Source organism: Desulfovibrio biadhensis (assembly GCF_055388615.1).
In genome coordinates this window covers 2411760-2524143 of sequence record NZ_AP042477.1, presented here as the reverse complement: position 1 = coordinate 2524143, position 112384 = coordinate 2411760, and the positions used below count along the sequence as shown (strand labels likewise).

The 112384-nt window shown below is 55.9% G+C and carries 110 protein-coding genes (2 of these 110 only partly in view); 64 read left to right on the top strand and 46 right to left on the bottom strand.

What is annotated here, in order from left to right; translation table 11 throughout:
- Window positions 1-448: the 5' portion of a (2Fe-2S)-binding protein gene (locus ACZ5EH_RS11065; RefSeq protein WP_464278186.1), read on the bottom strand. The gene continues 188 nt to the left of window position 1, outside the view; 448 of the gene's 636 nt are visible here — the first part of the coding sequence; the start codon lies at window positions 446-448; its stop codon lies beyond the left edge, outside the window.
- Between the two features lie 665 nt (window positions 449-1113).
- Between ACZ5EH_RS11065 and ACZ5EH_RS11060 the strand changes: the two genes are divergently transcribed.
- Genes ACZ5EH_RS11060 through rpmA form a run of 5 tightly spaced genes read left to right on the top strand, consistent with a single transcriptional unit; the run spans window position 1114 to window position 3796 of the window.
- Entirely contained in the window at window positions 1114-1902 is a 789-nt protein-coding gene (locus ACZ5EH_RS11060; RefSeq protein WP_464278185.1) for a sulfide-dependent adenosine diphosphate thiazole synthase, read from the top strand.
- 25 nt (window positions 1903-1927) lie between these two features.
- Window positions 1928-2575: a thiamine phosphate synthase gene (gene thiE, locus ACZ5EH_RS11055; RefSeq protein WP_464278184.1), complete on the top strand. Its 648-nt coding sequence runs from the start codon at window positions 1928-1930 to the stop codon at window positions 2573-2575.
- Window positions 2576-2583: 8 nt separating this feature from the next.
- Window positions 2584-3120: a phosphate-starvation-inducible PsiE family protein gene (locus ACZ5EH_RS11050; RefSeq protein ID WP_464278183.1), complete on the top strand. Its 537-nt coding sequence runs from the start codon at window positions 2584-2586 to the stop codon at window positions 3118-3120.
- 56 nt (window positions 3121-3176) lie between these two features.
- Complete coding sequence (gene rplU, locus ACZ5EH_RS11045) at window positions 3177-3485, top strand: 50S ribosomal protein L21 (RefSeq protein ID WP_464278182.1); 309 nt, start codon at window positions 3177-3179, stop codon at window positions 3483-3485.
- A gap of 41 nt (window positions 3486-3526) precedes the next feature.
- Window positions 3527-3796 (top strand): 50S ribosomal protein L27, encoded by a 270-nt coding sequence (gene rpmA / locus ACZ5EH_RS11040; protein ID WP_464278181.1) that lies wholly within the window; start codon window positions 3527-3529, stop codon window positions 3794-3796.
- 216 nt (window positions 3797-4012) lie between these two features.
- On the opposite strand, the gene ACZ5EH_RS11035 is transcribed toward rpmA, so the two are convergent.
- Window positions 4013-4201 (bottom strand): hypothetical protein, encoded by a 189-nt coding sequence (locus tag ACZ5EH_RS11035; protein WP_464278180.1) that lies wholly within the window; start codon window positions 4199-4201, stop codon window positions 4013-4015.
- Between the two features lie 242 nt (window positions 4202-4443).
- Here ACZ5EH_RS11035 and cgtA point away from each other — a divergent pair, with 242 nt between their 5' ends.
- The 7 genes from cgtA (at window position 4444) to ACZ5EH_RS11000 (ending at window position 11780) form a co-directional block, all read left to right on the top strand.
- Complete coding sequence (cgtA, locus tag ACZ5EH_RS11030; protein ID WP_464278179.1) at window positions 4444-5598, top strand: Obg family GTPase CgtA; 1155 nt, start codon at window positions 4444-4446, stop codon at window positions 5596-5598.
- A gap of 85 nt (window positions 5599-5683) precedes the next feature.
- On the top strand, window positions 5684-6835 hold the full coding sequence (proB, locus tag ACZ5EH_RS11025) for a glutamate 5-kinase (RefSeq protein ID WP_464278294.1): 1152 nt from the start codon (window positions 5684-5686) through the stop codon (window positions 6833-6835).
- A gap of 25 nt (window positions 6836-6860) precedes the next feature.
- Complete coding sequence (locus tag ACZ5EH_RS11020) at window positions 6861-7826, top strand: lysylphosphatidylglycerol synthase transmembrane domain-containing protein (protein WP_464278178.1); 966 nt, start codon at window positions 6861-6863, stop codon at window positions 7824-7826.
- A gap of 25 nt (window positions 7827-7851) precedes the next feature.
- Entirely contained in the window at window positions 7852-8661 is an 810-nt protein-coding gene (thiD, locus tag ACZ5EH_RS11015) for a bifunctional hydroxymethylpyrimidine kinase/phosphomethylpyrimidine kinase (RefSeq protein WP_464278177.1), read from the top strand.
- A gap of 143 nt (window positions 8662-8804) precedes the next feature.
- Entirely contained in the window at window positions 8805-9473 is a 669-nt protein-coding gene (locus ACZ5EH_RS11010; RefSeq protein ID WP_464278176.1) for an HD domain-containing protein, read from the top strand.
- Window positions 9430-10353, top strand: coding sequence for a D-alanine--D-alanine ligase family protein (locus tag ACZ5EH_RS11005; RefSeq protein WP_464278175.1), 924 nt, complete (start codon window positions 9430-9432; stop codon window positions 10351-10353). Before ACZ5EH_RS11010 ends, ACZ5EH_RS11005 begins: the two co-directional genes overlap by 44 nt.
- Window positions 10350-11780: a 3-deoxy-D-manno-octulosonic acid transferase gene (locus ACZ5EH_RS11000; protein WP_464278174.1), complete on the top strand. Its 1431-nt coding sequence runs from the start codon at window positions 10350-10352 to the stop codon at window positions 11778-11780. Before ACZ5EH_RS11005 ends, ACZ5EH_RS11000 begins: the two co-directional genes overlap by 4 nt.
- 65 nt (window positions 11781-11845) lie before the next feature.
- Here ACZ5EH_RS11000 and ACZ5EH_RS10995 read toward each other — a convergent pair whose 3' ends face one another.
- From ACZ5EH_RS10995 to ACZ5EH_RS10965, 7 genes are all read right to left on the bottom strand, one after another.
- Window positions 11846-12094, bottom strand: coding sequence for a Nif11-like leader peptide family natural product precursor (locus ACZ5EH_RS10995; RefSeq protein ID WP_464278173.1), 249 nt, complete (start codon window positions 12092-12094; stop codon window positions 11846-11848).
- 35 nt (window positions 12095-12129) lie between these two features.
- On the bottom strand, window positions 12130-12984 hold the full coding sequence (gene mutM, locus ACZ5EH_RS10990) for a bifunctional DNA-formamidopyrimidine glycosylase/DNA-(apurinic or apyrimidinic site) lyase (RefSeq protein ID WP_464278172.1): 855 nt from the start codon (window positions 12982-12984) through the stop codon (window positions 12130-12132).
- Between the two features lie 43 nt (window positions 12985-13027).
- A complete protein-coding gene (locus ACZ5EH_RS10985) occupies window positions 13028-15856 on the bottom strand; it encodes a PAS domain-containing hybrid sensor histidine kinase/response regulator (protein ID WP_464278171.1) in 2829 nt (942 codons plus the stop codon).
- A 98-nt stretch (window positions 15857-15954) separates the two neighbouring features.
- On the bottom strand, window positions 15955-16419 hold the full coding sequence (locus ACZ5EH_RS10980; protein WP_464278170.1) for a hypothetical protein: 465 nt from the start codon (window positions 16417-16419) through the stop codon (window positions 15955-15957).
- 46 nt (window positions 16420-16465) lie between these two features.
- Entirely contained in the window at window positions 16466-17701 is a 1236-nt protein-coding gene (locus ACZ5EH_RS10975; RefSeq protein WP_464278169.1) for a ChaN family lipoprotein, read from the bottom strand.
- Between the two features lies 1 nt (window position 17702).
- Complete coding sequence (locus tag ACZ5EH_RS10970) at window positions 17703-18968, bottom strand: phenylacetate--CoA ligase family protein (protein WP_464278168.1); 1266 nt, start codon at window positions 18966-18968, stop codon at window positions 17703-17705.
- A gap of 168 nt (window positions 18969-19136) precedes the next feature.
- Window positions 19137-21851, bottom strand: coding sequence for a two-component system response regulator (locus tag ACZ5EH_RS10965; protein ID WP_464278167.1), 2715 nt, complete (start codon window positions 21849-21851; stop codon window positions 19137-19139).
- A gap of 802 nt (window positions 21852-22653) precedes the next feature.
- Between ACZ5EH_RS10965 and ACZ5EH_RS10960 the strand changes: the two genes are divergently transcribed.
- The 11 genes from ACZ5EH_RS10960 (at window position 22654) to ACZ5EH_RS10910 (ending at window position 32340) form a co-directional block, all read left to right on the top strand.
- On the top strand, window positions 22654-23406 hold the full coding sequence (locus ACZ5EH_RS10960) for a cytochrome c3 family protein (protein ID WP_464278166.1): 753 nt from the start codon (window positions 22654-22656) through the stop codon (window positions 23404-23406).
- 3 nt (window positions 23407-23409) lie between these two features.
- Complete coding sequence (locus tag ACZ5EH_RS10955; protein ID WP_464278165.1) at window positions 23410-24570, top strand: NADH:quinone oxidoreductase subunit RnfC; 1161 nt, start codon at window positions 23410-23412, stop codon at window positions 24568-24570.
- Between the two features lie 19 nt (window positions 24571-24589).
- Window positions 24590-25543, top strand: coding sequence for an RnfABCDGE type electron transport complex subunit D (locus ACZ5EH_RS10950; RefSeq protein WP_464278164.1), 954 nt, complete (start codon window positions 24590-24592; stop codon window positions 25541-25543).
- Between the two features lie 3 nt (window positions 25544-25546).
- Window positions 25547-26128: an RnfABCDGE type electron transport complex subunit G gene (gene rnfG, locus ACZ5EH_RS10945; protein WP_464278163.1), complete on the top strand. Its 582-nt coding sequence runs from the start codon at window positions 25547-25549 to the stop codon at window positions 26126-26128.
- Between the two features lie 12 nt (window positions 26129-26140).
- Complete coding sequence (gene rsxE / locus ACZ5EH_RS10940) at window positions 26141-26839, top strand: electron transport complex subunit RsxE (RefSeq protein WP_464278162.1); 699 nt, start codon at window positions 26141-26143, stop codon at window positions 26837-26839.
- 12 nt (window positions 26840-26851) lie between these two features.
- Window positions 26852-27427: an electron transport complex protein RnfA gene (locus tag ACZ5EH_RS10935; RefSeq protein ID WP_464278161.1), complete on the top strand. Its 576-nt coding sequence runs from the start codon at window positions 26852-26854 to the stop codon at window positions 27425-27427.
- Window positions 27428-27452: 25 nt separating this feature from the next.
- Window positions 27453-28292, top strand: a complete 840-nt coding sequence (gene rnfB / locus ACZ5EH_RS10930) for an RnfABCDGE type electron transport complex subunit B (RefSeq protein ID WP_464278160.1) — start codon at window positions 27453-27455, stop codon at window positions 28290-28292.
- Between the two features lie 44 nt (window positions 28293-28336).
- Complete coding sequence (locus tag ACZ5EH_RS10925; RefSeq protein WP_464278159.1) at window positions 28337-29368, top strand: FAD:protein FMN transferase; 1032 nt, start codon at window positions 28337-28339, stop codon at window positions 29366-29368.
- A 93-nt stretch (window positions 29369-29461) separates the two neighbouring features.
- A complete protein-coding gene (locus ACZ5EH_RS10920) occupies window positions 29462-29884 on the top strand; it encodes a universal stress protein (RefSeq protein ID WP_464278158.1) in 423 nt (140 codons plus the stop codon).
- Window positions 29885-30172: 288 nt separating this feature from the next.
- Complete coding sequence (locus ACZ5EH_RS10915; protein WP_464278293.1) at window positions 30173-31510, top strand: sodium:proton antiporter; 1338 nt, start codon at window positions 30173-30175, stop codon at window positions 31508-31510.
- A gap of 245 nt (window positions 31511-31755) precedes the next feature.
- The gene (locus tag ACZ5EH_RS10910; RefSeq protein WP_464278157.1) at window positions 31756-32340 is read left to right on the top strand and encodes a type I restriction enzyme HsdR N-terminal domain-containing protein; all 585 of its coding nucleotides are present in this window, start codon (window positions 31756-31758) and stop codon (window positions 32338-32340) included.
- A 26-nt stretch (window positions 32341-32366) separates the two neighbouring features.
- Here the strand turns inward: ACZ5EH_RS10910 and ACZ5EH_RS10905 are convergent, their stop codons facing one another.
- Window positions 32367-32627 carry a hypothetical protein gene (locus tag ACZ5EH_RS10905; protein WP_464278156.1) on the bottom strand — a complete coding sequence of 87 codons (261 nt, stop codon included), beginning with the start codon at window positions 32625-32627 and terminating at the stop codon, window positions 32367-32369.
- Between the two features lie 448 nt (window positions 32628-33075).
- On the opposite strand from ACZ5EH_RS10905, the gene dsrA reads away from it, so the two are divergent.
- The 4 genes from dsrA to ACZ5EH_RS10885 all read left to right on the top strand — a co-directional run bounded on the left by dsrA (window position 33076) and on the right by ACZ5EH_RS10885 (window position 37290).
- Entirely contained in the window at window positions 33076-34386 is a 1311-nt protein-coding gene (gene dsrA / locus ACZ5EH_RS10900; protein WP_464278155.1) for a dissimilatory-type sulfite reductase subunit alpha, read from the top strand.
- Window positions 34387-34407: 21 nt separating this feature from the next.
- Complete coding sequence (gene dsrB, locus ACZ5EH_RS10895) at window positions 34408-35568, top strand: dissimilatory-type sulfite reductase subunit beta (RefSeq protein WP_464278154.1); 1161 nt, start codon at window positions 34408-34410, stop codon at window positions 35566-35568.
- 71 nt (window positions 35569-35639) lie between these two features.
- Window positions 35640-35861 (top strand): dissimilatory sulfite reductase D family protein, encoded by a 222-nt coding sequence (locus ACZ5EH_RS10890; RefSeq protein WP_464278153.1) that lies wholly within the window; start codon window positions 35640-35642, stop codon window positions 35859-35861.
- A gap of 37 nt (window positions 35862-35898) precedes the next feature.
- Entirely contained in the window at window positions 35899-37290 is a 1392-nt protein-coding gene (locus tag ACZ5EH_RS10885) for a cobyrinate a,c-diamide synthase (RefSeq protein ID WP_464278152.1), read from the top strand.
- 120 nt (window positions 37291-37410) lie between these two features.
- Here ACZ5EH_RS10885 and ACZ5EH_RS10880 read toward each other — a convergent pair whose 3' ends face one another.
- Complete coding sequence (locus ACZ5EH_RS10880) at window positions 37411-38109, bottom strand: flagellar brake protein (protein ID WP_464278151.1); 699 nt, start codon at window positions 38107-38109, stop codon at window positions 37411-37413.
- A 78-nt stretch (window positions 38110-38187) separates the two neighbouring features.
- A complete protein-coding gene (locus ACZ5EH_RS10875; protein ID WP_464278150.1) occupies window positions 38188-38427 on the bottom strand; it encodes a hypothetical protein in 240 nt (79 codons plus the stop codon).
- Window positions 38428-38520: 93 nt separating this feature from the next.
- Between ACZ5EH_RS10875 and ACZ5EH_RS10870 the strand changes: the two genes are divergently transcribed.
- Window positions 38521-38880: a cupin domain-containing protein gene (locus ACZ5EH_RS10870; RefSeq protein ID WP_464278149.1), complete on the top strand. Its 360-nt coding sequence runs from the start codon at window positions 38521-38523 to the stop codon at window positions 38878-38880.
- Window positions 38881-38901: 21 nt separating this feature from the next.
- Here ACZ5EH_RS10870 and ACZ5EH_RS10865 read toward each other — a convergent pair whose 3' ends face one another.
- Window positions 38902-39957, bottom strand: a complete 1056-nt coding sequence (locus ACZ5EH_RS10865; RefSeq protein WP_464278148.1) for an SPASM domain-containing protein — start codon at window positions 39955-39957, stop codon at window positions 38902-38904.
- A 410-nt stretch (window positions 39958-40367) separates the two neighbouring features.
- On the opposite strand from ACZ5EH_RS10865, the gene ACZ5EH_RS10860 reads away from it, so the two are divergent.
- From ACZ5EH_RS10860 to ACZ5EH_RS10835, 6 genes are all read left to right on the top strand, one after another.
- Window positions 40368-42125 carry a YeiH family protein gene (locus ACZ5EH_RS10860; protein ID WP_464278147.1) on the top strand — a complete coding sequence of 586 codons (1758 nt, stop codon included), beginning with the start codon at window positions 40368-40370 and terminating at the stop codon, window positions 42123-42125.
- A gap of 65 nt (window positions 42126-42190) precedes the next feature.
- Window positions 42191-42598 (top strand): hypothetical protein, encoded by a 408-nt coding sequence (locus ACZ5EH_RS10855; RefSeq protein ID WP_464278146.1) that lies wholly within the window; start codon window positions 42191-42193, stop codon window positions 42596-42598.
- Complete coding sequence (locus ACZ5EH_RS10850) at window positions 42595-43260, top strand: NF038143 family protein (protein WP_464278145.1); 666 nt, start codon at window positions 42595-42597, stop codon at window positions 43258-43260. The genes ACZ5EH_RS10855 and ACZ5EH_RS10850 overlap by 4 nt, the downstream gene beginning before the upstream one ends.
- A gap of 68 nt (window positions 43261-43328) precedes the next feature.
- Window positions 43329-45872 carry a c-type heme family protein gene (locus tag ACZ5EH_RS10845; RefSeq protein WP_464278144.1) on the top strand — a complete coding sequence of 848 codons (2544 nt, stop codon included), beginning with the start codon at window positions 43329-43331 and terminating at the stop codon, window positions 45870-45872.
- Entirely contained in the window at window positions 45872-47305 is a 1434-nt protein-coding gene (locus tag ACZ5EH_RS10840; protein ID WP_464278292.1) for a sigma-54-dependent transcriptional regulator, read from the top strand. Before ACZ5EH_RS10845 ends, ACZ5EH_RS10840 begins: the two co-directional genes overlap by 1 nt.
- A 2-nt stretch (window positions 47306-47307) precedes the next feature.
- Window positions 47308-48477: a radical SAM protein gene (locus ACZ5EH_RS10835; RefSeq protein ID WP_464278143.1), complete on the top strand. Its 1170-nt coding sequence runs from the start codon at window positions 47308-47310 to the stop codon at window positions 48475-48477.
- 6 nt (window positions 48478-48483) lie between these two features.
- Here the strand turns inward: ACZ5EH_RS10835 and ACZ5EH_RS10830 are convergent, their stop codons facing one another.
- Genes ACZ5EH_RS10830 through ACZ5EH_RS10820 form a run of 3 tightly spaced genes read right to left on the bottom strand, consistent with a single transcriptional unit; the run spans window position 48484 to window position 50320 of the window.
- The gene (locus tag ACZ5EH_RS10830; RefSeq protein WP_464278142.1) at window positions 48484-49299 is read right to left on the bottom strand and encodes a potassium channel family protein; all 816 of its coding nucleotides are present in this window, start codon (window positions 49297-49299) and stop codon (window positions 48484-48486) included.
- A gap of 30 nt (window positions 49300-49329) precedes the next feature.
- Entirely contained in the window at window positions 49330-49530 is a 201-nt protein-coding gene (locus ACZ5EH_RS10825) for a hypothetical protein (RefSeq protein WP_464278141.1), read from the bottom strand.
- A gap of 43 nt (window positions 49531-49573) precedes the next feature.
- Complete coding sequence (locus tag ACZ5EH_RS10820; RefSeq protein ID WP_464278140.1) at window positions 49574-50320, bottom strand: rhomboid family intramembrane serine protease; 747 nt, start codon at window positions 50318-50320, stop codon at window positions 49574-49576.
- Window positions 50321-50809: 489 nt separating this feature from the next.
- Between ACZ5EH_RS10820 and ACZ5EH_RS10815 the strand changes: the two genes are divergently transcribed.
- A complete protein-coding gene (locus ACZ5EH_RS10815) occupies window positions 50810-51127 on the top strand; it encodes a hypothetical protein (RefSeq protein ID WP_464278139.1) in 318 nt (105 codons plus the stop codon).
- 61 nt (window positions 51128-51188) lie between these two features.
- On the opposite strand, the gene ACZ5EH_RS10810 is transcribed toward ACZ5EH_RS10815, so the two are convergent.
- A complete protein-coding gene (locus ACZ5EH_RS10810; protein ID WP_464278138.1) occupies window positions 51189-52649 on the bottom strand; it encodes an aminotransferase-like domain-containing protein in 1461 nt (486 codons plus the stop codon).
- A 171-nt stretch (window positions 52650-52820) separates the two neighbouring features.
- On the opposite strand from ACZ5EH_RS10810, the gene ACZ5EH_RS10805 reads away from it, so the two are divergent.
- Together ACZ5EH_RS10805 and ACZ5EH_RS10800 are read left to right on the top strand one after the other, a co-directional pair.
- The gene (locus tag ACZ5EH_RS10805) at window positions 52821-53648 is read left to right on the top strand and encodes an AzlC family ABC transporter permease (protein ID WP_464278137.1); all 828 of its coding nucleotides are present in this window, start codon (window positions 52821-52823) and stop codon (window positions 53646-53648) included.
- The gene (locus ACZ5EH_RS10800) at window positions 53624-53953 is read left to right on the top strand and encodes an AzlD domain-containing protein (RefSeq protein ID WP_464278136.1); all 330 of its coding nucleotides are present in this window, start codon (window positions 53624-53626) and stop codon (window positions 53951-53953) included. Before ACZ5EH_RS10805 ends, ACZ5EH_RS10800 begins: the two co-directional genes overlap by 25 nt.
- 53 nt (window positions 53954-54006) lie before the next feature.
- Here ACZ5EH_RS10800 and ACZ5EH_RS10795 read toward each other — a convergent pair whose 3' ends face one another.
- The 7 genes from ACZ5EH_RS10795 to cutA form a co-directional block, all read right to left on the bottom strand.
- The gene (locus ACZ5EH_RS10795; protein ID WP_464278135.1) at window positions 54007-54948 is read right to left on the bottom strand and encodes a DMT family transporter; all 942 of its coding nucleotides are present in this window, start codon (window positions 54946-54948) and stop codon (window positions 54007-54009) included.
- Between the two features lie 46 nt (window positions 54949-54994).
- A complete protein-coding gene (locus ACZ5EH_RS10790; protein WP_464278134.1) occupies window positions 54995-55843 on the bottom strand; it encodes an AraC family transcriptional regulator in 849 nt (282 codons plus the stop codon).
- A 64-nt stretch (window positions 55844-55907) separates the two neighbouring features.
- Window positions 55908-56300 carry a glycoside hydrolase family 3 N-terminal domain-containing protein gene (locus ACZ5EH_RS10785; protein ID WP_464278133.1) on the bottom strand — a complete coding sequence of 131 codons (393 nt, stop codon included), beginning with the start codon at window positions 56298-56300 and terminating at the stop codon, window positions 55908-55910.
- Window positions 56300-56725, bottom strand: a complete 426-nt coding sequence (locus ACZ5EH_RS10780) for a glycoside hydrolase family 3 N-terminal domain-containing protein (RefSeq protein WP_464278132.1) — start codon at window positions 56723-56725, stop codon at window positions 56300-56302. Before ACZ5EH_RS10780 ends, ACZ5EH_RS10785 begins: the two co-directional genes overlap by 1 nt.
- Window positions 56706-57080: a hypothetical protein gene (locus ACZ5EH_RS10775; protein WP_464278131.1), complete on the bottom strand. Its 375-nt coding sequence runs from the start codon at window positions 57078-57080 to the stop codon at window positions 56706-56708. The genes ACZ5EH_RS10780 and ACZ5EH_RS10775 overlap by 20 nt, the downstream gene beginning before the upstream one ends.
- A 244-nt stretch (window positions 57081-57324) precedes the next feature.
- A complete protein-coding gene (locus tag ACZ5EH_RS10770) occupies window positions 57325-58263 on the bottom strand; it encodes a carbohydrate kinase family protein (RefSeq protein ID WP_464278130.1) in 939 nt (312 codons plus the stop codon).
- A gap of 67 nt (window positions 58264-58330) precedes the next feature.
- Complete coding sequence (gene cutA, locus ACZ5EH_RS10765; RefSeq protein ID WP_464278129.1) at window positions 58331-58660, bottom strand: divalent-cation tolerance protein CutA; 330 nt, start codon at window positions 58658-58660, stop codon at window positions 58331-58333.
- A 283-nt stretch (window positions 58661-58943) separates the two neighbouring features.
- Between cutA and nth the strand changes: the two genes are divergently transcribed.
- Both nth and ACZ5EH_RS10755 read left to right on the top strand, forming a co-directional pair.
- A complete protein-coding gene (gene nth / locus ACZ5EH_RS10760; RefSeq protein WP_464278128.1) occupies window positions 58944-59669 on the top strand; it encodes an endonuclease III in 726 nt (241 codons plus the stop codon).
- Window positions 59669-60805, top strand: coding sequence for a glycosyltransferase (locus ACZ5EH_RS10755; protein ID WP_464278127.1), 1137 nt, complete (start codon window positions 59669-59671; stop codon window positions 60803-60805). The genes nth and ACZ5EH_RS10755 overlap by 1 nt, the downstream gene beginning before the upstream one ends.
- A 63-nt stretch (window positions 60806-60868) precedes the next feature.
- Here ACZ5EH_RS10755 and ACZ5EH_RS10750 read toward each other — a convergent pair whose 3' ends face one another.
- Window positions 60869-62362: a 30S ribosomal protein S1 gene (locus ACZ5EH_RS10750; protein WP_464278126.1), complete on the bottom strand. Its 1494-nt coding sequence runs from the start codon at window positions 62360-62362 to the stop codon at window positions 60869-60871.
- 420 nt (window positions 62363-62782) lie between these two features.
- On the opposite strand from ACZ5EH_RS10750, the gene ACZ5EH_RS10745 reads away from it, so the two are divergent.
- Both ACZ5EH_RS10745 and ACZ5EH_RS10740 read left to right on the top strand, forming a co-directional pair.
- Window positions 62783-63229 (top strand): hypothetical protein, encoded by a 447-nt coding sequence (locus ACZ5EH_RS10745; protein ID WP_464278125.1) that lies wholly within the window; start codon window positions 62783-62785, stop codon window positions 63227-63229.
- A gap of 188 nt (window positions 63230-63417) precedes the next feature.
- Window positions 63418-64929 carry a flagellar hook protein FlgE gene (locus ACZ5EH_RS10740; protein WP_464278124.1) on the top strand — a complete coding sequence of 504 codons (1512 nt, stop codon included), beginning with the start codon at window positions 63418-63420 and terminating at the stop codon, window positions 64927-64929.
- 86 nt (window positions 64930-65015) lie between these two features.
- Here the strand turns inward: ACZ5EH_RS10740 and ACZ5EH_RS10735 are convergent, their stop codons facing one another.
- On the bottom strand, window positions 65016-65381 hold the full coding sequence (locus tag ACZ5EH_RS10735) for a hypothetical protein (protein ID WP_464278123.1): 366 nt from the start codon (window positions 65379-65381) through the stop codon (window positions 65016-65018).
- Window positions 65382-65686: 305 nt separating this feature from the next.
- On the opposite strand from ACZ5EH_RS10735, the gene ACZ5EH_RS10730 reads away from it, so the two are divergent.
- From ACZ5EH_RS10730 to ACZ5EH_RS10720, 3 genes are all read left to right on the top strand, one after another.
- Window positions 65687-66754, top strand: a complete 1068-nt coding sequence (locus tag ACZ5EH_RS10730) for a hypothetical protein (RefSeq protein WP_464278122.1) — start codon at window positions 65687-65689, stop codon at window positions 66752-66754.
- Window positions 66755-66985: 231 nt separating this feature from the next.
- Complete coding sequence (locus ACZ5EH_RS10725; protein WP_464278121.1) at window positions 66986-67372, top strand: response regulator transcription factor; 387 nt, start codon at window positions 66986-66988, stop codon at window positions 67370-67372.
- A 131-nt stretch (window positions 67373-67503) separates the two neighbouring features.
- The gene (locus tag ACZ5EH_RS10720) at window positions 67504-69345 is read left to right on the top strand and encodes an HD domain-containing phosphohydrolase (protein WP_464278120.1); all 1842 of its coding nucleotides are present in this window, start codon (window positions 67504-67506) and stop codon (window positions 69343-69345) included.
- A gap of 129 nt (window positions 69346-69474) precedes the next feature.
- Here the strand turns inward: ACZ5EH_RS10720 and ACZ5EH_RS10715 are convergent, their stop codons facing one another.
- Window positions 69475-70692 carry an NADP-dependent isocitrate dehydrogenase gene (locus ACZ5EH_RS10715; protein WP_464278119.1) on the bottom strand — a complete coding sequence of 406 codons (1218 nt, stop codon included), beginning with the start codon at window positions 70690-70692 and terminating at the stop codon, window positions 69475-69477.
- Between the two features lie 510 nt (window positions 70693-71202).
- Here ACZ5EH_RS10715 and ACZ5EH_RS10710 point away from each other — a divergent pair.
- On the top strand, window positions 71203-72633 hold the full coding sequence (locus ACZ5EH_RS10710) for a B12-binding domain-containing radical SAM protein (RefSeq protein WP_464278118.1): 1431 nt from the start codon (window positions 71203-71205) through the stop codon (window positions 72631-72633).
- 28 nt (window positions 72634-72661) lie between these two features.
- On the opposite strand, the gene ACZ5EH_RS10705 is transcribed toward ACZ5EH_RS10710, so the two are convergent.
- Window positions 72662-73255: an LOG family protein gene (locus ACZ5EH_RS10705; RefSeq protein ID WP_464278117.1), complete on the bottom strand. Its 594-nt coding sequence runs from the start codon at window positions 73253-73255 to the stop codon at window positions 72662-72664.
- A 55-nt stretch (window positions 73256-73310) separates the two neighbouring features.
- Window positions 73311-75026, bottom strand: coding sequence for a SulP family inorganic anion transporter (locus ACZ5EH_RS10700; RefSeq protein WP_464278116.1), 1716 nt, complete (start codon window positions 75024-75026; stop codon window positions 73311-73313).
- 347 nt (window positions 75027-75373) lie between these two features.
- Here ACZ5EH_RS10700 and ACZ5EH_RS10695 point away from each other — a divergent pair, with 347 nt between their 5' ends.
- Window positions 75374-76315 (top strand): MerR family transcriptional regulator, encoded by a 942-nt coding sequence (locus tag ACZ5EH_RS10695; protein ID WP_464278115.1) that lies wholly within the window; start codon window positions 75374-75376, stop codon window positions 76313-76315.
- A gap of 81 nt (window positions 76316-76396) precedes the next feature.
- Here ACZ5EH_RS10695 and ACZ5EH_RS10690 read toward each other — a convergent pair whose 3' ends face one another.
- Window positions 76397-77470, bottom strand: a complete 1074-nt coding sequence (locus ACZ5EH_RS10690) for an FmdE family protein (protein WP_464278114.1) — start codon at window positions 77468-77470, stop codon at window positions 76397-76399.
- Between the two features lie 590 nt (window positions 77471-78060).
- Between ACZ5EH_RS10690 and ACZ5EH_RS10685 the strand changes: the two genes are divergently transcribed.
- Entirely contained in the window at window positions 78061-78483 is a 423-nt protein-coding gene (locus ACZ5EH_RS10685) for a hypothetical protein (RefSeq protein WP_464278113.1), read from the top strand.
- A gap of 95 nt (window positions 78484-78578) precedes the next feature.
- On the opposite strand, the gene ACZ5EH_RS10680 is transcribed toward ACZ5EH_RS10685, so the two are convergent.
- The 9 genes from ACZ5EH_RS10680 to ACZ5EH_RS10640 all read right to left on the bottom strand — a co-directional run bounded on the left by ACZ5EH_RS10680 (window position 78579) and on the right by ACZ5EH_RS10640 (window position 90483).
- A complete protein-coding gene (locus ACZ5EH_RS10680) occupies window positions 78579-80144 on the bottom strand; it encodes a glycerol-3-phosphate dehydrogenase/oxidase (RefSeq protein WP_464278112.1) in 1566 nt (521 codons plus the stop codon).
- A gap of 201 nt (window positions 80145-80345) precedes the next feature.
- Window positions 80346-81464 carry a CobD/CbiB family cobalamin biosynthesis protein gene (locus ACZ5EH_RS10675; RefSeq protein ID WP_464278111.1) on the bottom strand — a complete coding sequence of 373 codons (1119 nt, stop codon included), beginning with the start codon at window positions 81462-81464 and terminating at the stop codon, window positions 80346-80348.
- A 177-nt stretch (window positions 81465-81641) separates the two neighbouring features.
- Window positions 81642-82124, bottom strand: coding sequence for a tRNA (cytidine(34)-2'-O)-methyltransferase (locus ACZ5EH_RS10670; protein ID WP_464278110.1), 483 nt, complete (start codon window positions 82122-82124; stop codon window positions 81642-81644).
- 34 nt (window positions 82125-82158) lie between these two features.
- On the bottom strand, window positions 82159-82914 hold the full coding sequence (locus ACZ5EH_RS10665; protein ID WP_464278109.1) for a hypothetical protein: 756 nt from the start codon (window positions 82912-82914) through the stop codon (window positions 82159-82161).
- 207 nt (window positions 82915-83121) lie between these two features.
- Window positions 83122-83526 carry an OsmC family protein gene (locus ACZ5EH_RS10660; protein ID WP_464278108.1) on the bottom strand — a complete coding sequence of 135 codons (405 nt, stop codon included), beginning with the start codon at window positions 83524-83526 and terminating at the stop codon, window positions 83122-83124.
- A gap of 36 nt (window positions 83527-83562) precedes the next feature.
- Window positions 83563-83910, bottom strand: a complete 348-nt coding sequence (locus ACZ5EH_RS10655) for a rhodanese-like domain-containing protein (RefSeq protein WP_464278107.1) — start codon at window positions 83908-83910, stop codon at window positions 83563-83565.
- 717 nt (window positions 83911-84627) lie between these two features.
- Entirely contained in the window at window positions 84628-85995 is a 1368-nt protein-coding gene (locus ACZ5EH_RS10650; RefSeq protein WP_464278106.1) for a sigma-54-dependent transcriptional regulator, read from the bottom strand.
- 368 nt (window positions 85996-86363) lie between these two features.
- Window positions 86364-87779: an NAD(P)/FAD-dependent oxidoreductase gene (locus ACZ5EH_RS10645; protein ID WP_464278291.1), complete on the bottom strand. Its 1416-nt coding sequence runs from the start codon at window positions 87777-87779 to the stop codon at window positions 86364-86366.
- Between the two features lie 31 nt (window positions 87780-87810).
- Window positions 87811-90483 (bottom strand): ATP-binding protein, encoded by a 2673-nt coding sequence (locus tag ACZ5EH_RS10640; RefSeq protein ID WP_464278105.1) that lies wholly within the window; start codon window positions 90481-90483, stop codon window positions 87811-87813.
- Window positions 90484-90776: 293 nt separating this feature from the next.
- Here ACZ5EH_RS10640 and ACZ5EH_RS10635 point away from each other — a divergent pair, with 293 nt between their 5' ends.
- The gene (locus tag ACZ5EH_RS10635; RefSeq protein ID WP_464278104.1) at window positions 90777-91715 is read left to right on the top strand and encodes a DMT family transporter; all 939 of its coding nucleotides are present in this window, start codon (window positions 90777-90779) and stop codon (window positions 91713-91715) included.
- Here ACZ5EH_RS10635 and ACZ5EH_RS10630 read toward each other — a convergent pair.
- Both ACZ5EH_RS10630 and ACZ5EH_RS10625 read right to left on the bottom strand, forming a co-directional pair.
- Complete coding sequence (locus ACZ5EH_RS10630; protein WP_464278103.1) at window positions 91681-93219, bottom strand: carboxypeptidase M32; 1539 nt, start codon at window positions 93217-93219, stop codon at window positions 91681-91683. The two genes, ACZ5EH_RS10635 and ACZ5EH_RS10630, sit on opposite strands and share 35 nt — an antisense overlap.
- Complete coding sequence (locus ACZ5EH_RS10625; protein WP_464278102.1) at window positions 93216-93968, bottom strand: MORN repeat-containing protein; 753 nt, start codon at window positions 93966-93968, stop codon at window positions 93216-93218. The genes ACZ5EH_RS10630 and ACZ5EH_RS10625 overlap by 4 nt, the downstream gene beginning before the upstream one ends.
- Window positions 93969-94134: 166 nt before the next feature.
- On the opposite strand from ACZ5EH_RS10625, the gene ACZ5EH_RS10620 reads away from it, so the two are divergent.
- Window positions 94135-95484 (top strand): MFS transporter, encoded by a 1350-nt coding sequence (locus ACZ5EH_RS10620; protein ID WP_464278101.1) that lies wholly within the window; start codon window positions 94135-94137, stop codon window positions 95482-95484.
- Window positions 95485-95543: 59 nt separating this feature from the next.
- Here ACZ5EH_RS10620 and ACZ5EH_RS10615 read toward each other — a convergent pair whose 3' ends face one another.
- On the bottom strand, window positions 95544-96656 hold the full coding sequence (locus ACZ5EH_RS10615; protein ID WP_464278100.1) for a tRNA nucleotidyltransferase/poly(A) polymerase family protein: 1113 nt from the start codon (window positions 96654-96656) through the stop codon (window positions 95544-95546).
- A gap of 323 nt (window positions 96657-96979) precedes the next feature.
- Here ACZ5EH_RS10615 and ACZ5EH_RS10610 point away from each other — a divergent pair, with 323 nt between their 5' ends.
- From ACZ5EH_RS10610 to ACZ5EH_RS10600, 3 genes are all read left to right on the top strand, one after another.
- Window positions 96980-97771, top strand: coding sequence for a hypothetical protein (locus ACZ5EH_RS10610; protein ID WP_464278099.1), 792 nt, complete (start codon window positions 96980-96982; stop codon window positions 97769-97771).
- A 17-nt stretch (window positions 97772-97788) separates the two neighbouring features.
- Window positions 97789-98235, top strand: coding sequence for an EF-hand domain-containing protein (locus ACZ5EH_RS10605; RefSeq protein WP_464278098.1), 447 nt, complete (start codon window positions 97789-97791; stop codon window positions 98233-98235).
- Window positions 98236-98605: 370 nt separating this feature from the next.
- A complete protein-coding gene (locus ACZ5EH_RS10600; protein ID WP_464278097.1) occupies window positions 98606-98863 on the top strand; it encodes a flagellar biosynthesis anti-sigma factor FlgM in 258 nt (85 codons plus the stop codon).
- 82 nt (window positions 98864-98945) lie between these two features.
- Here ACZ5EH_RS10600 and ACZ5EH_RS10595 read toward each other — a convergent pair whose 3' ends face one another.
- The 3 genes from ACZ5EH_RS10595 to ACZ5EH_RS10585 all read right to left on the bottom strand — a co-directional run bounded on the left by ACZ5EH_RS10595 (window position 98946) and on the right by ACZ5EH_RS10585 (window position 101679).
- Window positions 98946-99335 carry a bactofilin family protein gene (locus tag ACZ5EH_RS10595; protein WP_464278096.1) on the bottom strand — a complete coding sequence of 130 codons (390 nt, stop codon included), beginning with the start codon at window positions 99333-99335 and terminating at the stop codon, window positions 98946-98948.
- Between the two features lie 317 nt (window positions 99336-99652).
- Entirely contained in the window at window positions 99653-100849 is a 1197-nt protein-coding gene (gene tyrS / locus ACZ5EH_RS10590) for a tyrosine--tRNA ligase (RefSeq protein ID WP_464278095.1), read from the bottom strand.
- Window positions 100850-100881: 32 nt separating this feature from the next.
- Window positions 100882-101679 (bottom strand): TIGR00282 family metallophosphoesterase, encoded by a 798-nt coding sequence (locus tag ACZ5EH_RS10585; RefSeq protein WP_464278094.1) that lies wholly within the window; start codon window positions 101677-101679, stop codon window positions 100882-100884.
- Between the two features lie 276 nt (window positions 101680-101955).
- Here ACZ5EH_RS10585 and ACZ5EH_RS10580 point away from each other — a divergent pair, with 276 nt between their 5' ends.
- Genes ACZ5EH_RS10580 through ACZ5EH_RS10565 form a run of 4 tightly spaced genes read left to right on the top strand, consistent with a single transcriptional unit; the run spans window position 101956 to window position 105627 of the window.
- Complete coding sequence (locus ACZ5EH_RS10580; RefSeq protein WP_464278093.1) at window positions 101956-102945, top strand: glucokinase; 990 nt, start codon at window positions 101956-101958, stop codon at window positions 102943-102945.
- Window positions 102946-102956: 11 nt separating this feature from the next.
- Entirely contained in the window at window positions 102957-103508 is a 552-nt protein-coding gene (gene aroL, locus ACZ5EH_RS10575) for a shikimate kinase AroL (protein ID WP_464278092.1), read from the top strand.
- Complete coding sequence (gene aroC, locus ACZ5EH_RS10570) at window positions 103505-104578, top strand: chorismate synthase (protein ID WP_464278091.1); 1074 nt, start codon at window positions 103505-103507, stop codon at window positions 104576-104578. The genes aroL and aroC overlap by 4 nt, the downstream gene beginning before the upstream one ends.
- 2 nt (window positions 104579-104580) lie before the next feature.
- Window positions 104581-105627 (top strand): glycosyltransferase family protein, encoded by a 1047-nt coding sequence (locus ACZ5EH_RS10565; protein ID WP_464278090.1) that lies wholly within the window; start codon window positions 104581-104583, stop codon window positions 105625-105627.
- Window positions 105628-105942: 315 nt separating this feature from the next.
- Here ACZ5EH_RS10565 and ACZ5EH_RS10560 read toward each other — a convergent pair whose 3' ends face one another.
- Window positions 105943-106206 carry a hypothetical protein gene (locus ACZ5EH_RS10560; protein ID WP_464278089.1) on the bottom strand — a complete coding sequence of 88 codons (264 nt, stop codon included), beginning with the start codon at window positions 106204-106206 and terminating at the stop codon, window positions 105943-105945.
- Between the two features lie 725 nt (window positions 106207-106931).
- On the opposite strand from ACZ5EH_RS10560, the gene ACZ5EH_RS10555 reads away from it, so the two are divergent.
- From ACZ5EH_RS10555 to ACZ5EH_RS10520, 8 genes are all read left to right on the top strand, one after another.
- Window positions 106932-107420, top strand: a complete 489-nt coding sequence (locus ACZ5EH_RS10555; RefSeq protein ID WP_464278088.1) for a hypothetical protein — start codon at window positions 106932-106934, stop codon at window positions 107418-107420.
- Between the two features lie 55 nt (window positions 107421-107475).
- Complete coding sequence (locus ACZ5EH_RS10550) at window positions 107476-108345, top strand: AAA family ATPase (RefSeq protein WP_464278087.1); 870 nt, start codon at window positions 107476-107478, stop codon at window positions 108343-108345.
- A gap of 17 nt (window positions 108346-108362) precedes the next feature.
- Window positions 108363-108983, top strand: coding sequence for a LysE family translocator (locus tag ACZ5EH_RS10545; protein ID WP_464278086.1), 621 nt, complete (start codon window positions 108363-108365; stop codon window positions 108981-108983).
- A 357-nt stretch (window positions 108984-109340) separates the two neighbouring features.
- Window positions 109341-110090, top strand: a complete 750-nt coding sequence (locus tag ACZ5EH_RS10540) for a hypothetical protein (protein WP_464278085.1) — start codon at window positions 109341-109343, stop codon at window positions 110088-110090.
- A gap of 12 nt (window positions 110091-110102) precedes the next feature.
- Window positions 110103-111290, top strand: coding sequence for a major capsid protein (locus ACZ5EH_RS10535; RefSeq protein ID WP_464278084.1), 1188 nt, complete (start codon window positions 110103-110105; stop codon window positions 111288-111290).
- Window positions 111291-111420: 130 nt separating this feature from the next.
- Window positions 111421-111810 carry a hypothetical protein gene (locus tag ACZ5EH_RS10530; RefSeq protein ID WP_464278083.1) on the top strand — a complete coding sequence of 130 codons (390 nt, stop codon included), beginning with the start codon at window positions 111421-111423 and terminating at the stop codon, window positions 111808-111810.
- Between the two features lie 3 nt (window positions 111811-111813).
- Window positions 111814-112251, top strand: a complete 438-nt coding sequence (locus ACZ5EH_RS10525) for a hypothetical protein (protein ID WP_464278082.1) — start codon at window positions 111814-111816, stop codon at window positions 112249-112251.
- Window positions 112252-112254: 3 nt separating this feature from the next.
- Window positions 112255-112384, top strand: the 5' portion of a protein-coding gene (locus tag ACZ5EH_RS10520) for a hypothetical protein (protein ID WP_464278081.1). Its footprint extends 182 nt past the window's final position; the window shows 130 of its 312 coding nt (coding positions 1-130); the start codon lies at window positions 112255-112257; the stop codon falls past the right edge of the window.

The following is a 112384-nucleotide window of genomic DNA, read 5'->3' as shown; positions in this document are numbered from 1 at the left end:
CCATGAAGGCCTGTTGCGTGGGGCCGGGCTCCTCGCCTTCCATCAATCCTTCCACGGTCTCGATGGTCTTGCCCTGCGCCTCCACTGCCAACGTCAGGCAGGCATAGCGCGGTAAATCGTCAATGAGCACAGTGCAGGCGCCGCATTCTCCCCTTGCGCACCCTTCCTTGGTACCCACCAGGCCAAGCACGTCGCGCAATACATAGAGCAAGGTCCAGCGTGGCTCCACCAACACATTCGCATCCCTGCCGTTAATGTGCAGGGTGATGCGCGTTCCCTGGACAGGTTCCTCTATGGCAACCTCTTTTTTGTCAGGCTTTTCGGCCCTGGCCTGCAGGGCGCTTCCTACGGCCACCATGCCAACTGCCGAGGCACTCATGGATTTGATGAATCCCCTGCGAGAAATACCCTTTTGTCCGCAGCCACATTTGTTGCCAGTACTGCTCATGCGCCCTCCGGGTTATGTTTCTTTACGATCCGCTATCAACTTTCGAAAAGAAATTAGGATATTGATAAAAATAGGTTTGTCCGAAAAGGACTATAGCCTGGAGTACAGACTATCTTTTCCTGTTTTTGGGGGGAAATTGTCAATCCCCACCGAAAGCTGTAACAGGTCAAAATCGCGTGTCAGGAATGGGGATTTTTCGGGGTATTGCGCCTGCTGGCAACAGGAAGGGCGAGCCAGAGCATTCCCATAAGAAATTAGAATACAAGAAAAAACATCTTGCGCTCCATGAATGAGTTGTCTTCAGAGTCGAGAGCGACCTCCCCACCCCGGCATTTCTTCTCCCTTGCAAAAGGGCGTACGGCGTACGTGGAGCCTCGTGGCCAGGGTTGGGGTACTTGCAGGAGCCCTCGGACCCCAATCCCCAGGATCCAAGGTAAAAACCAGAACTTCTCAGGACAGCGGCAGTTGCTGCCTCTTTTTGGCTGCAATACGCATAAATTGCCGCAGAAACATTCCATGGGGCTTCACTTTTGGCGGCGTTCTATACGCTGGTGCGCATTTTTCCCGCCGTTTTGCATGCGTTGTGCTGCCCAGCTATATCGAGTAAGTATTCTCACGTTTGTTTTTTTGTGACATAATACCATAAAAACGGAGATTTCTCTTTCATGCCCTTGAACGAACGCATTATCAGTGAAGCAATCATCAGTGAGTATTTCGAGAAGTTCAAAAACTGCCTGGACCTGGACGTCGCTATTGTCGGCGGCGGCCCATCCGGCCTCACTGCAGCCTGGAAACTGGCCTCCAAGGGCCGCAAGGTCGCGCTCTTCGAACGCAAGCTTTCCATCGGCGGTGGTATGTGGGGCGGTGGCATGACCTTCAACTTCATCGTTGTGCAGGACAGCGCCAAATCCATCCTGGAAGAAGCCGGCGTGCCCCTGAAGCAATTCAAGGATGATTACTGGACATGCGACGCCGTTACCGCCACCACCACCCTGGCCTCCAAGGCCTGCCTAGCCGGCGCGCAAGTCTTCAACTGCATGAGTGTGGAAGACGTGGCCGTACGCGAGGAAGACGGGGTCAAACGCGTCACGGGTCTGGTCATCAACTCCTCCCCTGTGGAAATTGCCGGTCTGCACGTCGACCCCTTGGTCATTGATACAAAATACGTCATCGAAGCCACCGGCCATGCCGTGGAGCTTCTGCACACGCTCACGCGCAAAAACGACGTGCGGCTCAACACCCCCTCCGGCGGTATCGAGGGTGAAGAATCCATGTGGGCCGAAGTGGCCGAGTCCAATACAGTGCGCAATACCCAGGAAGTGTTCCCAGGCGTATGGGTTGCCGGCATGGCCGCCAACGCCAGCTTTGGTTCCTACCGCATGGGGCCAATATTCGGCGGCATGCTGCTGTCCGGTGTCAAGGTTGCCGAAGAAATCGACAAGCTGTTGGGATAAGCGCCCTCTTTTCTAAGGAGACATCGTGCTTGATCTGAGCGTATATCTTGTCACGGACCGCCCCTTGTGTATGGGGCGCGACCTTGAGGACGTAGTGGCCGCCGCAGTAAAAGGCGGGGCGACCCTGGTGCAGTTGCGAGAAAAAACGGCAAACACCCGCGATTTCGTGGAGCTGGCAAAACGCCTTCACGCCCTGCTGGCGCCACTGGGTGTGCCGCTGTTGATCAACGACCGCATAGACGTAGCGTTGGCGGCAGGTGTGGACGGTGTGCACATTGGGCAAAGCGATATGCCCTACGCCGACGCGCGCCGGTTGCTGGGAAAAGAGGCCATCATAGGCCTGACCATAGACACGGAAGAACAGCTGCTGGCGGCAGCCCCCCTGGATGTAGCCTATCTGGGTGTGGGGCCGGTGCACGCCACCAGCACAAAGCTGGACCATGCGCCCCCGTGGGGCATGGAAGGCATCGCCCGCGCGCGAACGCTTACAAAGCACCCCTTTGTGGCCATTGGCGCGGTAAATGTTGCCAACACCGCGGACATCATGGCCGCCGGGGCCGATGGGGTTGCCGTGGTTTCCGCGCTGTGCAGCGCACCCGACCCTGAAGCCGCTGCACAGGCCCTGCGCAAGGAAGTGGACGCAGGGCGCGCCCGAAGAACCTCAAAGGAGTAACCTTAATTATGGACGAAGGAAAACGCGCTGAAGAAAACAACCGGTCTGTCGACAACTGCACCATCAGCTGCCACATTCTGGACTCTGACAGCTCGCTCATCAGCCGGCTGCAGGCCCTTATCCGTCTTGCGGTAAAAGCCTTGGCCGTGCTGATGACCTTCGTTATTTTATGGGGAATTCTGGACGTGGTTTACATGCTCTACCTCCGTCTGACCACACCCCCATACTTTTTGTTGTCAATTCATGATATTCTAGCTACCTTCGGCGCGTTCATGGCGGTGCTCATCGCCATAGAAATCTTCGCCAACATCTCCATGTACCTTGAGCGCAACATGATCCACACCCGCCTGGTGCTGGCCACGGCGATCATGGCTGCTGCGCGAAAGGTCATTGTGCTTGATTTCAGCGAGATTGAACCGGAGTACATTTGGGCCATCGGCGCCGTCATTCTGGCGCTTGGTGGCTGTTACTGGCTGGTAAACTCAAGCGAGGGAAAAGACCCCTCAGGAAAGAAAAATCCTGCGGGATTGAAAAAATCCGCTTGACGAGAACACATTTTTCATGCAGAAGTCTCTTTCTTTGCACCGGAGGTCTGTATATCATGTTTGCGATTATTGAGACGGGCGGAAAACAATTCCGCGTACAAGAAGGCAATGAGATCGTGGTCGAGCGCCTGAATGCCGAACCCGGCAGTGAGCTGGCCATCGACAAGGTCCTGATGCTCGGCGGCAGTGATGTCACCGTTGGCGCTCCCTATGTGGAAAACGCCAAAGTCACCTGTGAAGTGGTCGAACACGGCCGCGGCAAGAAGATTGTTGTCTTCCACAAGTGGCGCCGCAACGATTCCCGCAAAAAGCAGGGACATCGCCAGGACTTTACCAAGCTGAAGGTCAAGGCCATCCAGGCGTAGTCGCCTGAACGGGCTTTTACCAAACCAGAGGAGTTTTCGTCATGGCTCATAAAAAAGCAGGCGGTAGTTCACGTAACGGCCGCGACAGTATAGGACAACGACGGGGCGTCAAGCGCTTCGGCGGGCAGCAGGTTCTGGCTGGTAACATTCTCGTGCGTCAGTTGGGCACCAAATGGCATCCCGGCAAAAACGTCGGCGTGGGCAAGGACTGGACTCTGTTCGCCCTCATCGATGGCACTGTCACCTTCGAAAAGTACACCCGCAAGAACAAGGTCCGCACCCGCGTTCACGTTCTTCCTGCCGAAGCCTAGGCTCGGCCCTAACGCCGCTTTGTGTTGCGGCGTTGCGTAGCAGCAAATTTTTCGCCCGTGTTTCCAGCACTACAATGGAAACACGGGCGTTTTGCATGCGGCGTATTTATCCCTTACAGCAAGGGGAGCAGCAATGCAGAAAAGCAGCCCGGCGGGACAATAACTCCCCCGTCCGGCGCATGTGTTTTGCCGAGGCGTCTGACGCAACGGCCCGGCTCATTTAGTCTGCTTGCTCTCTTCTTCCTCGGAAGCATAGTTAAGCTCCTGACGCTCGAGTTCCTTGGAACTCGGATTGGTCAAGGCTTCCGCGCTCTTGTGATTGAAGTTTGTGATGGTGAACCAATTGTCGTTGCGTACTGCGTACCTGCGGCGGTACCGCACAAGCGTATAGCCTTTTGGCGGCATGGTATGGCCTCGTTTTCCCCATGCTTTCCGCGGCGAAGGACCTTTGTCCTTCAGTGCGTTTCGGGGTGCAAGAAGCTACTCTCCCCCGGGGGGGTGCGTCAATCCGGATTTGCGGATAACAACAATTTTTCTCCCGGCTCGCGCACAATCCCCATTGCGGACCGGTGCGACCTTTGCCTTTTTCACGCAATACGAGTAGAGCGTTTTGCGTAACCTTTTGACCACAATGTGAACCCCCGAATATGCGATTCGTAGATCAGGCACAAATTACGGTTGCCGCCGGTAAAGGCGGGCATGGCTGCGTCTCTTTCAGACGCGAAAAATTCATCCCCAAAGGCGGCCCGGATGGCGGCGACGGGGGCAACGGCGGCGATGTCATCATCAAGGCCCAGCCCCGGATGCTGACGCTTTACGACCTGCGCGTAAAACGGAGCTATCAGGCGGAAAACGGGCAGCCCGGCCAAGGTCGGCAAAAATATGGCCGCAACGGGCGGGACATGATCATCGAAGTGCCGATGGGCACACTGGTCTATGAAGTCATCGAGCCGGCGTCAGCTGATGCAGACGCGGAAAACGAGAAGATCGATCCCGAAACCGGCTACCGTGTACAGCAGGGGGGGGACTATGTGGTCTACACCAGCGACGAGTACGAGGAAGAGGACATAGAAGAGTCCGTCAATGCCAGCGACCCCGACATGCACCTGCTGGCCGACCTGGACAGCGAAGACAGCGCTGCCATTGTTGCCAGAGGCGGACGGGGGGGCAAGGGCAACGAGCATTTCAAGTCCTCTACCATGCGCACCCCCCGCTTTGCCCAGCCGGGTGAAGCCGGAGAACGCCGGACCCTCCGGCTCGAGCTGAAAGTTCTGGCCGACGGCGGCTTGGTGGGCCTGCCCAATGCAGGCAAATCCACACTGATTTCAGCTATTTCAGCCGCACGTCCAAAAATTGCCCCCTATCCGTTCACGACGTTGAGCCCCAACCTGGGCGTGCTGCACAACGAAGTGGACGAACGCTTGATCCTGGCGGATATTCCCGGACTCATCGAGGGCGCCCACCTGGGTCAGGGGTTGGGGCACCGTTTTCTTAAACACGTGGAGCGCACGTCGTTCCTGGTGCATATCGCCAGCGTCGAGGAAATTGACCTTGACGATCCTTTGGCTGGTTTTGAAACCGTGGATCAGGAGCTGGCTGCTTATGAGCCGAAACTGCTCGAGAAGCAGCAACTGCGGGTCGTGAACAAAATAGACCTGCTGGACGAAGAAGAACTTGCAGCGTTAACCCGCCTCGTTGCCGACAAGGGCGTATACCTTATATCCGCTCTCAACGGTGATGGCCTGGATCCCCTTGTAAAGGCCATGTGGCGGCTGCGCACCACACCACTTTCCAGGAGCTGATTACAACATGCAGGAAGACAGCGCCGATTTGCATACTATCGCCGGGCAGCATGCCGGCGATTCGGACAGCAGTCTCGTGGACGACATGGTCAACCAAGAACGCGACGAAATCATCCGTAATGCACGACGGGTGCTCATCAAGGTCGGCAGCGCCGTGCTCACCAACGAGGACGGACTTAACAACGAGGTCGTAGAGGCCCTGGCTCGCCAAGTGGCGTCCCTGCACCGCAGGGGCGTTGAGGTGATCCTGGTCTCCTCCGGCGCTGTTGCCGCAGGCCGCGGCATGATCCGCTTTCAAGGCCTGGCCGACCTCCCCGAGGTGCGCGGCATTCCGGACCGGCAGGCAGCTTCCGCCATTGGGCAAAGCCGCCTGATGCACACCTACGACAAGGCGTTTGACGACCACGGCATCCTCACGGCCCAAATTCTGCTGACCAAGGACGATTTTCGCAGCAATCAGCGCTTTCTCAACGCATGCAACACCTTTGACGCCCTGCTCGCCTGGGGCGCCATCCCCATTGTCAATGAAAACGACACCATCGTTGTCCGCGAACTGGAATTTGGCGACAACGACAGCCTGGCCAGCCTGCTACTGAACCTGGTGGAGGCTGACCTGTTCGTAAACCTCACCTCGGCCGCGGGGGTATTTGATAAGAACCCCCTGGAGCATGATGACGCCGCACTGATCTGCTGCATCCATGACATAGACAACATGGACCTGCGCGCACTGTGCGCCGGCAAGACCTCCGTGGGATCGGGGGGCATGTTTTCCAAATTGCTTGCCGCCAGGCGTGCAGCCCAGCGCGGCGTCCCCACCCTGATACTTTCCGGCAAGGATATAGACGCCATCCACCGCGCTTTCAGCGGCGAACACCTGGGCACCTGGGTTCGGGCAACAGGCAAGCATGTTTCACGCCGCAAGTTTCGCCTTGCCTATAACCGCGAACCCGGCGGCGCTGTGCTGCTGGACGAAGGCGCCGTTCGCGCCCTTACCGAACGGGGCAAAAGTCTGCTGCCTGCCGGCATCAAAAGTGTAGAAGGAAATTTCGTCCGTGGCGCGCTGGTCCGTATTCTCAGCATGGACCGCACCACCCTTGGCGTAGGGCTCAGCAATTACAAGGCCGCCGACCTGAAGCGGATTGCCGGTAAAAAAAGTCTCGAAGCTGAAGACATCTTGGGCTATTGCTATCATGAAGCAATTCACCGTGATAACATGCTGCTTGACGCCGCCATCTGACAAAACTACTCGCCCCCAATAATCCATGCCAAAAAAACTCGTCAAAAAGTTCGTCAACTTCTTCATACGCTTCGGCCTTGTCGGACTTTGCCTAGTTTATGTGCTGTGGGGCATGGACTGGGGGCAGTTCGCCCAAGCCTTCAAGGCCTTCGGCATCTTCGCGCTTATAGTCAGTTTGATCTACAGCTTCGTGCCCTATATCCCGCTTTCATGGCGGCTTAATTTTCTTACCGAGGGGCAGGCAGGTTTTGTCAATGCGCTCAAGGCCAGTGTCTTTTGCATGGGCATCAACAACATGTTTCCAGCAAAGCTGGGGGAAGTGGCAAAAGCTTTTTATCTGCGCCGCAAAACCGGCATCAAGCTGGGGCACGGCCTGGGCCTCATATTCTGGGAGCGTTTCGCAGACCTCAACTGTTTGTTGCTTTTGGGACTCTTTACCGCAGCGTTCATGCGCAGCGGCATAGCCCTTGCCCCCCTGATTATCGTTGTAGGTGGATTATGGGGGTGCGTACTGCTGATCCGCCTGTTTCCCAACAGCACCAACATTTTCCTCAAATTCGTGCCGGGGCAGCGCCTGAAGCTGCTCTGCTCAGAAGTTTTCCTGCAACTCCAGGAACGAAAAAGCCGGCGCTTCGTGATCGGGGTCAGCTCGTATTCCCTTTTATTCTGGGCTGCCAATGTCAGCGTCAGCTTTCTTATTTTCTTTTGGGCCGCCAAAATGGATATTACCTATGCCCAGGGGCTGACGGTCTTTGTCGTGGCCACACTGGGTTTTGCCACGCCCTCTTCGCCCGGCGCCCTGGGCGTGGTGGAAGCTGCATTCGTCCTTTCTCTGGGGTGGTTTGGCATGCCCAAGCCGCAGGCCCTGGCCGTGGCGCTGGTTTTCCGCGTATCCACATTCGTGCCCCCCACTTTGGCCGCACTTTACGTTCTGGCGGAATCCGGCTTGTCCATGAAAGGCATTCGGGAGCATAGCGAAGAGGAAATCTGAAACACGGAAAAACAAGGAACAGACCATGCCAGCCATAGCAAACATCCTGAGTATTGCCGGATCCGATTCCGGCGGCGGCGCGGGTATCCAGGCCGATATCAAGACGATTTCCGCCCTTGGTGGCTTTGCAATGACCGTAATCACGGCGCTTACCGCGCAGAATGGTCTTGGCGTTGACGGCATCCATGCCCCAGATGCAGCCTTCGCAGCCCTGCAACTCGCCACTGTGCGCAAAGGCTTTCCCGTTCATGCCGCAAAAACAGGCATGCTTTTTTCCGCCCCCATCATTACGGCCATTGCCGACAACCTGCAGGACAAAGACTTTCCCCTGGTTGTCGACCCGGTCTGCGTCAGCCAAAGCGGACACCGTCTGCTCGAAGAATCCGCCGTGGAAGCCATGAAGGATACAATTCTTCCCCTTGCCGATCTTTTGACCCCGAACCTGCCTGAAGCCGAGCTTTTGGCGGACATGAAGATACCCAACGAATCCGCCATCCCAGACGCCATGGAACGGCTGCTGGCCCTTGGACCCAAGGCCGTGCTGCTCAAGGGAGGACATGTTCAGGGCGCAACCAAAGCCACTGACTGGCTGGCTGTGCCGGGCAAGACCCCCGAGGCCCTGACATTGCCATGGCTGGAGACCCCCCACACCCACGGTACGGGGTGCACCCTTTCCGCAGCCATTGCCACCGGCCTGGGGCAGGAGCTCTCCCTGCGCGATGCGGTACAACGCGCCAGAAGGTACCTGCACGCCTGTCTGGAACGCGGCTACGCCCCTGGCGAAGGATTCGGCCCTCCGTATCATATGGCCGTGTGCAACTGCCGGGAAATCTGATTCAGGTAAAAGGGGCACGGCCTTGCCCCCCTGTCCCCAGGCGCTGCATCCCGGATTCATTCACGGATTCATTCCTGTATTTTACGCAGCTTTTACCTGGAGCACTTGCACTGCGTCGCGCTTTGGGACATTCTTAAAGCGCTATGTCGGATTCACCTCTTGTTTCTCCTCAAGGGCAATGCTGTGATACGAAATGGCTGACGCCCCCACCCAGCAAGCCGCTTTCCTGCCAGGAAGTGAGCGCTCTGCCTGCGCCCCCAGACTTTGAGGCCTGTCGCCAGCTTTGGGAGCGCTACGCCATGCCGGAACATATCCGCCAGCACAGCCTGCTGGTGGCCATCATCGCCCAAGACATGGCGCTGGAAGCACAACATAAAGGATTGTTCGATTGCGTGCAGACAGTGACGGCATCTGCCCTGCTGCATGACATTGCAAAGCTGTATTCCATTAAGTACGGGTGCAACCATGCCCAGTTGGGCGGCGTGTGGACTCTGGAGGAGACCGGGAACCCGGCCATAGCGCAGGGCGTGTTGCACCATGTTTTCTGGCCCTGGGAACTGGACCCGGACACGTATTTTCTGCCGCTTACCGTGATATATGCTGACAAGCGTGTGCAGCACGACCGCATCGTCAGCATTGGGGACCGCTTCGAAGACCTCTTCGAGCGCTATGCCATAAACGACTACATCAGGGGGCGCATCGAGTTGTCCCTGCAACAGGCCATGGACCTGGAGCGCGCCCTGAGCAACTGCTTGGGAATAGAACTGCATGCGCGTACTTTTGATAGCCGGCGGCTGGTCCACAGAACGTGAGGTATCCCTTTCCGGTTCTCTGGGCGTGGAAGCATCCCTGATCCGATTGGGGCACGAAGTTATCCGCCTGGACCCCCGCGACCGTTTCGACCAACTCGCCACCGAAGCAAAAGGGTGTGATTTTGCATTTATTCTAATGCACGGCAGCCCAGGGGAAGATGGCCTCATCCAGGCAGTCCTCGAAGCGGCCGACATTCCATTTCAAGGGGCGGGATGCAGCGGCTCCTACCTGGCGTTGCACAAGGCGGCCTCCAAACAAATTTTCCGCATGGCCGGACTCCCCACACCGGATTGGGAATTTTTGCCCACCCCTCCGGATGCGCAGTGGAAGCCCAAGTTGCCCTACCCTATTTTCGTCAAGGACAATACGGGCGGCTCCAGTCTGGATATGGCCCTTGCCAACGACGAAGCAACCTTGCGCAACGGTATGGACATCCTGTTCAAACGAGGTGGCGAAGTTCTGCTGGAACGCTCCCTGAAGGGTGTCGAGCTGACATGCGGCGTGGTTGGAGATGCTGCGCTCCCCCCAATCCTCATCCGCCCCCTGCGCTCTGAAGCGTTTTTCGACTATCAGAGCAAATACGAATCCGGGGGCGCCGAGGAGATTTGCCCTGCCCCTGTTTCCAAAGCGCTCTATGCGCAACTGCAAGAGCAGGCGCTGGCCGCACACAACGCATTGGGGCTTACAGGCTGCAGCCGCGCAGATTTCATTCTGGAAGATGAAACCCTCTGGCTCCTCGAAGTCAACACCATTCCGGGCATGACGCCCACCAGCCTGTTGCCGCAGTCCGCCGCTGCAGCAGGCATGGATTTCGATGCGCTCATCAACCGGCTCATTGAACTTGGCATGGAGGAGCAAACGAAACGGGCCAAGGCATGAAAAGCCTGCGCCACTCGCCGCTCTCTCTTTTGCAGCGCCTGCTTTTAACTGTGTATGACGCCGGACACCACCTGGCGCTGCCGGCTTTGCGCCTCAAAAAACACCTTGCCAGCTCCGGCAAGGCTCCGGACAAAGGCGGCGCCAGTCGGCTGGACAAGGGATTGGAGCGCAGGGCTGTGCCCGCCGATTGGGGAAAGTGGCACGTTGCTGCGCAAGAAAGCGCCCCCCCTGCTCGTCCTTTGCCCTTGTATGCCGACCATTGGCACGATGTCTGGATCCATGCGGCGTCCGGGGGCGAAGCGTATCTTACCTGGGAGCTGATCAAACAATACGGCGCACCCTCCGCTGCCAGTGCACAAACTGATTCGGTTGCGCCCATCTCCGTGCTGACAACAAGTTGCACGGACCAGGGGCTGGACGTACTGCGTGAAGCAACAGCCTGGGAGGAAAAGGAATCCCCACGGATCTCCTGCACCGCAGACTATTTTCCCTTTGACGCGCCATCCTTGATGCACCGTGCGCTCTCGCAGACATTGCCAAAGGTTGTAGTGCTGCTGGAAACCGAACTGTGGCCGGGTCTGCTGGCAGCCTGCGCCGATGAACAGGTGCCGGTATTGCTGGTCAACGCGCGCATGAGCACACGGAGTCTGTCCCATTACCTGCTTATCAAGGATTTTCTCCGCAGGGTCGCGCCTCAACGAATTTTGGCCATATCCGATGACGATGCCGGACGTTTTGCCGCACTTTTCGGGGAAGAGCGTGTTGGCGTGATGCACAATATCAAGTTCGACCGCTTCACCGCGCCCCAGGCTCCCGCGTTTGTGGACAGCCCCATTGCCACGGTGTTTAAGCCTCGCACTTCATTATGCGTGATGGGTTCGGTACGTGAACAAGAAGAACCCGATGTGGCCCTGGCCATACGGGAGTTGCACGCCGCACGCCCCAAAACCTGCATCGCACTCTGCCCCCGCCACATGCACCGTGTGGAAGCCTGGAGCAAACGTCTCGACGCTGCCGGCGTTCCCTGGGTGCTGCGCTCGGAGGTGAACGAACCGGTACACCCCGGGGTGACCGTGCTTTGGGATGCCTTCGGCGAGTTGAATGCGGTGTATGCGCAGGCGCGTGCCGCATTTGTGGGTGGAAGCCTTGCCCCTCTCGGGGGGCAGAATTTTCTTGAACCCCTTGCCGCCGGCATTGCGCCCTGCATTGGCCCATACTGGAAAAATTTTGCCTGGGTGGGGCAGGAAATCATCGACCAGGGGCTGGTGCGGGTGGTGCGCGACGGACACGAGCTTGCTGCGTCTCTGGTGAAATACCTGCAGCGCCCAATACCACAAACAAAAGTGCAGGAACGTTTTCAAAACTACCTGGCCGAACGCCAGGGAGGCACCCGCCAGGCCTGGGATTTGATCCGGGAATATTTGTAGCGGAATGACAGCAGGTCAAAGAAGAAAACCCCGCAAGAACGGGGTTTTCTTTGCTTTTACAGCAACTATTCCATGTTCCTGAGCTGCTCCCACCACATGCGAAAATCCATGAGCTGGTCGGCAGCTTCCTGGCTTTGACACTTGACGTGCATTGCCCTGATGCCTTCATCGAATTCTGCATCGGTGAAGGAGAGATTCTCGCGTTGGAGTATTGCTTCGCGCCCTTCCCTGCCAGACGCACGATAGAATTCCTTACGCAAATCCGTATCAGTGGCAATGCGCTGAAAAAGTTTTTGTACATTGGCCATAGGCATAAAAAGACTCCTTTTCTCTTGTAGTTATAGTAATGTCATGATTTTTGGCAGGAGGGGCAATAGACACTTGTTCGGCCCGCAACGGTACCCTTTTGCAGCAGCTTGCCGCATGCAAGACAGGGTTGCCCGGCTCTGCCATAGACACGAAAACAATTCTGAAAGGCGCCCGCATCGCCATTGGCGTTACGGTAGTCGCGTATGGAACTGCCGCAGGCGCCTATGGCCTCTTCCAGCACGTCACGCAGTGCGGCGTGCAGCCGCATGAGCCGCGGTCTGGAAAGGCGATCGGCCCGTGCGGTGGGGCGTATACCCGCACGGAAAAGAGACTCGTCAGCATAAATATTCCCTATGCCGGCAATGACATGCTGGTCCAGAAGCAGCGCCTTGATTCTGGCTGAACGCCCTTTGATCAAGCGGACAAAGGCTGCGGCATCAAGCTCCAGGGGTTCAGGCCCAAGGGTCGCGTAGAAAGGCCATTCCTCCAGTTCTGCCGCGGTGAATGCCTGCATGGAGCCGAACCTGCGGACATCATGGAACACAAGCACTGCCGGCGGAGCAGGCTGCAGATGCAGCACAACATGGGTATGGCGATCCGGCTGCCAGGTTTCCTCTTGCGGTAAATGCATGCGCCCCGTCATGCGTAAATGTACGGCCAGGACGTAAGCGGCGCCACCCTTTTGCGCAAGGTCAAGCATGAGGAGTTTGCCGCGGCGGCGGACGCCAGAGATGCAGGCCCCTTCCACTCTGGCGACGAAAAGCTCACTGCCCTGTGGCAGGGCGCGCGCCCCAGGCACATCCACACGGATAATGCAAGCGCCATTCACGGCGGCGCGCAGATTTCGTGCAATGGTTTCTACTTCGGGTAGTTCGGGCATACGTTTATATTGCATGCCCTAAGGTCTAAGTCACGCATGATTTCCGGGGATATGTCGACTAGTTGCCTTTTTTCTGCGCCACGATGGCTTCAACCTGCCGGCGCAGCTGATCCCGAACAACAGGTTTTGCAAGGTACCCGTTCATTCCGGCTTCCAAAAAGCGTTCCTTTTCACCGGCCATGGCATAGGCAGTCATGGCGATGATGGGGACAGCTTTTTTGTCATCGCCAGCTTCGCCATTTCTTATGCAGCGGGTGGCTCTTACCCCATCCATGACGGGCAATTGAATGTCCATAAGCACCACGTCGAAAGGCTCCTTGCGCAACAATCCGAGAGCCTCCTCGCCATTGCCGGCAGCAACGACCTTACACCCCATTTTCTCCAACTGTCTCTTGGCCGCAAAACTGCTGACAACATCATCTTCCACAAGCAAAACATTGCAGAAGCAGGTGCCCCCGCAAAAACTGTCCTCGGTAACAGTATCAGGCTGGTCTGGAGTTTCCCCGAGGCCGAAGGGCAAGGTAAACTGAAATTCTGTTCCTTTGCCGGGGGTGCTGGAGACGCTCACCTCGCCTCCCAGGAGCTTAACAAGCTGCTTCACAATGGCCAAGCCAAGCCCCGCGCCCTGGTGTTTTCGCGTCAGGCCGTCATCCACCTGGGTAAAGGCTTCGAAAAGCGTACCGAGTTTGGCTTCGTTGATGCCAATCCCAGAATCTTTCACAGTGAACAACACTTGGGTTTTTTCACCTTGCCGTGCGCTCTGCACTTTCGCGCTCACATCAATGAAGCCTTCTTCAGTGAACTTGATCGCATTACCGACAAGATTATTAAAAATTTGTTGTAGTCTGGCGGAGTCGCCCAAAAGCAGTGACGGAACGCCTTCTTCCACTGAGAAGCGCAAATCAATGCCTTTTTGTTCACAGCTTGGGCGAAAAAGCTGATCCACAAGCAGAAAAAGCTTGTCCACGCCAAAGGGGCGGACAAGCACCTCCATTTTTCCGGCTTCCACCTTGGAGAGATCAAGGATATCGGAAAGCAGGTTCGTCAACCGCTTGGATGTGACAATCGCCATTTCAACGTATTCCCGCTGCTCCGCATTCAGTGACGTGGTTTGCAGCAGCTGATGCATCCCCATGATGCCATTCAAGGGGGTGCGCAACTCATGGCTCATATTTGCAAGAAACAGAGATTTTGCCCTGCTCGCGGCTTCGGCCTGCTCTTTGGCGTTCTCCAATGCCTCTTCGGCATGCTTGCGCTCTGTCACATCAGTCGCAAAACCTTCGAAATATTCAATTTCACCAGCGGCATTACGCACAGTCCGCAGTGTCGTGGAAATCCAGATATTTTTTCCGTCGCGCCTTTTGCGGCACAACTCTACATCCCGTACAACACCTTTTTCTTCCTGCAGCTTGAGCAGGCGCAGACGTTCTTCGGGATACACATACGTCTGTTCGCCGATCTCCTTTACTTCCTCAATCATCTGTTCCGGACTGTCATATCCGCAAATCGCCGCGTGGTGTTTATTGACGCTCAAATAACGCCCTGAAGGGGAAGAACGAAATATTCCCACAGGGGCGTTTTCATATAGCGTGCGGTATCTCCTTTCGCTCTCCGCCAAGGCGTTTCGCGCACTTTCCTCGGTGGTGACGTCTCTTCCAGCGCCAACAGTGCCAATCAGCGTGCCCTGGGAATCGTAAAAAGGCGCCTTGTGAACTTCGAGGGCCAGGTATTCTCCCCGCACCAGGCCATCCTCAAGAAAACGCCCCGGCTGGAGAGTGGACAATGTCACCACGTCGGAGTCCACACAAATTTCGCCAAACGTGTGGATGTGGCCAGTCTCCCGCTCGCGCGTGGTAAAGAACAGGTCTGTTTTGCCTATGGGTTCGTCCGTATCCTTTGCCTTCAGCAAAACATCACAAAGGGCCCGATTGGCGAACAGGTATCGGCCATCAAGGTCTTTAGCCCAAATCAAATCAGGAAGGTTATCCGCCATGCCGCGTTGCAGACGGGTGAGGTCCTTGAGTTCCTTCTCCGCCTCCTTTCGTTTTGTGATGTCCATGGCCGTACCGCACAGACGAACGCCCCCAGTCACAGCATCAACATAGGGCTGACCACGGTAGAGAAGAGTTTTCTCCTTGCCGCTGGGTACTTTTCTGCGGACCTCAATTTCATAGGGAACCCCTTCCATGGCCCGGCTGATCGCCTCGCTCAAGTGTGCTGCATCATCAAGATCGTACAGCCCTAATTGATCCTTATAATGTGGAGGAGGTTGCGTAGGGTCCAACTCTAAGATGGCGTACAGATTCCTGGACCACGTGAGAACATTGTTTTCAATATCCCACTCCCAGTCGCCCATCTCCGCTATTCGCTGCGCCTCGGCCAGTCGCTCCAGGGTGTGTTCAAGCTGCCGCTCGGCTTGCCGGCGTTCGCTGACATCTTCCAGTGTCGCAATGACCTCTGTTGGATTGCAGCCAGGGTGCACCGGATTGAACACAACGCGCAGATGGGTCGCCTTTCCGCCCGTAATGGAGACATATTCGTCATCGTAGGAAGAGGGCTCTCCGGCAAGGGCTTTCTGGATGCAGCAGCGCATTTCCGGGGTGCTTTGAAGTCGTGTGTTGAACCCTATGAGCTGTTCACGGGGGGCGCCCATCAACTCTTCAAACTTTGTATTGCAATCAAGAATAGCCCCCTCCTCATTGAAAAGAATCAGGCCAAGGGGAGACTTATCAAAAATAACCTTGTAGTGATTATCGCCCAACACGGGATTGGAGGCAGGGCTAGCCGGCTGTTGCGCCACCTCATTTTCCAAGGCGGCAATGCGCTCTTTGGCCGCGCTGAGTTCGTCGAGAAGTTGTTCTCTGGTCTTAGGCGATTCGTTCGCCATATGCCCCCCTGAGAAACTGAAAAAAAAATAACTGCTGATTTTTATCTTGTTTATAGCACGAAAATCACTCTAGCGTCCAGGTCCACAAATCATGGCGCTTAAATATCCTGAGAAGCGTTCTGGATGGCAGTTGCCAAAGCTTCGGCTTTTGTGGAGCCCACAAGGATGCGCTTGCCCCCCTGCATATGCAGCATAACACCGCGGTTACCACGGATGGTGAACGCCCGCGAACCATCCATGCCCCTGCGCATCCCCCACCCCAGATAGGTTTTGAGAGGTGTGTAGGTCACCGCTTCGGCGTTTTCGATTTTCTCAAGGGGAAAATTCCATACAAACAGCGGTATGAAGCCGAAGACTATATGCAGTTTTTGCCCTTGGATGCTGACGGTCAATGGCAAAAAGAAGAGCACGATAAAAAGGCCGATGCCTGCGGGAAGCACCGTAGGCCACAGGGGCTGCCCCTGAAAAAATATGAGCCACAAAGGAAAACCGCTGATGGCGAGCAACACACCCCAGACCCAAAAATACGGGTGTTGCACTTCTTTGTAGGGACTACTGGTCATAATTCCAACATTCCTCCAACATACCGAGTACAAAAGCCGGATCTTCTCATTGGTCCTTTTTCAGAGACAATGAAAATCCCAGACGATACCCATTACGCAAAATGACAAGCGGCAGATCCTTGCCTTGCTTGCCAGCTTTGGCCCCTGCAAGGTGCAGGTCGCCCAAAGATTCCACAGGCGCGCCTCCGGCTTCGACAATGGCATCGCCCGGCCGCAGGTCCATGCGCGCGGCTATGGAGCCTGCAGCCACTTCCTGCACCACAACGCGCCCCGCGCCCTTGTCCCAGACCAGGGTCATACCCAGGCGGCTCTTGTGTGATTCCGGGCAATGGAAAAAAACATCTCCCAATTCCGGAGCAGGTGCATCGCCCCCTCTCCATGGCATCACAAGCAACACCTTTGCGCCTGGATCATACTGCTGCAGGCGGTAAACAATGCCCCAGCCATTTTCCACATGGCCAGACCCTGCCAGGATGGCAACGGGCCTGCCAAAGGTCTGCCGGGCCATGGCGGCGCGTTGGGCCATGGCGCTGTCCCAAAGGGATTGGACCATGAAAAACTGTTCGAGTCGTTGTTTCTGCTTTTTCGCGTCTGAAGCAGCACCCCCCATCATATCCTGGTGCATGGAAAATATCTGCGCCAGGCTCTCTTTCTGCGCATCCAACGGGGGCACTATCGCATCCGGCAACCAGGCGCGCTGCTTTTTGCTCAGCCCTTTGTTGCCCTTGGTACGAAACGCCATGACAACCTGACGCGGCACATTCAGCGGAACCAGCGGCATACCGGCCTTAAGCGCCGCTTCCAGAGCGGGCGCATACAGCGCAAAAGGGTACCCCCAGACATCTTTCCAACGCACGGTGCGCTCCAGTGCGCCAAGGTCGGCCGCCGCAGCCTTGGGGTCACGATTCAGGCCCTGCAGCTCCGGTTCCAGGTCGGCGCTGAGCATCTCAAGACCAAGAACCCAGTCACGGTCGCCAGACGCCAGCAAACGCAGCAATCTGGCCTGCACCAGGTGGTCGCAGGCCACGTTGTGCCCCTCGCCCAGTAACACGTATTGACAGTCTTTGGATTGTGCGACGAAAGCAGCGTCAGACAGCGGTGTGAGCACGCCATCTTGCAGGGCGTACAATTCTCCAGAGGCCTTCTCGCCGGGAAATGCTCCCATGCTCCCCTTTGTGCCATCGGGCATGCCTGCGGTTCGGGATACATCCTTGGGCGAACACCCCGCAGCCAGAAAAAGAAAAAGGCCGGCCACAAGAAGCAGCCGGCCCATACGTTTCATGTTAGTCCCACTTCCTTTTATCTTCGATGGGCCGGATCTGGGGCGGCAGAATACCAGGCTCCAGAACCTTCAACGTCGGACGCAGCTTGATCTTTTCGCGGAAGGTGTGCAGCAGTTCGTCTTCACGCTTGAAGTTGCTGGCCTCCACGTAGAGGACCATCTCATCGATGCCGCCGGGGTTGGTGACTTCGATCTGCCAGCGCTTGACCTCTTCGAACCGGGCCATGACCTGCTCAACCTGATGGGGGTAGACAAACATGCCCTTGATGCGGGCAGTGGTGTCCACGCGACCGACGATATTGCCAAGTCGGGGGCTTGTACGCCCGCAGGCGCAAGGCTCGCGATCTATGTAGGAGAGGTCGCCCGTCGCCAGACGGATCAGCGGGTAAGTCTTATTGAAAGCCGTCACCACGATCTCGCCCACTTCGCCGTCCTTCAGGGGGATGCCGGTATCCGGGTGGCAAATCTCCACAAAGGCGCGGTTGGCAACGTGCAGGCCATTCTTGTGGTAACATTCGTAGCCGATGCACCCCACGTCTGCAGTGCCGTAGCCCTGGCGCATGATCAGGTCGAATTTCTTTTCCAGGGTGGAGCGCATTTTTTCGGAAAATTTCTCGCCCGTAACAAATGCGACTTCCACGTAGAGATCCCGGCGCAGGTTCAGGCCGGATTCTTCAGCCTTCTGGGCAAGGTGCATCAGGTAGCTGGGCGTGCCAACGTACCCTGTGACGCGCAGCTTCTGCATGATCTCGAGCTGCGTGCCCGTGTTGCCAGGGCCCACGGGTATCACTGCACAGCCAAGATTCCGCAGAGGCTCTTCAAACATCAGGCCGGCAGGAGTAAGGTGGTAATTGAAGGTAATCTGCGCCAGATCTCCGGAACGGAATCCGGCAGCGTAAAACCCCTCAGTCCACCCCCAGTAATCGTCGCTGCGGTCTTCAGGATCAAAGATGGGGCCGGGAGAAAGAAAAATACGCTTGAGTTCCCCGAGATCCTTTGTCAGCAGCCCGCCAAGACGGGGGCCGATGGATTGCAGGAAAATCAGTTCCTTCTTCTTGAGAATGGGAATGTGCTTCAGGTCGGACAAGGTCTTGAACTTGTCCACCGAAAACTGAGCGCGGTCAAAACGCTTTTTCACATCCTCTGAATAGCGGTAGGCGTAATTCAGCAACTCTTTGAGCTGAATCAGATAAAATTGTCTGCGCTCGCTGTCATCAAGCACTTCACGTCGGCTGTAAATGCCCTCAGTGCGGTCTTTCCGGGTCATATTTCTGCTCCGTTGGTGTCGTCAGGCCACTATTCGGCTGCATAAAGGGAGATGGGTATTTTAGGCATGCGCAACGAAAAAAGCAAGATTTTTTTGAATTACCCTGCTTTTTCAGGGCATTAGAAAGCGATCAAACTTTGGCGGCAAAATGGATTTTTGAACCCTCTATCACCATACCTTGTGGAAAAGGTCATCCTTTACAAGCGCCTGTACATCTACAGGGCGAGAGAAATAGTATCCCTGCGCATATTCACACCCTAAAGATTTGATGGTCTCGAGCTGTTCACTGGTTTCCACACCTTCGGCAATGACCTCCAGCCCCAGATTATGGGCAAGGGCGATGATGGTGCGTACAATCTCCAGATTTTCACCACTGGCAAAGATGCTGCTGACAAAACTGCGGTCAATCTTCAGCATGTCCACAGGAAAACGGTGCAAATAAGAAAGCGAGGAATAGCCTGTGCCGAAATCGTCAATAGAAACGTGCACGTTCAGGCTCTTCAAACGGTAGAGCATTTCTGTGGCGGCTGCGGCGTCCTCCATGATCGCGCTTTCGGTGATCTCCAGCTTGAGACAGTTGGGGTCAAAGCCGGTTTCATTGAGCACCTGGCTCACATGCTCAAAAATATCTTCATGGGCGAACTGCTTGCCGGAAAGGTTTACGCTGAGCATCAGGCAGTTATCCAGGCCGCTTTCCTTATACATACGCTGCATGGTGGTGCAGGCTTCATGCAGCACCCATTGGCCAATGGGGATGATCAACCCGGACTCCTCCGCCTCGGGGATGAACTCGGCAGGACTGACCATACCCCGCGTGGGGTGATTCCAGCGGACCAAGGCTTCAAAACCCTGCACAGCACCAGAGGCGATGTCCACAATAGGTTGATAATGCAGCAGATACTCGCCGCGTTTAAGGGCCTGGCGCATATCCGTGACCAAGGCCAGCAGGCTTTTGGCCTTGAGGTGCATCTCGGTATCAAACACTTCGTAGCGGGCCTTGCCGCGCTGCTTTGCCCTGTGCAGGGCGGTATCCGCGTCGCGTAAAAGATCCTCGCCCCGCTCATAATCCATGGCACTGAGCGCAATGCCGATGCTGGATGTGCTGACGAGCTCGTTGCCCTCCAGAACAAAAGGATGGCGCACAAGCCCGAGAATGCGCGTGGCAAGATCGGTTACATCTTCCAGAGAACCCATGTTCTCGTACAGGATGGCGAACTCGTCGCCCCCGAGCCTGACAAGAAGATCGTCATCACTGATGCTGGAACGCAGCCGTTCAGCCAGCTCAATGATGAGTTTGTCCCCTATGTCGTGCCCCAGACTCTCGTTGACCAGGTTGAAACGGTCCAGGTCCATGAGCATGACGGCAAAGGAATAATCCATGTCGCTCTTGGCGCGCTCAACACATTTGCCAAGTTTGTCCAGCAGATAGATACGATTGGGCAAGTCAGTCAGCGAGTCATGGAAGGCGTGGTACAAGACCTGCTCTTCTGCTCGCTTGCGGTCCGTAATATCTGAAAGCGAGACTACATTGCCCGCCACGCCGGGAATGTTGCTTTCAATGAGGGCCACATATCGCATGTCCCCTGCCGCCCCCTGAAAACGAAATTCCTTTTTCGACGTATCTGCAGGGCGGTCTTCGCGCAAAGCTTCGTGTATGGCGAATACAGCATCCCGGTCTTCCGGATGAAAGAAATCAAGCAATGAACGCTCTTTCCCGAGGGACTCCATGGTCACGCCCGCCAGGCTCTCGAATCCTGTATTTATCAGCTCTATGGTGTAGTCGGCCGTGATCATCGCCATGGCTGTGCCAGTGTTTTCAAAGATGGCGCGGTATTGTTCCTCCGATTCCACAAGCCGCTGTTGCGCTTGCTTGTAGATCACCACCCTGGCCAGGGTATCGGCCACAGCCTGCAAAAAACCTCGCTCCTTGTCGTCTGGTCTGTGCCCTTCCTTGATATAGACAAGGATCACGCCAAGCAGTCGGTCATCGTAACGAATGGGCACACAAAAATGGCTTCTGGCGCCAGCCGCCTCTTGTGGTTCGTCAAAAGCCCCTGCATCCTCTGCCGCGTCTCCATACATGACACAATGGTGTGTCCCCTCATTCAGGCAAGTGGAAAGCTGGTCCTCAGGAATATTGCGACAACTGGCGGGACGCAGGTGTTGCGTTTCACCGTCAACCAGAAAAATGCAGCCGCTGGGCTGGAAGGAAAAGGAGGTTACCGAGAGGATATGCTCAAGGGTTTCATCCATCAGGCCCTCAAGGTCCGCGGTATCGAGGGAGCTGCGAAGCAGGGCGGCAATGACCGTCTGGATATCGAAATCCCGGCGTATTTCATGCTGCGCGTCCTCAAGTTCTCTGGTGCGCTTTTGCACCATTTCCTCGAGATTGCCGGCATAAAGGCGTATCTGTCTTTCCTGGGTCTTGAGCGTCAGGTGGGTTTTGACCCGCGCAAGCATCTCCCTGGAATCAAAAGGCTTGGAAATATAATCGACACCGCCGACCTCAAGCCCCTTGGTCTTGACCTCGGAATCGCTGAGCGCGGAAAGAAAAATAACGGGAACATCTTTTGTCTCGTCATTTTCCTTGAGGAAGTGGCAGGTTTCGAGCCCGTCCATGCCAGGCATCATGATGTCCAGCAATATCAAGTCCGGCTTGGTCTGCTCGGCTTTTTCCAGAGCGCTTTTGCCGTCCGGAGCCTCAATGACGGTGTAGCCTCCCTTGCGCAGATGCGCCCCAAGAAGCTTCAAGTTGACCGGCTCATCATCAACGATGAGAACCTTTTGCTCACGCTTTTCGTCCAGACTGCTCAGTAGCTGCATTTTCTGAAGTACCAGAAGGCTGGCGCCATTGTTTTCCTGCTGTGGCGCTCGTTTGGACAATACACTCCTTACATCGCCAAACTAGTCTATGCGCGGGATGTTTATTTTCGTCAAGTGCGTTAGTTTTTTCTATTTCGCTGTATGCACCATACGCGATCCTACACCACACCTCCATAAGTCGCTGAATTCATGTTTGTAAAAGGTTTTTTCCATTTTTTGAAGAGTTTTTTCAAATCAGGTCAAACGATTTCCATAAGGAACCTGAATGGTAGAAAAATTTTTTTCTTTATTCACAATGTGTTTCGAAAGTCATGCGATCATGTGTCAGCCATATTGCAGTTTTATGTGAAAAAGACCACAAACATTGACATTGCCAGCCCCCTGTGCAAGTGATTTCGACATCGAAGTTTCGATGGCAAAATCGAGACAAAGATGACCAGCTTTTACAGCGGCCTGGCGCTACATGCGCTAGTTAGTTCATTAATACACAAGGCAGGGGCGTTTCAGCGCAATCCGGGAAAACGCAAATTGGTTTATTTCCCTTGCGCAACAGGTTTCCTTGGCAGAGGAACCTGAAGATCACCGTCGGGCAGGATGGCAGTCCTCCTGGCGGTCGCTTTATGAAACGCTGATGAAAATGAACGTTCCAGATAAGTGCAGGGACTCGCAAGCAACGAATGCATCCTTAAAGATAGAATACTGATCTACTCAGTCTATTCTGCGTAACGTATTTCGCAAAAAACATGAATGCGCCACTATTGGCACTACAATTGTTCTGGTCATTCATGTGGTTATAGCCTCTTGGCTACGGCGGCGTTCAGCGTTCCAATAAACCACAACCCATAAAAGAAGGGACCGCACCTTGCAAAAGCGTTATCTTCCCATCACGGTATGCGTTGTGATCCTGGCCATCGTGGCAATTGTAGGCTACTTGCGGCCTGCTGCCACAGAGGAGATGCCGCGACGCATTCTCTTCGATTCCAGCGGCGGCAAGGTGATCTTCACGCATTTGGATCACGAAGAAAAGTACGTCCAAAACTGCGCTACTTGTCACCACGAAAGTCAGGACCCCGGCCCCAAACCAGTCGAATGCGGCAAGTGCCACCCCCGCGAGTTCACTCCTGAATACATTGCCGACCACTCCACCTGGTTCACCTCTGATCAGCAATGCGCACGTTGCCACCACGCCGAATTCACGGGCATGGTTTACAACCACGATGAGCACGCGGAACTCTACACTTCCGGTTGCACCGACTGTCACCATGACACGGACATCGAACCTGCGCCCACAAATTGTGGCGAATGCCACATGGACACTGGCGACGATGCAATGCCCAGCTTCAAGGACGCTGCACACGAGCGCTGCATGACCTGCCACCAGGATGTCTTCGATGAAGGCCTGGCCGGCTGCAAGTTCTGCCACCAGACCCTCGAGGCTGGGCAGGGCGACACCATGCCAGCGACGACGTCCTGCACCGAATGCCATGAGAAGAGCATCAGCCAGCTCATTCCCACTCGGATGAACGCGTTCCATGAGAGCTGCTTCGGCTGCCACGACGAGAAGCAGGCAGGTCCCACGGAAGCAGAGTGCAACCACTGCCATATGCCGAGATAAGCCATGACGAAAACGAGTTTTTCCCTGGACGTACAAGCCCAAGGTGATGTCCTGCGCTGCAGTGAGCCAGCGCAAGTGGTCGTGCCTTTAAGCGGCCACTCTACGAAAACAGTGAAGAAAAAGACCGAGGTGGCTCCAGGCACACTGGTGGCTGACCATCCCGGCAAAAATACGGGCGATGCGCATGCCCCCATTGCTGGTGTCGTTGCAGACATCAACGCCAATGGCGTGACCATCAAAGCCCAGGAAGTCGAAGCCGCATCGGAACCGGTCAAGACCGACGGTCTCTCCGGCGACGAACTCAAGGCCGCGCTGAAGGCGTTGGGCGTGGATACTCTACCCTACCTGAAAGCATCCACCCTGGTAGTAAACGCTTTGAACCCCGAACCCGGCGTGGCCATCGCCTCCTGGTTGCTGGCCAACAAGAACGCCGAGGTTGCCAAAGGCGTCGCCGCGATCAAGGCGCTCACGGGTGCCGGAGACTGCAAGCTGGTCAGCGCGCAGGGTTCCTCTGCCGCCCTTGAAGGCTGCAGCGTAACCCAGGTGCCCGCCGTATACCCCAACAGCGTCCACGCCCTGGTCATAAAGGCCGCCACGGGCAAGGAAATGCCTGACGACGTGCTCTGTGTCGACGCGCACACCTGCTACCGGATCGGTCAGGCGTTGCAAACGGGCATGCCTGTCACGGAAGTGCTCCTCAGCGTGGAGGGCAAGATCGTCCAGGCCAAGGTTGGGCAGCCGGTCAAGGAAGTGCTGGATGCCGCAGGGGTCACCGTCAACGAGCACGACGACGTTATTCTTGGCGGTCCCATGCGGGGCGAATCCGTACAGAACCTCACCGAAGGCGTTCCCAAGGATGCCTACGCCGTCACCGTCGTCAGGGCCGGCGAGTTTCCCCCCGTAACCGACGAACCCTGCCTGAACTGCGGCAACTGTATCGCAGCGTGTCCGGCCCGTATCCAGCCGAACATGATCGCCCGCTATGCCGAATTCAAGAAATACGGCGACACCCGCGGCTACGGCATCGACTATTGTTTCGAATGCGGCCTGTGCGGTTTCTGGTGCACTGCACGCCGGCCCCTTTTGCAATACATCCGGCTGGCCAAGCAAGAGCTCGCAGCCGAGGCGGCGCAACTTGCAAGCTGCGCCCTGAACGAAGAATAGCAAGGGAAGGAACACGACTATGACGAACGAGTCCGCAACACTCCCTGTTCTGAACGTCTCCTCGCCGCCGCATTGGCATTGCGGCCGTACCGTGCGGAGCATGATGCTGGATTACATCATCGCTCTTGTGCCGGCTGCGGCAATGGCCATCATGCACTTTGGGCTGGATGCGCTGCAGGTCATGGCTCTCTCCTGCACCACGGCGGTTGTCGTGGAGGCGCTCTGCCTGAAAGTCATGGAGCGCGACGTCAACGTAGACAACTACAATGCACTGCTCATCGGCCTGCTCTTCGCGTTTCTGCTTCCGGCAAAAGCGCCCTGGTGGCTGGTGATAATGGGCGCGACCATCTCCATCACCCTGGGCAAGATGGCCTTTGGCGGTCTGGGCGCGAACCCCATCTGCCCGCCCCTCGTCGGCTGGGCAGCACTGCGTATTTCCTGGCCAGACGCACTGAACGTCAATGTCACCATGCTCAGCTCGCCTCTGGAAAACCCCTTGACCCAGCTCAAATTCCTGGGTCTGGAAAACGTCACGGTGAGTAATGGCGACATGTTCATGGGCAGCCAGCTGGGCGGCCTTGGCGCCATCCAGATTGTCGGTCTGCTCCTGGGGGCAGCCTACCTGCTCTTCAGAGGCAATATACGCTTCCATATCCCCCTTGGATTCCTGGGCGGTGTCGTCCTCACCAGCCTGATTTTCTGGGGAGTCGACTCCAGCGTTTACGCGAGCCCCATATTCCATCTGCTGACTGGCTCGACAATCCTTGGCGCATTCTTCCTGGCCACTGAACCGGCTTCCTCACCCAACGGCACCATCGCCATGCTGCTCTTCGGACTGATGGCAGGCGCCATGGTCATCATTATAAGGGTCTACGGCATCTACCCCGATGGCGTCCCCTTTGCGATTCTGCTGGCCAACCTGTTCATGCCTCTTTTGGAAATGATCAAGCCCAAACCCTTCGGAGCGAGGTAAGCCATGCGCGAAATATTAAGCATGATTGTCGTCCTGTCCGTGATCTGCGGGGTCTCGGGCCTGACGCTTTCCTATCTGAAGATATCCACCGCGCCCCTTATCGAAGAGCAGGTACTGACCTATGTGCAGTCGCCTGCGCTGACGAGCGTATTCCCGGATCCTTCCAACAACCCCATCTCTGAACGCCAGAAGTTCGAGTATAACGGAAGAGAAATCACCGTTTTTCCTGCCAAAAAAGACGGCAAACTCACTGGCGTAGCCTTTGAGACCTTTGCTGGCGGCTATGGCGGCGACATCGGCGTCATGGTCGGCTTCGACCTCAACAACGACCAGCTGGCAGGCATCGGCATCACCACCCTCAAGGAAACCCCGGGTCTTGGTATGAGAATTACCGAGGTGGGGTACACCAAGCAGTTTGCCGGCGCCGATCCCGCCAAAGTGAACCTGTCTTCCCAGGGCGGTAGTGTTGATGCCGTTTCCGGCGCTACCATTTCCTCTGTAGGAACCATCAACGCGGTGCATCAGGCAGCCGAGATTTACACCGCTTTGAAAGACAAGTTCATCCAAACTTTCGAAAAATCGTAGGAAGGTGCGATAATGGCCAGCATGTTGAAAGAATTCACTAAAGGCTTGTGGGCCGAGCTGCCGCCGTTCCGGCTCGTCCTGGGCTTGTGTCCGGTGCTTGCTGTGACCAAGTCCGCCAGCGACGGTCTGGGCATGGGCGCGGCGGTCATCTTCGTGCTCACCCTCTCCAACGTAATCATCTCGCTGGTGCGGAAAATCATTCCCAAAAAGGTGCGCATCGCGTGCTTCATCGCCATCGCGGCCTCTTTGGTCGTTTCGGTGGAAATGTTGATGCAGGCGTTTTCCTACCCCTTGTACCAGAGTCTGGGCATCTTCGTACCGCTCATCGTCGTCAACTGCCTCATCCTGGGGCGTGCTGAAGCTTTCGCCGCCAAGAACCCTGTGCACCTGGCGCTTGCCGACGGCCTGGGCATGGGTATCGGCTTCACCCTGTCATTGACCTTTTTGGGGGGGCTTCGCGAAGTGTTTGGCAAGGGCACCTTGTTCGGCTCCAGCGTGATGTGGTCTGACTACCAGCCCTTCAGCTTCATGGTCGAAGCGCCCGGCGCCTTTGTCTGCCTGGGTTTGATCCTCGCCGCCATGAACTATCTGCAGATCATTCAGGCCAAGCGTAAAGGCCAGACCCTGCCTGAAAACTTCAATGCAGGCTGCAGCGGTTGCAACGCGTGCAAGATGGCCATGGGCGGCATAGCCCCCAAGGCCGACAAATAACAGGAGCCCGACATGGATTATTTCCTGCTTTTCATTTCGGCGATCTTCGTCAACAACATACTGCTTGCGCAGTATCTGGGGAACTGCCCCTACCTTGGATGCTCCAAGGAAAAGGGCGTCGCCATAGGCATGGGCGCAGCGGTCATCTTCGTTGCCGTCATGGCCACCATCTTCACCTGGATCATTCAGAAATTCGTCCTCATTCCTCTGGACCTGGGCTACCTGCAGACCATCGTGTTCATTCTGGTCATCGCGTCCTTGGTGCAGTTTGTGGAAATGTTTTTGAAAAAGATGGTACCGCCTCTCTACAAATCCCTGGGGATCTTTCTGCCGCTGATCACCACCAACTGTGCGGTGCTTGGTATCGCCATTCTGGTGCAGCGCCAGGAATACGACTTCATAACGTCCGTTTTCTACGCCTTCTCCGCGAGCGTTGGTTTTCTGCTGGCTCTCATCCTCATGGCCGGCATCCGCGAGAAACTCGAGGTTTCTTATGTGCCGAAATCGTTGCAAGGCACTTCGATCGGCTTGGTAATGGCCGGAATCATGTCCCTGACGTTCATGGCCTTCAAAGGCATGATCGGTTAGCCCGGACAAATAAGAGGAGCGCCTCATGAGCTTGATAGTAGTTTCAATCAGCGTTCTTTTCGGACTCGGCTTTGTAGCTGCCGTCGTCCTTGCGACAGCGTCCAAGCTGCTTTACGTCGAGGAAGACCCTCGCATTGAAGCAGTTTCCGAGGCATTGCCCGGCGCAAACTGTGGCGGCTGCGGCTTTGCCGGCTGCGATGGCTATGCGGCTGCGGTCATTAACGACCCCAATGTCCCGCCCAACAAATGCTGCGCTGGTGGTGCAGAAGTCTCGGCCCGTGTTGCCGAACTGGCCGGCAAGGCAATGGGCGACGCCGAACCGCAGGTTGCCTTCCGGCGTTGCGACCGCAATGGCGGCAACGTTTCCCTGAAGTTCGACTACCAGGGCATCCCCACTTGCCGCGCAGCCAAGATGGTCCAAAACGGCCCCTACGCCTGTAACTGGTCCTGTCTCGGCTTTGGCGACTGTGTCCGGGCCTGCCCCTTTGACGCCATGAGCCTGCAGAACAATATCGTGTACATCGATCCTGGGGCCTGCACGGCCTGCGGCACCTGTGTACGCACCTGCCCCAACAACATTCTCGAACTCGTCCCGCAGCGCTCCCGCGTTATGGTGTTTTGTTCCTCCCAGGACAAGGCCAAGGACGTGACTTCAGTTTGCGACGTGGGCTGCATCAGCTGCATGAAATGCGTCAAGAAATGCCCTGCAAAGGCCATTTCCATGAAAGGCAATCGGATTCATATAGACCATGAAGCCTGTCTGGCATACGGCCCCGAATGTGAAGAGGCCTGTGTCGCGGCCTGCCCACGCAAAATCCTGCGCTGCTTGGGTCCTTGCGCCGCCAATGATCAGGCCGCGGCCTGAGAAACGAGCATACCTGCAACAGCTTTAGGCAACGGAGCACATCAATGAGCAAAACAGCCTCCATCTGCAATCGCAGAGACTTCCTGCGGCAGAGCGCCCTGCTCGGACTGGGCCTGTGCGCCACAGGCGTCGCCCCCCTGGCTGCACAAGCCGCCAAGCTTGGTCGCGACGGCCATGCCGTTTCCAGCACACGCGCCATGATCGGCACCCTGGTGCACATCACAGCGGTGCATCCTTCTAAAGATCTGGCCCAGGAAGCAGTGGGCCGCGCCTATGAAGAAATCGAACGGTTGAGCGCCATTTTCGACCGGTACAAAAGCGCCACTGCAATCTCCGAGCTCAACAGCCACGGCCGGATTGCAGGCGCCCCAGACGAACTTCTCATGGTTCTGGACCGGGCGCAGCGTTACACCTCCTTGAGCGACGGCGCATTTGACGTCACGGTCGCGCCTGTGGTCGACCTTTTCAAGGCCAAAGCCGACGCCGGCGAACGCCTTGACTTCGACCAGCGTGAATTGTCCCAGGTCATGGAACTTGTTGGCGCCAGACACCTGAGCATCTCTGGCAGAGACGCCCGATTTGATCGCAACGGTATGGCCGCCAGCCTTGACGGCATCGCCAAAGGTTACATCGTAGACCGCGCCAGCGAAGTGCTCAGCAGCCACGGCATAGAAAACCACCTTGTAAATGCAGGGGGCGATATCCGTACCAGCGGCGCCAACGCAAAGGGCAAACCCTGGACAATAGCGGTTGAAGATCCTGCAAAACAGGGGCATTATCCCAGTGTCGTGACCATGCGCAATGGCGCCATCGCGACTTCCGGCAATTACGAAGTGTACTTTGACCATGAAAAGCTCTTTCACCACATCATCTCCCCGGTAACGGGCCTTTCCCCGCACCAGGTCAAGAGTGTTTCGGTACAGGCTTCCAGCGTTCTCGAGGCAGACGCCCTTTCCACCACGGTTTTCGTGATGGGACCGCAGCAGGGCATTGCTTTTGTCAATTCCCTGCCCCATCGTGAATGCTTGGTCATCGGAATTGATGATGCAAAATACAAATCCATGAACTGGAGTTAGCAGGCGTAGGCCGCTTACGGCCAGGCTCAATCAACACCTTTGCAAACGCTGTGCGAGCCATTGATCTGAAACGTTGATGCAGGAGTTCGTAAAATGCTCTTTACCAAAATTCTGTGTGCCGTGGATGGCTCCAAGCACTCCCACAAGGCGGCGGAATATGCTCGCGGAATCGCCCGCACCCAAAAAGCAGACCTTGTGCTCATGAACTGCCCTGGTCACATCCCCACAATCGTGGGCGGCCACGCACGGGAAAAGCTTGAACAGGAATTGCAACAAGAAGGACAGAAAGTCCTCAAAGAGTTCGCCAGCCTCTGCGATGGCTACGATGTCTGCTACACCATGCATGTCAAAACAGGGAACCCTGCAGATGCGATCATCAGCTATGCCGAAGACAATGGCATGGATCTCATCGTCATGGGCAGCCGTGGTCTGACGGATCTGGAAGGTATGATTCTCGGCAGTTTGACGCACACGGTTTTGCACCGCACATGCTGCCCTGTGCTCATTATCAGGTAACAACTAGGTTTACATACGGTTTTCTTCCGGAAGGTCATTCAGAACGGACGCCAGGCATGATGGCCGAGCGCCGATGAAAAATGGAGGCGAAGCACGGTGATTCAATTTCTGCGCATAATGTGTGTTACGATAATAATAGCGCTCGTAACGCTTGCAGCCGTACCCCAGAAAGGCTTCACTGCCGAGCAGGCAGGAGAGGCGGGCGTACAGGCTGAACAGGCCCATGGCGATCAGGCGGCCCATGGCGAAGAAGCCCACGGAGGCGGTCACGAAGGCGATCTACACCATATGGCGGCTGCAATAGGCAAGGACCTGGGCGTCGTCTGGGTCATTCCTTTTGCCTGCATGCTGCTATCAATCGCCATCATGCCGCTGACCCTGCCCCACTTCTGGCATAAGAATTTCGGCAAGGTCGCTGCATTCTGGGCCCTGGCCTTCCTGGTGCCATTCATGCTCAAGTTCGGCTTCTCGCTCACGCTGTATGAAGTCGTCCACACTATGGTGCTAGAATACATACCGTTTATCATACTGCTGTTCTCCCTGTTCACAGTTGCCGGCGGCGTCAGACTTAAGGGGCAACTGGTGGGCAAACCCGTCGTCAACACGCTTGTTTTGCTCATAGGCACATTGCTGGCGAGTTGGATGGGAACCACGGGCGCGGCCATGCTGCTCATCCGCCCCCTGCTGCGCGCCAACGCCCACCGCAAATACAAAGTCCACACCGTGGTCTTTTTCATCTTCCTGGTAGCCAACATCGGCGGTTCCCTGACGCCTCTGGGCGATCCGCCACTGTTCCTGGGCTTTCTCAAGGGTGTGTCCTTCTTCTGGACCACCATCCACATGCTGCCCCCCATGATCTTCGTGGCCGTGATTCTGCTCATAGCCTACTTTTTCGCCGATACCTTGCTCTTTGCCAAGGAGGGCAAGCCCACCGTGCCTGACGCAGGCGACGAAAAGCTCGGCATCGAAGGCGGTATCAACCTGCTGCTGCTCGTCGGCGTCATTGGCGGCGTGCTCATGAGCGGCATGTGGAAAGCCGGCGTCACCTTCGACGTCTACCACGTCCAGGTGGAACTCCAGAACGTGCTGCGCGACCTGATCCTGCTCGTCATCGCCTTCCTGTCTCTCAAGCTGACCAGCGCCGAGAGCCGCCGGAAGAACGATTTCGACTGGTTCCCGATCATCGAGGTTGCCAAGCTCTTCTCCGGCATATTCTTGTCCATGATCCCGGCCATCGCCATCCTGCGCGCAGGAACGGAAGGCGCACTCTCCAGCGTCATCCACATGGTTTCCGTAAATGGCGAGCCTGTTAACAAGATGTACTTCTGGCTCACCGGCTTGCTGTCCAGCTTCCTGGATAACGCCCCCACCTATCTGGTGTTCTTTAATACCGCGGGTGGCGATGCACAGCACCTGATGCACGACCTGACCGCCACCCTGCTGGCCATTTCCTGCGGTGCCGTGTTCATGGGCGCCAACACCTACATCGGCAATGCGCCCAACTTCATGGTGCGCTCCATCGCTGAAACACAAGGCGTCAAAATGCCCAGCTTCTTTGGCTACATGGCTTGGTCATGCGGCATTCTGGTCCCCTTGTTCGTCATCGTGACCTTCGTCTTCTTTTAAGCCGTAGAACATACGCAGAATACAAGGCCGCTTTCCCCTGGGAAGGCGGCCTTTTTTTGACGATAAAGACTCCCGGAACATTTGCCGCGGCTGCCGACACATGCTAGTATCTATGCTGCTCCAGGCTGGATCCGAACGAGGCAGAACGCGTTGCCGGAAACGATGATTCATTGTTCCTGGCCCCAATAAGCGCACCCCTTCAACAGGCGATTACGCGCTGCATAGCCGGAGCAAGGAGGCGAATCATGCATGATGTCAGTCTTGGTACGACAATCGAAGATTATCTTACTGGAGAAAGCATAGAAGCCACGACGTATGAAGACCTGCGCCAGGCCATGGCGCGTCTGCTGGTGGAGGAAAAGGGCTACCCAAGAGAACGGCTCGAGCCGCGGGTCAAGGTCAGCGTCCCCGTAGATGGCAAGGAATATACGCGCATCGTTGACCTTGTCGTGTTCTCCGAGACCGGCGCACCTTTGATGGCGTTGCTCTTTTGTCCCGGCGTAGTGACCACCTACAACCGTGAATCACTGGCCGCCGCGCGGTTGCTTGCAACAGGAAGCGCCCCCTTGGTTACCGTGACGGACAGCAAGGAAGCCGTCGTGCTTGAAACGGCCACGGGGGATGTTCTGGGAGAGGGGCTTCTCGCCATTCCAGACTGGGAGCGGTTGCAGAAGCTCGCACGCGAACATCCGGCAAAGGAAATCACGCCAGAGCAACGGGAGCGGGAAAATCGCATCCTCTACGCATACAGCGAATCGCTTTACGCCTGCTGCGGCGGGGCCGCTTGCGCTGCCGCCTCAAAAGGAGGGCGATTCGGGGCGGAAGAATAAGGCAAGCAACGTACAGTGAATAAGGTCTAGGAATCTTCCGCCGCTGATTCGAGAAGGTTCCTGGCCACCTTTTCGTCGTACAGGGAAGTAGGGTCCTTCTCTCCTTGATAAAGGGCAGCAGCCTGCTTGACCACTTCCAGGGGCAGCCAGCCATGACGCTCCCAGATTTCCGGAGCCTGGCTGTTGTAAAGCCGAAACTCAATGGCGCCGTCGTTCAGCCGCACGTACATGCGCGTGGCCCTCTGCGCCGGATTTGGGTAATAATAAAGACCGCGCTCGTCTTGCATCTGGAACTCCTCGTTGGCGTTCAGTGCCGCCCATAGTTAAGGAAGGCATTAACCCTTTGAATGGAATTTACGAAAATCGGCTAGTTGCCACGTAAGATTACAACGGTCAAGTATTGCACAATCAGGCAATGTGCGTGTATGGTCTTACAGATAGGACGGAAACCCGCATCCACCTGCCCAAGAGTATGTATCGTCGCTTCACAGTGAGCGCTGTGGGGCCGCGAGACAGCATGGTTGCGGGGTTTATCGCTTGACAACTCGCTTGTTTACTTCTACGAAAGAAGTCTACATGTGAATTTCGTATCACAGGTGAAACGGGTCGGCAGGACCGTTTTGACAATGGAATTTCGCGACAACGGCTGGAGCCTGGCAGGCAAAATGGCTTTTGGCCGTAGTCATTGCGAAGGGAATGTCTTGAACCTAAACAAAGCAATGTGGAGGTAAGGCAATGGCGAAACACCAAACTCCCTTGTTGGACCAACTCGAGTCTGGGCCCTGGCCTAGCTTTGTGTCCGACATCAAGCAGGAAATCGACGCGCGGCATAAGAACGAGAAAGGTCTGGATTACCAGATTTCCGTTGACTGCCCCGAAGACCTGCTGGGCGTCCTGGAACTTTCTTTCAAAGAAAAAGAGACTCACTGGAAACACGGCGGCATCGTTGGCGTTTTCGGTTATGGTGGCGGCGTTATCGGCCGTTACTGTGACCAGCCCGAGATGTTCCCTGGCGTAGCGCACTTCCACACCGTGCGCGTAAACCAGCCCGCGGGTAAGTACTACACCTCCGAATTCCTTCGTCAGCTTTGTGACTTGTGGGATCTGCGCGGTTCCGGCCTTACCAACATGCACGGCTCCACTGGTGACATCGTGTTCTTGGGTACGACCACCCCGCAGCTCGAAGAAATCTTCTACGAACTGACCCACAAGCTGGACACCGACCTTGGTGGCTCCGGTTCCAACCTGCGTACGCCTGCTGACTGCCTGGGCATGTCCCGCTGTGAGTTTGCTTGCTACGACACTCAGGATCTGTGCCACGAGCTGACCAACGAGTACCAGGATGAGCTGCACCGTCCTGCGTTCCCGTACAAGTTCAAGTTCAAGTTCGACGGCTGCCCCAACGGTTGCGTTGCTGCATCTGCTCGTTCTGACTTCGCCATTGTCGGCACCTGGAAGGACGACATCAAGATCGACCAGGAAGCCGTCAAGGCTTACGTTGGCGGTGAATTTGCACCTAACGCCGGCGCCTTCGCTGGTCGTGACTGGGGCAAGTTCGACATCGTGAAAGAAGTTGTTGACCGCTGCCCGACTCAGTGCATGAGCTACGATGGCAAGCTTTCCATCAACAACAAGGACTGCGTGCGCTGCATGCACTGCATCAACACCATGCCTCGCGCTCTGCGCATTGGTGACGAGCGCGGCGCCAGCATCCTCTGCGGCGCTAAAGCTCCGATTCTGGATGGTTCCCAGCTCGGTTCCCTGGTGGTTCCCTTCGTGCCCGTCGAGCCTCCTTACGACGAAATCAAGGAAATCGTTGAGAACCTGTGGGATTGGTGGATGGAAGAAGGTAAGAACCGTGAGCGTCTCGGTGAGACCATGCGTCGCCTGGGCTTCCAGACCCTGCTCGACGTCATCGGCCAGAAGGCTGTTCCGCAGCACGTGTCCGAGCCTCGTTCCACCCCGTACATCTTCTTCAAGGAAGAAGAGGTTCCGGGCGGATTCGAACGCGACATCGCTCCTTTCCGTAAACGCCACCAACGCTAAGCAGATTGGGAGGACAAAGATATGGCATTCATTTCTTCAGGGTACAATCCCGAAAAGCCGATGGAAAACCGCATCACCGACATCGGCCCCCAGCATTACGAAAAGTTCTACCCCCCGGTCGTTAAGGCCAACAAGGGTAAATGGGCATACCACGAAATCCTCGAGCCCGGCGTACTGGTGCACGTGGGTGAAAGCGGCGACAAATGCTACACCGTCCGTGTTGGTGCAGCCCGCCTGATGTCCATCACGCATATCCGTGAAATCTGCGAGATCGCCGACAAGCATTGCGAAGGTCACGTACGTTTCACCACCCGTAACAACGTAGAATTCATGGTGGACGACGAAGCCAAGCTCGCCGCCCTGAAAGAAGACTTGCAGTCCCGCAAGTTCGCTGGTGGCAGCCAGAAGTTCCCCATTGGCGGCACCGGTGCTTCCGTGTCCAACGTGGTTCACACCCAGGGCTGGGTACACTGCCACACCCCCGCCATGGACGCTTCCGGCCCGGTTAAGGCCATCATGGACGAACTCTTCGAAGAGTTCACCACCATGAAGCTGCCTGCCATCTGCCGCGTTGCCCTGGCCTGCTGCCTGAACATGTGCGGCGCCGTGCACGCTTCCGACATCGGTATCGTCGGTATTCACCGTAAGCCTCCGATGATCGACCACGAGTGGCTGGACAACCTCTGCGAGATTCCCCTCGCCGTTGCTGCCTGCCCCTTGGGTGCAATCAAGCCCACCAAGGTCGAAATCGGCGACAAGAAAGTCAACAGCGTATCCGTCAAAGTTGACCGCTGCATGTACTGCGGTAACTGCTACACCATGTGCCCCTCGCTGCCGCTGGCCGACGGCGAAGGTGACGGCTGCGTTATCATGCTGGGCGGCAAGATCTCCAACCGGATCTCCGAGCCCAAGCTCTCCAAGGTCGTGGTCGCCTTCATCCCCAACGAGCCCCCTCGTTGGCAGACGCTGACCGACACCATCCGCAAGATCATCAACACCTGGTCTGCCAATGCCATGAAGTACGAACGCATCGGCGACTGGGCTGAGCGCATTGGTTGGGAAACCTTCTACGAGCTGACCGGGCTCGAGTTCTCCCACCACTGCATCGACGACTTCCGCGACCACGCCTACTACACCTGGCGCCAGTCCACCCACTTCAAGTGGACTGACCACGTGAAATAAGAAGCCGCACTTGAGTAACCATCCGGACGCAGGCCTTGCGCCTGCGTCCGGAAAAACAAAAGAGGCGAAAAATGGAAGAGTCGAAACAAAAAATCCTCGAGTACCTTGAGAACAAGAAAGGGAAAACTAAATTCTACTTTAACGACTTTCTGAAGGTTCTGCCTGACATGAAAGCCCGTGAAGTGAAAAAAGTTCTTACCGCTCTGGTCAACGACGGCAAGCTCGAGTTCTGGTCCAGCGGCAGCACCACCATGTACGGCCTGACTGGCGCCGGCAAGCGCGAAGAAGGCTAAGCCTATCGCGGCTACTGCCGTCGGCACTGTAACTACAATGCATAGGCCGCGCCTGATCATTGCAGGTCTGAGCGGAGGGGCTGGAAAAACCACTGTCTCACTAGGACTTGCCAGAGCATGGGCACGTAAAGGCCGTATTGTAACGCCGTTCAAAAAGGGTCCGGATTACATCGACGCTGGCTGGCTAGGTCTTTCTGCCAGACGGTACGCGTCGAACCTGGACCCTTTTCTCATGTCTGAAGACAAACTGCGCGCCCTCTTCTGGCACCGCGCGCAGAACACTCACATCTGTCTTGTTGAGGGCAACAGAGGACTCTTTGACGGCAAAGACCTTGAAGGTTCCTGCTCAACTGCAGCCCTTGCCAGGCTCCTCGATACCCCCATTGTCCTGGTCATGGACTGCACAAAGATGACCCGCACTGCTGCTGCTGTGCTTGTCGGCTGCCTCAATTTCGAAAAAGACACCCCCATTGCTGGTGTTGTCTGCAATCGCATAGCCGGGGCGCGACACCAGGAAATGGTCCGAAAATGCATCGAGCATTACACTGACATTCCTGTCCTCGGCGCACTTCCCAAGACCAAAACCCCCATTCCCGAGCGCCACATGGGCCTCTGGTCCACCATGGAAACTGACGATCAGGATGACGTACTCGACGGTTTGGCTGACCTAATCGAGTCCCATTGCGATACAGACGCCATGCTGGAAGTGGCCAATAATGCACCGGATGCACCGGGCGCTTTAGAAATCGGGCGTTCGCTATGGACAACGGAACCCGCCACCAGCGGCCCTCGTATTGGTGTGGTTCGCGATGCAGCCCTCTGGTTCTATTACGAAGAAAACATTGAAGCCCTGCGCAGGGCAGGCGCAGAAATCGTGGAGGTTTCCATTCTCTCCGGTGACGACTGGCCCGAGATCACAGGCCTGTACCTGGGAGGGGGGTTTCCCGAAACCAATGCCGAAGCTCTGGCGCGCAACACCCGTGTACGCCAGCGTGTACGTCAGATGGTGGAAATGGGCATGCCGGTCTACGCGGAATGCGGGGGCTTCATGTACCTTTGCGAAAGCATTGCCACCCAAGAGGGGCGAATGCCCATGGTAGGCGTGTTCCCTATTCATGTGGAATTGAGCAAACGCCCCCAGGGTTTGGGGTATGTTGAAGCGACCGTGGACCACGAAACGCCCTTCTTTTCAAAAGGCGCCACTATTCAAGGGCATGAATTCCATTACTCATGCGCCAAGGCCAAAGACGGGGCGGAACTCACATTCGCCCTCAAACTTGGGCGCGGTGAAGGAATACTCGCCGGCTATGACGGCCTGGTGTACAAGGAGACCTTTGCCTCCTACACCCACATCCACGCACTGGGCGCGCCCGATTGGGCGCCAAATTTTGTAGAAGCAGCCAGCCGTTTTTCGGAAGGGTTGCTTTGAGTTCATAGCTTTGAGCGTTTCAGCTGCACGATCAAAACAGCCTTGATCGCGGTGAACAGCCTCTCGCAAACACCTTTCCCCTCCTTCACCCATTTCTCAAAAACATCTGTAAAACGATTATTAATAGCGGGGGATGCACGTCCCCCCAAGATAATTGCCAACAGACGTCACATACCCTTCGATCTGCCGTTTCAGCGTTTCTGAAACATCCTGGAACTGGACGCCGAGAAATATCTTGTCCGCTTCTTTGCTGATAGTGCGCACCTGCCCCATAAAACTGTTGGGCATGCCGCTCTGCCCCAGAATCAAAAATTCGCAAAGGAAAGTCTGATCCACGGTGAATACGTGCCCCATCAGATCTGCCTTGCTCACCCCCATGCGGCACCCCCCTTTGGAGATGTTCAGGATGCTGGCAGACAGACGTTTTTCTCCTTGAACAACGATGGTGGCGGGCAAGAAACAATCGACCCTGGATTCCTTACGCAGACTGAAAATCTCAATTTTTGCGGGATAATCAGTAAAGAACAAATGCTGTGGTTTGTAATTGACGCCCTGTATTTCTGATGCAAAGCCACTGACTTCTCCAGCGCAACTAAGATATCTTACAATGATGCTTTTCCCTGCAAAAAGATGCTCGCGCAGTTCAAGTTTGGAAGGGAGTTTCAAAATGATGTAGCGCCCCTTCTCCCATCCAATAAAAACTGTTTTAAAACGCTCGCCAAGCCCCTGTGGTTCGATCAGACACGTATCTCCGATCTGAACGTCTATAAGAGGCGGCTCCTCATGGTGCGCTTCGTTGAAGGGCATGCTTCTGGACATGGTGAAAGCATTATATACCTTCCCTGGAAAAAATGCACCTCACTTATGACGCGTGTGAAAGCAATGGATTGTTAGCGTTTATTGCAGGCCATGGTACGCAGCTACACCTAGTAATGCACACCCTGCAAGTATGTATGCGGTGATGATACCTTTGAAAAGGCCCGGTTTTTCATCCCTGGTAATATAACCGGCGCGGTTGAAGCTAAGAAAACGGTTGCCAAAGCCGGCGCGCCCCCCTTTCCAGGCTGCCCAGGCGTAGAAAAGCAGCGCCACGCCGCCACCACCATAAATAATCACCTTTTCCATGTGTTCCTGCATACCTGACTCCACCTTCCTCGCCTGCTGGCGATAATTGTCCTATGGCTTCTGCTCGTGTTAAAAAAGCAAAAAATCGTTTCAAAGAGGACAACCATGCACAGCATCAATCTCAATGACAAGCTCAATCGCATCAGTAAACACTGGGATCCGAAGATCATCGCCGAACTCAACGAAAACTACATTAAAGTGGCAAAGATTCAGGGAGAATTTCTCTGGCACAAGCATGACAACGAGGACGAGTTGTTCCACGTTTTGTCCGGCACACTTGTCATCCGGCTACGGGATGGCGACATCACCCTGCACCCTGGAGAACTTTGTGTAATCCCAAAGGGTGTCGAGCACATGCCAGTGGCGGATGAGGAAGTACACATACTGCTCATGGAACCCAAAAGCACGCTCAATACGGGCGATGTCCAGAATGAGAGGACGAAAACCGAGGAAGAGTGGATATAAAGAACCGGCCGCGTAATGACATTAAAACGCACGGATATGGGGGCGCCAGCAATTGCCGCATTCGGGCGCTCCCTCCGTGCTTTTGCATTGACTGCGAAATTCCCGGTACTTGGGATTGCTCCAAATATGGCGCAAAGGCTGTTCCAGAACATTGCCAAAGGTGATGCGCTGCATGGGGAGTTGCATCCCTTTGAACTGATAGGTAGCGCGCCCTGCAACTGGAAACTGGGAAAAAATGCAGGGTGAAACGTCCCCATCCGGGCCCAGATAAAGCGCCCTGTGTGGGCTCTCCAGACACCCGTCGCCCCTTTCTGCATGCAGCAGAAAGTAGTGCACGTCCATGCCCCTTTTTTCCGCCTGCGCCTTTACCGATTCAAAACGCTCCATGAGCTGTACATATTGCTCCTCGCTGTCGGGCACCACTGTCTCTGCGGCCAGATTGGCGTCAGGCACGAAACTGAGTGGATTGAGGAGCAACGTTTCGACACCGAAACGTCCCAAAAAGGCAGGAAGCCTGTCCAATTCGTGCATGCTGGAGCGAAACAGCGAGTAAAGCCCCATCACGCGCGGGCTCCTGCTCCCCATGACAGTCTTTATCCGTTCGATCCGCTCCAGAGCACGACAGAGAGCATCCAGGCTGAAACCTGCGCGCTCCCTGTTTCGAGTGGCATCCAAAGAGGAAATATTCACTGTAAGGGTGTGCACACCCATCCCTACCAGGGATTCAATGGCCTTATCATCCAGCACAGAAGGCTCAAAAATCGAAGTGCTGACCCTGCACCCGGCCTTCAGTGCCACAGCCGCCATGCTGAAGAAGTCCGGATGAGAAAGTGGCTCCCCCCAGCCTTGCAAGTGGACCAGGGCCACATGGGGCAAGTCGTCGCGGATCTGCATAAAAGTCTTTAACGCCAAGTCCCTGTTTTCCCATTGGTCCTTATAAACAGCCCGCAGGGAATATCCGCTCAGCTCAGTCATATTGCGCGAACTCACGCCAACCTGCAGCCAATCCAGGCGTACAGGCCCCGATAATCGCGGCACATAGGAAGCGAGTGGCGCAAATAAACGACGAAGAGACACGGGAAACCTCCTGTGAACACTATACAGCATACGGGCACAATTAGGCCAGAGAGAATACGTATTTTTTGCATACTCCTGGCAACAGGCTGCTAACTAGCGGCAACACCTTTTTAGCGTTTTGCGACTTTGTATTCCCTCCTGTAAAGAGCGCTGCTCTTCCTTACTTTCTAGCACTTTCAAAAATAAACTATAATAACAAATATTTACAGCTATTAAGCCAGTTTTTACCGCGCTACAAACGCTCACTGCGTCTACGGCATCAAATTTGCTCTAAGAGGGCAATTAAACAGGCAAGCCCATGGTCCGTGGAAACGTGGTGACCGTTACGCTCACCGTGAGGGCATTTCCCGGGCCACTGGCATGACAAAATCCAACTGTCTTCGGACGCAAAACATTCGAGGAGAGGCGCCATGGCAGAAGAAACTCAAATCGTAAAAGACGTAGGTAGATGGGAATGGTCGGAAATGTGGAAAAAAGAGGACTGGTGGGCTATCTGGCTGGCCTTTTTTCTCCTCCTTGTCGGTGTCATAGCCTACTTCCCCAACACGGGCGCACTGCAGTCTGATGTGCAGCAGATTGAGGACAAGTACGCTGCAGACGCTGCAAAAACCACGAAATTCAAGACCGTTGCCTGGTATCAGATGATGGATGCCAAGAAAAAGGTACGGGCTCGGAACAGCGACTTCGGTAAGTTCATGAAGAAGCTGACCTCCAAACCTCACAAGTGGACGGCCAACCCTGTTGACGCCTTTTACATGAGTGACGAAGCCGCAAAGGCAAAAGCCGCTAAGTACCAGGCTCCCTATGCGGAAGCCAAGCAAGCGACTGCGGCAGCGCTGGAAGGAGCCATAGGCGCAGAGCAAATCGCAGAACAGGCCAACTTCAACGATCCTGAGCTGAACGCCGCGGCCAAAGCCGCCATTGGTGATTGGCGCGACGCCAAGCTTAAAGAAGGCAGTCTGAAGGGCAAGGCCTCGGCCAAAGGGTATAACATCATTCCGTGGATCATTGCCCTGGGTGTTGGATTCGCTGTTTTCTTCGGCATCGGCATGAAAGCCATGGGCTATTCTTTCGGCGCATTTCTGAAGGCTTTCGCGTACATTTACATTCTTACCGTCATTGCCTGGCTGGCCAGCGGACAGGCCACCATGAAGTACTACGGCATCGGCTACGCAGCCTGGGCCATTTTCTTCGGCATGCTCATAAGCAACACCGTGGGCACGCCAAAGTGGGTTATGCCGGCTGTGCAGACCGAGTACTACATCAAGACCGGTCTCGTACTGCTGGGTGCGACCATTCTGTTTGAAAAGATCATCACCATCGGTACTGCAGGCATTTTCGTGGCCTGGGTCGTTACCCCTACTGTCTGGCTGATCACCTACTGGTTCGGTCAAAAGGTGGTAAAGATTCCTTCTAAACGTTTGAACGCGGTTATTTGTTCAGACATGTCGGTCTGCGGTGTTTCGGCGGCCATTGCGGCTGCCTCGGCTTGTAAGGCCAAAAAGGAAGAGCTCACTCTCTCTGTCGGCCTTTCGCTGATCTTCACCGCCATCATGATGATTTTCATGCCCGCCGTCATCAAGGCCACCTTCCCGGTGGACAAGCAGCTGATTCTGGGTGGCGCCTGGATGGGCGGCACAATCGACGCAACAGGCGCGGTTGCCGCTGCCGGTGCGTTCCTGGGTGAGAAGGCCCTTTATGTTGCGGCCACAATCAAGATGATCCAGAACGTACTTATCGGCGTCATCGCCTTCTTCATCGCCATCTACTTCACCACAAGGGTTGAAGCTCAGGAAACCGGCCATAAGGTCGGCCCCATGGAGATCTGGTACCGCTTTCCCAAGTTCGTTCTGGGCTTTATCGCGGCTTCCATCATCTTCTCCATGCTGTTCACCTACTTCAACAGCCAGGTGGAAGGCCTGGGCGCAACCATGATCGACCAGGGCGTTGTCAAGGGCATGGGCGACTTATTCCGCAAGTGGTTCTTTACCTTGTCCTTTGTCAGCATCGGTCTGGCCACCAACTTCCGCGAGCTGCGCGAGCACTTCCGCGGCGGCAAGCCATTGATCCTCTACGTTTGCGGCCAGTCTCTCAACCTGGCGCTCACGTTGATCATGGCGTACATCATGTTCTACGTTGTCTTCCCCGATCTGACGGCAACCATCTAAACTGAAAACAAACAGGCCGGCTGCGCCGCATCGGCGTGGCCGGCCCCTCCTACAAGGATCGACAAATGACAGAAGAACGCGAAACCACCAGTCAGAAAGCTCCCATGCCACGCGCTAAAGCCTGGGGCGTTATTCTCGGCAGTGTTTTGTTTCTCTGGGTCTTCGCCATGTACCTTGGCCCCTGGATGCAGAAGCAGATCCCCACCTTCGACAAAATCGTTGACGTCATCATCGAGAAGGACATTGATTCCGGCGCCTATCTTTATACGGAAATCAAGGGTTCATACGAAGGTGAAAGCTACCTGACCAACGCCCTGCGTTATGGGGATGGCGGTAAGTTCTGGGGCTTGACCTGGCCCTTTGCCGCAGGCATCGTGTTGTGCATCGCGATTCTGTTTCTCGGGTATTGTTTTCTCCCCAATGAACACATTCCAGACCCCCTGATGCAGAACAAGGAAGCAAACGGCACATGAGCAACACAAAATCTGCGCGCCGACCGGAGGCCTCTGGCCCCAACGCGAAAAAAAACGCGAAGCAAAACGTTGTAAAAGACGACGTTTCCATGCGTGAAAAACTCGACCTCATCTATGAGCACGAGCGCGTTTTTGCCAACAGGCTCTCCGGCGCGGTCATCAAGTTGCCGCAGGTCGGCATATGGATGATTCTTATCCCCATCATCTTTGTGTTCCACTTCTTCCAGCTCCAGCGGGCCTCCAACGGGCGCAAGGACTTCGTGCAAAACTATCTCATCACCCGCAGCAAGACACTGGACGAAACATGCGCGGCTTTGGAAGAATCGCGCACACCAGATATCGCCACCCTTGCCCAGAGTGATGACGTGCCAGACGCCATACGCCACCATTATGAGGCATGGCTGAAGATATTGGCGGAATATTATGCGACGCTGCTCCGCGCCAAAGGCGGCTCTTTTGAGGACCTGGTGCGCAATGGCTATAGAAACAAAAAAACCTATCGCGAAACGTTACGCAGGTTGAATGATGCCGAGATGCGCTTCAACGGCGCCATCAAACCGCTGCTACCGGACAACGTGGACGGCGCAAACGGCATCATAGACGCCATGGAACGCTCCAGCGTTCTCCTGCGCAAGGAGCAGGCAGAAGAAATCTTCGCCTGAACCTGTCGTTACGGACGCACTGCCCAGGGTGTTGCCATGTGTTTACACCCCATGAATTGTCAAAAAGAATGAGCATCAGCTGGCCCAAAAAGTTGCAGACAAAGTTTCTGCTCGGGCTCACTGGCATCACATTTGCCGGTGGGTTGCTTTTTGCGGCGGCGCTCTACTCCCACATGCGGGCGTTGGTCGAGTCCGAAGCCTCCTCAAAAGCCGAACTGGTGCTGGCCCAGGCCCAGGCAGTGCAGCAGTATGTGCGCAGCATGCTGCGCCCCGCCATGTATCAGCTGCTTCCCGAAGACGAGTTCATTGTGGAGACCATGAGCTCCTCGTACGTGAGCCGCAGGATCATGCAGAACGCGCAGCTCGAGGATTCCGACTACAGCTATCGCCGGGTGGCCATAGATGCCCGTAATCCGGATTTTGAAGCCACCCCCCGCGAAGTCCGGCTCATCCAGCATTTTCAGGACAATACCGGCTCAAAGCAATGGTCGGGCTTTGAGACCTTTGGCGGCCGCGAATATTTCTGCACCGTGCGCCCTGTAAAGATAGAAAAAAGCTGTCTGTACTGCCACGGCGCCCCTGAAAAGGCCCCGGCCCAACTCATAGAACGCTACGGCGATACCCGTGGTTTCAACCGCTCCCCCGGGGAGATCGTGGGCATTTCAGAAGTTCTGGTACCCCTTTCCGCCGCCATGATCGACGTGCGTGGCGCAACCATAGGGTCCGTATCCTTTTCCATTGCGGGCGCCCTTTTCTGTTTTGCTGTTGCCAACGTGCTCTTCAACCGCCTGGTGGTCTACAATCTGCGGCGTGTCGCCATGGTTTTTCCAAAGTATTTTTACGAGCGGGCCGAAAGCTCTGTGCTGGAAGGCGTGGGCAGCGGCAACGAAATTGAAGAAGTCATGCACGGGGTGGAAAACCTGGCCCGAAACCTGAGCCAAGCCCAGGACAAGCTTGAAGATTACGCCCAGAATCTGAAAAAGATGGTGGACGAACGCACGGCCGACCTGGGCAGAGAGGCCGCGGACCGGCGCAGGGATGTGCAACTGTTTGTACGCCTGTTGCGCACGCTGAACCAGAGCCATGTCAGGCGTCAGCTCATTGAACGCGCCCTGCCGCTTATCTGCAAACGCTACGACATTGCCCAGGCCGCCTTTGTCTGCACCTTTGCAACGCAAAATTTCTACTCCTGGCCCAAAAACGACGAACGGCCGCCCATGCCGGACAATTGGCAGGAGCTGATAACCGAAGCCAAGCCCCTGTTCCTTGCCGACCGCGCCTATATTCCCGTCCAGCCCCAGCGCGACGTAGTGGAGGGGCTGCTCTGCCTGTTCTGGAGGCCAGCCAGCTACGACCCGGAGCGGGTCGGCGACGTGCTCATGGCTTTGGGGCGTCTGTTGGGTGTGGCCATGGAAAACCTGAATTTCCAGGACCGGCTGTTGCAGCAAAACGCCATGCTCCAGTCCATTTTCGAAGGCATCAGCGATCCGGTGCTGCTCATGGACCGCAACGCCACCGTGCTGATGGCCAACAAGGCTGCGTTTGCCCTCAGCGAACGCGAAGAGCCTGCCCTGCCTGTTCTTCCCGACACGAAAGGAGTTGGGATTATCAGTCTTTTCGGCCAACAGCAGGGCGAAACCGTTTCGCGTGCGCTCAACCAGGCCCTGGACCAGGGCGCACCAGTTTCATTCGAACTCAGACTGCAGATGGAGCGCAGCTTCATAGTCAGCATCTATCCCCTGCGGGGCACCCCCGACAGCGAAGAAGAAGCGCGGGAGCGCGTTGTTGTTTACGCCCGTGAAAACACCTCAGAAAAACGCATGCTGGCCAAGCTCCAGCAGCATGAAAAACAGGTTACCGTCGGTCGGATGGCGGCTGGCCTGGCCCACGAAATCAACAACCCTCTGGGCGTCATCCTCACCTATGCCGAGCTGTTGCAGACCACCTGCACCAGGGAGCAGGACTGCGACGACGTGGGGGTCATCATCAATCACACGCGCAAAGCCCAGAAAGTACTCCAGGACCTGTTGAATTTCGCACGCCCCAAACGAGTTTCCGAGGAACCTTGCGACCCGGGTAGCGTCATACAGGAAATCGCCTCTGTCTTTACTGTTCAGGCAGAACGCCGGGGCACGGTGCTGGAAATGAAACTATCCCCCGAACTGCCGACTGTTGATTGCGACCCCATGGCCATGGAGCAAATACTTGCCAACCTGTTGCTCAACGCTTTGGACGCCGCACCGGAACAGGAAGGGCATATTCTGCTCGCAGCCAAGACCGTAACGGAAGATGTCCAGGACGGTATGAGCAAGAACGGTTCCGGCAAAGATTTGTTCCTGCAGGTACAGGTCGTCGACAACGGGCCCGGCATTCCCCCCGAAGATACAGGCCGGATTTTCGACCCATTCTTCAGCACCAAGGACGTGGGCAAAGGCACGGGGCTGGGGCTGGCGGTTGTGTATGGCCTGGTGCAGGAACTCGGCGGCCGGATAGACATTGTCAGCAATCATTCCGATTTTGGCGGCGCAGCATTTACACTGCTGTTGCCGGCCCACCCTTCCTACTCGTCCCAGGAGGCAACCGATCCCAACCCTGTAAATGAGGTGAAATGATGCACGCTTGCGGCAAGATTCTGCTGGTTGACGATCAGCTCGACTACATCCGCGGATTGGCCCGTCTTTTGGAAGGGCATCCCTCCGGGTGTGAATGTCTGCTGGCCAGCGATGCAAGCGGGGCCCTTGAAATCCTTGGCCGCGAGCGCGTCTGCCTCATGCTCAGCGACCTGCGCATGCCGGGCATGGACGGCCTGCAACTGCTGCAACATGCCCTTGCTCGCGAGCCAGAGCTTTCTGTCGTCATCATAACCGGTTACGGAAACATCGAAACTGCTGTGGAGGCGGTCAAGGCAGGAGCCTACGATTTCATCACCAAGCCAGTGGACAAGGAAAGCCTTTTTAAGGTGGTTTCCAAAGGGTTGGAGCGGAGCCACTTGCTGGGGGAAAACAGGGTGTTGCGCCAAAAAGTCGCGGAAAGCGAACTTGGCAAGGTGCTGATCGGTGAAAGCCAGACCATGCAACACCTGCGAGAAAGCATCCGGGCCGTTGCCGCCAGCGACTACACCGTGCTCATCACTGGGGAATCAGGCACCGGCAAGGAGCTTGTGGCCCGTACCATCCACAATCTTTCTTCCAGAAGCGACCGCCCCATGCTGGGTGTGAACTGCCCTGCCATACCTGACGAACTTCTTGAAAGCGAACTGTTCGGACATGCAAAGGGCGCGTTTTCCGGCGCAGACCGCCAACGCAAGGGAATTTTTGTCTCGGCCGAAGGCTCCACCCTGTTGCTGGATGAAATCGGAGACATCTCCCACAACATCCAGACAAAGCTGCTACGCGTGCTTCAAGAGCACGAAGTCCGCCCTGTAGGCACCAACCACGCAATCCCGGTGGATGTGCGGATCATTGCCTCCACCAACCAGGACCTGGAAGCAAAGCTGCAAGACGGCAGCTTTCGCGACGATCTTTTCTACCGGTTGAATGTGCTGCACTTGCAGGCGCCCCCTTTGCGCAACCGTTCGGACGACATTCCCCTGTTGGCCAGGCATTTTCTGACCAACAGCTGCCGGGAAATGAACTTGCCGGACAAGGACATAGCCCCTGAGGTCCTGAGCTTCCTGGCGTCGCGCGCATGGCCCGGCAATGTACGCGAGCTGCAGAACTTCATGCGCCGGCTGGCGGTATTTGCGCCGTCACAAGTTCTGGACATGCCCCAGGTCTACATGGCAGAGAACGCCATGCGTCAGCCCGATCAGGAACAGGCGACGCAACTGCCCTACAAGGAGGCAAAGGCTCGGGTCGTTGACGATTTTACCAACACCTATGTGCGTGAATTGCTCCGCAATACGGGGGGCAATGTTTCCGAAGCAGCCCGCCACAGCGGCCTGGAACGCGTCTCGCTGCAAAAAATCCTCAAACGCCTGGGAATCAAGGCCGAAGAATTTCGCACGCACCCTGCACGCCCCGACGACACAGAGCCCAAACGCTGATAATGAATCTATTTTCTCGTCTTATGCACAAGGCGCTGCCACGCAGGCCTTATCGGTTCGCCCCCCTGCCGGATACCGAACGGGGGCGGCGTTGGCGTCTTGCCCAGGTGGAAACATCCATGGCCTGCAACATCGCCTGCAGCATGTGCCCCTGGCATACTGTGCGCAAGATCCTCTCCGATTCCGGACTCATGGAGCGCGCGGTGTGGGAGGCATTGCTCCCGCATCTGGAACAGATCGACTCTGTTGACCTTTCCGGGGGCGGCGAACCGTTGCTGCACCCCGAACTCCCGGAGCGAATCGCCCAGGCCAAAGCCGCGGGCTGCACCACGGGCTTTTTGACCAACGGAACCCTGCTGGACGAAAACATGGCCGCCCGCATTCTTGAAGCAGGGGCGGACTGGCTCGGGGTTTCCATGGACGGCGCCACCGCAGAAACCTATGAGCATATCCGCAAAGGCGCATCTTTTGAAAAGGTCTGTGCAAACATCCGGACCTTAACCGCCCTCCGTGACAGAGCCAAGGCTCCCTACCTCATCATCCAGACCGTGCTTTTGCCGCAAAACATCGAAGAAATCGCCGACATGGTGCGCTTGGCAGCGGATTTGGGCGCCGACCACCTAACATTCAAGCAATGTGATGTGATCCGCGGTGAACACGGCAAAGGGCTGGGGGTATTCGCAACAGGAAAATCAGAGCAGGACAAGGCGGTCAAAAAGGTAAGCACGGCACTGGAAAAAGCCACCAGACTGGGCAGGCGCCTCGGCCTTGAGGTGGAGCACTTCGGCGTCAAACCCGATGAACTGCCCATCTGCGGACACGACCCCCGCACGTCCTTTTTCCTTGCGTCGGATGGCCGGGTATGCCCGTGCATCAATCTGGCATACGGGGGAGACAGCACCTTCCTGGGCGCCCCTGTCACACTGCCCACAGTGGAATACGGACGACTCCCAGAATCGAATTTTGCGCAGATATGGGAAGAATCAAAACGTCGTCAGAACATATCCAACCGCTTCTCCGCTCGCGAAGCCGCCTATTCCAAGGCCCTCAGCGACATATCCCACAGAGAGCTGGACCTGCCGCATTTGCGGCAGGGGCTGAACCATGCCCGGCGCTGCATGCCCCCTGCCCCAAAAGGGTGCAACGTCTGCCACTACCTGTATGGCGTCTGATCCAGCCTACTTTTTTTCAGGCTCACCAGGGTTCTTGCCAGGCAACAACACGCCCCTGGTCACCAGGCCGAGTATCAGCGCGAACATCATGTAGCTGGAAAGCACCTCAAAGGAAACAAGCAGCTTGGCATCCACACTCAAAGGGTGAATGTCGCCAAAGCCAAGGGTGGTGATGGTGACCACGGTGAAATAAAAGGAATCGAACACAAGCGGGGCGTTTTCCCCTGGGAAAAGAAACGCCTCTTTCAGCCCCAACAGGGAGTGCAGCATGTGCAGGCTGGCGTTGGCCAGGCTGAAGCAAAACAACAGCGTAAGGTAGATGGAGAGCAGCACGCGCACATCCTTCCATCGCGCAAACTTATTGGGCTGCAACATGCGCACGACAAAACGTGTGAACAGACGCCAATGGACGAATGCCACAGAGAGGGCGAACATCGTCAGAAGTAATAGCCCCCACCCTGTCAAAAGCAGTGCAAGACTAACCGCACCACTCATGAATCCAACGGCAACGGCTGCAAATTGTTGCTTGGGCGTGAGCGTGATATTGTACAGGTCCAGTCCTATGCGCCCGTACAAGTGTCGCTTCCAGAGCTGATAAAGCCTGACGACAATCGCCACCAAAACGCCGTTCACCGCCATAACCAGGAGCAGCCGCGCGGGATTGTTGACGGTTTCCAGGTCGAAGGCCTGACGTGTCAGCCAATCCAGGAGCTCGATGGACAAAATGCCAAGAAACAGCGACGGCACCGCGTGGGTATAAATCAGCTCCCAAAAAAAGGCCCGGCGCAGCCGCATCCTTTGAGACAAATGGGGCACGACCATCAGCGCCGCCCTCCTTTATCGGACTGCGATTCAATCACCCGGCGCATTGTAGGCGCCGCACTTCTCGCAGACAAACCCCTGGAAAATGACTTCTCCATCCTCAATATAAACCTCGACCTCGTTCAGTTCCGAGCATTCTTCGCAGTAAATCTGGGCAATTTGCCGCTCTGGATCATAAGCGCACTCCTGCCCCTTGATGATGACAACCTGGGTAAACCCTTCTCCGCTCATGGTCCGCCTCCTTGGTTGTTGCACAGCCTGTGCGACATTCGTATCAATCTTCGTACGGCAACCTGCCGCGCATCTTATGGGGAATACTTTTGCCTTGCCTGTCATAGCAATAGTAACAGCGACTCTTTATCCGAAACAAGGGCATAAGCGACAGCCCAATCACAAAACCGCCCACATGCGCCCAAAAAGCCACGCCGCCTCCTGCCTGACCTCTGGTGGCAAGGCCGGAAAAAATCTGGCTTGCAAACCACAATCCCAGATAGACAATGGCTGGGATGTTCACAAACAGCGGAAAGATGAAAATGGGGATTAGGGTCAGCACCGTGGCATGCGGATACAGCAAAAAATAAGCGCCCATGATGCCAGCCACCGCGCCGGAAGCACCCACAACAGGGGTGGTGTCTCCCGGGCTGCTGATCATGTGCGCCCCTGCCGCGACAGCCCCGCAAATGAAATAGAAGAAAAAGAAACGCACCGGCCCCATCACATCCTCAACATTGTCGGCAAAAATCCAGAGCGTCCACATATTCAGCAGAAAGTGAAGCCAGCTTCCATGTAGAAATGTGTAGGAAACAAGCGTCCACCACCCCCCTGGGGGGTAGCCTACGTGCATGGCCCACTGCGGGTCGAAAAAACGGGCAGGCACCACGCCAAAAAGGTGAAACAGCCTGAAAGACTGCTCCCCGTTCAGCCCGAGCTGGAAAATGAAGACGGCCAGATTGGCGACCAAGATGCTCCAGAGAGCCCAACTTTTGTGCACTCTGGGTATACTGTCTTTGAGAGGTATCATTCCCTATATTCTTCCAAATTCAATAAATGATGTTTCCAGCCAACCATTCATGACACATCCCGGCCGGTTGGACAATGCCATCTTTTTTATACGCCCCTTTTTATTCCCTTGTCAGCACATCGGGTAAGGTTTTCCTGATAGACGAAAGACACAACTTTTGTAATAAGATCACTTCTCGTTCTGTAGAGCTTTGCTGTTGAACGACGCATAAACTACCTTTGTCCTTGTAAGGAAGTAAAAAGGGTAAACAATGTGTAACAATTGTGAAGAGTGCGAATTCTTCCAAAAGCACAAAGACAGCAAGAACACTTCAATAATACGTTTATTGCGAGATTATTGCATCAATCCTGGCGGGGCCAGATTTTGTCGCAGGCAGCTCATCGGGCAATACTATGATGTGCGGCTAAGCGCTGGAATCGGACCTTCCGGGGATTATCTTGACTACCGGTGAGGCCATTTTGGGGGGCAACCACGGATTCGGGGGCAAACATGCAAACGATATTCAAGAACGAAACAGGACCGACAGCAACACATATTACGCTTGAGTCATGCACCTTGGGGAGTAAAGACCTTTGCGCGTGCAAACGGGACCAATTCATGGTCTCGCTTATGGATATCTCCGCCGACGGCGCCCGCCTGAAACTGCTTTCCAGCAGCGATACGGCGCCAAACGTCGGGGACACGTTTTTCCTGAACATCCGGCTCCCTGTGGATGGGCTGGAAGGCGGCGCCATCCCCTGCCGTGCATCCTGGGTGGAAACTCCTGAAGTCTGTGTTGCTTTCAGCAGCGAACCATACTGCCTCTAAGCTATCTGCTGCCTGAGCCCAGGCCAACTGCCACGAACAGGCAAGCGGCCTGGGTTTCGCATCAGACCGCGCCCATCTGGCCGGCCAGACGTCCCAGGGTTGCCAACCCCTGCATGGTGCGATCATTCCACTTCAGACCACAGCTAAGCCGCAGACAATTGGCGAAACGGTCCTGGGTGGTGAATATGGGGCCAGGTGCTATGCCCACACCGTTCTCGCGCGCCAGGTAAAACAGTTCCACAGCGTCCAGCGGCACACCGCCCTTCCCCTCTGGCAACTCCACCCACAGCACCAAACCACCTGAGGGGCGTGTCATTCTGGTCCCTTCCGGAAATTGCGCCGCCACATGGTGCCGTATGGCGCGCATTACCTGCTGCACTTCCTGCCGCAGCTTATGCAAATGTTTCTCAAAGCCACCCCCCGCCAGAAAAGCGGCGACAACTTCCTGCGTCAGGCTGGCGGTGCAGACACTTGTAGTGGCTTTCAGTTCCAAGGCCTTATGCAGAAAACGCCCGGGCGCCATCCAACCGATGCGAAACCCCGGCGCAATGGTCTTGGAAAACGACGAACAATAAATCACCAGGCCGCTTCTATCGTGACTCTTGAAACTGCCAGGGCGCACATCACCTGCATACAAGTCGCCAGAGACATCATCCTCCACCAAGGGAATACCCCGCGCCGCCAGCAACTTTACAATCTCAGTTTTTGCTGGCTCGGGCGTCAGCGCGCCATCCGGGTTGTTGTAGTTTCCGGAAAAAATACAGGCCTTGACCTCGTGCCGCTCCACCGCAGCCGCCACATCCGCAGGCGCAATTCCCGATGTCGGACAGGACGAAAGCTCCACGGCCCTGAGCCCCAGCGTCTCCAGCAACTGAAGAAAACAGTAATAGGTAGGCGACTGTATGCAGACCACATCACCAGGGCGGGTCAGGCTGCGCAATGCGATAGAAAGCGCCTCCATGCAGCCGTTGGTGACAACCACCTCATCAGGCTGCACCAAGGCGCCCTGCTCCGACATGCGCCAGGCAAGCAAACGCCGCAAATGCGCCACCCCCGGAACAGGGGCGTATCCCATGGCCGTTTCCCCACGCTCCTTGACAATGGCCGCTGTAAGGCGCGTAAGCATTTTGCCGGGCAGCAAGGCGTCTTCAGGGCACACAACCCCAAACGGCGCCAACTGTTTGTCACCCACGCTTTCCAGGACTGTACGGATCAACCCGGAGCGTGTGCTCGGCCGCGGGGAACTCGGCTTGCTGGCAACAGGCGCAGGCAGTTCCAACCCAGGAGAAGCCTCGCGCACAAAGAATCCAGAACGGGGGCGCGCATCCAGCACCCCCTTGCGCTCAAGCTCCAAATAGGCATGGTTCACCGAGGCAATGCCCACGCCCATGCGCCGGCTCATCTGTCTGAGTGAAGGCGCACGCTCGCCAGGGTGCAGCGCGCCGTTTTCTATGAGTTCAAGAACGCGGCGCTCAACCGCACGGTAACGAAAAATGTCTGTATTGGCGGGCTGGTGGCTCACAGCGTGTTCTCCTGTTACAGAGAGAAAAATACCGAAACGGGCATCTGTCATATAACATTTATGACAAATTGTATCTGTCATGGTGACAGTTTTTCTGCTCTACTGCAATGCAGAAAGTGCGATGGGCGCGGGGAACGGTGAAATAACGGGACACCAAGGGCGAGGAAACCAATGACCAGGCCGATGAAGCAGGATATTCCCCCCACCGACGCCGCGCAGCGATCTGAAACTTCTGAACCAGGGGGGCACCCCCCTGACGCGAGTGGGAGCAGAACCATGCAAGCCATGCAAACAGTGTGGCGGCGGTTGCCGGACGGTCCCTTCAGTGCGGCCTTGCAACAGGCGCTGCCCATTATCATGGGGTATATCCCCGTGGGTTTTGCCTACGGTGTTCTGGCGCAAAAAGCCGGGCTCGAAGCCTGGAACACTCTTTTAATGTCGGTAATTGTCTTTGCCGGCAGCGCCCAGTTGATCGCCGTGGGCATGTTGGCAGGCGGCGCAGCGCCCCTTGCCGTGGTGTTGACCACCTTCATCGTCAACCTGCGGCACATGCTGATGTCCGCGGCGTTGGCCCCCTACCTCAAAAAATGGCGCCCCTTGCATATCGCGGCCATGACGGCCGAACTCACGGATGAAACCTTTGCCGTCCATGCAGGGCGCTTCTCAAACGGCAATGACGACCTGCGCGAAACATTCGCCATTAACGCCATTTCCCAAACCGCATGGGTTCTTGGCACCTGGCTGGGACTGGCAGCCAGCGGCCTGATACAGGACGTACGCCCCTATGGCCTGGACTTTGCCCTGCCCGCCATGTTCCTTGCGCTGTTGGTCGCGCAGGTTCGCTCCCGCACCCATTTCCTGGTCGCCATCATTGCGGGGGGGCTTGCGGTGCTTCTGTACAGCCTTGGCTGCACCCAATGGCATGTGATCCTGGCCACCATCGTGGCCGCAACCATCGGACTCGGAGTCTCCCAATGGACCAGCAAAGCGTCTTCCTGATCATTCTGGGCATGGCGGTCGTCACCTACCTGCCCCGGCTCTTGCCTGCATTGGTATTGGCGCAGCGCAGTCTGCACCCGGCCCTGGCCCGCTGGCTCAGCTTTATCCCCTGCGCCGTGCTGGCTGCATTGCTGCTGCCCTCGCTGCTTATTCAGGACGGACGCATCGCCCTGGAAACCGACAACGTCTTTCTGTGGGCCGCGGCGCCGGCCTTTCTGGTGGCCTGGCGCAGTAAAGGACTGTTCGGCGCGGTTGCCGTCGGCATGGCCTGTGTCGCGCTAGGGCGCTGGTACATGGGCAACTGACACCTATTTTGCACACACAGCAGGGGGGCTCATTCTGGCCCCTGCTGTTCGTCTCAATTGTCAGCCAGTTTCCTTTGCCCACCTCCCCGTATCCCGGATAAAAGCGCTATCGCTGCGAGAACCAGAACGCACCCTGCAATGTGGGTAATCGTGATCGGACGCCCCAAAAACAGGGCTGCGGTCGCCAAGGCGCTGAGGGGCAGCACCCCTGTGAAAATCCCGGCAACGCCCCCGCTGACTCGCACCACGCCACTGAACCAGAACAGATAGGCCGCTGCGGAAACCCCGGCACCATAGTAGATGAGTACGCCCCAGGTCAGAAGCGGCACTGCAGCAAGGTCTGCTCCTGGCAGTTCCACCAAGGCAATCGGCAAAAACAGCACCATGCCCGCCATGCTGACCACCGTTGACGCGCCCAAAGGCGTAAGCGATTCCGGCAGGGTTTTGCGGAGCAACAAAAACAGGGACTCGCACCCCACCGCGCCAAGCACATAGAGAATACCCAGCCAGGATTCCCCGCCGCCAGCCTGCCCTACCAATGCCGGCAGTTGCAGAACCATGAGCCCGGCAACGGTGAGCACCACCCCCAGCCAGATTCGCGGTTCGGGGCGCTCCCCAAGCAGCAACCAGGAACACAGGGCCATGCACGCCGGTGTCGTGCTGGTGGCGATGCCGGCAGAACCGGGGTCGGTGTGACATAAGCCAGCCAGCAACAACAGGTTGAAAAGCACAACACCGCACAGCGCCTGGGCAAAAACCACCCCCCATTGCCGGAAGCCAAGCCGGGGCAAACGCCCCTCACGTATGATGCACACCGGGGTAAGGATGAGGCAGGCAGTGACAAAACGCACGCCAAGGGCGAGATTCACGGGTATGCCGGCTGTTGAGCCAATGAGATGGGCGCCCACCGTGACCGAACTGCCCACAATGATCATGGCCAGGGTCAGATCGCGCAGGGCGCCAAAAGGGATTGCAGGGGATTCTTGTTGCGACACGTGTGCCTCCTCTATGCAGGATGGCAACCTTGTATCGCGCCGCAGATCAACGGTCTTGAATCATCTTGCGGTAGCCGCCAGGGGGCACGCCCAGAATACGCTTGAACTCCCGCGTCATGTGGCTCTGATCGGCAAAGCCGCAATTGACGGCCACTTCGCACAGGGGGTCTTGCCCTTGCATCATTGCCTTTGCTGCCTGCACCCGTAATTGCACCAGATAGCGCCCCGGCGGTACGCCAACGCTTTTGCTGAACATCCGGGCCAGGTAAAACGGGCTGAGACCGGTCACGGCAGCCAGTTCCTCCAGTCGGATATCTTCTGCAAAGCGGGCGCGCATGAACTCCAGCGCCCTGTGCACGGCCACAGGTTCACTGCCAGCCTTGATTGGTCTTGCCGGGCGTTCGGCATGACGCCGCACCCAGCGCGCCAGCAGACGCAAAAGCGCATGATCCAGCGCCAGGCCAGGGGCCTTGCCTGTCTGCGCCCCTTGATGCAGCGCCAGCACGCCGGCCGCCAGTTCCGGGTCTTGCAGCACCCCTTTTGGAAAATGGGGGAGGTCTCCCTTGTAGCCACATTGCCTTACCGCGCGTTGCACCACATCGGGCGCAAGATACAACATGCGGTAGCTCCACCCGTCACCGTGACCGGCGTCCCCGTTGTGCGCTTCACCAGGAACAACCAGATTCACGCTGCCAGCAGGGGCAACATGTTCACGACCGAGATAATCGAAGCGGAGCGCCCCTTGTTCGATAACGCCGATGGCGTAGCACTCGTGCACGTGGCGCGCGAAATTGTGCGTGACAAAAGTGGCCTGAAAGAACTCGAGGCCAGGGAGGCGGGGATCAACGAAATAGGTTGCGCTTTCACCCCGTGTTTTCGCTGGAGCACCATTCATAGGGTGGCAGTATGCCACAGCACGAAAAGCCTGTCTTGAACGATCTTGCGCAGCCCCAGAGACGCTATTGCACTACATGCTTGGGCTCGGCTTCTCCGTTCAAGGCTGCGAGTTTGGACTTGAGTTCCATGACGCGGGCGTAGGATTCCTGGATGCGTTCAACGGGAATCGCCCCCGCCAGGACCTGGGCAAGCAGAATATCCTGCACTTCTTCTGCAATGCCGGGATCATAGGAAAGATTATTGCCGAAAAGCAGCATATCGACACCGGCGTTGACGGCTAGTGTCACGGCCTCTTTCAGGTTGTAGTGATCCGTAATGGCGTGCATTTGCATGTCATCGGAAAAGACAACCCCGTCAAAGCCCAGGCGCTTGCGCAATATCCCGTCTATGATGGGGTAGGACAACGTGGCGGGGTGCTCGGCATCGAGCCTGGCGTTGAAAACATGTGCGGTCATCACGGCGTCGGTTTTCTCCGGCTTCCATGATGCGGGTTAAAAGGCACAAGTTCCTTTTCGCTCCAGGTATTTGTAATATCGACCATGCCCAGGTGTGAGTCATTCCATGCGCTGCCATGGCCGGGAAAATGCTTAAGGCTGGAGAGCACGCCGGCTTCATGGAGCCCGCGCACGAAAGCCAGACCCTGGCGGCCCACCTCTTCAGGATCGGCGGAGAAACTGCGCCCCAGCTTGCCGATGGCGGGATTGTCCGGGGTCACGTTGACGTCCACCACGGGGGCCAGATCCAGATTGCACCCAACGCTGCTCAGGGTCTCGCCGATTTTTCTGGCAGCCTGGCGGGTTATTTCGGGATTGCCCTCTTCTCCCAGTTCCTGCGCCGACCGGGTCGGGGGGAACCCATGCTCAGGGGAGAATCGCGCCACACGCCCGCCTTCCTGGTCCACAGCCACCAACAGTGGAATATTGGATTCGCTCTGCAGCGTGGGAAACCAGCTCGCGCACCTGCTCCGGACTGCGGACATTGCGCACCGGGGAATCCAGGGCCACATCTCTGGAAAAGAGCACAACGCCCCCGATCCTGCCGGCAGCGGCATCCAGCATGACCGGATCCTCGGGCTTGAGTTGCAGCCCTCTGAAGCCGACAAGAATCATCTGTCCGGCCATTTCCATAAACTGCTCTTTTTCAAGACCGCCCAGCTGGGGGTGGCGCTTGGCGCAACCCGAAAGCAGGACCAAGAAAACCAGAAATACCATGGCAAGGCGCCGCATCGCGGTCATTGTGGATCCTTAGGTGTCCGGCGTTAGTGCATTTTACAACCAGCCCTGGCGCAGGGCGCGTATTGATCAGGAAGTCGGCCTATGCGCACGCCCCTTTGTAAAGGGGCACTCATGCAGCCCATAGGCATCCTTTACGGCATTGGCGAGTGTCCTGCTAACGCAAAAGGGCTTGCCTGGACAAGCCCTTTTGCGCCCTGAACAGGGACAATGAACGAAACGTAATCTTGATGTAAGGAAGCTGCGCTTATTCGTAACTTTCGCCAAAGGCCTGCTGGTAACGGGCAGCCACCAGCTTTTGGTCGAAGGAATGTTCCTGGGTGCCGTAATTTTCCACGCAGTAAGCTGCGCATACAGCGCCCAAACGGCAGGCGGTGGCCAGGGGCTTGCCATTCACAATCCCTTTCATCAATCCGGAGCGGAAGGCATCGCCGGCACCGGTGGGATCAAGGGTTTCTTCCACAGGGGCAGCGGGAATCTCGATCTTTTTACCGCCCTCGTACAGCAACGAGCCCTTGTCGCCCAGGGTGGTCACCAGGACTTCCACACGTTCGAGAATCTGCTCTTTGCTCAGACTCGTGGCCTTCATGACCATCTCGAGCTCATAGTCGTTGGTCACCAGCATGTAGCAGCCGGTCAGGGCCTCTTCCATCTGCTTGCCGGAAAGCGCAGTGATCTGCTGGCCCGGATCGAAGATGTAGGGAATATTCAGTTCCTTGTACACTTTGGGCAAGGAGGTCATATCTTCCACATTACCGGGAGAAATGATGGCCAGGCTGCCCCCGATATTGGTGCGGTCTATGTGGGGGTTGGCGCTGTGGCGCATGGCGCCGGGATTGAAGCCCGTAATCTGGTTGTCCGACTTGTCCGTAGTGATGTAAGCGCCCGCGGTAAAATCGTCGTCCACCACGCGGATGCCATCCAGGGGCAGGCCAAGGGAGCGCATACGTTTTTCATAGGCCGAGAAGTCTTTGCCTACGCAGCTCAGAACCAGGGGGGATTCGCCCAGCAGAGCCAGGGAATATGCGATATTGCCTGCGGTGCCGCCGAACTTTTCCTCCATACCGTCCACCACAAAACAGACATTGAGCTGGTGAATATGGTCGGGCAGAATATGCTCGGCAAAGCTCCCGGGAAAATTCATGATACGGTCAAAAGCCAGAGAACCGGATACGTAAATGCGCATGGATAGCTCCTTTTCAAGGATGTATGATAGAGGAGACGGATTTCGCGTGAATGAAGCCGGACCGGGGCTACGCCCCTGTCTCGGATCTGGTGGAAGCCACAATCCACTCCAGGAAGTCGGGATTGCCCCCTTCCAGCGGGAGCGCCACAACGCAGGGCACATCATAACTGTGCAACCGCTTTACTTCCTGTATAAGGGCATCGAGCCGGTCCGCAGCCGTCTTGGCCATGAACACAACCTCGTTTTCGTTCTGCACCGCTCCGTCCCACCAGAACATGGAGCGCATGCCCTCAAGGATATTCACGCAGGCGGCCAGACGCTCCTTGACTAGCGCGGCCCCTATTGCTTCGGCCTCAGCGGCATTGGCTGCCGTCATGTACACCAAATACGTCTTCATGATCGCCTCCTGTGCCACGAGCAGGTATTGTCCAGGCGTGCCCGCCAGTAGAAGACGCCCTGCCAGGCGTCGACCGATACGGGGCGAAGCACCCAAAAAACAGACAACCACATAGAAACCTGTGTTATGCTCTCAGTAACGATTAAACGGCATAAGCCATATGGTCTATACTGTCCACCTGAGGGGAAAAGCACCACATCCTGCTGCCGCGTACTTGCCAGGCAATGCCCTATGCGCTACGCCAGAGCCGCTGCCATCCAGCCACCCATCACGAGGAGGAGCCATGCCCCGCAGCCCTGTAGAATGTCCTGACAACGCGCGCACCAATGCCAAGGCCCGCGCCCGCTGCATCCTGAAACGGTTGCAGCAGCGCTACCCCAAGACAGGTTCGGCCCTGGACTGGGAAGACCCATGGGAACTGCTGGTCGCCACAGTGCTGGCCGCGCAATGCACAGACGCGCGGGTGAACATGGTCACCCCCGGTTTTTTCAAGCGCTGGCCCGGGCCGGCGGAACTGGCTCAGGCCGAACAGGGCGATGTGGAAGAGGTTATCCGCTCCACAGGCTTTTTCCGCAACAAGGCAAAGAATCTGTTGGCCACCGCACAAAAAGTGACCAAAGAATATGGCGGCGAGCTGCCACGCAGCATGGAAGAGCTCACCACCCTGCCCGGCGTGGCGCGCAAGACAGCCAACATCGTGCTTTCCAACGCCTTTGGCATCAACGAGGGGCTGGCCGTGGACACCCACGTCAAACGCCTCTCCTTTCGTATGGGGCTTACCAAATCCCAGGATCCGAAACGCATAGAGCAGGACCTGATGCCCCTTTTCGATCAGCAAGACTGGGGCGAAGTGAACCACCTTCTGGTCTATTTTGGACGTGATGTCTGCATGGCTCGCTCTCCGCAGTGTGGCGAATGCGAACTTGCCGACATTTGCCCAAAACTCGGTGTGGAGCAGAAGCCAGCGAAAAAGTCCGCCAAAAGCACAACAAAGAAAAAGAGCTCCTGATGCCGCGCATCTACCACTTGATAACCACCCTGGAGACGGGCGGCGCCGAAGTATTCCTCTACCGCCTGGTGCGCGAACTGCTCAAGCAAGGGGTGGAGTGCCGGGTTGGTTCGCTGGTGCGTTCCGCCCCTGTGGGTGACTGGCTGCAGGACCTGGGTGTCCGGGTGGATTATCTGGACATGACGCCGTCGCGCCCTAACCCGCTGGTGGTGCTCAAACTGCTGCGCATCCTGCGGAGCTGGCGGCCGGATGTGCTCCAGACCTGGATGTACCACGCAGATTTGCTGGGGTTGAGCGCCCGGCTCGTGGGACAAAAAAACATCATCTGGAATGTGCGCTGCACCGACATGGACCTGAACGCTTACAGTCGCATGACGGCGCTTACGGTGCGCACCTGCGCCAAACTTTCCGGCATACCCCGCTGTATTCTGACCAACGCCCATGCCGCGCGGGAATTCCACGTTGCCCTGGGCTATAAAGACACGGATTTTCTCGTCATACCAAATGGCTACAATACCGAGGAGCTGAAGCCCGACCCTGAAGCCCGGGCTGCGGTGCGCGCCGAGCTGGGGTTGGACGACTCCCATGTGGCGGCCGGGCTCGCCGCACGCTGGGACCCTATGAAAGGGCACCTGCTCTTTGCCAAGGCAGCCGGCATTGCACTGAAGCAGGCGCCTTCTCTTCGCTTCGTTCTCTATGGTGCGGATGTGGACCAGAACAATACCGAACTGGTCGCTGCGTTGCAGGAAAACGGCGTTTACGAAGCCTGCCGCTTGCTGGGGCGCCGTGACGATGTGGCTAGGGTGCACGCCGCCATGGATATTGGCGTATCCAGCTCCCTATTCGGAGAAGGTTTTTCCAACGCCATTGCCGAAAGTATGGCCTGCGGCGTTCCCTGTGTGGGAACGGAAGTGGGCGATACGGCCAGAATCATTGCCGGAACGGGACACGCTGCGCCGCCGAATGATCCTGAATCCCTGGCCAAAGGAATGGCTGAATTGGCCCTGCAGTCTGCTCCAGAGCGACAGGCCTTGGGGCGCAAAGCCCGTGAGCGAATCGTGGAACACTACGAACTTTCCGACATCGTAGGCCAATACGCAGAGCTCTACGCGCGCCTTGCGGACAATCCCAAATAAAAAAGCGCCCCCCGCATTGTAGCGAGGGGCGCTTTGCTTGCCTTTGTAATACGCCTGAAACAGCTATTTTTTGCTCTTTTTGGCCATGGCTTCCTTGAACAGGTCGCCCAGGGTGCCCATGCCTTCAGATTCGCCCTGTTTTGGCGCGGGGGCAGCCGCCTCGGTCTTGGCCAGCTCCTTGCGCCAATCCATGTTCTCGCCTTCCTTGATGGCGGCGGGAGCCAGGGTGGCTTTACGGGCGTCGATGTCCAGGTTCTCGATCATGACCTCCACCGGATCGCCCGGCTTGAGGTTTTCGTATGCAGCGGGGTCCTGGGCCTTGGCCATCAGCGACTTGGGCATCAGGCCGGTGATGCCGGGCTCCAGGGTGATGAACAGACCGAACTGTTCACGCTTTTCCACGGTGCCGGCATACTTTGCGCCCTGTGCATAGCGCTGATCCGCCGTGCTCCAGGGATCGCCCTGCGCTTCCCGCAAGCTGAGGCCGATACGACGCTGCGCTTCGTCCACATCCTTCACGGTGACTTCCACACGGTCGCCAGGCTGCACCACTTCTTCAGGCTTGTGCACACGCCTGGTGTAGGAAAGCTCGCTGATGTGCACCAGGCCTTCCACGCCGGGCATCAGTTCCACAAAGGCGCCAAAGGGCGCCAGCCGAATCACCGTGCCCTCCACAACATCACCTGGAGCAAAACGCTGCGCCACACCTTCCCAGGGGTCGGCCTGGGCCTGCTTGGCGGAAAGCGCAATGCGCAGTCCTTTGCGCTTTGGATCAGGCTCCACGGAGAGCACTTTAACGGAAAGAATCTCGCCTTCGGTTACCACATCACGCGGCTCGGCAACCCGGGTCCAGCCCAACTCGGAAACATGGACCATGCCTTCCACGCCAGGGACCAGTTCCACAAAGACGCCAAAAGGCTTGATGCGCACCACCTTGCCGTCCATGACAGCGCCGGGCGCAACATCCTGCTGGAACTGCTCGGCCGCCTCCTGCTGTTCGGCTTCCAGCAGTTTGCGGCGGGAGACAACAACATTACGGCCGCTCTCTTCAAACGTCGTAATCTGAAAACTGTATTCCTCACCCACATAGGGTTCCGGATCTTCCACATATTGGGTATCGATCTGCGAAATGGGGCAAAAGGCCCGGCGGCCCATAACCTGAACGTTGAAACCACCCTTGCAGGTGCCTTTGACCTTGCCCTGCACAGGAATGCCTTTTTCCCAGGCGTCCTGGAGCAAGGCGAGCCCACCATCCCCGCTTATGTGTCTGGAAAGCTTTATCTCGCCCCCAGCCACCTTGACGACAAACAGCTCAAGTTCGTCGCCGACTTTATACGGGAATTCGCCATTTTCATCCAACAGTCCGGCCTTGTCGGCCACACCGTCGATTTTTGCACCGGCATCGATGAACACGCTGTCTTTGGTCTCAGCAATGATGGCGCCACGAATTTTGTCGCCCACACGCAGGGCGGCCTGATTCTCTGAGGCAGAGGCTTCCAACATGGCGGCGAAGCTTTCTTCTTCCACCGTGTCCTGATGCCTGGTTTCGTCGGTCATGGTCTTCTCCTGAAAAAGGTGTCTGCACCCTCCCCCATGGGGAGCGTTCCGCTGCAAAGGCCCATTATCAGCGGCCAAGCCCCCTGTCCAGCCTCATTTCAGCAACTTTCCGTTCTTTTTGGCAGAGAAAATACTTGCTTCCCGTGCAGCTTTTTGCTTTAGATATTGTCTAGTTTAGTTTCGGGTTCCCTTTCTTCGAAAGCCACCACCTTGGGAGTGAGTTCGATTATAATGGTCGCCAACCGCGCATCACACATGCAGAAAGGCCTTACTTGCAGCACATTCCACCTTGTTGCAGTCTGCGCCATATTTTTTGCGGTCCTTTTCTTTACACCGCATCAAGGAGCTTGCGTCAAGGTTACAGCTGGTGAGGAAGGCACCTTAAAACCCGTACAGCTGCAAAAAAGCGACACTGTAGTCATGACTCCTGAAGCCGCCCTGAACAATGGGGGCAATGGGGTTACGCCGACGCAGCCGGGCCAGAGCCCCCAGGTGGAAGCCCAGGGGGAACTGCCTCTCGATCTCAAAGGGGAAGAACTGCCTGTGGATCCTGAAGCCGTAGCTATAGAGGATCGCATTACCCGCTACAAATTCATCCTTGAATCCCTTGGGTTCACCCTGAGCGAATTCACCATTTCCCCAGACGAAGCCTATCATGTGCAGCTTGTTTTTGAAGGCAAAATGAATTCCACGCAGGAGAAGTTTGATGAACTGAACGATAAATTTCCTGACGAATCCAAACTCATGGGCCTGCTGGAGCGGGTATACGAGTACAACCGGCGCGATTTGACCAACTACGCCGCGTATCGGGTGGTCCTCCGGCTTTCAGAGCCGCTTTACATCGCCGTGCAGTACCGCAAATTCTGACGTTTTATCCCACCAAAAATATTTTTTCGTCCCCCGACTTTTTTTCTGCGTCTTAAGCTTTTCTTAAGATTTGGCACGTTCCCTGCTTCCAGCAGTACGGCGGGAAACTATTTCCCGTGCCCGGACGTACGGCCAGGTGGCCGCCCCCCACTGCACAGGGTGATACGCCCCGGGCAAAGGAGGCATCTATGCTGTCATCATTTTACATTGGCGCTACGGGAATGAAAACACATTCCCAGGGCATGCAGGTATTGGGCAACAATATCGCTAATGTGAACACCGTGGGCTACAAAAGCTCTGAAGCGATTTTCGCCAACCTCATGAGCCAGGACGTACCCCAAGCCGCGAACCAACCAACGGTAGGCATTTCGCAGCTGGGCATGGGCGCCACGTTGAGTGAAGTAAAAACCAATTTTGTTCAGGGTGGTTATGAAAGCACGAACATGATGGGAGACCTGCACATTTCTGGTAATGGGTTCTTTGGCGTCGCCAGAGATGATACGACCTATTACACCCGTGCAGGCAATTTCAGCGTGAATCAGTACGGGTATATGATCGACCCGCACGGGTATATTTTGCAGGGGCAGTCACTCTACGGCCCAAACGCAGGAACATCGGGCGATATTCAGTTCGAGGCCAACGATCAAGGGCATGTGGTCATGGCCCCAAGTGCAACGACGTCCATATCCATGATCACCAATCTCGGCGATATAGACGCCTCCCCAAGCGCCACGGATCCATTCTTTTCTTTGGCGAATCTGTGGAACGGCACATCGAAAACGCCCCTTTCGTCCGCCACGTATGCTTATTCCGACTCTATCCGCGCCTGGGACGATACGGGCGAGTACCGCGATCTGAACGTGTATTTCGACAAGGCGAATGTTTCCAATTCTGGCGGGGGCAGCGTGTTCGAGTTCGCCATAGGCATGGACCCGGCGGAAGACGGCCGGGCAACATTTGCCGGGACCTCATCCGCAGGCCTGCTGATGTTCGGCACCCTGTCTTTCGACAGCGCTGGCAAACTCCAGAACATGTCCGCCTTCACCAATGACGGTACGGGGAGCAAATCCCTGGACAGTTGGGTGCCCAGCGGCTTTGACGCGGACGGACAGCCGCAATTCTCCGTAACCTACGCCAACGGAGAGACCACGACCATCTCAGCGGACTTTGGGCTGAGCAACAACGGCACGGGATGGGGTACTACCGCCTCCAATGCCGCAGCCGTAGGCGCTTCTCCAAGCGCATTGCCGTCTTTTGACGGCACCAGATCCGCAACCGCCACCACCGCCCATGATGGTTCCTCGTCCTCGACGATCTATTCCAGGCAGGACGGGTACGGAGAAGGATACATGGAAGGGTTCACGGTAAATGAGGACGGGGTGATCATCGGCAATTACAGTAATGGCCAGGATCAGGACCTCTACCGCATAAACATGTATAATTTCGCCAATCCCTATGGGCTGAGCCGTGAAGGCGACAACCATTACAGCGCCACTAAAGCCTCGGGCGCAGCGCGCCAGGGCTTTGCCGGCGAAGACGGGCTCGGCGCCATCACCCAATACGGGCTGGAAACCTCCAATGTGGAATTACCCAGAGAATTCGTGAACATGATTTCGACGCAACGCGGATTCCAGGCCAACAGCAAAATCATCACCACGTCGGACTCATTGCTGCAGACAGCGTTGCAGATCAAACGATAACGCCTGACTACGCAGATATCCTTGCACCAACAGCCTGCATACTGCCGGGGAGATTTTTCTCCCCGGCAATTTTTGCTGCATCACGCTCAGGGCTCGTCATCAACGGTGATGGTTTTTCCCGTGCCGGGGTGATGCACCTGCAGGCGCCCGTCCTGCAGCCTTGTAACTTCCACTTCATCTCCTGCGGCAACACCGTCCATGCCCTTTTCTTGCAGTGCTTCAGGGTGCTGCACCGTAACCATGCGGCTTTGCCCCGCTTTGATGGAACGCTCAATCATGCGTGACTGCGCCCCAAGAATGGAACGCTGCACACCCCCCATTGCCGGCGCTTCCGCCGCCTGCAGGGCGGGCGCCACACAAAAGAGCATTAAACACGCCATGATAGTCATAATAACCAATGGCGTACCCTTGCCTTCCAGCGTTATTTTCCTGAACCTCATTATGTTTTTCATGATGTCACTCCCTGCCTTCCAGTTAAGCAGTTTTGGCGGTGACTCCTGCCGAAACAGCAAACTCCACCGCTTCAATCACTTGCCGCAACATGTCATCGGCTGCTATAATAATACTCGAAGTCTTTCATCCTCATTTTTTACCACCTGATTGTTTGCAGCATGATGGATCGCTGTAACGAGGAGCTCGCTACGTTTGCAGCAGCCACACCAGGCTCGTGCAGAATGATTGCAATTCCTACTACTATTATTATAACGCATCACAACGAAGATGTACAAACCTTCAGCTCAGGTTCCGGGTCGCTTAGATGATGAATTCAGGCTTGCGGCTTTATTCTCCCCCTACCGTGCAGATTACCGTAACGTCGATTGCTCTGCTTTTTATACTGACGGCCTCTTTGCCCTCTTCTGTGTTTGCAGTGCAGGAGCAGAAAGTCCGTCTGCTGCCGCTGGCCGGCGCCCTGCAGGACCCCAAAGCAGAGATCTCCGGGCTGGCCTGGCATAAAGAGCGGCTGATTTTGCTGCCCCAATATCCAGACTGGGGCAATATGCAGCGCAACTTTCCGGCATCGGTGTTTGCCATTGCCAAAAAGGACATTGTTTCCTTTTTAAAGCAGGACCATCCGGACATGTCATCCCCCCTTCCCATGACTGAAATCCGTTTATGGGGCATGGAATTTTGCCGGGAACTTCCTGGTTTTGAAGGGTTTGAGGCCATTGCCATCCTGGGGGACAGGGCTTTTTTACTCATTGAGACTTATGCTGAAGGGCGCATGGGCAGTTGGCTGGTGCAGGGCATCTTTTCACCGGATGAAGCCAGCCTGTGGCTTGAAAAAGACAGTATGGCCCGGCTGGACCCGCCCGTGAACCTGCGCAACATGTCTTTCGAAGCTCTGGTTTTGGGGCCAAGCGGGCTCAACGCTATTTTTGAGGCCAACGGGCGCAAGGTTAACCCGCACCCCATGGCGCTGCGTTTCGACTTCGACATGAAGCCGCTGCCGCCTGTAGCTTTCCCCCACGTTGAATACCGCATTACGGATGCAACAACCGTGGATGATGAAGACCGTTTTTGGGTGCTGAATTACTTCTGGCCGGGTAACAAAGGACTCTTGCAACCGGCGGAAGACGATATCGTTCGTCGTTGGGGCGTTGGCAAATCCCACGCAAATTCAGAATATGTAGAACGTATTTTGCCATTTGAAATGACCTTGGAGGGGCCCAGACTTGCGGATGCGCCCCCTGTAATATTTGAATTGGGAATGATGCCAAGGAACTGGGAAGGTCTGGCCTTGCTGCGCGACAGTGATGTGCAGGGATTTCTGCTTGCCACAGACAAATTTCCAGCGACGATGTTGGGTTTTGTACCACTGCAATAATGTGTTCGATACCCATCACACTTGCAACGTCTGGCGTACACTGCTATTCCCTTTTTTGTGTTCAAGAGCCGGGGGGAGATTGCCAGGCCGCCATCCATTGGAACTGAGAATTCCGGGGGCCTGAGCTCTTCGCAACACCGGTCCTTGCAATAATACCCGATTTTTTCCTGCCCTATGCAGGAGACACCACTTAGCTGCCATATATTTCGGGACTGCAGGAGACAAGAATCCATGGGCAAAAAGCTGCTTATCGTAGAAGATGAACTCCACATCAGGACGCTGCTGGAACAGGCTCTCGAAGATCTCGAGGACGAATTCGACGTCGAAATCCTCACTGCTGCTGACGGGGAGGAGGGCCTGAACATGATCCGGACAGAACGCCCCCAAGCCGTATTCCTGGACATCATGATGCCCAAGAAGAACGGCTACGAGGTCTGCCGGGCTGTAAAGGAAGACCCTGAACTCAAGGATATCATCATAGTTCTGTTGACTGCCAAAGGGCAGGAAGCAGACCGGCGCAAAGGGCTTGAAATAGGTGCATATGATTATATGACCAAACCCTTTGATCCCGACGAAGTCGTGGAACTGGCAAAAGAATTGTTGCAAATAGTGGATTAACCGACACCTTTCGGGGGCGCTTTCCTGGCCTTTTTTGAGATTACCTTTGGCGGGTGCGCCTTTTTTTCATTTTTGCGCAATTTTTCGTTCCACGTATACGTTATCATTTCCAAGGAGCAGCCTCCCGAGACATGCCTTCCTTTGCCAAGATATTTAAAGCCAGGCGCTTGCAGACCTTTTTAGCCGATGGTCTCGCCTTGCTGCAAGGAATCGGCGTCAGTCAGGGAGACAACGCCCCGAATTCTGCCCGCGGGTCTGGAGTTCCGGCCTTCCTCGCTGTTACATGGCAGGAAGTGGACGGCCTGTACCATACCGTAACAATTGGTGATTTTCCAGATACCGATGCGGCTGACAATGATCCTTGCGGATCAGCTGCCTGCAGCATTCCCTCCACGGCTCCCCGCATCAGCATGAAACTTCCTGGGGCCTTATCTTCCACGTTATGGGCGGGAGCACTGCCCCCCTTTCCCCAGGGAGATGACGACATGAACCGGCTGCAACTCGCCATGGATTTCCTTGGCCGTTGCCTAGAGGAACTGGCTTTTGCCGAACACACCCGGCGCAGCGTGGGCAAGGAAGCCTTGGAGCAATATCGCGAGAGTTCGGTACTCCAACGCGCAGTGGTCAATCTCAACGCCTCCATGAAGTTCGGTGACGCGGCCCAGGCTCTGGCGGAAGAATGCAAGGCAGCCGGCCTGCCCGCCGATTATTGCCTGGTTTTCGGCCAGGAAGATCGCCTCGAACTCATTGAAAAAATGTATCCTGACGCACCTCCCGTCCCTGCACATTTCTTTTCCTCTCTGCCCAAGAGCGACCTGTTCGCCCAGGTGAAGCGAACCAAGAAATCGGAACTTATCAACGAACTGTGCAACGACCCACGCTGGAAGAACGAATGCCCCCAGCTATGCGGGCTGTTGCTGTCACCGCTTACCAGTTCCCAATTTGAGCTGGGGGTCCTTGCCCTTGTCATTGCCTCCCCCGATCGCACTTTCAGCTCTGCCCACTTGAAAAAGACCACGACGTTGACAAGCGTTGCCGGCATCTGCCTGGCGAACGCCTACCACTTCGAGCAGGTGCAATACATCCTTCTTGCGCTGGTCAAAGCCATGGCCACGGCCATTGACGCCAGGGACAGACTCACGGCAGGGCATTCGCATCGGGTTGCCCAGTATGCTCTGGGCCTGGCGGTGGCGGTGGACAAGGATGAAGATGTTTGCGCAGACCTGGAGTTTAGCGACGAGAATTTTCAGGAAATTTTCTACGCCGGCCTGCTGCACGATGTGGGCAAAATCGGAGTGCGGGAAGAAGTACTGACCAAAGAGACACGACTGCCTCGCCCCCATCTGGAACTCATTGGCCTGCGTCTGGCATTATGGGGCGAGATGAACCAGACCCCGTGGAAAGAGCTGTACGCCCGGCTGGAAATTGTGAACAAGGCGTACGACCTGACCGACGAAGACAACGACCTGGTACGGCAACTCTGCAACGAAAGTCTTGAAGTTGGGGGCAAAACCATCACCATCCTGACAGAAGAGGAGGGGCAGAGGTTGCTGACGCCGCGCGGCAATCTCACACCTTCGGAATGGGAAGAAATCAAACGCCACCCTCAGGAAAGCCACCGAATCCTGCAGAACATCCCCTTCACTATGCACTTTCCCAATATCCTCACCATGGTGCTGCAACACCACGAGCGGCTCGACGGTTCAGGCTACCCCGAAGGGCTCAAGGCTGCGGAAATTGGAGTGCAAAGCAGGATCATGGCCATTGTCGATGTATACGACGCACTCCGCCAGGACCGCCATTATAAAAAAGGACTTTCTCAAGAAATGGCGCTGACCATTCTGCGTCAGGAAGCAAAACGCAAGAAGCTCGATTCCCGGCTTGTTGAAATTTTCTGCCGCGATATCGAAGAGATCGAAAACACCCTTGTGATGAGCCTGGATATCATGCCTGGTCGCGAATTTATTCAGTAGTAAACGTTTTCAATAGCATACCAAGCCTTTCTGCATTTCTATCGCGTGGTGACATTTACAGAATATACATGAAAAACCCCCCTGCCGTCTTTGACGGCAGGGGGGTTAGTATTTCATGTAAACAGCAGACTAGCTGGTCAGCTTGCTTTCCAGGGTAGCGGCCACAGCGTCCAGAAAGCCTTCGGTATCCAGGAAGCTGTCAGGGCGTGGATTGGCGATACGGGCCATGTCTCCAGTCATTTTGCCGTTTTCGATGGTCTCGCAGGAAGCTTCTTCCAACGCATCTGCAAAAGCAACCACGTCTGGCGTACCGTCCAGTTCCCCACGCTTGCGCAGCGCGCCGCTCCAGGCAAAAATAAGCGCCATGGAGTTGGTGGAGGTGCTCTCCCCTTTCAGGTGGCGGTAATAGTGGCGCTGCACCGTACCGTGAGCAGCCTCGTACTCGAAACAGCCGTCCGGAGATACCAGCACGGAAGTCATCAGCGCCAGGCTGCCGTAGGCGGAAGCCAGCATGTCACTCATGACGTCGCCATCATAGTTCTTGCAAGCCCAGAGGAAACCACCCTCGCTCTTCATCACCCGCGCCACAGCGTCATCAATGAGGGTGTAGAAATATTCAATGCCGGCAGCCTTGAACTTGTCCGCAAACTCTGCATCGTACACGCGCTGAAAAACCTCGCGAAAACGGGCGTCATAGATCTTGGAAATCGTATCTTTGGTGGCGAACCAAAGGTCTATCTTCTGGTCGAGGGCAAAGGTGCAGCAGGCGCGTGCAAAGCTTTCAATGGAGGCGTCCGTGTTGTGCATGCCCTGCAAGACGCCGGCACCACTGAATTCATGGACCGTTATGCGCTGCGGCTCACCACCATCCTTGGGCGTAAAAACCAATTCGGCCGTGCCCGGACCGTCCACGGAAAGTTCTGCATTCTTGTAGACATCACCGTACGCATGGCGGCCGATGACTATGGGCTTTTCCCAGGAAGGAACCGCGGCCGTAAGGTTTTTCAGCAGAATGGGCGCACGGAACACAGTGCCATCCAAAAGGGCACGGATGGTGCCATTGGGGCTCTTCCACTGTTTCTTCAGGTCATATTCGCCAACCCTGCCCGCATCCGGGGTGATGGTTGCGCATTTCACGCCCACGCCGTGGCGCTTGATGGCTGCAGCAGCGTCAACGGTTACCTGGTCGTCTGTGTCATCACGATGTTTCACATGCAGGTCGTAATACTCGAGCTGCACATCCAGATAGGGGTGGATGAGTTTATCTTTGAGCATGGCCCACATGACGCGGGTCATCTCGTCGCCGTCAATCTCCACGAGAGGTGTTTTTACCTGAATCTTCGACATGAGCTTTCTCCCAAAGGCAGATATGTGGAATTGCAGCGCCCTGTGTGGACACTGCCGGAACAGGCGTTATTTCCTACAAAATTGGCAAAGTCAAGGCCGGCAGTCTTTGAATGCCATTTGGCAGAAACAAGAAGCGCAACGATTGTTGCATTTACAACAAACGCCCACTCCAGTCCTTTTCCATTCTGTACATCCAACTAAACAAAAGCAGCTTCATCATATTGTCACATTCAGAATTCATACGTTTTATCCAAAAACTCCATCTAATCATACAAATTCATTATTGTTTGGTATCCTCTTATATCTGCAGAAACTCATGGACTTTAATCAATTTATCGGTTTATATAAATTTATCCACTACATCTAATTCTGACGGCAGCGTTTTCGCAGTTATGCGCTATTTTTCGAGGGGGCGCGCATACATACACCTGATGTTTACGCAATTGTCAGTTGGACAAGGCAATCCTGCCTGCCCCTCTTATGCTTCAACTTTTGAACATGGAGGAAGAGATGCGCATCCTTCTCGCAAGTATGCCTAATTCCGTCGATTTTATCGATGCACATACTAAATTGCCGAATCTTGCAATTGCGTCTCTGGCAGGCAGTCTTCCTGATCATGACGTCCGCTTGATGGACCTTGTAACCCTTACACCTTCCGTAAAAAAACCTTTTCTCGATGCACTGAATATATTTCGCCCTCAAATACTAGGCCTTTCTGCAATGACGTTCCAATTTTCCACGTTACTCAGAATTGCGAAACTGGCCAAAGAATATGACCCATCCATAAAAATCATAGCTGGTGGCTACCACACCACCCTGATGCATAACGACATTGCTGCTGGAGATGATGCCGCGCTGCTGGATTTCATGATCCGTGGCGAAGGAGAAAAAACCATTGCAGAGCTTGTTGCCGCTATGGAGCGGGGCGATAAGGAATTTAACGACATTCTGGGGCTTTCCTGGAAGCAAGGGGAACAGTGGACACACAACGAACCGCGCCCTCTCCAGGATATCGAAACGCTGCCGCTCCCCCGCAGGGACCTGCGCATCACCAAGGGATACCATTTCATGGGCATGCCCATGGATGTGGTTGAGACATCACGCGGCTGTCCCTTCAACTGCAAGTTCTGCAGCATCACTCACATGTACGGGCACACATTCCGCCCCTTCCCCATGGCGCGGATAGTAGAGGATCTGAAAGCTGCACGAAGCCAGGGCGCCAAAGCCATATTCTTTTCCGACGATAACCTCACCTATGATGTCGACCACTTCAAGGCGCTGTGCCAAAGCATTGTTGAAAACGACCTCACCGACATGTGCTTTATGACGCAGGTCAGCGCCGTGGGCATTGCGCGCAACCCCGAACTGGTGGACGCCATGGACAAGGCGAATTTCCGCATCGTTTTCGTCGGCTTCGAGTCCATGGACCCGGAAGCCTTGAAAAGGATGAACAAGCCCACGAGTCCAGAAATCAATATCACTGCGGCGCGGTTGCTCACGGAGCACAACATGGGCGTCATTGCCGGCACAATCGTTGGCTACCCGGATGACGACAAGCAGTCAGTGACCCGCCAGATCAAACTGACCCGCGAAATCCGAAGCGACGGACTCTACCTGCAGTACCTGACCCCGTACCCCAAGACGCGCATCCGACAGGAAATGTTGGAGGGGGGGTTCGTGGTCAACAAGGATAACTTTGACGACTATACCGGCCTCAACTGCAACATCAGAACGAAGCACCTCAGCCAAAAGGAACTGCAACGCTGCAAACGGCTGGCCACACTCAGCGTTGGTTGCGGCGTGTGGTCCAAAGGGCTGCACCGCAACTACTTCATTCGCAAGCATCCAGCCCACTGCGCCAAGGCCATCACCAAGAACCTGAGCAGAGACATCTTTTACCTGCTCTTCGACAAAAGGATATCCAAGGGGATTGACGTCTGAGTGCAATCGGCAAATGGAACGCGCGTGCTCACGTCTGGGGCATGGATTTGATCCACTTGGCCACAGTCGGCGGAATGTAGCGTTCCATGCGGTCCAGCAAGGCATCCGGCGTATCGGCCAGAAGCATGATGTCCCTGTGCTCCGGCTTCATGAACTGCTCGTCGCGTGCGTGGTCCAAAAACGCGTTGAGCAAACGGTAATAGCCTGCAATGTTGAGCAGACCGCATGGTTTGCCGTGCAGCCCCAACTGCCCCCAGGTGACCACCTCGAATATTTCCTCGAAGGTGCCCATTCCCCCGGGGAGGGCGATAAAGCCATCTGACAGGCTGGCCATCATGGCCTTGCGCTCGTGCATGGACTCCACCACATGCAACTCGGAGAGTCCCTTGTGGGCGATTTCCTTTTCCACAAGGTTTCTGGGCATGACGCCTATGACCTTGCCGCCAGCCTCCAATACGGCATCCGCCACGGCGCCCATGCAACCAATGGCAGCGCCGCCATAGACAAGGCCGGCCCCTCTGTTGACAAGCTCCCGTCCCAAAGATCGAGCGCTTTCACAATATTCGGGGCGCACGCCCTCGTTGGATCCGCAAAAAACACACACATTGTTCAAAACCGGCATAGCTTTCTCCTGAAATAGCCCTGATATAGCCCTGAAATAGCGATGAAGTGTTCTGCTATATCAGACTCACTCCGCTTTCAAGTGACGGCTCCGTGACTGCTGCTGTTTCCACGCGCGCCCTTGCAATGGCAAGGTCCAGGGAATCGTAAATATTGCCCTTGCCCACTTTTTCTTCCATTTGCATGCGCTCCAGCACCTTTTGCACCTGTGGCGAGACTTCAGCCAACAGCACGAGGCAATCCTTTTTCCTGCACGCCTGCACAAAGGCTTCCAAGGCATTGAGCCCGGTTGCGTCTATGCTGCCTACCCGCTTCATACGCAAAATAAAGACCTTGGGCATATGTCGCATCACGCCAAGCACATCGTGCAGCCTGTCCGCCACGCCAAAGAAAAACGGCCCGTTGATCTGATAGACATCAACCCCAGCCGGTATGGCGGGGCCTGCCACCACTCCATTTTCTTTTTCATCATCCCCGACCAACCACTGCGGGCGTGAAACATCCGTAATCTCGCTCATGCGCTTCATGAACAGAAGAGCGGCCAACACCACACCCACCTCCACAGCGACCACAAGATCCACGGCAACAGTCAGGGCGAAGGTCAGCAGCATGACCAGCACATCCGAGCGGGGGGCCCGCAGCAATCGCTTGAATTTACGCACCTCGCTCATATCCCAGGCAACAAGGCTCAGCACTGCGGCAAGGCTGCACAAAGGGATGCCATCGGCCAAAGGTGCAAGCAGCAGCAGGAACGCTAGCAGCACCAGGGCATGCACCAGCCCTGAAACAGGGGAATAGGCGCCGCTTTTGATGTTTGTGGCTGTACGCGCAATGGCGCCCGTGGCGGGAATGCCGCCAAAACAGACAGACAGAACATTGGCCACGCCCTGTCCTACGAGCTCCGTATTCGCGTTGTGGCGCTCACCGGTCATGCCATCCGCCACAACGGCGGAGAGCAAGGATTCGATGCCTGCAAGCAGCGCTATGGTCAGAGCCTCCGGAAAAACAGCGCGTACCACATCCATACTCGGCAAAGGGAAACCGAACGCCGGCAGCGTGGCGGGGACGCCCCCGAAACGTGAACCAATGGTCTCCACATGGAGCCCGAAAATGCCCGCAACCAGTGCGCCCAACGCAACCCCCGCCAATGGCGCGGGAATTTTGGGAATAAATCGCCGCACCAGAACCATGACAACGAGCACGGACAAGCCAAGAAGCAACGTTGTCATGTCCACGCCACTGGCATGCAAGTATGCATTCCACTTTGCAAAAAACGTAGCCGGCACATCTCCGACCTGAAGCCCCAGCAAATCCTTTACCTGTGTGGAAAAGATCAGCAGACCGATGCCCGCGGTAAAACCCGTTGTCACGGGGTACGGGATGAATTTTATATAACGCCCCAGCTTGGCGAAGCCCATTATCAGGAGAAGCACCCCAGCTATGCATGTGGCGGCAACCAACCCTTCATACCCGTGCCGCGCCACCACCCCGGCGATGATGACGACAAAGGCGCCTGTGGGGCCCCCAATCTGAAACCTACTGCCACTCAGTGCCGAGATGACGAATCCGGCGACAATGGCTGTGAAGAGTCCGCGTTCCGGGGGCACCCCCGATGCAATGGCGAATGCCATGGCAAGGGGCAGCGCCACCATGCCGACTGTGGCGCCTGCGCCAAGGTCCTGCACAAATTGCGCGGGCCCATATCCCTGCCGCAGTACTGAAAATATTTTTGGTATGAAATCATCATGTTTGATGGATGAACGAAAACGCATGGCGCGCATGCCCCTTTACCGCGCTAACGGCCCTGTTTGCCCCTGCCAATATGGCGTTGGGAAAGACAGAGCGGTTATACCCTTGCTTTTGTGGAGGCAAGGAAAATTTGCGTACTTTTTGTAGGACTTTTTCCGTTGCGCGCTGCCTGCATGCAAAACCTGCGATATACAGTGAATTAAACAACAAATGAACAACGTATGATCAATACGAATCTGCGGTTTAGATTGCCCTCCCCTCCACACTGACAAACCATGATCTACTGATGTCAACATTTTCTCTAGATTTTATCTAAAATCCATGGACAGGTATAAAATTTTGAACTAAGCTGCCCAACCAGGTAACAATCATGAGCAATATAGAAGTTACTGCGCCCCCTGTGCCCTTTCTCAGTTTGCGGGAGATCGGCAGGCGATTGAACATACCGCCATCCAGTGTCGTATATTACAAAGACCGTTTTTCCCCGTTTATTCCAGCGTATCAGGCAAAAGGGCGGCGCCCCAAATATCCTGCTGAAGCAATAACTGTATTCAAGGAGATCCGCGCCATGTTCGAAAACAACTGGTCTGCAGAGGAAATCGAGCAGGTTCTGGCAGAAAAGCTAGGATCATGCGGGCATGGCGACATTCTGGGGCGCAGCCGTAGTGATGCGCCTGCAGGTGCTTCCCGACTCGGCGAACTTGCCGGCGTCATAGAGAAAATGTCTGGCCTGCTCGAGAACCAAAGCTTGTTCAGAGCCGAAATAGACAGCCTGCGCAAAGAGCTGCAGCAAAGTCATACCGAGCGCGTACACCTGGAGAAGCGCCATCAGGATCGTATCTGCCTCCTTGAAAAAGAAATCGAGGAATTGCGACACGAACGCGCCCAGATGCTTCACGAGATGCTCGAACATTTGAACAAGAGTTCGGGGCCGCAGACCGCCCCCCCGGATGCATTCCTGCGGTTGCCCCTGGTGGTGCGCAAGGGTGACGACGAGTATTTGGGGGTTGCCGGTAGAACCCGCCATTTCAGCCTGCAAGAATTTTTGCGCATCATTCAACGCAATGGTTTTGGACGCAAACGTGTTGCCCTGGCGTGGCGCCGCGAACCTGGCGAGTGGGTGCTGACAATTAACACATGCAATCTGGAAAGCGCCGACAAGCACGAGCATGTGCTGCATGTGCGCCAGACTATGACGCCGAACCACAACAACGTCGTGGAGTTGACGAGCTTGTGCATTGACGGCAACCATGTGCCTGAACCATTTTTGTTGGTACTGCTGCGCAAAATCAAAGACGGTTTTGACGAGTAGCTGTACTCCCCAAATCAGGATAAAGCCGCCCGACACATACCTGCCGGGCGGCTTTTTTTTGGGACAATTCTGTTGGGTAAACTATTGGGGGATGGCTGCGTATGGATCGGCGCCTGCCCCTTCCACTTTCTTTTCAAGTGAAGCCTTGCCACTGAAGCGCCCCATGTCTTTGATGCACGCCAACTTCTCTTCCATGCTCATCTGGGCCAGTTTCCAGGACATCTTGACCCGCGAGATATAAAAGAGCGGGTTGGCGTGTCCGCCTTTGGGATTCCTGTCAGCTTCGCTTACCCCGGTGGCCTGTTCCGATTTACTCCAGTCAAACCCGATGACCACGCCATCGCATACATCCTTCTTATTGTTGACGCGCATGGCGATGATGGTTGGCGTCACACCGTCAGTGGTAAGTTTCGCCGCCGCCTCTGGCACCAGCATGCTAAAGGCGCCCTTTTTCCCCATGGTGCGCCCGTACGCAGATTGCAGTGCATCCATTGCGCAAATCGGGGGCGCCCCCACAAAGACATAAGAGTCTCCAGGGCCAAGGGGGAGATTTTTATCCAGATAAGCTTTGGCAATGAACCCTGCATTCAGCCCAGGGCAAAAATGGTCGTGGAGTTCGGCCCCTTTGAGCATGGTCCAGCTCGCCCCTTCCTGCCAGGACAAGATGATGGAAACGACTGAGAACGTGCGTTTGCCAAGCAGCCCCTTTGCAGCCTCGCTCCATATTGCGGGAGTAAGAATCTGTTCCGGCGCAATGTTCAACGTTTGCACGGCAAACCCGTCTTCCTTCCACTTGATGAACACCAGATCATGCGACGCTGCGTTGTACAAAGAAAACCACAACGGTTCAGAGCAGGGCGTGTTTACGGCCAGAAGCGTTCTGGTGCCGGGGGTACGCCCTGTTTTCTGCATGATAACATCAAGATAGCGCTCAGTGCTTGCACCATGAACCTGACCATACCCAGCATTGGTCAGGATCATAAAATCAGAACTTGCGGCAGAGACGCCCAGAGTGTTCATACCAGCGTCCAAAGCCTGGGACGCCTGCTCGCTGACATCGATTGCTGCGTTGGATTTTTCCGCTGCGCAGGCCATGGTAATCGTAACCAAAACCATGACACAGGTCACAACAGTTTGCCTGAAAAGAAATTTCATACCCGGCACCTCCATATTTATTTAATTTTCATGTGCTTTTTCGTATACGAAATATAAAATAGTAGCAATACTATATGAATTGTAGACAATTTCCCAGTATAGACGGGAGAATTCTCACGGTCTGACGATACGCAGAAACAAAATAAAAACTGTGGAATACGCAGGATTGAACTGTGGATAAAATGGGGAGTCGGATACTACCTGGAAAGGTGCAGCCCTGGATGGGTAAAAGAGGCAGTGGTTTGCGCCATGAGTGATGAAAAACCAACCATATAAAATAACTTATCTTATCACTGAAGAGGATGCGGCGGACAGTATCACTTTTTCCATGGGGGCATGGTCCCCCACAACTTTAACTTTCTCGTGACGGCGTCTAGAAAGCGTGTGCCGGGGTATGTCTCTTTTTTCCACAGTTTGTTCCGCAAACAGCAGATATGTCGGGGCAAAAAAGTCAAGCCTATATCTATAAATATTCTTGATCTGTTCGTACCTTTCGGGTATAGCCGACTAGAAAAAAGCATGATGCTGCTTTGTATCCATTCCTCTCCACATCAAGGTAGCGCAACACGTCTCCGCGCAAGGGGGAGTTCATGCCGCAGGTCGCCGCCAGGATTACGACAAATCACGAGCAGTGGCTGAAAGAATACTTCAAGACCAAGAGCGCAGGCGCAGAGTTTATTCTGCCCTGGGCTGTTGATACCTTCTTTCGCTCTCTCAATGCCATCAAGAGTCAGTTTTCCACCGCAGAACTGGTCACCATTGTAGAAGCGCACCGTGACGTGAAGCTTTTGCCCGACCAGTCCCGTCTTGCCTATTTGCAGTTGCGCGTACAGGATGCCTGTGACCTGGACCTGCTGCATACCAAGCACGGCGCCAGCAAAGCCAGCCTGGAAACAAAACTTAAGCGGCTGGACGACACCCAGGCCACGGCGCTTATGATCTGGGCAACGGCCTACTGGGTCAGCAAGGAAAACCAGCACACCAGTATTGAAGACTACGTCCTCAGCCGTTAGACAACAGCAAGACGACACTTCTACTGCCGTTCAATAAAAAAAGGCGGAAGCCTTTTCGGCCCCCGCCTCCCGCATACGCGTTTTGCATCCGCCCTTTATATGTCCACCAAGAGGTACTCTTGGGCAAGGGCGCGGTATTCCTTGACCTGCTTTTCCTGCCAGGCTGCATCGTATTCCAGTTCCTCTGCCATCAGGCGGGCGACTTCCGGCGCCATTTCCGAACTTGCCCTGGCATCCAGCAGCAAGGCGCGGGTTCTGCGGGCCAAAACATCTTCCACGGTTCTGGCCATTTCCTCGCGGCAAGCCCAGACGACCTCTGCTTTCACATAAGGCAGCGCCGGGTGCAGCCGCTCCCCAAGTGTGGGGTCCATCTTCACCAGCTTTTTGATGTACACCGCATCCGATCCGTACACATGAAGCGGGTCATTCTTGTCATAATTTTTCAGCCAGCCATGCACGCGCATTTTAGAGGTGACGCAATCGCGCACATCCAGCCCAGCCACCTGGGCGGCCTGGTTCACGGTGTCCTCGGCCATCTTGCGGTAGGTGGTCCACTTGCCCCCGGTGATAGTTACCAGGCCGGATTCGGAAACCACCAGAAAGTGGTCGCGGGAAAGCGCAGCCGTATTGCCCGAATCCCCCGCCTTGACCAAGGGGCGCAGTCCGGCAAAAACACTTTTCACGTCTTCCCGGCTGGGGTCCTTGCTCATGTACTTGGCTGCGTGCTCAAGTATGAATTCCACTTCCTCTTCCAAGGCTCGCGGCTCTAGAGAGGGCGCATCCACAGGAGTATCCGTGGTGCCCACCACCACCTTGCCATGCCAGGGCACGGCAAACAGGACGCGGCCGTCAGATGTCTGGGGCACCATGATAGCGGAATCGCCAGGCAGAAATTCCTTATCCAGCACCACATGCACCCCCTGGCTCGGGGAAACGATATTGCATGCCTGGGGTTCGTCCATGTGGAGCAACTCATCCGTGAAAACTCCCGTGGCATTGATCACCACGCGGGCATGGATTTCAAACTCGGCCCCGCTCTCCATGTCCTTGGCAATGACGCCCTGCACCATGTCGCTGGACTTTATCAGCCCGATGACCTTGCAATAGTTCAGGGCCGTGCCCCCATGCTTCACCATGGTCTGGCTCAGGTTCACGGCAAGGCGCGAGTCGTCGAACTGCCCGTCGTAATAGACGACGCCGCCGCGCAGCCCCTTGGTTTCAATGGTGGGAATACGCTCTACAGTGTCATCAACGGAAAGCCATTTGGACGGGCCCAGGCCGAGTTTGCCGGCCATGAGGTCATAGACCTTCATGCCCACCCCGTAAAAAGGACCGTCCCACCATTCGTAGTTGGGCACCACGAACGCCTGGTTGCTCACCAGGTGCGGGGCGTTCTGGATTAACAGGCCGCGCTCGTGCAAGGCTTCCAGCACCAGGGTAATGTTTCCCTGTCGCAAGTAGCGTACGCCGCCATGCACAAGCTTGGTGCTGCGGCTGGACGTGGCCTTGGAAAAATCGTGTTGCTCCAGGAGCAACGTTTTATACCCCCGGGCGGAGGCGTCTACGCCAACACCCAGGCCGGTTGCGCCACCGCCGACTACCAAACAGTCCCAATAGCCACCAAAGCGCTCCACTTCTTTAATCATTTCATCACGGTTCATCTTGTTCCTCTGGCAATATTTCGGTTCATCTAAGCACGTTCAATATAAAACGGAGCATTTGCAGCGTGCAAATCTCACGACTACCATTATGTACTCTTGCAACATTTCCTTTGCATCATTTGAAAAGCCCTGCGTCAAGACGAATAATGGCAGCGTATCAGAAAAGTATGACAATGGCATGTGACGCGACGAAAGACGGAATCACCCAAGCAGCAAAAGAAGCACGGTGCCCAGTATGACGAGCAGAACGGCGCCCAGAACACAAGAAGAACGCACAAGCCGGTACAGGGTCAACATACGCTGTTCTGTCCACTCGTTCTGTTCCGGACCGAGCACAGGTTTTTCCACACGCTTGCCAAAGTAAACGGCCGGCCCCCCTACCCATGCGCAGGCAAGCCAGGCCGCCGCGCTCATGGGCCACCCGGCATTGGGGCTGGAAGTAAGGGCGGCGTCCTTGCTGATGCTGCGCCAGAGTGTAGGCGCATCGCGCAGGGAAGCGCGGTGTTCGATTATGGTGGTGAGCAGCATGCTCAAAGCGGTGAGCCGCGCTGGCAGCCAGGCCAGAATGTCGTCGGTCTTGGCTGCAGCCCATCCGAAATATCGCCACTTTTTGGTCTTGTACCCCCACATGGAGTCCAGGGTACTGACAGCCTTGTAGGCCCACAGAAATCCCACACCCATGGCAGGGCCGGAACCGCCCGTATCCCAGGCGCCGCCAAACGGTTTATCCGCGCCCATGCCGACAGGGATGCCCGCGCCATCCAGCACCCCGCCGACGACACAGCCCAACACCAAAAAAAAGCAGGGCGCCATGAACGCATCATTGGCGTTTTCACTGATGGTTTCAGCAAGCCCACGGCAAAGGCTTTGCTTGTCTAGATCCTTTGTCTCACGGCTTACAAGCATGGCCAGTGCAGGCCGCGCCGCTATGAGGTCCCTGCGCTCCCATAACTGGTAATGGACTTTGCGCCCTTCTTTGAGCAGCGAGCCCAGGGCCAAACCTGCATACGCCAGATACAGGGCCAGAAGCGGTCCAAAGGTGGGAATACTGGCCAGGGCCCAGGCGCCTGCACCGCCTAACATCGCGGTGAGCAGGACCCCGAACAAGCCTGCCACGCGCAAACGCTTTGCCTTGCCGTCCTTATCCTTGCCAGGCGCCCCCTGCTTGGCAACATCGCGCAGCAGCGGCTCCACGCCCTTGGCAAGATTGCCCAGTATACGCACAGGGTGCGGTAACAGGGCAGGATCGCCGCAATACACATCAAGAAGGACTGCAGCTCCAACCAGGACCGGCAGCCAGACAACTCCTGGATCAAACACTTGTTTCCATTCCTATTTATCACTCTTTCGCGTGGTGCGACCAGAAAGCTCTGGAATGGGCAGCCATCTTTCGGCCTGGTGCGTAAGGCTGCCTTCCGGACGATTTTCCAACACCTCCTACAGCCCTTCGCCATGATGGGCAACTCCCATCCTTGAAACGCCCCAGCAGCGCCCTAGCTACCCTTGCTGCCAGCCGTCCCTGTTGCGGTCCAGCGCGTTTGTTTGTCGCAACGCTTCATAAAGAAGTATTCCGGCGGCAGTGGAAAGGTTGAGACTGCGCACATGCCCCCAGATGGGTATGCGCACTAGATGGGATGTTTGCTCCAGCACCGCCGCAGGCAAGCCCCTGGTCTCCGGCCCCAGCACAATCGCATCGTTCTCTGCAAATGCGAATTCGTGATACGGCTTGCCTTTTCTGCTACTGGTGCAAACCAGGCGTGGTGTTTTGGAGCCAAAGGAGGCTAAAAACGCCTGCCAGTCCGACCAGACACTGACATCCACATGGGGCCAGTAATCCAGGCCGGCGCGCTTGAGGTGCTTGTCATCGATCGAAAATCCAAGCGGTTCGATGAGATCAAGCGACGTGCGCGTCGCCGCACACAGACGCGCAACATTCCCTGTGTTCGGAGGAATCTCCGGTTCAAAAAGAACGAGCCGCACGGTTATTCTTCACACCGCCACAAAAACATCCCGATCATTGTTGCGGCTGCTCCTCGGGTTGCTCCGGCTCTTGTTCGGGGCGCTGTTCCTGCTGCTCGCTCTCTCGCTTCGCAGCCTCACGCCTTTCAAGAAATTCCTGCCGCAACTGTTGCTTCTGCGCTTCATAGCTTCTGTCGAGCTGATCGCTGCGGCGTTGCAGATCACTGCGCACGGTCTGCCAAGTGTTCTGTTCTTCGGCAAGGGCCTGCTGCCTTGCCACCAGCCGCCTGTTCATCTGCTCAAACTCTTTTCCCTTCTGCGGCTGCCGGTTCAACTCGCGCAATGTCGCCTCAATGCCAAAAATTTCCTTACGCAGGCTCTCGATGCGGGCGCGGCTCTGTCGCAACAACTCGTCAGCCCGATTTTGCAATTGCCGCACCTGACTGTTGTAAGCGTCGGTGAGCTTGTTGAGTTCCTCAACATACGCAGGGTCATTTTCCAAGGGTACTTCGCCCTCTTCGGGCTCGCCCATATTTTTGTCCTTGTCAGGTGCAATCGCCTGCCCTTCCTGACGCGGCGTTTCTTCTTTCTGTTCAGAAGGCGGCGGCGCCGGGGCGGATTCTTCTTCCTGAACCGGAGCTTCTTCCGGCTTTTGCGCTGGTTCAGCCTTGAACTTGTTTTTTTGAATGATGCGAATCCCGTCGCCCTGTTTTTCTATCTCCAGATCTTCCTGGGCGATTGCGCTGCCAGCCAGAGACATCAAGAAGATGACCATAAAAAAGGTAATGCACTTTCGCATATCAGGAATCATGGGAAATCCTCCCTGGGGCTCGCGTTTACCACCCTGGCGCAAGGGCGTGGAAAATAACGGCACGCGCCGCGGTTACGCAGTCATACACGCCTGCAGCGTTCTAGACAACACGCCGCACGCCAATACCCTCTTAGCAATCTCAGACTGACTGCTGTACAGCGCTCCTCAATAAAGAGCCAAGTCCTATGCTGTGCAGGGCGCTGCCCCTCATTTACCTTGAATAACCTCGGTAACGAACTCGGGGGGTTCCAGAATGTGTTTTTTGACTGCGCACATGTTCATGCTGCGTACAATGGAGTCCCTGTACTTTTCAGGAAATTCAGGCGGCAGGGTCAATTCGAAAACAACCTTGGTCACTCGCTTGCCCTTTGCATCCTGCTCACAGCGCATCACCAGCCCCAGATTGTCGGTCGGTATGGAACGGGCAGCACAGAATTCCTGGGCAAAGACCCCGGAGCACGTGGCCAGGGACGCCCAAAACAACTCGAACGGCGTAGGAGCATTGCCAGCGCCCCCCTTGTCTTTGGGTTGCCCTGTCTCTATCTTCCAATCCCCAATCTGCGCATCCACTTTCTTCTCGCCAGGAAATGCGATCGTGATGTCCATACTCATGCAAGCTCCTTTGCACACTGCCTTTGGTTTACCGCGTCATTGCTCCTGTGGGTCCGACGGGGGCGAATCAGGCATGACAACAGGCAGTCCAGCTTCAGCCCAACCTCCTATGCCACCGCTCAGATTGAATATCTGATAATCCCCTCGCTTGTCCAAAACCTGCCCGGCCATGTAGCTGCGCGCGCCAGTAGCGCAAAAAACCAGCAACGGTCTGTCCTCGGGAACCCGGACGCGGTTGTACGCGATATCCCAGATGGAGACCAGCCGGGAACCTGCAATGGTGCCCTGTGCTCGCTCCTCCGGAGTGCGCACGTCCAGAATGAGAAGATCGTCTCCCCTGGATTTGATCAGCGTATTGGCTTCCTGGGGGGAAATGGTCTGCATCTCCGCCCCTGCTGCTGACGTCCACAACATGGTGAAGGGCACTACCAGAAACAAAAATACAACAAGGAACCTACAGCCGGGAACGTTGCAAAGATATTTGCAGGATTTTGGCATCCATTTCTCTCCTTTCGTGGGATACAATACCCACCCCCCCTATCCGACAGCCAGAATGAAGGCAAGGAACAATGCCATCAAGGTAGGGTGAAAAAGAAGAATTCAGGACTGCAGACCGGGCAGAATGCCCGCACGCAACGATTTTGGTTCATAAAAAGGAACGGCCCTTCCATATGTGAGGGGGAAGGGCCGTTCCGTGAGGGGGGTGTTGCAAAGGGAATGAAAACGCTACTCAATAAAACCCACAGCGTTTTTGCCTTGGTTCGCCTGTGCGAAGGTCATGGCAATGGTGTAGGTGTCGAGAAATTTCATCATCGTCTTGATGAGAGTGCGGTACATTGTGTGACTCCTTGCGCTCTTCTTGGCTTGGATTAGGGTTACTGCTTGCGTTTGCTCCCCTTTATCCAAGATGCGTGCCAGAATGAACACCAAACAAAAAAAACACAATATTCCAGAACCTTAGAAATAACCCCGACAAAAAAAGCTATGCTTGCCTGCTGTTTCAATCTGCAACAATAAAAAGGCGCAAGGCACTTAAGTGTTGCCTTGCGCCATTCACAGCGTTTTGTTGCAGATTGAAATAGTGTTACAAATTGTAACAGCTCAAGTTGCTTCCCCCATGCGCTTCAGCCGACGCCACAGGGAAACGCGGTCAATACCAAGAATTTCCGCCGCCTTGGTCTTGTTGCCCTGCACCTGTTCCAGCACGTGGCGGATATAGCGTTCTTCCATCTCCGCCATGGTTACAAGCTGTCCGTCCGGCACGCCATGGCAGGATGCGCTGTGGCTGCCGTGCAGCCGTCGCGGCAAGTGGCGCAGCTGGATATAGGGCTCGCCGCACAGGATGACGGCCCGCTCCATCATGTTTTTCAGCTCGCGTACATTGCCAGGAAAATCATAGTTCATGAGGGTTTCCATGGCCTCATCATCCAGGCCTTCCACATTCTTGTGGTAGTCCTCGGAAAACTTGTGCACGAAATGGTTGCAGAACAGGGGCACGTCATCGGCCCGCTCACGCAAAGGCGGCATGCGGATGGTGAAGACATTCAGACGGTAATACAGGTCCTGTCGGAAACTGCCCCCCGCCACTTCCTTGGTGAGTTCCCGGTTTGTGGCGGCAAGGACACGTACATCCACGGGGATTGTTTTGGTGCCGCCCACGCGGATGATGTTTTTTTCCTGGAGCACCCGCAAAAGCTGCACCTGGGTCGCCATGGGGGTTTCGCCTATTTCGTCCAGAAACAGCGTGCCCCCTTCCACAGCTTCGAACACGCCCTTTTTAAGGCCTTGCGCCCCTGTAAAGGCTTCCCGCTCGTGGCCAAAGAGTTCGTTGCGCAGCAGCTCCTCTTGAAAGGTGCCACAGTTGACGGCCAGATATTTCTGGTCAGCGCGGGGGCTTGTCAGGTGAATCAATTGCGCGACAAGCTCCTTTCCCGTGCCAGTTTCACCTTCCAGAAGCACGGTGCAATCCAGAGGCGCCACCACTTCAATGAGTTCCTTGACCTCTTGTATCTGTAAACTTTTGCCGATGAGGTTGGGCGCTCTTCTGCTGAACATGGACCGCAACTCGCGCAGTTCGAGCTGCATGAGTCGCTTGTCCTTGGCCTTGTTCAGAACAGAGCGCACGTCTTCCATTTTGTAGGGCTTTGCCAGGTAGTGGAAAGCCCCCTTCCTGACGGCCTCCACAGCGCGCTCGATGGACACCGAACCAGTGATGATGATGACTACAGTGGTGGGGTGGCGTTCTTTGACGGTTTTGAGCAGGTTGAGCTCACCCTTGCCTTCCGTGCGCAGGTCGCTCATGACAACATCGTATTCCCCTTCCTTCTCTATACTTTCGAAGGCCTCATGGGGGGTGCGTACAAATTTCGCCTCAAAACCCAATTCACCCAAAACGGGCTCCAACCGTCCCTGACCTTCAGGGTCATCCTCGACAACAAGGATGCGAAACACTTCATCAGACATCGTCATAATATATGTTCACCAAAAAAAATTGCTTATCGGGATATGGCGCTCGTGCCGTTCACGCTCCGGAAACAAAGCACCGGGTCGCCGTGTAAATTGTACGTTTTCAGCGCCTGTCGCACAAGGTGGGCAGTTTTAAACCGGGTACAAACAGGCGCACACCAGGGGAGAGTTGCAGCCCCATGACATGGAAAGGTAAGAGTCGCGGCAAGATTTGTCAGGCAAAGATTACAATTAGTTCATCTTTAAGCAAGAAATTGGCAAGGTTGTCTGTGCATAAGCATACTACCAGTCATTCTAATGCATCGCACAACACCCCACTCGAACAAGGCCCCCGTTTCCCCGGCGGGGGCCTTGTGCTTTTTATACAAACATCAGCCGGCCATGCGCGCAGCTATGGCCTTTGCCGGTATAAGTCCGGTTGCCGCTGCGCCAACAATATTGCCGGCAACACCTGGTCCATCGCCAGCCACATAAAGCCCGCCGATGGCGGTCTCGAGATCATTGTTCGTCGCCATCTGCATGGCGAAGAACTTGATTTCCGGCGCATAGAGCAGTGTTTCCTCATTGGCGACACCAGGCACAACAAGATTCAGTTTCTCCAGACCTTCCACCAGGTTGGTCACGATACGCTCCGGCAGGGCCATGGCAATATCACCACAGACCACTTCGGTGAGTGTCGGCTCGATGGAACTCTTTTTGATCCGGTTCCAGGTGGAGCGCCGCCCTCTTTTGAGGTCACCGTACCGTTGCAGCAAGGGCTTGCCGCCGCCTATCAGGGTGGCGAGCTTGCCTATGGCCTCGCCATACGCCTGATTGCTGGAAACCGGTTCGTTGAGCACGACTTTGGAAAGAAACGCGAAGTTGGAGTTTTCCGATTTCCTGTCTGCGTAGGCGTGGCCGTTTACGCACACGAAATTCTGGTAATTCTCCAGGGAGACGAATCCTTCCCTGTTCGTGCAGAAGGTGCGGGTCTCGTCATCGTATTTGGAGGTCTGTATAAAAAACGTGGGGTCATAAATCACATTGGTAAGGTCATGAAGAATATCCTTGTGGACCTCCACCCGAACGCCCACCTCGATGCCGCGCTGTTCCAGCGCTATTCCGTGCTTCTTCGCCAGATTGCTCACCCAGTCCGCACCCACGCGCCCAGGCGCGAGGATCACGTTCTTGCAGCGGTAATCCGCCTTGTTTGAATGCACGCCAATAACGCGCCCATCTTCTACAATGACGTCCTCAACTTCCTCGCGGGTATGCAGGGTAAGCCCTTTTGCAACGAGATCGTCCATCATCCGGCCTATGTGCTCGGGCAACCGGTCGCTGCCCAGGTGATTCTGCCTGATGAGCAGCAGGTGTATGCCGAACTTTTTCGCCTCGCGCCGGTAGGCCGCTGCAGAGTCCATATCCGTGGGGAAGACCATCCCGTCCATATTGTACTGATTGAAAATGTCCTCTGTCTCGCGGATGAGGGCTTCCGCCTCACTGCGGGGGAGGAACTGCGTCAAATCCGTTTTGCCAAGCTTATGGATGTAGTTGAGCTTTCCATCCGAAAACAACCCGGCGCCCCCAACTCCTGAGAGAATATTACAGGGGGTGCAATATTTGCACCCGGCCTTGGCGGAAATAGGGCAAGTTCTTTTCCTCGCGCCAAGGCCTTTTTCCAGCATAAGCACGTTGCAGTCGGTATTTTCAATAAGACTTTGGGCAGCAAAAAGCCCCGCAGGACCAGCGCCCACGATAATAACGTCGTATTCTTGCATATGTTGTTTATCCTTGTAACGTTCGGACATATCTACAGGGCAAGGCCGCCCCATGTCCGATCTACTTTTGTTCCCTGTACTCCCGTACTATTTTCTGGACCGTGCGTTCAAGCAGGTCGCGGTCCACTGGCTTGGTAATCACCCCATCCATGCCATTTTCCAAAAACCGCTTAACATCGTCGCGCATGGCATAGGCAGTAAGGGCCACTATTGGAATCGCCGGATCAAAAGGAGCATTTTCGCCACCCTCTCGTATGCGTGTTGTGGCCTCCATGCCATCCATCTCCGGCATTTGTATATCCATAAGCACTATGTCGAACTGTTCCTGCTCCAGAGCGGCCAACGCGGCCTTGCCATTGCCAACAGCCGTGACTCTGTGGCCTTTTGAGCGCAAAAAATCCGAGATGAAAAGCTGGTTGATGGCGTTGTCCTCAGCAAAAAGCACTGTTGCGGACAGACTCTCCTGGATTTCTTGCGGCGGGCTTTGCGGCTTTTCCACAGGCTGTGCGCCATCGCTCTTTTTTCCTTCTTTGAGCTTGGCTGTAAAATTGAAGGCCGCCCCTCTGCCTTCCTCGCTGGCGACCCAGATGGTGCCTCCCATCAGCTCCACCAGCTTTTTGGATATGGCCAGACCCAGGCCAGTTCCCTTGTATTTTTCCTGATAACTGCTGTCCACCTGGGTAAAGCTCAAAAAGAGTTTGTTGAGCTTGTCCTTGGGCACGCCAATGCCCGTATCCCTTACGGTAAACAGCAGGCTGACACGCCCTTGTGTTGTTTCGGTGCGGGAAACCCCGAGGGTGATGTCACCGTTTTCGGTAAATTTGATGGCGTTATGCACCAGGTTGCGCACGACCTGCGCCAAACGGCCGGGGTCTCCGTTGAGAACCGGGGGCACGTCCAAATCCACCTCCAGGTGCAGCTTGTCTCCCTTTCTGCCAGCCTGCGTCTCAAAGGTCTTGAGCGTGCGCTCAAGGGTTTTGCGCAGGTCAAAATCCACCTGCGCCAGGGTGATTCCCCGCGCCTCTATCTTGGCCAGATCCAGGATATCATTGATGATATCAATCAGAGAAACCGCTGAATCAAGTATCATTTCAAGACTTTCACGCAGCTCCCCACCCAGTTCTTCCGTCTCCAGAGTCAGCTCGGCCATGCCGATGACATTGGAAAGAGGAGTACGGATTTCGTGGCTCATGGTCGCCAGATAGACCCCTTTGGCCTTGTTGGCTTCCTCGGCGGCGTTTTTGGCCCTGACAAGCTCTTCTTCCATATGCTTGCGTTCGGTCACGTCGCGGAACATTGTCTGAATAAGGTTGTCGCCAATGAGCTTGGTGCTGAGGTCCAGATTCAGGTAGGCGCCATCCTTGCGCCGATACCTGCGCTCCAGCCGCAGCACGTGCCCTTCGCGCACGAGATCGATAACCCGCTCTACTGGGAGTTCGGCCGTATCCTCAGGGTGTACGAGGTCGCCAACCGGCTGGGAGGTTATTTCCTCCAGATCATACCCCAACCAGGACAGGGCCTGCGGATTGGCGTCCAGCAGAGTGCCGTCCACCCCCACGAGAAAAATACCTTCACTGGCATGCTCATAAATATCGCGATATTGCTGCTCGCTTTCGCGCAGGCGTTCCTGAATGTAGGTAAGCTCGCCGATTTTTTCCTGCAAACCGCCCAGGCTTTGTTCCAACTGGTCTGTCATGGCATTGAAGGCAACCGCCAGTTCACCTATCTCGTCCTTACCGTGTTCCGGAGCGCGAGAAGACAACACACCGCCACGCACGGCTCGCGCCGTGGCGGCCAATTGCTGCACAGGCTTCACTATGCGCCTGATGGACACATACCCCACGCCAAGCGCCGCGATAAAGGATATCCCCACCAGAGCGACAATGGTGCTCAGGGTACTCAAGGCCAAACCAAGTGCGCTGGTCAGATTTCGCTCGGCAACAACAATGAGCTTCAACTGGTCAAAGGAAAAACTGGCAGGCGCTCTGACAACCCAGCGTCCTGCAGAATTACGATGAATGCCCTGATCGACGGGGAGAGGCACTTTGACCCCGGCCCTTGCCGTCAGACTTTCAGAGGTTGTGGTAAATTCGCTATGGGCCAGCAGTCTGCCAGCATCATCCATAACATACACATCTTCGTCATCTCCGGAATTGGTGTCCGTGACCAGGCCCTGAATACTTCCGAGATCCACGAAAGCGACCAGCACCCCATGGACGCTGCCTGTCACAGGCTCGTGAATGGGGACAGCCATTGTCATATAGGGCATGGCTCGCGATTCCTTCCATGAAACCGGGCCAAAATACGAACGACCTTCCTTGAGAGGGGTGATGAACGTATCATCTTTCCACCACTCTCGCGTGGAGGAAAGGGCCTGTTTCGCATCGCGTTCAACGCTCGCCATTTCGTTGCCGTCCAGGTCCAGAACAACCAGCGCGTCGAATGGCTGCTCTCCGAAAAGAAGCATATCCAGGAGGATTTCTCTCTGCTTTTTCCCAGGCAATATTGCGAGATCGGATGTCTTTTCACTTACGGACAGCAACCGCTGCATGTATTGCAAGCGCTCGGTAATCCGGTTGCCGAGTTGCACGGCAACTTCGTGTTCCAGCTTGACCGCCTGGGTTCGGTGCACGGTAAAACTGAACCACGTGACAACAGCGGCCACCACAAGCAGCGGCACCACTGCAAGCAATACGGAAAAAATAAAGAGTCTGTTTCTCAGGCTGCGCGGCATATCTTCGCTCCAAAATCCATGCAAACGGGCGAGTATAATGGCAGGGCTGGTCATATCTGTCCAGGGGTTTGCAACGGAAACACATACGGAATACTGCTGTACCCCGTTAAAAGTCACCCTTGCCTATTGCAAGCACGCCCCCCGGCATAGCCTAAAAACACACCACACGTGTGCAACACGCCCTCTGGAAACTGCACCACACACTCGTTTGGCTCCGGACAACTGTCCGAACCAGCGCCTCTTCCTGATAACTCTGGACAAGTAACGGGCGCAGGCGTACTCCTCCATTTCCCATGCAAAATGACTCCAGACTTATCCCTACCCTGGCGTTGCTGGGGGCTGCCATGCTATGGGGCAGTTCTTTCATTGCCATGAAAATCGCGGTGTCGGCGTTCCCGCCCCCACTCGTGGTTTTCGGTCGCATGCTTATTGCCACCGCTCTCTTCGCCCTCCTTTTTCCCCGGCTCAAACACGTAAAATACCGCAAGGGCGACTGGCGCTGGCTGTTACTGATGGCAGCTTTCGAGCCTGGCCTCTACTTTTTGTTTGAAGCCTTTGCCCTGACGCACACGTCGGCGTCGCAGGCGGGCATGGTCGCGGCATTGCTTCCCTTGATGATGGGCGTCGGCGCCTTTTTGCTTTTGAAAGAGCGCCCCCGTCCTCAAACTTGGGCAGGCTTCATTCTCGCCGTCCTGGGCGTACTCTGGCTGAGCACCTCAAGCGTGGCGGACGCCAATGCGCCAAATCCTGCGTTGGGTAATTTTCTGGAATTTCTGGCCATGAGCAGCGCTGTGGGCTACATGCTGCTGCTCAAACGCCTGAGCGCGCGCTATTCCCCATGGTTCCTCACAGCGGTGCAAGCCGTCTGCGGCTGCATCTTTTTCCTGCCGGCTCTCTTTATCTATCCAAAAGCCGTCACGCACCCGCCTGTGGAGGCCATTGTCTCGGTGGTCTATCTTGGCGCAGTCATTTCCATAGTAGCCTATGGACTTTACAATTACGGCATGAGCAAACTGCCGGCGAGCCAGGCTACCGCATTCGTGAATCTGATTCCAGTCTTCGCCGTATTTCTGGGGTGGCTGATCCTGGGAGAGACATTTACCGGACAGCAGTTTCTGGCTGCCGGCGTGGTTCTTGTCGGGGTCTGCATGAGCCAGGAAAGGCCCTCAAAGGGCGGTCCCAATGGCCCACGACGGATTACAATCCGTAAACCTCGCCGAACTTCTCATTAAGATACGCAATCAGATACGCTGCGTCGGGCTCTTCCCCCGTTGCCTGCTGCACAAGCGCCCGTGGCCGCAAACGCCGCCCATGGCTGTGGATGTTCTTTCGCAGCCAGCCCAACAAAGGGGCGAACTCTCCTGCCCCAATCATTTCTTCCAGCGACCCCAGTTCCTTGCCAGCCGCCTGAAAAAGCTGCGCAGCATAGAGATTGCCAAGGGTATACGTGGGGAAATAACCAATCAGTCCAGCAGACCAGTGCACGTCCTGCAGTACGCCAGAGGCCATGTCCGGAGGCGTTATGCCAAGCAGTGACTGCATCTTGTCGTTCCAGGCCTCAGGTAAATCGGCAGCCGCAAGATCGCCGCGGAAAAGCGCCAGCTCAAGCTCGAAACGAAGCAATACGTGCAGGTTGTAGCAGACTTCGTCAGCATCAACGCGGATCAATCCGGGTTTCACCTCATTGACGGCACGAACAAAGTCATCCTGCGAAACCTCGGCAAGGCTTGTAAAGCGCTGCTGCGCGATGGGGAAATAGTGCTTCCAAAAGGCTGGAGAGCGCGCCACCATGTTCTCCCACAGTCTGGACTGTGATTCGTGCACGCCCAGTGAAACGGCCTGCCCCATGGGTGCGCCCCAATGTTGCGCTTCCAGCCCTTGCTCGTACATGCCGTGGCCGGCCTCGTGCATCACGCTGAAAAACGCTTCATTGAAATGGTCCGTGCGAAAACGCGTGGTAATGCGCGAATCACCTGGGCCAATGGTAATGGAAAACGGATGGGCCGTTACGTCGAGCCGCCCCGCTTCCAAATCGTAGCCAAATGCGCCGACCACTTCGAGGGAGAAGTCACGCTGGGGCTCAATGGGGAACTCGCCTGAAAGGCAGGAGGCATCCGGCTTCTTGGGAGCGCCCTCCAATCGACCAAGCAGGTCCACGATGGCAGTGCGCAATGTGGCAAAAAGAGGCTCCAGCCGTGCTGCACGCTCGTCAGGCTCATAATCATCCAACAGCGCGTCATAGGGCTCGCTGTCATAACCAACGGCCTCGGCTTCCTGCCTTTTCAGCTCGAGAATGCGCTCCAGATGGGGAAAAAAGCCCTTCCAATCATTTTTGGGGCGGGCCTGCTCCCAGGCGGTCTCGGCTACAGAGCAACTTTTGGCCAGCTCCACGGCCAGGCTTTGCGGAATTTTAGCGGTGCGGTCGAAATCGCGCCGCCATTCGCGAATATTGGCGGCTTCGGGAGATGCAGCATCCTTGGCCCAGTCGCTCCCTTCCAGATAGTCAAGGACTTCGCCCCGCCGTGGATCCACCTGCCGCTCGTGCACCATGCCGGCCAGTTGCGCCAGCACGGATGAGCGATGCTCGTGCCCTTTGGCAGGTATGTACGTGCGTTGGTCCCAATGCAGGAGCGCTGCCGTGGACTCCAGGTCCGCGGTTGCGCGGCTGTGCTCACACAGCCAGGCATAGGCGCTCTGTGGCGAATCCAGAGAGGGGGCGTCCTTGCCGCTACTCATTGCCCGGCCTCTCCATTTTTGTTGCTCGCCTCACCTGCCTGGGCAGCGCTTTGGTAGGTCTTGCCATCCACCAGCTTGCCATCCTGCCAGGTGCCTTCAATGCGGGTGCCGTCAGCCTTGGTAAATACACCTTGCCCCTCGGGGAAACCTTCGTTGAACTCCCCCTCGTAGGTGCTGCCGTCAGGGTAGGTCAGCTTGCCCTTGCCCTGCATGGTGTCTTCCTGGAACTCACCCTCGTACTTGGTGCCGTCGGCCCAGGTATATGTGCCGGTTTTGCGCCAGCCTTTTTCGTATATGCCTTCGAAACGCTCTCCGTCGGGCGTGGTATACACAGCCTTGCCCTGCTTGTTGTTCCTGTCCCAGCCGCCTTCGTACACTTCCCCCGTGGAGTAGGTAAGCTTGCCCTGGCCTTCCACAAAGTCGTCCGTAAAGTCGCCTTCATAGCGCTCCCCGTCCGGACGGGTGTAAACGCCTTTTCCATGGCGGAAATTGTTGACGAAATCGCCCTCGTACTTGGAGCCGTTGGGCCAGGTCATGATGCCAGTGCCATAGGGTTTGCCGTTTTTGAACTCACCCTTGTAGACCACGTCGCCTTCAAAAACATAGGTGCCGTTGCCGTCCTGGCAATTGCCCTCCGTACAAGCGGCATGACAAGGAGCGGGGGCGATGAGATACAGCGCCCCGGCCAGGGCCAGGACCAAAGGCAGACAAAACACGGTATTCCAGATCAAAGTGCGGGATACGTACATTTCATTCCTCCCTGCATGCTTTGGTGCAGGTTGTTTTCGTTGGCATGGAATATATCCGATCCGCCACTTGCGGTGCTTTCCATACCCGGCTACTTTTCGCAGTCATTGGGCAGAAAGTAAACCCCGTGCAGCAGTTCTTCCCCTCCTGGCACTCCAGAGGCAAAAAATGAACCAACCGCCCCTTTCCAGTGAAAAACAACAGAAACGCCGCATTACTGCCTGGGCCATGTATGATTGGGCAAACTCGGCCTACGCCACCACGGTGATAGTCGCCATCCTTCCGGCGTATTTCGCGGCGGCAGTAGTCCCCGAAGGCGGCTGGACACCGCCATGGGGAGGTGCGCCCCTGCGTGCGACAACGCTCTGGGGCTACGCAATGAGCCTGTCCGCGGCATTTGTTTTTCTGCTGGCCCCCTTTTTGGGCGCCATGGCCGACTTTTCTGCAGCCAAGAAGCGCATGCTCATGTTCTGTTGCTTCATGGGCAGCATCTGCACCCTGCTGTTGCTGTTCGCCACGCCAGGGCAGGTAATGCTGACTCTGGGGCTCTTCATCCTGGCGCAGATGTGCTTCAATGGCGGCAATATCTTTTACGACGCCTTTCTCCCACACATCGCCCCAAAACATAAAAGAGACGCCGTTTCCGGCAAGGGGTTCGCCTTCGGCTACCTCGGCGGGGGGCTACAGTTTTCCCTCGCTCTCGGGTTGGTGGCCGGACACCAGTTTCTTGGCATATCCCAGGACCTGGCTGCCCGTCTGGCCCTGGCCATGGCCGGGTTATGGTGGGGCGGTTTCGCCTGCATCACCTTTTTTCGGCTGGAGGAAGACGCTTCCCCGCGCGCCTTGCCGGCCAACGCAAGCAGCAGCTCACGCATCATCGGGTACGCCAAGATGGGCTTTCAACGCGTACTGGGGCACACCGCACAGCTCAAACACCAACGCCGGTTGCTGCTCTTTCTGCTGGCCTTTCTCTTTTATAATGACGGCATTCAAACCGTCATCAACATGGCGACCATATACGGCAAGGAAGAGCTGGGGTTCTCCACCACGACCCTGATGCTGACCCTGCTGATGATCCAGTTTCTGGCAATATTCGGCGCCCTGCTGCTGAGCAGACTGGCGGAGAAAATAGGCACGCGCAAAGCTCTCATGCTCGCGCTCCTCGCATGGTGCGGCATTTCCATATACGGCTATTTCCTCGAACACCCCTGGGAATATTTTCTGCTCGGCGCCGCGGTGGGACTTGTGCTTGGCGGCTCCCAGTCCCTTGGCCGCTCGCTGTATGCGAACATGATTCCCAAGGAGGCATCGGCAGAATACTTCGGCTACTACTCCGTTATCAGTAAATTCTCCAGCATAGGCGGTCCGCTGGTCTTTGCATTTATCACCCAAATGACGGGCAGCTCTCGCAACGCGCTGCTCTCCCTGATTGTTTTCTTCATCATCGGGCTGTTGCTGCTCTGGCGTCTGGGTGGCGCAGGGCCAGACGCCGCCATAGAAGAGCAGGACATTGCCTAAACGCCAGGAAATCTTTCCCTAAACAGCATTAATTCCAGCCATTATGGAAGGATATACCGTCAGTTTTCCAAAGCCTGCATGCGCAGCCGCGACAGGGCCCTCCCTGAGGAGCGCCCCTTGCCTTGTTGGTGAGCCGGCAGACGCACATTCAATATTGTCTGCAAATCCTTGCGGATTATTTCGCCCGTTGCTTCATGGGCAGCCACGCCATACTGCGCCATGGCCAGCAGGGTCATGAGCCCAGCCAACCGGGTGCGGTGGCAATATAGCAGCAAGCTGATCTTTTCCTTTGAAGAGAGGGTTGCGTACCCGCGAATGCTCTCCAACAGGGCGGCGGCGTCACGCCCTGCCCGTATCCATGTCCCGGGGAGTTTCAAGGTTACGCCAAAGTCGTACGCCACGGTGGGCCCCATGTGCCGACACATGGCCATATAGACGCCCATGGCCGCCGCGTCGCGTTTGGGGGGCAAGGAATGCACACCAGAACGGGCTCGCAACAGTATTCCGGCCATATTCTGCATAAGGCTGCTCGCCTTGTCAGTCAGTTCCGGCGCAAGGACAAAGGGAGCAAACCACCCTGTCTCGTTTGTAAAGCAGCCGCCGCTGTGCAGAAACGACAGGAACCGCGCTGGGGCGACGCCTGCGCAAGCCTTGCGCACTTCATACCCGATGCGCTCGGCCGCCACACGGTTAAGGCCATGCGCAACACCAGCCCGCATGGCGACGAACAATCCGGGGCCGGCAGAAAAACCAGGCAAGGTCGCGGCAAACCGCGCCGCCCGGATGGTGCGGCAAGGGTCGGCGACAAAATTCTCCACCGCCACGGGGCGTAGGATGCGCGCCGCGATATCCTGCATTGCCTTGGGGTGGGCGATGATCTTTCCTTGTCGCTGCATCGCGTCATCATCCGCCTGCAAAAACACTTCCCTGGCCATGGCGTTTATGGTGAGGTCGCGGGTGCGCAAATCGCTCTCAATATCCACTGCATCGCTGCGGGTGTATTCGCATCCATTGATCACATAAATGCCCAGTGCACCGCCAATTCGTTTTGCTCCGGGGAATTGTTGCATGAATGCGGCCTTTCCTGCTTCAAGCACAACGTAATCGCGGTCGCTAAGCGCCCGGCCCATAAATGCATCCCGCAACGCACCGCCTACAAGATAAATGCGCATACAACGCCGTACCTTTTCAAACACTCTGTTTACAACATTATTCACATATTCAGCGCCATTGACAGTAAGCACGTGATCCTTATTTATAGACAAGGACCTTTTCCGGATGCACCGTTCTTTTGTTGCATAGCCTGACTGATGCGGACTGCATAGCCGGAGAACTGGACGTTGCATCGATGGACGCTGTACCTTCTCAGTACACCAAATACAGCTGTTTGTGCAGCATATTGCCGGCTGCTGGCAGGCATGCGTTTCTCCGCGCCACGAGAAGCGCGAAGCGTTCTTGCCTTGTTTCAGCTAGTTGGGGTAGAATAGAGTTATCCATGCAGCATCAAAACCTCGTCAGGGAGCCAGTGCAGGTGGAATCCACCGGTATTCAACGCGACTTCGACATTGTGGAAATTCCTTTAGAAGGAGTTGCCGCCTATTGGCTTTCAATTAAAAAACTTGTGGAAGGCAAACGTAACCTGAAGCTTCTGGAGGAAGAGGCGGCCTATACGAGCGAACCCTCCATCAAGAACCTTTTGGAGTACGTGACCGGTGATTTGCCGGAAGACAAGATTGCGCATTATGCCGCCATCAAGCGAACAAACACGTTGGCTGTGCTCACACGCAAAATGGATTTGATGCGTTTGACGCTGCTGGACATTGCAACAGTTGAAAATCCACGCAAGACCTTGGCCAAGATGACGGCGCACTACGCCCGCTCTCCCCTGAATGAGGAAAAAGCATTTGCCTATGCCCAGGAACTTGTGCAGCAGGCCACCGACGGTGTGGATGACAAGGCCAAATTATTCAATGTAGGGCACAGACTGAAGGATGACCGCCTGATGGTCACACTTTTGTTCTACGTCCTATGGTCACGACGTGAAAGTAAAATGGCCTGCGAACCCTTTTTGGAATTTATCGAATCGAATTTTTTCTGTGACGGGCTTGCACTGGTCATTGACGGCTTTGATGCGCCTTTTGTGCGCAAGAGGCTACAAGTGCACAGAGACGCCATCATCGCCGAAACCAGACAAAAGCTGGAAATGAGTCTGGAACTGAGCCTGGCGATCCGCCAGAAGCGGAGCTATGCCGACGTATTTAGGATCGCACTGGCTTATTTGGAGTAATACGCAGGAGATTCGCCATGTTAAGAAAATTTTCCTTCATAACGTTTATTGCGGTCTTGTCTTTTGGCCTGTTCAGCCCTTTGCCAGGCAGAGCAGGGGTGGAGACCTTTGATATTCTTGACCTGGATGGCAACGGGGTGCTCACGCTGAGTGAGTTCCGCGAGTTGTCAAAAAACAAGCTGCTGCTTGAGTCCGCATTCAACAGGCTGGATACGGACGGTAACGAAATGCTGTCCAGAAGCGAACTGGGACTGGATGGCCGCCGGCTCCTCAAGCAGGCGGACATGAACCAGGACGGACAACTCAGTGTCGAGGAGTTGGAAGCATTTTTCAGCCATGTGGATACCGACCCTGTTTTCAAGCAGATGGATGAAGACGGCGATGGGGACCTCCAACGCCATGAGTATTTTCTGCAGAAAAAGGAAACCAAGGCGGGTTTTTGGGTGCCGCTTATCCGTTTCTAGTCACGCACTGCCTGCACCCACACCTTCGATGCTCCCCCTGCTCTGGAGCGCAATGCAAAAGGGTCTTCTTTTTGCCTGTTGCTGTATGCGGGTAGTATTCCGCTCATAAATTGCATAACTGCACGAGCAGTATACCTGCTCTGCATTGTTATAGAGCCCTCCCCCCCGAGACAGACAAAAGCAGATTTTTTTTTCGGTCTGTATCGCTTACGCCACGCCCTTTTCCTCACATCAGAACATTTTCCCCATAAACACACCCCTAAATATTCATCAACTCACACCGATATTTTGTGCAGGCTGTTCAACACAGCCGCAGCATCATGGAGTATTGAGGTGTACTTTTGTAGAAAATTGTAAAAAAGACATAGCAATGCGCGAAAAGGAATACAAAAAAGGCGGACAAACGTCTCCCGCCCAAAAAACACAGCAGGAAGCATCCCCTCCTGCTGATGGTTTTGTATCACTTGCGCAAGCTATGGATGATGGGGAGCAGTCACTTCTCACCCCTCGCGAAGAAAAACTGCAACGCCTCAAGGAGCAGGTGCAAAATGGCTCTTACAAGCCAAACCTGCGCAAGGTCGCCATGGTCCTTGTCCACGACGACGCGGATTCCCTTATCGAATCCTGACACACACAGCACACCTAGGCGCCCTGCTCTGTGTACTTGCAGCGTATGAACGTGTCGTTCATTTGGTAGCGATGCGCAGAAGCTATACGTTGCCGCCAGGTTCCTTCCCCATGGAAATGTCGCCATCAAAGATAGCGCCATCTTCCATTGCCAGCCCCTTGGTGTACATCTGCCCAGTACAGACGGCAGTCCTCTGCAAAAGCGCCTTTTGCGAGCAGTTGGCAGTGCCGTTGAGTTCCCCGGCAACACGCATCTGGCCTACCTCGACAGAGCCTTCGACCTTGCCGCCCTGCCCTATGACCAAAACGCCCTTGGAAACGATTTCGCCGGTAAACGCACCTGAAATCTGGGCGGTGCCTGTGAATTCCAGCCGGCCCTCAAACCGTGTGCCAGCACCAAGAAACACGTTGATGCCGGCGTCCACGGAAGCTTCAGTTTCCGGCGCCGTATTATTTTTCTTCCCGAAGACCATGTGATGCTCCTTGCCGCACAGGCGTGCGGCTTGTGCCCCCCGCGCGGACGATGTCCGCATCAGGATCATACAGGGTGATATATGCAAAACGCCGTTAGCATTCCGCTGTCCATTCACTTCAGGAAAAGACATTGTGCGTTACGATTGCAACCAAGACTATTGCCTGCGCTCCGCCTCTTCCTGGTCCACCTCCTTCCCCGCAGGGAGCAGGTGGCATCCTGGTGTAACAGATAGCGAAGCTGGCAGACTTTGAAAACAGACGCCCTGTTTTGCGGTGGGGTGTGCATTGCCGCACACGCGCACCGCGCAAACCATACTTAAGAAGTGACCGTGAGCTTCAAGAACCTCTTCTTGCCAAGCTTTATCACATATTCCCCAGCGGGCAGAGATTCTTCAGCATTTTCACAGCGCTGCCCATCCACGGAAAGGGCTCCCTGACGTACGAGCCGCTTTGCCTCGCCGCGGGAAGCAACCAGACCGCTGTCGGCCAATACTGCGAGGGGCTTGCTGTCTTCCCCTGCCTTTACCATAGCCTTGGGAGCATCTTCAGGCACCCCGCCGCCGGCAAATACCTTGTTGAAGCCTTCCTGGGCCTCGCGTGCCGCGTTGGCTCCGTGATACCGCGCCGTGATCTCATAGGCCAGGGATTCCTTCACCTTTTTGGGGTGATCCCGGCCATCGCCGACCCTTTCCTTCAATGTGGCGATTTCCGCGATGCTTTTGTCGGACAACAGCTCGAAATAGCGCCACATCAACGCATCGGAAACCGACATCAGCTTGCCGAACATATCAGCAGGGGCGTCTTCAATACCCACATAATTGCCCAAAGATTTGCTCATCTTCTGCACGCCGTCCAGCCCTTCCAGAATGGGCATGGTCAAGATCACCTGCGGCGCCATCTTGTATTGTTGCTGCAGCGTGCGCCCCATAAGCAGGTTGAACTTCTGGTCCGTGCCGCCCAGCTCCACATCGGCGCACAAGGCCACGGAGTCATACCCCTGCACAAGGGGGTACAAAAATTCATGAATGGCAATGGGGCGATTTTCGGTATAGCGCTTGTGGAAATCATCGCGCTCGAGCATCCGCGCCACGGTATAACGCGATGCCAGGCTTACAAAGTCGGCAGCGGAAAATTTGTCCATCCAGTGCGAGTTGAAGGCGATCTCAGTCTTCTCCTCGTCCAGAATCTTGAAAATCTGACGCTTGTAGGTTTCGGCATTGGACAGGACCTGCTCACGGGTCAACGCAGGGCGGGTTTCGCTCTTGCCTGTGGGGTCCCCGATCAAGCCGGTGAAGTCACCAATCAAAAAAATGACCTGGTGCCCCAGCGTCTGAAAATGCTTCAGCTTCTGAATGAGAACCGTATGCCCAAGGTGCAGATCTGGCGCGGTAGGGTCGAACCCGGCTTTCACGCGCAGGGTCTGCCCTTTTTTCAACCGGTCGGTCAGTTCTTCTACAGAGATGATTTCATTTGCGCCGCGCTCGATGAGCTGCATACTTTCTTTAAGATCCATGCCTGTTTCCATTTGCAAGGTTTGCAGTGTTCTCAACCTTCCTGGGGTTGTCGGCAAAAAAGCTCGATGCTGACAGCCCTACCGGTTGCGTCGTCTGTTTCCAACACAGCGCCAGAAAGCGTTGCGCGTCCTTTGGCCAGCGTAAAGCGCGATGGCATGCCGGTCAGAAAGCGTTCGAATATGGGCTCTTCGCGCATACCCAAAATAGAGTCGTGGACCCCGCACATACCGGCGTCGGTAATCGCGGCCGTCCCTCCTTGCAGCACCCGTGCGTCGTTGGTCTGCACATGGGTATGGGTGCCGAACACCGCACTGACGCGCCCGTCAAGGTAGCGGGCCAGCGCTATTTTTTCCGAGGTGGCCTCGGCATGAAAATCCACAAGAATCGTCTTTATGTCCTCAGGCAGCGTGGCCAGAAGACTATCCGCCTTCCGAAAGGGGCAGTCCAGGGGTTGCATGAAGGTTCTGCCCTGCAGGTTGAGCACGGCAACGCTATGCTCACCGCCATCCACAGAACCAGGCAGCGTATGCACGCACATACCTGTACCGGCCAGCTCTCCAGGAAAGTTAGCAGGCCGCAGCAACCGGGATTCCCGATCGAGGTAATCCTGAATGGATTTGTATTTCCAGATATGGTTCCCCGAAGTCAGCACATCGGCGCCTGCGGCAAAAAGCTCCTCGGCGCCCTCGGGATCAAGCCCCAGTCCCCCCGAGGCATTCTCCGCATTGACCACAACCATATCCACTTGCAACTCCCCGCGCAAAGCGGGCAGCTGGCGTTTTACCGCATTACGTCCAGGCCGCCCAACAACGTCACCTAAAAAGAGCATTCGCATCGCGTCGTATGGTCCTTTACCCCCAGTGATAACACGTCCACTGACAGGGTGCGCAGATTATACCATCCCCTTGCGAAGTCAAGCGCCGCGCCAACATGCGGCTTTTCCGGGCACAATCCCCACCTTACCCCGGGGACTCCCCCGTTTCCAGCACTTGGCCTTTCCCATGGCAATAGTGTATGACTCAAAACGTTTGCACCAGGACAGCAAGATAAGGCACTTGAAGCACCCCCACGCCAAGAGGTATCTGCTACGAGGGAGAGCTGCACCATGTCACACATCATCGGCGCCGATATAGGCGGTACCAACAGTCGCTTTGCCCATTTTTCGCTCGAAGGGGGCGATCTGGACCTGAAACACAAGGTGTGGTTGCCAACCTGCGAAGCAAAAAGCTTTGCAGATCTGCTCGCCATGCTGGAGGCATCCAAGTTTCCCCTCCCCCTGCAAGACGCCGACGCCATTGTCATTGCCATCGCCGCGCCAGTCCGCAGCGGCACCTTGTGCACCCCTGCTAACATTCCCTGGACCATTGATCTCAACAACCAGGAAGTGCGCCGACAAATGCCCCGCGCCCTGCTGGTCAACGATTTTGTGGCGCAGGCGTATGCCTGCATTACCCACGCCGTGAAAGACGCAAAACTCATGCTGCCCGGCACCGCCCATGCAGACGGCGCAAAAGCCATCATCGGCGCAGGCACCGGCCTGGGCAAATGCGCGCTCATGCCTTTACCAGAGGGCGGTTTCTGCGCTGTCCCCTCTGAAGGGGGGCATAGCGAATTCCCTTTTGTCAATGACGCCGAATATGAGTTCGCACGTTTTGCGAGAAAAGAAACCGGCCGTACACAACTCATCGGTGATATTGTGGTGGCGTCCCGCGGCCTTGAGCTTCTCCACAAATTCTTCACCGGTGAAGACCTGGAAGCGGCGGAAGTCACGGCCCGCTTTCCAAAAGACGCGGCTTCCTCCCCTGACAGACCAGAAACTCTGCGCTGGTACTCCCGTTTCTATGCCAGAAGCTGCCGCAACTATGTCCTGGAGGTCATGGGAACTGGGGGGGTGTTCATCTCCGGGGGTGTTGCCGCCCGTGTTCCGGATGTGATCGCCGCACCTGAATTCAGTGAAGAATTTCGTTCCAGCGAGACCCATGAAGCCATGCTGGCCGATGTTCCTGTCCTTCTCAATCACAACCAGAACTCCGGATTATGGGGCGCTGCCGCAATTGCTGCGCAACGTGTCCTCAACTGGAAAGCCCCCTCCTAGAGCAACGAAATATGACTTCTTGCAAACAAAAACACATTTTTCTCGTAGGCTTACGCGCCAGCGGTAAAAGTACCCTTGGCAAACGTCTTGCACAGTCTCTCGCGCTCCCGTACATCGACATGGACGCAGCGCTCGAGGAACGGGTGGGGGGAAGCATTTCCAGCTACGTACGTTCCATGGGGTGGGAAACATTCCGCACCCAGGAATCCGAATTGCTGCAGGAAGTTTGCACGTTTGAACCCCATGTGGTGGCAACCGGTGGCGGCGTAGTTCTTTCGCCGGAAAACCGGGCCACACTGTGCGATGCAGGACTGGTCCTGTATCTTGAGGCAAATGCCGATACCCTGGCCAAACGCCTCTCCAAAGACCCGCTTCCGGGACAACGCCCTCCTTTGAGTGCGCTGCCCCTGGAAGAAGAGCTGAAAAAGACCCTGGTAGAGCGCAAACCCTTTTACGAGGACTGCGCCCATATTACGCTCGATGCGACGTTGCCACTTGAAACCCTCGAGCAGAGCGCCCTGCAAGCGATTGAACAGGGCAAACAACACGGAGCAAACTCGTGAGCGGCAACACCTTTGGCCGCAACTTCCGCCTGACGACCTTTGGGGAGTCCCACGGCCCTGCGCTTGGTGGCGTTGTGGACGGCTGTCCCGCCGGTATTCCACTGGACGAGGACGTCATTCAGGAAGAGCTGGACAAACGCAAACCCGGTCAGGGCCCTGCATCCACCCCCCGCAAGGAAAGCGACCGCGTCCGGTTGCTTTCCGGCGTATACGAAGGGCAAACCACGGGCACCTCCATTGGATTCGAAATCGCCAATAGCGATGCCAGATCTAAAGATTACGAGCACCTGCGGCATGTTTTTCGCCCAGGCCACGCAGACTACACATACCAGGCCAAATACGGACACCGCGACCATCGCGGCGGTGGGCGCTCATCAGGGCGCGAAACCGCAAGCCGGGTAGCCGGCGGCGCCATTGCCCAGGCCCTGCTCCAGCTCCATGGCGTATTTGTTTACGCCTATACGCTGGAACTGGGCGGTGTACGTGCAGAGGTGCTGGATGTTGAGGGCGCTGACGACCGGCCCTTCTTTGCGCCAGACCCTTCCATCGTAGAAAACTGGGAAGAACGCGTGGCCGAGGTGAAAGGCCAGCGCGACAGTCTTGGCGGCATTGTCGCCGTGGAGGCCATGGGCGTTCCAGCAGGACTTGGCGAGCCGGTTTTCGATAAGCTCGACGCCATGCTTGCCTATGCTGTCATGAGTATCGGCGCTGTTAAAGCCGTGGAAATCGGTTCCGGTGTGGCGGCCGCCACCATGCTGGGCAGCGAACATAACGACCCCCTGCCCAAGCCTGGCGCTTTCCGCATGGCCAATACCAATGCCGGTGGCATTCTTGGCGGCATTTCCACTGGCCAGCCCATTGTCCTGCGTGCTGCGGTCAAACCCATTCCCAGCATCAGCAAGCCACAAATGACCATTGACGACGAGGGGCAGACTGTCTCCCTTGAACCAAAAGGGCGCCACGACATCAGCGCCATTCCACGCATCGTCCCCGTCATCAAGGCCATGGTTCGCCTCACCCTGGCGGACCTGCTCCTGACGCAGTTGCACCAGCAGCATCACAAGTCCTGATAATGGCGCGCATACTCTACGCCATAATGGGGGATGCCAGAGGGCATCTGAGCCGCTCCCTTTCCGTGGTGCAGCAAATGCCGGACCATGACTATCTCTTTGCAGGGGGGGGCAAGGTCCTTGAACTGCGCAACGAAGGGCACCGCGTGTATGAACTGCCCATGCTGGGCACCTTTTATAAGGACACCCGGGCCGATATCGCGGCCACGTTGTCCAACGCCGCGCGCCTCCTTCTCGGCAAAAAGAAAACCATCCGCAACTGCATCAAGGAAATTGAAAAATTCCGCCCTGACCTCATCATTTCCGATTACGAATTCTTCGTGCCCCTGGCCGCCAAAAAAATGGGGCTGCCGTGCATCAGCCTGGATCATCAGCACATACTGACCCATTGCGACTATGCGATTCCTGAAGGCAAGCTGATGGATCGCCTGTTGACGTTTTTCCCCATCAAATGCCTTTACAGTAACGCATCAAAATTTATCATAAGTTCCTTTTTCCAGCTTCCGGTCAAGGACGCCAGCGTTGCAAGCGTTGTCCCCCCCATTCTGCGCAAACGGGTTTTGCAGTTCACCCCTGGGGAGGGCGACCACGGTCTGGTCTATACCAGCGGCGGCACCTTCCATGCGCTGCTTCCAGAACTCGAAAAGATGGACCGAACGTTCCATGTCTATGGATTCGGCGAACACCCCCCCAGGAAAAACCTGATCTTCAAGCCCTTTTCCCAAAATGGATTTCTGGAGGACTTGAGTACGGCGCGCTACGTGGTATCCAACGCGGGGCACAACCTCATCAGTGAGGCGCTGTATCTTGGCAAGCCTGTGGTCTGCCTGCCGATCCAGTTGATGTACGAACAATTTTTCAACGCCTACAACCTGAAGAAGCTCGGCTTCGGTGATTACGTCCTGAATTTCAGTCAGCTGCTCCCCACGCTCAAGGAAATGGAACGAAACGCTCCTGTCTATGAAGAGCGCATTCGCCAGTTCAATTTCTGGGGGAACAAGCTGGTGGTGGAAAAACTGGAACAGGAACTGGCGCACCAACGCCTCTGACCCCCCTGCCTCTCAAGGCCTTTTCCCAAAGATAGAGCCGACACCACGGTGTCAGGGCCTACTAGGCGACCACTCCCCTTAGCTAATCAAAAAGGCCGATAGCGGCTTTTTCGGACGTAGCGTGGCGAAAAGAAGCGCACCCTGCATGCCGTGCAAGGGGGCGATGTAAACGTTTCCAAAGATGGAGATGGGAGGCGCTGCAAAGGGGGGTATCTTGTGAAAAAAAGCGCTTGGGAGGAGGAAAAGGTGTACTGACAAGTCCGGATCAGTTTCGGCAAGCGCCAAGGGTGTTCGGCCTCAGAAGCCGAAGAGGTATCAGGACTCCAGTGCCTTGATTCCCTTGTCCGTGAGAATCATGCCCTCCAGGCCGGGAAAATCATCCGAATCAACGTAGCTGTAGGCAACACAGCCCATCTGAAATGCTTCACGAACAGCATTGGAGCTGCAGGAATCCACAACCCAACGAGGCATCATACCGCAGTAACGATTTGATTTGCTGAAAAGGTTGACTGCATTAAGAAACTGCTTGTGATTGTCTCCAATCCCCATCTGGTATCCCTCACTAACGGTCGTTTCCATAACTGGTTCAAACATTACTCTATACTTTTTCCAGATTTTTCACTTCGATGACGTGGATGCAACTGGCAAAACAGTATGCACAACTGTTCAATTGGCAAATCCGTGCGGACAATACACCGACACAAGCTCATTGTTAAGCCTTTTTTAGAATACATTATAATATACATAAATACAGCAATTTACCTTGTACAGACAATCGTTTTTTCGTAGTTTCTCCTACCTTTCGGGTATGCTTAAAACATGCACATTTTCTCTTTAAGCAAAAATTTGAATGGAATACCAAACGTGGAAAGGAACACTATAGACTAGTATATATAATTATCGTTTGTGTACACAACTGTCGGGCGAAATCACACAGCGAAGAGCGGAAATAACCATCCAAAGCCACCAAAAAAGAACAGACTTGCGCACAGACCGCCATTTTGCCCTCCACTCTGGCTTTTCCCGAGAGTCTGTTGTATTGTTGTTATGAAACGGAATGTGGCGGCCTTATCTTCCCGCAGGGGTGTTCTTTGCAAACACGTGGGAAACAAGCAGAGATCAGGCTGTCACAGACGGGGGCATGCAGCAGGATGCCCCGTCCTTATCTTTCTGGACTGGTCCTTACATACCAAAATTGCACGGCTTCTTGAGCCGGCAGGTCGCATGTCGATCAGGTCCAGACTGTTTACAAAGACTGCAAGCCGGGGGACAGCCACGACCGCCCCCGACCAGGGAGCGATTACATGGACAAGAATCAGACAGCCACCCGCGAAGAACGCCGCACGAGCGACATCCTCTCCGAGGTGCTAGGCGCTGCGACAGACGCGAATTCTCTCCAAACCGACGACCTGGACAAGCTCATCTACCGTGATCCCAAAGAATTACAACGGGTTGTACACCGTGCGTTCAAGCTCACAAACTTCTCGGCGCCGGCCATATCTACGGATCTGCGCAAGCTGGTGGAACCTGAAAAAGAAGACTTCGAGGATGTCCAATCCTTTCATCTGGCACCGCGAAAAAAGAAAACAACCATCTATTTTTCCAAAAAAATCCACCTAATGCTCAAATCAGCAAAATACCGCATGCGCAAAATGGTGGACCCCGAGTTGGAAAAAAAGATTTCCATGTCCAGCATCATCAACAACGCCCTTATTATTGTGTTGCATGAGTTCGAGGTGAAAGGCGAAAAGAGCATTCTGCTAAAGCAGATCGTCAAAAAGCTGAACAAGTAAAGGCGATTCAGGTCTCTTTCGAAGTATCAGTCAGCTGCGAACTGGAGCGAATGCAATGGAAATTGTTTGTCCCAAATGTAACTTCACCCGGACCATTGACGACAGTAAAGTCCCCACCAAACGGGCCATTGTGCATTGCAAGGCCTGTGACCACCGTTTCCCTTTGAAACGGGCGCGCGCCGTTGGCGTGATGATCAGCAAGGGCGGTGTCGGCAAGACGTCAACATCTGTAAATCTGGCCCACGGCCTGGCACTGCGGGACAACCGCGTGCTGCTTGTGGATACGGACACCCAAGGCCAATGCGCCTACCTGCTTGGCGTCAAACCCAAAGCCGGACTCACTGAATTCGTCATGGGCGATCAGCCCCTTGAAGAATGCCTGACCAAGGCCCGCGACGGTCTCTGGTTGCTTGGCGGCGGCAAGAACCTGGCTGAGCTCAAACGCTTCATAGACCGCAGAGACTTTGGCGGTGAATCCACACTCACCGAGGCATTGACCCCCCTTGAGGTCAATTACGATTTCATCATCGTGGACACATCTCCAGGGTGGGACCCGCTCACCGTAAACGTACTCTTTTACGTCAAGGAAGTTCTGGTGCCCGTTTCCCTGGAAGTCATGAGCGTGCAAGGGCTTTCGGAATTTCTCAAAAGCTTTTCCTCCATCAGGAAATACAACAAGAGCGTACAGCTCAAATACATTCTGCCCACGTTCCTGAACCGCAACAACAGAAACTCCACGGAGATTCTGGAAGGTTTTGAGAAACTCTACGGCCGCTACCTGCTCACCCCTATTCGCTACAGCCCACGGCTGGCGGAAGCCCCTGGCTACGGCATGACCATTTTCGAATACGCAGGGGGGGATAAGGTAGTGAATGACTTCCGGGCGCTGGTCAACGACGTGCTCAATGAAGACGAGATGGGGTAATCCAGATGCAGGCCATCATGCATGACTATGTTCTTTCCCTTGCCGGATTTGCTGGAATATGGTTGGCGGCGGTCATCAGCCCGGGGCCCAACTTCATCATGGTTACACGCGCCAGCCTTGGCTGTTCGCGGGAGGCGGGTATCCGCGTCGCCCTGGGGGTCGCCGTAGGCGCCGCCATTTGGGCCATTGCCACCCTTCTGGGCCTGCAGGCCTTGTTCAAGCTGTTTCCCTGGCTCCTGGACGCCGCCCGGATCATCGGCGGAGTCTATATTCTGTATCTGGGGCTGAAAACACTGCTCAGTGTCGCAAACCATAAGAATGAAACGCCCACAAGCACACAGGCGCTCCGCACCCCTCCTTTCAGACAAGGGCTGTACACCAGCTTTTCCAACCCCAAGACGGCGGTCTTTTTCGGTAGTATGTTCAGCGCTTTGCTGCCTCACGGGGCGCCCGTCTGGCTCTATGCCGTCGCCATCATCATGCTGACGGGCATCTCCATTTGCTGGTACGGCGGCGTAGCCTGCATCTTTTCCCTGCCCGGCGCACGCCGCATCTACCTGCGCTGGCAACGCCTGCTGGACGCCATAACCGGGGGGCTTCTCACCCTCGTTGGTGTCCGCTTCATCTCCAGCCGTTAATTGCTCCCCCCTGTTTGCACGGGGAAAGCGCCATTTAAAAATGGCCTTTTCCCACGTTCCTTTTTTCCGTTTCGCAGCAATGCATTCGTAATTCCCTTAATCCCTATCTTTTTCAGCAATCATGTCGCGCCATTCTAGTGCGTCCACTTCCCTGACATGTCTTTATAAAACGCTTCACCCTACGCTTTGGGGTGAAACGTTGCCCTCTGATGCTTTGGTTTTTTGACGCGTAGTCTTCCCTCGCATGAACGACGGCGCCCCATGGCAACGCAGCGGCAACGCCCTTTTGTCGCCAGCGCTCCGGGGCCAGGCCCAACATCCGGCCAAGCCGGACAGAACAGCGTCAGGAGCACACGCATGACAGATGAAACGACTCTTCCTGAACAATGGCAGGAACTCCCGGAGGTCCGCGAACTCGTGGACAAGTCGGTGGGAGAAGCGCGCGCGGCCCTGTCCGCGGAGCGCGACACACTCAAGCGCGAGCTGCGGCAATTGAAGGAGCAGTTGCAGCAAATGCGCGAAGCCGCGGCCGCACAATCCCCTGCGGAGGCGCAAGGGGCAAAAAAGCCCGACGCCGGCTCTCCCCAATCCGGGCAACCGGAACAGCAGGGGCAGCCGGAGCAGACAGGGCAGACAGGGCAGATCGCCCGTCTTCAGACCAAAATCAGGGAACTGGAGGCAGAGCTCAAGGCAAAAAACGATCGCCTGGCTGCAGAAGTGCTGGAGCGCGGCATCCGCGATGCCGTCGCCAAGGTGGGCGAAGTGCACAAGGACGCCTGGCCCGATGTGGTTGCTCGCGGCAAGGCTCTTTTCTCCATCGACGAGCAGGGGCGCCCTGTTGCCCGCGATGCCGACGGCAACATCATCTACGCCAAAGATGGGCTTGCCCCCATGGATTTTGCTGAATGGGCCCGGAAGCTCATGGCGGAGGCGCCGCACTTGTTCAAGGCTTCTTCCGGTGCTGGCTCGGGCGCAGCAGCCGGAACCGGCTCTCCACAAGGCGGTCGCCCCGTGACCATAACCAAGGAACAGGCCAGAAATCCGCTGCTCTATCGCCGCGCAAAAGAAAAAGCGGCCAAGCTGGGCAGCGAGCTGCTCATCCAATAGCGAGGTGCATCTATGGGCAATTCTCTCACCGCATACCAACCCACGTTTTACGCCCAGGAGGCGCTGCTGCATCTGGAAAAGGCCCTGGGCATGGCCACCCGCGTCCACCGCGGCTACGATGCCGAACGCCGCAGCGCCAATCTGGGGCAATCCATCTCCATCCGCAGACCGGGATCCTTTGCCACCCAGGCCGGCGGAACAGGCAACACCCCTGATTTGCAGGCCGACTCGGTTACCATCTCCCTGAACAACTGGCGCGAGGTAAAATTCGCCGTCACCGACAAGGAACTTGCCTACGGCGGGGAGCGTCTGGTGGACGAACACATCGCCCCCGCCGCCTATGCCCTGGCGTCCTATGTGGATGCCCAGCTTACCGGTCTGTACAAAAACATTCCCTGGCAGGTCGATTGCGCCGCCCCCCCCACCGAGGCGGACATCCTGGCCACGCGCAAGGTTTTGCGCACCAATGCCGGCGCCCTGGTGGATGCCGGCAACGTCCACTTCGCCATCGATGGCGAGCTGGAAGCCGCCTTCCTTGCACGGGATGTTTTCCACTCCGCAGCCGTTGCAGGGGCGAATTCTGCAGACGCTCTCTACCTGGGTTCTCTGGGTACGCGCTTCGGTGTGGAGCACTTCGTGAACCAAAACCTGCCAGAGCATGCTTCCGGCTCCGTGGTTGCAGCCGGCTCAGATACTGCCGGCAGCCTCAATGGCGATCACCTCAAGGGCGCGACCACCATATCCATTGCCGATTTCTCCGGCGCCGAAAATCTTGCCGCGGGTGATGGGTTTACCATTGCAGGGCACACCCAGCGGTATGTGGTCGCCGAAGACGCCAGTCTTACCAGCGGCGCCAACGCCCAGGTCGGCGTCTACCCTCCCCTTGTGCAGAACTACGCCGACGGCAGCGCCGTTTCCTTTGATGATGGCAGCGCCGCCGACGTGCATGCGGACAACTACCACGCCAACCTCATGTTCCACCGCAATGCCTTTGCTTTGGCCTTTGCGCCCCTGCCGGAAATCGGCGACGGCGCAGGCGCAAACATGGCGGTGATCTCGGATCCCTCCACTGGACTCTCCATCCGTTCGCGGCTGGCCTACATCGATGCGTCCGCCACGGTGAACGTGACCCTGGATGTGCTCTTTGGGGTGGCCTGCCTTGATCCCAATCTGGCTGTGGTGCTGCGACGCGACGTCTGATTTCCCTGATTACCCGGTGGCGCTTCCCCTGGCCGGAGGCCCATTTGGAAGGTGGGGGGTGGTTCACAGAAACCGCCCCCCTCTCGATCAAGGCGACACATGACAATCACGAAAGAACAAGGAGTGCGGCATGGGCGCAGTAGCAACAGTGCGCATCGTATCCCCAACAAATCCTGAACGCTGCCTGCGCATCAATGCCACGGACCTGGACCCGGCGCAGCACACCCTTTGGGAGAAGCGAAATGTAAAGCCTTCCAGACCTGAGCATGACCACGCGCCATCTGCGGGCAGGCAACACAGGCAGTACCCGGCGGAAGCGTTGCAGCAACTGTTGCTGACAGCGCAAACCATGCCCAGGACCGAGCTGCTGCAAACGGCGGCACGGCTGGGATTGCGGCTGGACAAGCGAATCCGCGTGCAAAAATTGCGCGACGAACTCGTCAGCCATTTGCAAAAGATGCTGTCCGCCCCGGTTCCCGTTACCACCCATGACGCACGCACCCCGGAAAGCAGGAGCTGAACCATGCCCTATTCTACAGATCAGGACCTTGAGCGACGTCGCGCAGGCATCCTTGCACTGCTGCCGGAAGGCGCTGCGGCACTGCGTGAAATGGCTGAAGAGGAACTCCTCGACGACATCGAACGGCAGTGGTACCGCGCCGCGGCCGCAGCCCGCGGCATGGACTGGCGCACCATGCCCATGCAGCCATCCCGGCTCGAGCTGCAGGCGTTGCGGCGGCTTTCAGTGCTCAAGACCCTGGCCGTGATCCATGAACGGTTGATGCAATACAACAAGGGTGAGAGTGACGGCTTCGAGCGCCACCGGCTGCTCTATGAAAAGGAGTATGCAGCGCTGCTGGAAAAACTGGTGCGCTCCGGTCTGCGATACGACTGGGATGGCTCCGGCCTTGCCGACACTGTGGAAACAACTGCGGCGCGCCGCCAATTGCTACGGGGGTGAGGCATGTACGTTACCAGATACGCCACCCCAACTTCCGGCTGGGTGCAGGGCATCACCCTCTCTCCCCAGGAAGGAGCCCTGTTTCTTGAGCGCAGTCTGGCCGCAGGGTTGCCGGTCCACTCCGCCCCCTTCA

Excerpts from the sequence above, each read along its gene's own strand:
- ACZ5EH_RS11060 (WP_464278185.1), top strand. The coding sequence starts at position 1,114 with ATGCCCTTGAACGAACGCATTATCAGTGAAGCAATCATCAGTGAGTAT.
- ACZ5EH_RS11050 (WP_464278183.1), top strand. The coding sequence starts at position 2,584 with ATGGACGAAGGAAAACGCGCTGAAGAAAACAACCGGTCTGTCGACAAC.
- rplU (WP_464278182.1), top strand. The coding sequence starts at position 3,177 with ATGTTTGCGATTATTGAGACGGGCGGAAAACAATTCCGCGTACAAGAA.
- rpmA (WP_464278181.1), top strand. The coding sequence starts at position 3,527 with ATGGCTCATAAAAAAGCAGGCGGTAGTTCACGTAACGGCCGCGACAGT.
- ACZ5EH_RS11035 (WP_464278180.1), bottom strand. The coding sequence starts at position 4,201 with ATGCCGCCAAAAGGCTATACGCTTGTGCGGTACCGCCGCAGGTACGCA.
- cgtA (WP_464278179.1), top strand. The coding sequence starts at position 4,444 with ATGCGATTCGTAGATCAGGCACAAATTACGGTTGCCGCCGGTAAAGGC.
- proB (WP_464278294.1), top strand. The coding sequence starts at position 5,684 with ATGGTCAACCAAGAACGCGACGAAATCATCCGTAATGCACGACGGGTG.
- ACZ5EH_RS11020 (WP_464278178.1), top strand. The coding sequence starts at position 6,861 with ATGCCAAAAAAACTCGTCAAAAAGTTCGTCAACTTCTTCATACGCTTC.
- thiD (WP_464278177.1), top strand. The coding sequence starts at position 7,852 with ATGCCAGCCATAGCAAACATCCTGAGTATTGCCGGATCCGATTCCGGC.
- ACZ5EH_RS11010 (WP_464278176.1), top strand. The coding sequence starts at position 8,805 with ATGTCGGATTCACCTCTTGTTTCTCCTCAAGGGCAATGCTGTGATACG.
- ACZ5EH_RS11005 (WP_464278175.1), top strand. The coding sequence starts at position 9,430 with ATGCGCGTACTTTTGATAGCCGGCGGCTGGTCCACAGAACGTGAGGTA.
- ACZ5EH_RS11000 (WP_464278174.1), top strand. The coding sequence starts at position 10,350 with ATGAAAAGCCTGCGCCACTCGCCGCTCTCTCTTTTGCAGCGCCTGCTT.
- ACZ5EH_RS10995 (WP_464278173.1), bottom strand. The coding sequence starts at position 12,094 with ATGCCTATGGCCAATGTACAAAAACTTTTTCAGCGCATTGCCACTGAT.
- mutM (WP_464278172.1), bottom strand. The coding sequence starts at position 12,984 with ATGCAATATAAACGTATGCCCGAACTACCCGAAGTAGAAACCATTGCA.
- ACZ5EH_RS10985 (WP_464278171.1), bottom strand. The coding sequence starts at position 15,856 with ATGGCGAACGAATCGCCTAAGACCAGAGAACAACTTCTCGACGAACTC.
- ACZ5EH_RS10980 (WP_464278170.1), bottom strand. The coding sequence starts at position 16,419 with ATGACCAGTAGTCCCTACAAAGAAGTGCAACACCCGTATTTTTGGGTC.
- ACZ5EH_RS10975 (WP_464278169.1), bottom strand. The coding sequence starts at position 17,701 with ATGAAACGTATGGGCCGGCTGCTTCTTGTGGCCGGCCTTTTTCTTTTT.
- ACZ5EH_RS10970 (WP_464278168.1), bottom strand. The coding sequence starts at position 18,968 with ATGACCCGGAAAGACCGCACTGAGGGCATTTACAGCCGACGTGAAGTG.
- ACZ5EH_RS10955 (WP_464278165.1), top strand. The coding sequence starts at position 23,410 with ATGACGAAAACGAGTTTTTCCCTGGACGTACAAGCCCAAGGTGATGTC.
- ACZ5EH_RS10950 (WP_464278164.1), top strand. The coding sequence starts at position 24,590 with ATGACGAACGAGTCCGCAACACTCCCTGTTCTGAACGTCTCCTCGCCG.
- rnfG (WP_464278163.1), top strand. The coding sequence starts at position 25,547 with ATGCGCGAAATATTAAGCATGATTGTCGTCCTGTCCGTGATCTGCGGG.
- rsxE (WP_464278162.1), top strand. The coding sequence starts at position 26,141 with ATGGCCAGCATGTTGAAAGAATTCACTAAAGGCTTGTGGGCCGAGCTG.
- ACZ5EH_RS10935 (WP_464278161.1), top strand. The coding sequence starts at position 26,852 with ATGGATTATTTCCTGCTTTTCATTTCGGCGATCTTCGTCAACAACATA.
- rnfB (WP_464278160.1), top strand. The coding sequence starts at position 27,453 with ATGAGCTTGATAGTAGTTTCAATCAGCGTTCTTTTCGGACTCGGCTTT.
- ACZ5EH_RS10925 (WP_464278159.1), top strand. The coding sequence starts at position 28,337 with ATGAGCAAAACAGCCTCCATCTGCAATCGCAGAGACTTCCTGCGGCAG.
- ACZ5EH_RS10920 (WP_464278158.1), top strand. The coding sequence starts at position 29,462 with ATGCTCTTTACCAAAATTCTGTGTGCCGTGGATGGCTCCAAGCACTCC.
- ACZ5EH_RS10915 (WP_464278293.1), top strand. The coding sequence starts at position 30,173 with ATGGCGGCTGCAATAGGCAAGGACCTGGGCGTCGTCTGGGTCATTCCT.
- ACZ5EH_RS10910 (WP_464278157.1), top strand. The coding sequence starts at position 31,756 with ATGCATGATGTCAGTCTTGGTACGACAATCGAAGATTATCTTACTGGA.
- ACZ5EH_RS10905 (WP_464278156.1), bottom strand. The coding sequence starts at position 32,627 with ATGCAAGACGAGCGCGGTCTTTATTATTACCCAAATCCGGCGCAGAGG.
- dsrA (WP_464278155.1), top strand. The coding sequence starts at position 33,076 with ATGGCGAAACACCAAACTCCCTTGTTGGACCAACTCGAGTCTGGGCCC.
- dsrB (WP_464278154.1), top strand. The coding sequence starts at position 34,408 with ATGGCATTCATTTCTTCAGGGTACAATCCCGAAAAGCCGATGGAAAAC.
- ACZ5EH_RS10890 (WP_464278153.1), top strand. The coding sequence starts at position 35,640 with ATGGAAGAGTCGAAACAAAAAATCCTCGAGTACCTTGAGAACAAGAAA.
- ACZ5EH_RS10885 (WP_464278152.1), top strand. The coding sequence starts at position 35,899 with ATGCATAGGCCGCGCCTGATCATTGCAGGTCTGAGCGGAGGGGCTGGA.
- ACZ5EH_RS10880 (WP_464278151.1), bottom strand. The coding sequence starts at position 38,109 with ATGTCCAGAAGCATGCCCTTCAACGAAGCGCACCATGAGGAGCCGCCT.
- ACZ5EH_RS10875 (WP_464278150.1), bottom strand. The coding sequence starts at position 38,427 with ATGCAGGAACACATGGAAAAGGTGATTATTTATGGTGGTGGCGGCGTG.
- ACZ5EH_RS10870 (WP_464278149.1), top strand. The coding sequence starts at position 38,521 with ATGCACAGCATCAATCTCAATGACAAGCTCAATCGCATCAGTAAACAC.
- ACZ5EH_RS10860 (WP_464278147.1), top strand. The coding sequence starts at position 40,368 with ATGGCAGAAGAAACTCAAATCGTAAAAGACGTAGGTAGATGGGAATGG.
- ACZ5EH_RS10855 (WP_464278146.1), top strand. The coding sequence starts at position 42,191 with ATGACAGAAGAACGCGAAACCACCAGTCAGAAAGCTCCCATGCCACGC.
- ACZ5EH_RS10850 (WP_464278145.1), top strand. The coding sequence starts at position 42,595 with ATGAGCAACACAAAATCTGCGCGCCGACCGGAGGCCTCTGGCCCCAAC.
- ACZ5EH_RS10845 (WP_464278144.1), top strand. The coding sequence starts at position 43,329 with ATGAGCATCAGCTGGCCCAAAAAGTTGCAGACAAAGTTTCTGCTCGGG.
- ACZ5EH_RS10840 (WP_464278292.1), top strand. The coding sequence starts at position 45,872 with ATGCACGCTTGCGGCAAGATTCTGCTGGTTGACGATCAGCTCGACTAC.
- ACZ5EH_RS10835 (WP_464278143.1), top strand. The coding sequence starts at position 47,308 with ATGAATCTATTTTCTCGTCTTATGCACAAGGCGCTGCCACGCAGGCCT.
- ACZ5EH_RS10830 (WP_464278142.1), bottom strand. The coding sequence starts at position 49,299 with ATGGTCGTGCCCCATTTGTCTCAAAGGATGCGGCTGCGCCGGGCCTTT.
- ACZ5EH_RS10825 (WP_464278141.1), bottom strand. The coding sequence starts at position 49,530 with ATGAGCGGAGAAGGGTTTACCCAGGTTGTCATCATCAAGGGGCAGGAG.
- ACZ5EH_RS10820 (WP_464278140.1), bottom strand. The coding sequence starts at position 50,320 with ATGATACCTCTCAAAGACAGTATACCCAGAGTGCACAAAAGTTGGGCT.
- ACZ5EH_RS10815 (WP_464278139.1), top strand. The coding sequence starts at position 50,810 with ATGCAAACGATATTCAAGAACGAAACAGGACCGACAGCAACACATATT.
- ACZ5EH_RS10805 (WP_464278137.1), top strand. The coding sequence starts at position 52,821 with ATGACCAGGCCGATGAAGCAGGATATTCCCCCCACCGACGCCGCGCAG.
- ACZ5EH_RS10800 (WP_464278136.1), top strand. The coding sequence starts at position 53,624 with ATGGACCAGCAAAGCGTCTTCCTGATCATTCTGGGCATGGCGGTCGTC.
- ACZ5EH_RS10790 (WP_464278134.1), bottom strand. The coding sequence starts at position 55,843 with ATGAATGGTGCTCCAGCGAAAACACGGGGTGAAAGCGCAACCTATTTC.
- ACZ5EH_RS10785 (WP_464278133.1), bottom strand. The coding sequence starts at position 56,300 with ATGACCGCACATGTTTTCAACGCCAGGCTCGATGCCGAGCACCCCGCC.
- ACZ5EH_RS10775 (WP_464278131.1), bottom strand. The coding sequence starts at position 57,080 with ATGACCGCGATGCGGCGCCTTGCCATGGTATTTCTGGTTTTCTTGGTC.
- ACZ5EH_RS10770 (WP_464278130.1), bottom strand. The coding sequence starts at position 58,263 with ATGCGCATTTACGTATCCGGTTCTCTGGCTTTTGACCGTATCATGAAT.
- cutA (WP_464278129.1), bottom strand. The coding sequence starts at position 58,660 with ATGAAGACGTATTTGGTGTACATGACGGCAGCCAATGCCGCTGAGGCC.
- nth (WP_464278128.1), top strand. The coding sequence starts at position 58,944 with ATGCCCCGCAGCCCTGTAGAATGTCCTGACAACGCGCGCACCAATGCC.
- ACZ5EH_RS10755 (WP_464278127.1), top strand. The coding sequence starts at position 59,669 with ATGCCGCGCATCTACCACTTGATAACCACCCTGGAGACGGGCGGCGCC.
- ACZ5EH_RS10750 (WP_464278126.1), bottom strand. The coding sequence starts at position 62,362 with ATGACCGACGAAACCAGGCATCAGGACACGGTGGAAGAAGAAAGCTTC.
- ACZ5EH_RS10745 (WP_464278125.1), top strand. The coding sequence starts at position 62,783 with ATGACTCCTGAAGCCGCCCTGAACAATGGGGGCAATGGGGTTACGCCG.
- ACZ5EH_RS10740 (WP_464278124.1), top strand. The coding sequence starts at position 63,418 with ATGCTGTCATCATTTTACATTGGCGCTACGGGAATGAAAACACATTCC.
- ACZ5EH_RS10735 (WP_464278123.1), bottom strand. The coding sequence starts at position 65,381 with ATGAAAAACATAATGAGGTTCAGGAAAATAACGCTGGAAGGCAAGGGT.
- ACZ5EH_RS10730 (WP_464278122.1), top strand. The coding sequence starts at position 65,687 with ATGATGAATTCAGGCTTGCGGCTTTATTCTCCCCCTACCGTGCAGATT.
- ACZ5EH_RS10725 (WP_464278121.1), top strand. The coding sequence starts at position 66,986 with ATGGGCAAAAAGCTGCTTATCGTAGAAGATGAACTCCACATCAGGACG.
- ACZ5EH_RS10720 (WP_464278120.1), top strand. The coding sequence starts at position 67,504 with ATGCCTTCCTTTGCCAAGATATTTAAAGCCAGGCGCTTGCAGACCTTT.
- ACZ5EH_RS10715 (WP_464278119.1), bottom strand. The coding sequence starts at position 70,692 with ATGTCGAAGATTCAGGTAAAAACACCTCTCGTGGAGATTGACGGCGAC.
- ACZ5EH_RS10710 (WP_464278118.1), top strand. The coding sequence starts at position 71,203 with ATGCGCATCCTTCTCGCAAGTATGCCTAATTCCGTCGATTTTATCGAT.
- ACZ5EH_RS10705 (WP_464278117.1), bottom strand. The coding sequence starts at position 73,255 with ATGCCGGTTTTGAACAATGTGTGTGTTTTTTGCGGATCCAACGAGGGC.
- ACZ5EH_RS10700 (WP_464278116.1), bottom strand. The coding sequence starts at position 75,026 with ATGCGTTTTCGTTCATCCATCAAACATGATGATTTCATACCAAAAATA.
- ACZ5EH_RS10695 (WP_464278115.1), top strand. The coding sequence starts at position 75,374 with ATGAGCAATATAGAAGTTACTGCGCCCCCTGTGCCCTTTCTCAGTTTG.
- ACZ5EH_RS10690 (WP_464278114.1), bottom strand. The coding sequence starts at position 77,470 with ATGAAATTTCTTTTCAGGCAAACTGTTGTGACCTGTGTCATGGTTTTG.
- ACZ5EH_RS10685 (WP_464278113.1), top strand. The coding sequence starts at position 78,061 with ATGCCGCAGGTCGCCGCCAGGATTACGACAAATCACGAGCAGTGGCTG.
- ACZ5EH_RS10680 (WP_464278112.1), bottom strand. The coding sequence starts at position 80,144 with ATGAACCGTGATGAAATGATTAAAGAAGTGGAGCGCTTTGGTGGCTAT.
- ACZ5EH_RS10665 (WP_464278109.1), bottom strand. The coding sequence starts at position 82,914 with ATGATTCCTGATATGCGAAAGTGCATTACCTTTTTTATGGTCATCTTC.
- ACZ5EH_RS10660 (WP_464278108.1), bottom strand. The coding sequence starts at position 83,526 with ATGAGTATGGACATCACGATCGCATTTCCTGGCGAGAAGAAAGTGGAT.
- ACZ5EH_RS10655 (WP_464278107.1), bottom strand. The coding sequence starts at position 83,910 with ATGCAGACCATTTCCCCCCAGGAAGCCAATACGCTGATCAAATCCAGG.
- ACZ5EH_RS10650 (WP_464278106.1), bottom strand. The coding sequence starts at position 85,995 with ATGACGATGTCTGATGAAGTGTTTCGCATCCTTGTTGTCGAGGATGAC.
- ACZ5EH_RS10645 (WP_464278291.1), bottom strand. The coding sequence starts at position 87,779 with ATGTCCGAACGTTACAAGGATAAACAACATATGCAAGAATACGACGTT.
- ACZ5EH_RS10640 (WP_464278105.1), bottom strand. The coding sequence starts at position 90,483 with ATGCCGCGCAGCCTGAGAAACAGACTCTTTATTTTTTCCGTATTGCTT.
- ACZ5EH_RS10635 (WP_464278104.1), top strand. The coding sequence starts at position 90,777 with ATGCAAAATGACTCCAGACTTATCCCTACCCTGGCGTTGCTGGGGGCT.
- ACZ5EH_RS10630 (WP_464278103.1), bottom strand. The coding sequence starts at position 93,219 with ATGAGTAGCGGCAAGGACGCCCCCTCTCTGGATTCGCCACAGAGCGCC.
- ACZ5EH_RS10625 (WP_464278102.1), bottom strand. The coding sequence starts at position 93,968 with ATGTACGTATCCCGCACTTTGATCTGGAATACCGTGTTTTGTCTGCCT.
- ACZ5EH_RS10620 (WP_464278101.1), top strand. The coding sequence starts at position 94,135 with ATGAACCAACCGCCCCTTTCCAGTGAAAAACAACAGAAACGCCGCATT.
- ACZ5EH_RS10615 (WP_464278100.1), bottom strand. The coding sequence starts at position 96,656 with ATGCGCATTTATCTTGTAGGCGGTGCGTTGCGGGATGCATTTATGGGC.
- ACZ5EH_RS10610 (WP_464278099.1), top strand. The coding sequence starts at position 96,980 with ATGCAGCATCAAAACCTCGTCAGGGAGCCAGTGCAGGTGGAATCCACC.
- ACZ5EH_RS10605 (WP_464278098.1), top strand. The coding sequence starts at position 97,789 with ATGTTAAGAAAATTTTCCTTCATAACGTTTATTGCGGTCTTGTCTTTT.
- ACZ5EH_RS10600 (WP_464278097.1), top strand. The coding sequence starts at position 98,606 with ATGCGCGAAAAGGAATACAAAAAAGGCGGACAAACGTCTCCCGCCCAA.
- ACZ5EH_RS10595 (WP_464278096.1), bottom strand. The coding sequence starts at position 99,335 with ATGGTCTTCGGGAAGAAAAATAATACGGCGCCGGAAACTGAAGCTTCC.
- tyrS (WP_464278095.1), bottom strand. The coding sequence starts at position 100,849 with ATGGATCTTAAAGAAAGTATGCAGCTCATCGAGCGCGGCGCAAATGAA.
- ACZ5EH_RS10585 (WP_464278094.1), bottom strand. The coding sequence starts at position 101,679 with ATGCTCTTTTTAGGTGACGTTGTTGGGCGGCCTGGACGTAATGCGGTA.
- ACZ5EH_RS10580 (WP_464278093.1), top strand. The coding sequence starts at position 101,956 with ATGTCACACATCATCGGCGCCGATATAGGCGGTACCAACAGTCGCTTT.
- aroL (WP_464278092.1), top strand. The coding sequence starts at position 102,957 with ATGACTTCTTGCAAACAAAAACACATTTTTCTCGTAGGCTTACGCGCC.
- ACZ5EH_RS10565 (WP_464278090.1), top strand. The coding sequence starts at position 104,581 with ATGGCGCGCATACTCTACGCCATAATGGGGGATGCCAGAGGGCATCTG.
- ACZ5EH_RS10560 (WP_464278089.1), bottom strand. The coding sequence starts at position 106,206 with ATGGAAACGACCGTTAGTGAGGGATACCAGATGGGGATTGGAGACAAT.
- ACZ5EH_RS10555 (WP_464278088.1), top strand. The coding sequence starts at position 106,932 with ATGGACAAGAATCAGACAGCCACCCGCGAAGAACGCCGCACGAGCGAC.
- ACZ5EH_RS10550 (WP_464278087.1), top strand. The coding sequence starts at position 107,476 with ATGGAAATTGTTTGTCCCAAATGTAACTTCACCCGGACCATTGACGAC.
- ACZ5EH_RS10545 (WP_464278086.1), top strand. The coding sequence starts at position 108,363 with ATGCATGACTATGTTCTTTCCCTTGCCGGATTTGCTGGAATATGGTTG.
- ACZ5EH_RS10540 (WP_464278085.1), top strand. The coding sequence starts at position 109,341 with ATGACAGATGAAACGACTCTTCCTGAACAATGGCAGGAACTCCCGGAG.
- ACZ5EH_RS10535 (WP_464278084.1), top strand. The coding sequence starts at position 110,103 with ATGGGCAATTCTCTCACCGCATACCAACCCACGTTTTACGCCCAGGAG.
- ACZ5EH_RS10530 (WP_464278083.1), top strand. The coding sequence starts at position 111,421 with ATGGGCGCAGTAGCAACAGTGCGCATCGTATCCCCAACAAATCCTGAA.
- ACZ5EH_RS10525 (WP_464278082.1), top strand. The coding sequence starts at position 111,814 with ATGCCCTATTCTACAGATCAGGACCTTGAGCGACGTCGCGCAGGCATC.